The organism is Bacteroides sp. LFL-34, assembly GCF_027257075.1.
Taxonomy (GTDB): Bacteria; Bacteroidota; Bacteroidia; order Bacteroidales; family Bacteroidaceae; genus Bacteroides; species Bacteroides ovatus.
This window is the reverse complement of the sequence record NZ_JAPQKZ010000002.1, coordinates 56493-171835: the sequence shown is the minus strand read 5'-3', so window position 1 is coordinate 171835 and position 115343 is coordinate 56493. Positions and strand designations below refer to the sequence as shown.

General features: G+C 42.2%; 103 protein-coding genes and 1 tRNA gene (2 of these 104 cut by a window edge). 40 read left to right on the top strand and 64 right to left on the bottom strand.

What is annotated here, in order from left to right; genetic code table 11:
* The 16 genes from N5O98_RS01140 to N5O98_RS01065 form a co-directional block, all read right to left on the bottom strand.
* A protein-coding gene (locus tag N5O98_RS01140) for a nitroreductase family protein (RefSeq protein WP_004300403.1) crosses the window boundary here: on the bottom strand, positions 1-50 show its beginning. It extends 520 nt beyond the left edge of the window; 50 of the gene's 570 nt are visible here — the first part of the coding sequence; its start codon is at positions 48-50; its stop codon lies beyond the left edge, outside the window.
* 68 nt (positions 51-118) lie between these two features.
* Positions 119-1204 (bottom strand): HpaII family restriction endonuclease, encoded by a 1086-nt coding sequence (locus N5O98_RS01135; RefSeq protein WP_004311625.1) that lies wholly within the window; start codon positions 1202-1204, stop codon positions 119-121.
* A 79-nt stretch (positions 1205-1283) separates the two neighbouring features.
* Positions 1284-2033: a C39 family peptidase gene (locus N5O98_RS01130; RefSeq protein WP_004300401.1), complete on the bottom strand. Its 750-nt coding sequence runs from the start codon at positions 2031-2033 to the stop codon at positions 1284-1286.
* A gap of 96 nt (positions 2034-2129) precedes the next feature.
* A complete protein-coding gene (locus tag N5O98_RS01125; RefSeq protein WP_004300400.1) occupies positions 2130-2747 on the bottom strand; it encodes an IMPACT family protein in 618 nt (205 codons plus the stop codon).
* A gap of 255 nt (positions 2748-3002) precedes the next feature.
* Positions 3003-4250, bottom strand: a complete 1248-nt coding sequence (locus tag N5O98_RS01120) for a DUF1015 domain-containing protein (protein WP_004311623.1) — start codon at positions 4248-4250, stop codon at positions 3003-3005.
* A 162-nt stretch (positions 4251-4412) separates the two neighbouring features.
* On the bottom strand, positions 4413-5333 hold the full coding sequence (locus N5O98_RS01115; protein ID WP_004300396.1) for an NAD(P)-dependent oxidoreductase: 921 nt from the start codon (positions 5331-5333) through the stop codon (positions 4413-4415).
* Between the two features lie 99 nt (positions 5334-5432).
* A complete protein-coding gene (gene serC, locus N5O98_RS01110; RefSeq protein WP_004300395.1) occupies positions 5433-6500 on the bottom strand; it encodes a 3-phosphoserine/phosphohydroxythreonine transaminase in 1068 nt (355 codons plus the stop codon).
* A 205-nt stretch (positions 6501-6705) separates the two neighbouring features.
* Positions 6706-8040, bottom strand: coding sequence for a DEAD/DEAH box helicase (locus tag N5O98_RS01105; RefSeq protein ID WP_004311622.1), 1335 nt, complete (start codon positions 8038-8040; stop codon positions 6706-6708).
* A gap of 46 nt (positions 8041-8086) precedes the next feature.
* Positions 8087-8266 carry a hypothetical protein gene (locus tag N5O98_RS01100; RefSeq protein WP_195664241.1) on the bottom strand — a complete coding sequence of 60 codons (180 nt, stop codon included), beginning with the start codon at positions 8264-8266 and terminating at the stop codon, positions 8087-8089.
* 249 nt (positions 8267-8515) lie between these two features.
* On the bottom strand, positions 8516-9790 hold the full coding sequence (gene nqrF, locus N5O98_RS01095) for an NADH:ubiquinone reductase (Na(+)-transporting) subunit F (protein WP_004306318.1): 1275 nt from the start codon (positions 9788-9790) through the stop codon (positions 8516-8518).
* 18 nt (positions 9791-9808) lie between these two features.
* A complete protein-coding gene (nqrE, locus tag N5O98_RS01090) occupies positions 9809-10435 on the bottom strand; it encodes an NADH:ubiquinone reductase (Na(+)-transporting) subunit E (RefSeq protein ID WP_004306319.1) in 627 nt (208 codons plus the stop codon).
* A 110-nt stretch (positions 10436-10545) separates the two neighbouring features.
* Positions 10546-11187 carry an NADH:ubiquinone reductase (Na(+)-transporting) subunit D gene (locus N5O98_RS01085; RefSeq protein WP_004300389.1) on the bottom strand — a complete coding sequence of 214 codons (642 nt, stop codon included), beginning with the start codon at positions 11185-11187 and terminating at the stop codon, positions 10546-10548.
* Positions 11188-11208: 21 nt separating this feature from the next.
* Positions 11209-11883 (bottom strand): Na(+)-translocating NADH-quinone reductase subunit C, encoded by a 675-nt coding sequence (locus tag N5O98_RS01080; RefSeq protein ID WP_004315905.1) that lies wholly within the window; start codon positions 11881-11883, stop codon positions 11209-11211.
* A 13-nt stretch (positions 11884-11896) separates the two neighbouring features.
* Complete coding sequence (locus N5O98_RS01075) at positions 11897-13069, bottom strand: NADH:ubiquinone reductase (Na(+)-transporting) subunit B (RefSeq protein ID WP_008775869.1); 1173 nt, start codon at positions 13067-13069, stop codon at positions 11897-11899.
* A gap of 133 nt (positions 13070-13202) precedes the next feature.
* Positions 13203-14552, bottom strand: a complete 1350-nt coding sequence (locus N5O98_RS01070) for a Na(+)-translocating NADH-quinone reductase subunit A (protein ID WP_008775870.1) — start codon at positions 14550-14552, stop codon at positions 13203-13205.
* A gap of 172 nt (positions 14553-14724) precedes the next feature.
* Complete coding sequence (locus N5O98_RS01065; RefSeq protein ID WP_118160972.1) at positions 14725-16119, bottom strand: C1 family peptidase; 1395 nt, start codon at positions 16117-16119, stop codon at positions 14725-14727.
* A gap of 218 nt (positions 16120-16337) precedes the next feature.
* On the opposite strand from N5O98_RS01065, the gene N5O98_RS01060 reads away from it, so the two are divergent.
* The 8 genes from N5O98_RS01060 (at position 16338) to N5O98_RS01030 (ending at position 26191) form a co-directional block, all read left to right on the top strand.
* Complete coding sequence (locus tag N5O98_RS01060) at positions 16338-17609, top strand: BamA/TamA family outer membrane protein (protein WP_182423440.1); 1272 nt, start codon at positions 16338-16340, stop codon at positions 17607-17609.
* A 137-nt stretch (positions 17610-17746) separates the two neighbouring features.
* Positions 17747-18493, top strand: a complete 747-nt coding sequence (locus N5O98_RS01055) for a TolC family protein (protein ID WP_004311616.1) — start codon at positions 17747-17749, stop codon at positions 18491-18493.
* A gap of 13 nt (positions 18494-18506) precedes the next feature.
* On the top strand, positions 18507-20738 hold the full coding sequence (locus N5O98_RS01050; RefSeq protein WP_004311615.1) for a GumC family protein: 2232 nt from the start codon (positions 18507-18509) through the stop codon (positions 20736-20738).
* The gene (locus N5O98_RS01045; RefSeq protein ID WP_032856183.1) at positions 20725-22005 is read left to right on the top strand and encodes an O-antigen ligase family protein; all 1281 of its coding nucleotides are present in this window, start codon (positions 20725-20727) and stop codon (positions 22003-22005) included. The genes N5O98_RS01050 and N5O98_RS01045 overlap by 14 nt, the downstream gene beginning before the upstream one ends.
* Entirely contained in the window at positions 22002-23027 is a 1026-nt protein-coding gene (locus N5O98_RS27550; RefSeq protein WP_022199359.1) for an acyltransferase family protein, read from the top strand. The genes N5O98_RS01045 and N5O98_RS27550 overlap by 4 nt, the downstream gene beginning before the upstream one ends.
* A gap of 5 nt (positions 23028-23032) precedes the next feature.
* Entirely contained in the window at positions 23033-23935 is a 903-nt protein-coding gene (locus N5O98_RS01040; protein WP_004311612.1) for a glycosyltransferase family 2 protein, read from the top strand.
* Entirely contained in the window at positions 23932-25092 is a 1161-nt protein-coding gene (locus tag N5O98_RS01035) for a glycosyltransferase (RefSeq protein ID WP_004311611.1), read from the top strand. The genes N5O98_RS01040 and N5O98_RS01035 overlap by 4 nt, the downstream gene beginning before the upstream one ends.
* Complete coding sequence (locus N5O98_RS01030) at positions 25082-26191, top strand: glycosyltransferase (protein ID WP_004311610.1); 1110 nt, start codon at positions 25082-25084, stop codon at positions 26189-26191. Before N5O98_RS01035 ends, N5O98_RS01030 begins: the two co-directional genes overlap by 11 nt.
* On the opposite strand, the gene N5O98_RS01025 is transcribed toward N5O98_RS01030, so the two are convergent.
* Genes N5O98_RS01025 through N5O98_RS01015 form a run of 3 tightly spaced genes read right to left on the bottom strand, consistent with a single transcriptional unit; the run spans position 26192 to position 27544 of the window.
* Positions 26192-26635, bottom strand: a complete 444-nt coding sequence (locus N5O98_RS01025) for an N-acetylmuramoyl-L-alanine amidase (RefSeq protein ID WP_004311609.1) — start codon at positions 26633-26635, stop codon at positions 26192-26194.
* 4 nt (positions 26636-26639) lie between these two features.
* On the bottom strand, positions 26640-26945 hold the full coding sequence (locus N5O98_RS01020) for a hypothetical protein (RefSeq protein WP_004300375.1): 306 nt from the start codon (positions 26943-26945) through the stop codon (positions 26640-26642).
* A 56-nt stretch (positions 26946-27001) separates the two neighbouring features.
* Positions 27002-27544, bottom strand: coding sequence for an HU family DNA-binding protein (locus N5O98_RS01015; RefSeq protein ID WP_004306334.1), 543 nt, complete (start codon positions 27542-27544; stop codon positions 27002-27004).
* A gap of 48 nt (positions 27545-27592) precedes the next feature.
* Here N5O98_RS01015 and N5O98_RS01010 point away from each other — a divergent pair, with 48 nt between their 5' ends.
* Positions 27593-27733 carry a hypothetical protein gene (locus N5O98_RS01010; protein ID WP_182423441.1) on the top strand — a complete coding sequence of 47 codons (141 nt, stop codon included), beginning with the start codon at positions 27593-27595 and terminating at the stop codon, positions 27731-27733.
* Here the strand turns inward: N5O98_RS01010 and N5O98_RS01005 are convergent.
* Positions 27730-29289, bottom strand: coding sequence for an ATP-binding protein (locus N5O98_RS01005; RefSeq protein ID WP_004311608.1), 1560 nt, complete (start codon positions 29287-29289; stop codon positions 27730-27732). The genes N5O98_RS01010 and N5O98_RS01005 overlap by 4 nt on opposite strands.
* 180 nt (positions 29290-29469) lie before the next feature.
* Here N5O98_RS01005 and N5O98_RS01000 point away from each other — a divergent pair, with 180 nt between their 5' ends.
* Positions 29470-29727: a DUF4248 domain-containing protein gene (locus N5O98_RS01000; RefSeq protein ID WP_004311607.1), complete on the top strand. Its 258-nt coding sequence runs from the start codon at positions 29470-29472 to the stop codon at positions 29725-29727.
* A gap of 81 nt (positions 29728-29808) precedes the next feature.
* Here N5O98_RS01000 and N5O98_RS00995 read toward each other — a convergent pair whose 3' ends face one another.
* The 3 genes from N5O98_RS00995 to N5O98_RS00985 are packed head-to-tail and all read right to left on the bottom strand — an operon-like array spanning position 29809 to position 32745.
* Positions 29809-31617, bottom strand: coding sequence for a bifunctional DNA primase/helicase (locus tag N5O98_RS00995; protein WP_022199358.1), 1809 nt, complete (start codon positions 31615-31617; stop codon positions 29809-29811).
* 16 nt (positions 31618-31633) lie between these two features.
* Complete coding sequence (locus N5O98_RS00990) at positions 31634-31789, bottom strand: hypothetical protein (RefSeq protein ID WP_004311605.1); 156 nt, start codon at positions 31787-31789, stop codon at positions 31634-31636.
* On the bottom strand, positions 31777-32745 hold the full coding sequence (locus N5O98_RS00985) for a DUF7833 domain-containing protein (protein ID WP_022199357.1): 969 nt from the start codon (positions 32743-32745) through the stop codon (positions 31777-31779). Before N5O98_RS00985 ends, N5O98_RS00990 begins: the two co-directional genes overlap by 13 nt.
* Before the next feature lie 148 nt (positions 32746-32893).
* Between N5O98_RS00985 and N5O98_RS00980 the strand changes: the two genes are divergently transcribed.
* From N5O98_RS00980 to N5O98_RS00930, 10 genes are all read left to right on the top strand, one after another.
* On the top strand, positions 32894-33232 hold the full coding sequence (locus N5O98_RS00980) for a hypothetical protein (RefSeq protein ID WP_022199356.1): 339 nt from the start codon (positions 32894-32896) through the stop codon (positions 33230-33232).
* Between the two features lie 74 nt (positions 33233-33306).
* Positions 33307-34419: a hypothetical protein gene (locus tag N5O98_RS00975; protein WP_004311602.1), complete on the top strand. Its 1113-nt coding sequence runs from the start codon at positions 33307-33309 to the stop codon at positions 34417-34419.
* Positions 34412-35887 (top strand): lipopolysaccharide biosynthesis protein, encoded by a 1476-nt coding sequence (locus tag N5O98_RS00970; protein ID WP_004311601.1) that lies wholly within the window; start codon positions 34412-34414, stop codon positions 35885-35887. The genes N5O98_RS00975 and N5O98_RS00970 overlap by 8 nt, the downstream gene beginning before the upstream one ends.
* A gap of 20 nt (positions 35888-35907) precedes the next feature.
* On the top strand, positions 35908-37026 hold the full coding sequence (locus tag N5O98_RS00965) for a glycosyltransferase (RefSeq protein ID WP_004311600.1): 1119 nt from the start codon (positions 35908-35910) through the stop codon (positions 37024-37026).
* 38 nt (positions 37027-37064) lie between these two features.
* Positions 37065-38225: a glycosyltransferase family 4 protein gene (locus tag N5O98_RS00960; RefSeq protein WP_004311599.1), complete on the top strand. Its 1161-nt coding sequence runs from the start codon at positions 37065-37067 to the stop codon at positions 38223-38225.
* An 87-nt stretch (positions 38226-38312) separates the two neighbouring features.
* The gene (locus N5O98_RS00955) at positions 38313-39167 is read left to right on the top strand and encodes a glycosyltransferase family 2 protein (RefSeq protein ID WP_004311598.1); all 855 of its coding nucleotides are present in this window, start codon (positions 38313-38315) and stop codon (positions 39165-39167) included.
* Between the two features lie 6 nt (positions 39168-39173).
* The gene (locus tag N5O98_RS27460) at positions 39174-41666 is read left to right on the top strand and encodes an acyltransferase family protein (protein ID WP_004311597.1); all 2493 of its coding nucleotides are present in this window, start codon (positions 39174-39176) and stop codon (positions 41664-41666) included.
* A gap of 49 nt (positions 41667-41715) precedes the next feature.
* Positions 41716-42930: a glycosyltransferase family 2 protein gene (locus N5O98_RS00940; protein ID WP_004311596.1), complete on the top strand. Its 1215-nt coding sequence runs from the start codon at positions 41716-41718 to the stop codon at positions 42928-42930.
* 70 nt (positions 42931-43000) lie between these two features.
* A complete protein-coding gene (locus tag N5O98_RS00935; RefSeq protein WP_022199354.1) occupies positions 43001-45658 on the top strand; it encodes a hybrid sensor histidine kinase/response regulator in 2658 nt (885 codons plus the stop codon).
* 45 nt (positions 45659-45703) lie between these two features.
* Complete coding sequence (locus tag N5O98_RS00930; RefSeq protein ID WP_004311594.1) at positions 45704-46801, top strand: endonuclease/exonuclease/phosphatase family protein; 1098 nt, start codon at positions 45704-45706, stop codon at positions 46799-46801.
* A 47-nt stretch (positions 46802-46848) separates the two neighbouring features.
* Here the strand turns inward: N5O98_RS00930 and N5O98_RS00925 are convergent, their stop codons facing one another.
* Entirely contained in the window at positions 46849-50094 is a 3246-nt protein-coding gene (locus tag N5O98_RS00925) for a TonB-dependent receptor (protein ID WP_004311593.1), read from the bottom strand.
* A gap of 216 nt (positions 50095-50310) precedes the next feature.
* Complete coding sequence (ettA, locus tag N5O98_RS00920; protein ID WP_004311592.1) at positions 50311-52002, bottom strand: energy-dependent translational throttle protein EttA; 1692 nt, start codon at positions 52000-52002, stop codon at positions 50311-50313.
* A 121-nt stretch (positions 52003-52123) separates the two neighbouring features.
* Here ettA and N5O98_RS00915 point away from each other — a divergent pair.
* Positions 52124-52196: transfer RNA gene (locus N5O98_RS00915), tRNA-Lys, on the top strand.
* Positions 52197-52269: 73 nt separating this feature from the next.
* Here N5O98_RS00915 and N5O98_RS00910 read toward each other — a convergent pair.
* A complete protein-coding gene (locus N5O98_RS00910) occupies positions 52270-54141 on the bottom strand; it encodes a PAS domain-containing sensor histidine kinase (RefSeq protein WP_022199338.1) in 1872 nt (623 codons plus the stop codon).
* Positions 54142-54334: 193 nt separating this feature from the next.
* Positions 54335-55720, bottom strand: coding sequence for a GDSL-type esterase/lipase family protein (locus N5O98_RS00905; protein WP_004326932.1), 1386 nt, complete (start codon positions 55718-55720; stop codon positions 54335-54337).
* A 91-nt stretch (positions 55721-55811) separates the two neighbouring features.
* Between N5O98_RS00905 and N5O98_RS00900 the strand changes: the two genes are divergently transcribed.
* The 3 genes from N5O98_RS00900 (at position 55812) to mtgA (ending at position 58764) form a co-directional block, all read left to right on the top strand.
* Positions 55812-57164, top strand: coding sequence for an MATE family efflux transporter (locus tag N5O98_RS00900; protein WP_008643882.1), 1353 nt, complete (start codon positions 55812-55814; stop codon positions 57162-57164).
* Positions 57165-57326: 162 nt separating this feature from the next.
* Entirely contained in the window at positions 57327-58043 is a 717-nt protein-coding gene (locus tag N5O98_RS00895) for an OmpA family protein (RefSeq protein WP_004311588.1), read from the top strand.
* Positions 58021-58764 (top strand): monofunctional biosynthetic peptidoglycan transglycosylase, encoded by a 744-nt coding sequence (mtgA, locus tag N5O98_RS00890; RefSeq protein WP_004311587.1) that lies wholly within the window; start codon positions 58021-58023, stop codon positions 58762-58764. The genes N5O98_RS00895 and mtgA overlap by 23 nt, the downstream gene beginning before the upstream one ends.
* A gap of 270 nt (positions 58765-59034) precedes the next feature.
* Here the strand turns inward: mtgA and N5O98_RS00885 are convergent, their stop codons facing one another.
* A complete protein-coding gene (locus N5O98_RS00885; RefSeq protein ID WP_004300346.1) occupies positions 59035-59538 on the bottom strand; it encodes an RNA polymerase sigma factor in 504 nt (167 codons plus the stop codon).
* A gap of 239 nt (positions 59539-59777) precedes the next feature.
* Here N5O98_RS00885 and N5O98_RS00880 point away from each other — a divergent pair, with 239 nt between their 5' ends.
* From N5O98_RS00880 to N5O98_RS00870, 3 genes are all read left to right on the top strand, one after another.
* Positions 59778-60338, top strand: a complete 561-nt coding sequence (locus N5O98_RS00880) for a LemA family protein (RefSeq protein WP_004313396.1) — start codon at positions 59778-59780, stop codon at positions 60336-60338.
* Between the two features lie 45 nt (positions 60339-60383).
* Entirely contained in the window at positions 60384-61346 is a 963-nt protein-coding gene (locus N5O98_RS00875) for a M48 family metallopeptidase (RefSeq protein WP_008643886.1), read from the top strand.
* Positions 61347-61528: 182 nt separating this feature from the next.
* On the top strand, positions 61529-62026 hold the full coding sequence (locus tag N5O98_RS00870; RefSeq protein WP_022199337.1) for a DUF4251 domain-containing protein: 498 nt from the start codon (positions 61529-61531) through the stop codon (positions 62024-62026).
* 198 nt (positions 62027-62224) lie between these two features.
* Here the strand turns inward: N5O98_RS00870 and N5O98_RS00865 are convergent, their stop codons facing one another.
* Positions 62225-62848 (bottom strand): trimeric intracellular cation channel family protein, encoded by a 624-nt coding sequence (locus tag N5O98_RS00865; RefSeq protein WP_004311582.1) that lies wholly within the window; start codon positions 62846-62848, stop codon positions 62225-62227.
* Positions 62849-62940: 92 nt separating this feature from the next.
* Between N5O98_RS00865 and wecB the strand changes: the two genes are divergently transcribed.
* From wecB to N5O98_RS00845, 4 genes are all read left to right on the top strand, one after another.
* Positions 62941-64026 carry a non-hydrolyzing UDP-N-acetylglucosamine 2-epimerase gene (gene wecB, locus N5O98_RS00860; RefSeq protein ID WP_004311581.1) on the top strand — a complete coding sequence of 362 codons (1086 nt, stop codon included), beginning with the start codon at positions 62941-62943 and terminating at the stop codon, positions 64024-64026.
* Between the two features lie 366 nt (positions 64027-64392).
* Positions 64393-66969, top strand: a complete 2577-nt coding sequence (locus N5O98_RS00855; protein ID WP_004311580.1) for a DUF5686 and carboxypeptidase-like regulatory domain-containing protein — start codon at positions 64393-64395, stop codon at positions 66967-66969.
* A 6-nt stretch (positions 66970-66975) separates the two neighbouring features.
* On the top strand, positions 66976-68247 hold the full coding sequence (locus N5O98_RS00850) for a replication-associated recombination protein A (protein WP_004311579.1): 1272 nt from the start codon (positions 66976-66978) through the stop codon (positions 68245-68247).
* Between the two features lie 97 nt (positions 68248-68344).
* Entirely contained in the window at positions 68345-69301 is a 957-nt protein-coding gene (locus N5O98_RS00845) for a D-2-hydroxyacid dehydrogenase (RefSeq protein ID WP_004306363.1), read from the top strand.
* Positions 69302-69443: 142 nt separating this feature from the next.
* Here N5O98_RS00845 and cydB read toward each other — a convergent pair whose 3' ends face one another.
* Genes cydB through N5O98_RS00830 form a run of 3 tightly spaced genes read right to left on the bottom strand, consistent with a single transcriptional unit; the run spans position 69444 to position 72428 of the window.
* Positions 69444-70586, bottom strand: coding sequence for a cytochrome d ubiquinol oxidase subunit II (gene cydB, locus N5O98_RS00840; protein WP_004300336.1), 1143 nt, complete (start codon positions 70584-70586; stop codon positions 69444-69446).
* A 37-nt stretch (positions 70587-70623) separates the two neighbouring features.
* Positions 70624-72171 (bottom strand): cytochrome ubiquinol oxidase subunit I, encoded by a 1548-nt coding sequence (locus N5O98_RS00835; protein WP_004326926.1) that lies wholly within the window; start codon positions 72169-72171, stop codon positions 70624-70626.
* Between the two features lie 20 nt (positions 72172-72191).
* The gene (locus N5O98_RS00830) at positions 72192-72428 is read right to left on the bottom strand and encodes a DUF4492 domain-containing protein (RefSeq protein WP_004300334.1); all 237 of its coding nucleotides are present in this window, start codon (positions 72426-72428) and stop codon (positions 72192-72194) included.
* A 218-nt stretch (positions 72429-72646) separates the two neighbouring features.
* Between N5O98_RS00830 and N5O98_RS00825 the strand changes: the two genes are divergently transcribed.
* The 9 genes from N5O98_RS00825 to N5O98_RS00785 all read left to right on the top strand — a co-directional run bounded on the left by N5O98_RS00825 (position 72647) and on the right by N5O98_RS00785 (position 81618).
* The gene (locus tag N5O98_RS00825) at positions 72647-74044 is read left to right on the top strand and encodes a TolC family protein (protein WP_004326925.1); all 1398 of its coding nucleotides are present in this window, start codon (positions 72647-72649) and stop codon (positions 74042-74044) included.
* Positions 74045-74063: 19 nt separating this feature from the next.
* A complete protein-coding gene (locus N5O98_RS00820; RefSeq protein WP_004311574.1) occupies positions 74064-75284 on the top strand; it encodes an efflux RND transporter periplasmic adaptor subunit in 1221 nt (406 codons plus the stop codon).
* A 48-nt stretch (positions 75285-75332) separates the two neighbouring features.
* Positions 75333-76076, top strand: a complete 744-nt coding sequence (locus N5O98_RS00815; RefSeq protein WP_004326924.1) for an ABC transporter ATP-binding protein — start codon at positions 75333-75335, stop codon at positions 76074-76076.
* 120 nt (positions 76077-76196) lie between these two features.
* Positions 76197-77417, top strand: coding sequence for an ABC transporter permease (locus N5O98_RS00810; protein ID WP_004300329.1), 1221 nt, complete (start codon positions 76197-76199; stop codon positions 77415-77417).
* A gap of 48 nt (positions 77418-77465) precedes the next feature.
* Positions 77466-78527, top strand: a complete 1062-nt coding sequence (locus N5O98_RS00805) for a sensor histidine kinase (RefSeq protein WP_004306368.1) — start codon at positions 77466-77468, stop codon at positions 78525-78527.
* A 42-nt stretch (positions 78528-78569) separates the two neighbouring features.
* Complete coding sequence (locus tag N5O98_RS00800) at positions 78570-79268, top strand: LytR/AlgR family response regulator transcription factor (RefSeq protein WP_004300327.1); 699 nt, start codon at positions 78570-78572, stop codon at positions 79266-79268.
* A gap of 367 nt (positions 79269-79635) precedes the next feature.
* On the top strand, positions 79636-80859 hold the full coding sequence (locus N5O98_RS00795; RefSeq protein ID WP_004318751.1) for a tyrosine-type recombinase/integrase: 1224 nt from the start codon (positions 79636-79638) through the stop codon (positions 80857-80859).
* Between the two features lie 97 nt (positions 80860-80956).
* On the top strand, positions 80957-81127 hold the full coding sequence (locus tag N5O98_RS00790) for a hypothetical protein (protein ID WP_004313367.1): 171 nt from the start codon (positions 80957-80959) through the stop codon (positions 81125-81127).
* 41 nt (positions 81128-81168) lie between these two features.
* Positions 81169-81618 carry a DUF5053 domain-containing protein gene (locus N5O98_RS00785; RefSeq protein ID WP_004311570.1) on the top strand — a complete coding sequence of 150 codons (450 nt, stop codon included), beginning with the start codon at positions 81169-81171 and terminating at the stop codon, positions 81616-81618.
* Positions 81619-81955: 337 nt separating this feature from the next.
* Here the strand turns inward: N5O98_RS00785 and N5O98_RS00780 are convergent, their stop codons facing one another.
* From N5O98_RS00780 to N5O98_RS00625, 32 genes are all read right to left on the bottom strand, one after another.
* Positions 81956-82513, bottom strand: coding sequence for a hypothetical protein (locus N5O98_RS00780; RefSeq protein ID WP_099145817.1), 558 nt, complete (start codon positions 82511-82513; stop codon positions 81956-81958).
* A gap of 158 nt (positions 82514-82671) precedes the next feature.
* Positions 82672-83181: a histidine kinase gene (locus N5O98_RS00775; protein ID WP_099145818.1), complete on the bottom strand. Its 510-nt coding sequence runs from the start codon at positions 83179-83181 to the stop codon at positions 82672-82674.
* Positions 83178-83759, bottom strand: coding sequence for an N-acetylmuramoyl-L-alanine amidase (locus N5O98_RS00770; RefSeq protein ID WP_118313734.1), 582 nt, complete (start codon positions 83757-83759; stop codon positions 83178-83180). The genes N5O98_RS00775 and N5O98_RS00770 overlap by 4 nt, the downstream gene beginning before the upstream one ends.
* Positions 83743-84270, bottom strand: coding sequence for a hypothetical protein (locus N5O98_RS00765; protein WP_004311566.1), 528 nt, complete (start codon positions 84268-84270; stop codon positions 83743-83745). Before N5O98_RS00765 ends, N5O98_RS00770 begins: the two co-directional genes overlap by 17 nt.
* The gene (locus N5O98_RS00760; protein ID WP_004300312.1) at positions 84267-84554 is read right to left on the bottom strand and encodes a hypothetical protein; all 288 of its coding nucleotides are present in this window, start codon (positions 84552-84554) and stop codon (positions 84267-84269) included. The genes N5O98_RS00765 and N5O98_RS00760 overlap by 4 nt, the downstream gene beginning before the upstream one ends.
* A gap of 203 nt (positions 84555-84757) precedes the next feature.
* Positions 84758-85036 carry a hypothetical protein gene (locus N5O98_RS00755; protein ID WP_004300310.1) on the bottom strand — a complete coding sequence of 93 codons (279 nt, stop codon included), beginning with the start codon at positions 85034-85036 and terminating at the stop codon, positions 84758-84760.
* The gene (locus tag N5O98_RS00750) at positions 84999-86420 is read right to left on the bottom strand and encodes an RNA-directed DNA polymerase (protein WP_195664242.1); all 1422 of its coding nucleotides are present in this window, start codon (positions 86418-86420) and stop codon (positions 84999-85001) included. Before N5O98_RS00750 ends, N5O98_RS00755 begins: the two co-directional genes overlap by 38 nt.
* A gap of 14 nt (positions 86421-86434) precedes the next feature.
* Positions 86435-86842, bottom strand: coding sequence for a four helix bundle protein (locus tag N5O98_RS00745; RefSeq protein WP_004300306.1), 408 nt, complete (start codon positions 86840-86842; stop codon positions 86435-86437).
* Positions 86843-86988: 146 nt separating this feature from the next.
* A complete protein-coding gene (locus tag N5O98_RS00740) occupies positions 86989-87798 on the bottom strand; it encodes a DUF1566 domain-containing protein (protein WP_269495401.1) in 810 nt (269 codons plus the stop codon).
* A 25-nt stretch (positions 87799-87823) separates the two neighbouring features.
* Positions 87824-88612, bottom strand: coding sequence for a vir region protein (locus N5O98_RS00735; RefSeq protein ID WP_009039435.1), 789 nt, complete (start codon positions 88610-88612; stop codon positions 87824-87826).
* A gap of 2 nt (positions 88613-88614) precedes the next feature.
* On the bottom strand, positions 88615-94788 hold the full coding sequence (locus N5O98_RS00730; RefSeq protein ID WP_061448290.1) for a hypothetical protein: 6174 nt from the start codon (positions 94786-94788) through the stop codon (positions 88615-88617).
* Positions 94789-94799: 11 nt separating this feature from the next.
* The gene (locus N5O98_RS00725) at positions 94800-96113 is read right to left on the bottom strand and encodes a hypothetical protein (RefSeq protein WP_009039432.1); all 1314 of its coding nucleotides are present in this window, start codon (positions 96111-96113) and stop codon (positions 94800-94802) included.
* Between the two features lie 4 nt (positions 96114-96117).
* Complete coding sequence (locus tag N5O98_RS00720; RefSeq protein WP_009039431.1) at positions 96118-98109, bottom strand: hypothetical protein; 1992 nt, start codon at positions 98107-98109, stop codon at positions 96118-96120.
* A 268-nt stretch (positions 98110-98377) separates the two neighbouring features.
* Positions 98378-98830, bottom strand: coding sequence for a type II toxin-antitoxin system HicB family antitoxin (locus N5O98_RS00715; protein ID WP_009039430.1), 453 nt, complete (start codon positions 98828-98830; stop codon positions 98378-98380).
* 40 nt (positions 98831-98870) lie between these two features.
* The gene (locus tag N5O98_RS00710) at positions 98871-99056 is read right to left on the bottom strand and encodes a type II toxin-antitoxin system HicA family toxin (protein ID WP_005652458.1); all 186 of its coding nucleotides are present in this window, start codon (positions 99054-99056) and stop codon (positions 98871-98873) included.
* Between the two features lie 126 nt (positions 99057-99182).
* On the bottom strand, positions 99183-99656 hold the full coding sequence (locus N5O98_RS00705) for an RNA polymerase sigma factor (RefSeq protein WP_032851143.1): 474 nt from the start codon (positions 99654-99656) through the stop codon (positions 99183-99185).
* Between the two features lie 384 nt (positions 99657-100040).
* Positions 100041-100622 carry a hypothetical protein gene (locus N5O98_RS00700; RefSeq protein ID WP_009039427.1) on the bottom strand — a complete coding sequence of 194 codons (582 nt, stop codon included), beginning with the start codon at positions 100620-100622 and terminating at the stop codon, positions 100041-100043.
* A gap of 2 nt (positions 100623-100624) precedes the next feature.
* The gene (locus tag N5O98_RS00695) at positions 100625-104536 is read right to left on the bottom strand and encodes a phage tail tape measure protein (RefSeq protein ID WP_118313732.1); all 3912 of its coding nucleotides are present in this window, start codon (positions 104534-104536) and stop codon (positions 100625-100627) included.
* A gap of 2 nt (positions 104537-104538) precedes the next feature.
* Positions 104539-104700 carry a hypothetical protein gene (locus N5O98_RS00690; protein WP_004311558.1) on the bottom strand — a complete coding sequence of 54 codons (162 nt, stop codon included), beginning with the start codon at positions 104698-104700 and terminating at the stop codon, positions 104539-104541.
* Positions 104701-104730: 30 nt separating this feature from the next.
* Positions 104731-105252 (bottom strand): hypothetical protein, encoded by a 522-nt coding sequence (locus N5O98_RS00685; RefSeq protein WP_117512300.1) that lies wholly within the window; start codon positions 105250-105252, stop codon positions 104731-104733.
* Between the two features lie 49 nt (positions 105253-105301).
* The gene (locus N5O98_RS00680) at positions 105302-105457 is read right to left on the bottom strand and encodes a hypothetical protein (protein ID WP_004300280.1); all 156 of its coding nucleotides are present in this window, start codon (positions 105455-105457) and stop codon (positions 105302-105304) included.
* Positions 105454-106293: a hypothetical protein gene (locus N5O98_RS00675; RefSeq protein WP_004300278.1), complete on the bottom strand. Its 840-nt coding sequence runs from the start codon at positions 106291-106293 to the stop codon at positions 105454-105456. Before N5O98_RS00675 ends, N5O98_RS00680 begins: the two co-directional genes overlap by 4 nt.
* Entirely contained in the window at positions 106290-106862 is a 573-nt protein-coding gene (locus N5O98_RS00670; RefSeq protein WP_004300276.1) for a hypothetical protein, read from the bottom strand. Before N5O98_RS00670 ends, N5O98_RS00675 begins: the two co-directional genes overlap by 4 nt.
* Positions 106859-107401 (bottom strand): hypothetical protein, encoded by a 543-nt coding sequence (locus N5O98_RS00665; protein ID WP_004300274.1) that lies wholly within the window; start codon positions 107399-107401, stop codon positions 106859-106861. Before N5O98_RS00665 ends, N5O98_RS00670 begins: the two co-directional genes overlap by 4 nt.
* Before the next feature lie 8 nt (positions 107402-107409).
* On the bottom strand, positions 107410-107832 hold the full coding sequence (locus N5O98_RS00660; RefSeq protein WP_004300271.1) for a hypothetical protein: 423 nt from the start codon (positions 107830-107832) through the stop codon (positions 107410-107412).
* A 4-nt stretch (positions 107833-107836) separates the two neighbouring features.
* Positions 107837-109411: a phage major capsid protein gene (locus tag N5O98_RS00655; RefSeq protein ID WP_004311554.1), complete on the bottom strand. Its 1575-nt coding sequence runs from the start codon at positions 109409-109411 to the stop codon at positions 107837-107839.
* A gap of 17 nt (positions 109412-109428) precedes the next feature.
* Positions 109429-110490: a phage prohead protease HK97 family gene (locus N5O98_RS00650; protein WP_004311553.1), complete on the bottom strand. Its 1062-nt coding sequence runs from the start codon at positions 110488-110490 to the stop codon at positions 109429-109431.
* Complete coding sequence (locus N5O98_RS00645) at positions 110444-111889, bottom strand: phage portal protein (protein ID WP_008017300.1); 1446 nt, start codon at positions 111887-111889, stop codon at positions 110444-110446. The genes N5O98_RS00650 and N5O98_RS00645 overlap by 47 nt, the downstream gene beginning before the upstream one ends.
* Positions 111890-112015: 126 nt before the next feature.
* Positions 112016-114031, bottom strand: a complete 2016-nt coding sequence (locus tag N5O98_RS00640; protein ID WP_004300264.1) for a PBSX family phage terminase large subunit — start codon at positions 114029-114031, stop codon at positions 112016-112018.
* A 61-nt stretch (positions 114032-114092) separates the two neighbouring features.
* A complete protein-coding gene (locus N5O98_RS00635; RefSeq protein ID WP_118313731.1) occupies positions 114093-114638 on the bottom strand; it encodes a terminase small subunit in 546 nt (181 codons plus the stop codon).
* Position 114639: 1 nt separating this feature from the next.
* Positions 114640-115203: a phosphoribosyltransferase gene (locus tag N5O98_RS00630; protein WP_118313730.1), complete on the bottom strand. Its 564-nt coding sequence runs from the start codon at positions 115201-115203 to the stop codon at positions 114640-114642.
* A protein-coding gene (locus N5O98_RS00625) for an NAD-dependent epimerase/dehydratase family protein (protein WP_004300259.1) crosses the window boundary here: on the bottom strand, positions 115172-115343 show its 3' portion. It continues 620 nt past the right edge of the window; the window shows 172 of its 792 coding nt (coding positions 621-792); its start codon lies off the right edge, out of view; its stop codon occupies positions 115172-115174. The genes N5O98_RS00630 and N5O98_RS00625 overlap by 32 nt, the downstream gene beginning before the upstream one ends.

The following is a 115343-nucleotide window of genomic DNA, read 5'->3' as shown; positions in this document are numbered from 1 at the left end:
CGTACGCTACGGCGTGCTTTAATGTTCTCTAAAACTTCATTTGTTTTCATGGATAACAAGTATTTTATATAAGTATGCCATCATTATTAGTTTAACTGCATCAATACATTATACTTTTCTACCGTTTGACCAGCCCAATCTTTGCATTCAGTTTGAAATAATAGACTCCATTCTCTCTCTCCAGGAACCCGTATTTGTCTTTCTCTAAAGATCCTTTTTCTAAACGGGTATTTAAAAACAAAAAATCCTCCATTATTTGCTTTTCCGATTTATGATAACAGAGCACTTCTCCATTTCCATCCACCAATAGAATACCTTCCACTGCCGAATCCAATCCATTGTAAATCTTTGCAGGACGCATTCCCAATACTAATGCCATCAAGAACTGCTTCATCTTGAATTCATAGAACTTATGCTTATTGATTAGTTCATCTTTAATCTTCAACGGATTCATTTGTTTAATAACTTCCGTCAACTCACTAATACGGGAGATACCATCCAAATGCATGATACGAACCATTTCTGTCAGTACACGTGGAAAATGCAGATCAATCATCAAAAGATTACTGCGGAATACGCGGTCGGCTACATCAGCGTATTTAAGTACGCCCCCCAAACGTTCGATCATCATCATCCGTTCGGCAACTTCATTCGGAGATTCAGGCAAAGCATTGATTTTATTCACTGTTGGAGTGGCAAATTTGACTCCACTCTGTTCCAGTTTAAGATTCGCTGCACGTCCTCCGTCCAACAACGGATTCATTACGCCCAACCGTGAACGGACATTGAAACCTCTTAACGGAGCTTTCGGATGCCAAAATGTAATGGAAAAATCTGTGCGATCTTCTGTTTTTGCTTCCAAATCGAAAATGGCAGCTTCGTCTAAAAACTCTTCTACTCCTTCTGGAGAAGCAACATCATTTTCCGGCGAAGATTTCACAGCCTGTAATATCAGATCAGCTACAATACCAAAATCTTCACGAGGCATGGACTTACTCCCATTCTCTCCTTCTATACGAATCGTATCTTCTTCAATATAATATTGACGTGTTCCATCATGTTCTTCCCGTTGAATCATTGCAACAGGCCAAAATGTATCTCCCGCCTTTGCTTCTGCTGTGCCTAACACTACTTTTCCATCTGCTAAGAGACGAAAGAAAGAATAGAGTTCGCACCATTCTTTTTTGGTTGCTTCAAATGCCATATATTTTTGTTCTTCTTTATTTTATTACAAATGTTCTATCTTAATTCTACTACTGAATTTTCCTAACTATGAGTTGCTTCTACTGATTGATAACCTGCGGTAAGGTTACAGACGACACAACCGGAGGAACTATATGAGTCACCTCCTCCAATGGAGGGAGCTTGCCTACCTGTGCAAACAGGGAGTTTCGTATCCATTCTCTGGGAGTGACTATGATAAATCGTCCCGTCCAACAACCATCAAAATAGGAAGGGTTACCCGGCTGTTTCTTAATGGGATAACAGATGTTTTCTCCTTTAGTCCGCATCTCCGGCGAACGTCCGGGATCATTCACCCACACATGTTTATCATCAATGCCACGAAGCACCATCCAGTGCCCTCTCGGACCAGGACGCAAACCACGAACTGCACCTGTATATCTCACATTTACAAGCACAGGAATGCCACGATCAATATAATCTTTCAATATCCGATAATCTTTCTGCTGGAAATGTTCGGCACTTATCATGTTTTCATAATAACGTGTCAACGAATCAATCTCAAAAGAATAATATCCTCCCTGCCCTATTGAAGTACGGCGACGGAAAGGAGCACGTTTTTTCAGAAAGTAGTTCCGCTGATATTCAATCAGTTTCTTTTCTGCATCCTGGGCTGTACGTTGTGTATCAGCCGTCATTCCCTTAAAATAATCAAAGACCATTAACGAAGAAGCCAGAGAGCAATGCGAGTAAGGGCATCCCGCGATTTTCTGCGAATACCACGGAACAGGAATATTATTAGGAGCCAGTTTTTGAGTTTCCTGTATTTGTGCTTGCGCCTGAACGCTCATCCATACAAAGGAACTTAAAAACAGACTAAAAATTATGTGACATTTATTTATCATGCAATCCACTCTCTATCTCTATTACTACTTCTAATACTTTACCTACAAAATATTCTCATCATCAAGAATCCGCGCTGTCTCCACCTTCTCCAAACGTGCACGCAACTTAGGCATCATCGAACGACGAATCCGCAATGTCATGCTACAATCCATGTCATACGACTGATTAAGAATCTCCGGTTCCTCTTCTTTCACAATGCGCATGACATCATTCATAAAAGGATATTCAAACATTACCGTCACATCCTCATCTACCGTCTTTTCTATAATAGTAGCGGCAGCAATCGCTTCGGCAGCAGCGGCCTTGTAAGCAACAATCAATCCACTTGTCCCCAACTTGATTCCTCCAAAATAACGAACTACTATAATCAGTATATCCGTCAGTTCATTCGAGTTTATCTGTCCGAGAATAGGTTTACCCGCTGTTCCGGAAGGTTCTCCGTTGTCATTGGCACGGAAATCCTTTCGCGCAGCTCCCAACATATAAGCATAGCATACATGCCGTGCATCATAATACTTTTTCTGATACGTTTCAAGATGCATCTTTATCTCATCGAGAGTACGCACAGGAAGGGCTATAGCAATGAACTTGCTTCGTTTTTCCGTATAAATACCTTCGGAAGGCTCAATGATGGTTTTATAAGTATCTTCAGCAGTCATGTTGCAAAGATACGGCTTTAATGAGAAAAGTCAATCTATCATTTGGAAATATTAATGTTCCACTTATCGATGATAGGCAGTTGGGGGAATTAAAAATAGTGACGCTATCCAATAAAAATAGTGACGGTATACCACAACGATACCGTCACTATCCCGGGCATATCCCGTCACTATTTTTTCTACATCAATCAAGCGTCACATCTACTGATATAGTCCCTATCAACAATGATTTTCGCATCATCTTACAGATATTTTTTAATCTAACTTATGAATCACCAGTCCCGAACGAAGTTTCGGTTCAAACCAAGTAGTCTTCGGCGGCATAATATTGCCTGTATCTGCAATATCCATCAACTGTTTCATAGATACGGGATAGAGAGCCAAAGCCACTTTCATTTCACCGCTATCCACACGCTTCTTGAGCTCTCCCAATCCACGGATACCACCGACAAAATCAATACGTTTATCAGAACGCAGATCCTTTATACCTAAAACTTCATCCAAAATCAAGTTGGAAGAGATTGTAACATCAAGCACACCAATAGGGTCGTTATCATTATACGTACCGGCCTTAGCAGTCAAGCTGTACCATTTACCACCCAAATAGAGTGAAAAATTATGTAAGCCGGATGGTTTATAGATATCCGCACCCTTCTCTTCTACTATAAAGTTTTTATCAAGTGCAGCCAGGAATTGCTCGGGAGTCAAACCATTGAGATCTTTCACTACACGATTATAATCGATGATGGTTAGCTGGTTTGCAGGGAAGCAAACAGCCATGAAGTAATTATATTCTTCATCACCACGATGATTCGGATTTTGCTTTGCTTTCTCTGCTCCCACCAATGCAGCAGCGGCAGAACGGTGATGCCCGTCAGCAATATAAAGAGCAGGCATTTTAGCAAATTCGGCAGTAATGGTAGCAATATCTGCATCCTGGTCGACAATCCAGAAAGTATGTCCAAAGCCATCACCCGGAGCGATAAAGTCATAAACCGGCTTGTTTGCTGTATATTTCTTTATAATAACATCCAGCTTCTCATTATCAGGATAAGCAAAGAAAACAGGCTCAATGTTTGCGTTGTTCACACGTACATGTTTCATACGATCCTCTTCCTTGTCACGACGGGTAAGCTCATGCTTTTTGATAATACCATTCATATAATCGGGAACATAAGCACCGACCACCAATCCGTATTGCGTTTTCCCGTTCATCGTCTGGGCATAGATATAATAGTTTTCCTTATTATCCTGCACCAACCAGCCTTTGTCCTGAAACAGTTGGAAATTCTCGGCAGCTTTAGCATACACCCGTTCGTCGTGTTCATCCATACCAACAGGGAAATCTATTTCCGGTTTAATAATATGATAAAGAGACTTTTCGTTACCTTCCGCTTCTGCGCGGGCTTCTTCAGAGTTCAGTACATCATAAGGACGTGAAGCGACCTGTTCTACGAGGTTTTGCGGAGGACGAATGCCCTTGAAAGGTTTGATTATTGCCATGATATTAGTATTTTATATGTAAAAAATTAAAGCCACAGACTTCTTGAAAATCTGTGGCTCAAATATACTACTTATTTCTAAAAAAGACATTCTGCAACGGATTGTTTTTATTCAGATACTACCATAGTTATCCTGAAAAATCCGGCAGACTTATTCAGAATCTTACTTGTTTACTCTAAATTTCTCGCAACCATCTTTCAAGAAGCCCACAATTTGTTGAGCAGCAGCAATACCGGCATTGATATTTGCTTCGGCAGTTTGAGCACCCATCTTCTTAGGAGTTGAGAAATAACGTCCGGCAAACTTTTCTGCAAACTCTGCGTTAGCAGCAGGCATAATATCTGTGATATATTTGAAGTCTGCACGCTCTTCCATCAGTTTGATTAGTTCTGCTTCGTTAATCACTTCCTTACGGGCAGTGTTTACCAACATAGCACCTTTCGGCATATCTTTCAACAGAGCATAATTGATAGAGTTCTTTGTTTCGGCAGTTGCCGGAATATGAAGAGATACCACCTGGCAAGTCTTGTACAATTCTTCTGCAGAATCAAGTGCTTTCACACCATCTTTTTCGATTACTTCTTTCGGGCAGAATGCATCATAAGCATACACTTCCATTCCGAAACCTTTGGCAACACGAGCTACATTGCGGCCTACGTTTCCATAAGCATGAATACCCAATTTCTTGCCCATCAATTCTGTACCGGAAGTTCCGTTATAGAAGTTACGGACAGCATATACCATCATACCCAAAGCAAGTTCGGCAACAGCATTAGAATTCTGTCCCGGAGTGTTCATCACGCATACATTGTGAGCTGTGGCAGCAGCCAGGTCCACATTATCGTATCCTGCACCGGCGCGAACTACGATTTTCAATTCTTTAGCAGCATCAAGCACCTCTGCATCAACAATATCACTACGGATAATGATGGCATTAGCATCTTTCACTGCATCCAGTAACTGGGCTTTTTCTGTATATTTCTCAAGTAAAGCAAACTCGTATCCGGCTGCTTCTATTTCTTTACGGATACCGTCTACTGCAACTTTAGCAAACGGTTTATCAGTAGCTACAAGTATTTTCATAATCTAATTCTGTTTATAAAGACTCACCACAGATTACCCAGATTCTCACAGAATAAAAAAAATCTGCGTCCGTCTGTATAATCTGTGGTGAAAATATTATTAATGAAGTTTTTCAAATTCCTGCATACAATCAATCAAAGCTTGTACGCTTTCTTTCGGCAGAGCATTGTAGCAAGATGCACGGAAACCACCTACAGAACGGTGTCCCTTGATACCTACCATACCTCTTTCAGTAGCAAACTTCAAGAAGTCAGCTTCGAAGTCTTTGTATTCGGGAGCCATCACGAAACAGATGTTCATACGTGAACGGTCTTCTTTGGCAGCAGTACCCACGAACATTTTGTTACGGTCGATTTCAGCATACAACATATCCGCTTTTTCAATGGCACGACGTTCCATTTCTTTCACACCACCCTGTGCTTTGATCCAGCGAAGCGTCTGCAATGCTGCATAAATAGGTACAACAGGAGGAGTGTTAAACATAGAGCCACTGTCAACATGAGTCTGATAATTCAACATCGTTGGAATGTAACGGGAAACCTTACCCAATGCGTCATTCTTAACGATAACGAATGTAACACCAGCAGGAGCCAGATTCTTTTGTGCACCACCATAAATACAGATATATTTAGAAACGTCGATCGGACGTGAGAAAATATCAGAAGACATATCGGCAACCATCGGAACTGGAGAATCGAGATCTTTCTTCAATTCTGTACCGTAAATTGTGTTGTTAGTCGTAATGTGGAAATAATCTGCGTCTGTCGGGATTGTATAATCTTTTGGGATATAAGTATATGTAGCTTCAGCAGAGGAAGCAACTTCTACAACTTCGCCAAACCCTTTAGCTTCTTTCATTGCTTTCTTAGCCCATACACCAGTGTTCAGGTAAGCAGCTTTTTTTTCCAGGAAGTTATAAGGAACCATGCAGAACTCCATACTAGCACCTCCACCCAGGAACAGTACCGAATAGCCTTCGGGGATATTGAGTAATTCCTTGAATAATGCCTCTGCTTCGTCAACCACAGGTTGGAAGTCTTTGGCGCGGTGGCTGATTTCCATCAAAGAGAGACCAGAACCGTTGAAATCTAAAATAGCCTTCGCTGTATCCTCTATCACCTCACGCGGAAGAATGGAAGGTCCTGCATTGAAATTATGCTTTTTCATTTGAAGTTTGTTTTTGGTTTAACAATTTCGTTACTTTTGTCTTTTGACCTTGCGAATTTACGAATTTATTTCCGCCGCACAAATCTTTCCTTATAAAAATACTGTTTTAAAGCAGATTTTCCTTTCTTTTTATTGGTTTATACAGGATATATACACCATTTTGTTATCCATAGATGTCAAGTAAGGTATCTTACAGAAAAGATCTTTACTTCGCTTCTTCTATAATAGTCTTCATTCCTTTGATTTTCTCCCCCTGAATCAGATTCAAGAGTTGCTTCACCTTAGCCCGGCGAACAGCGACAAAAGCATAATGTCCTTTGACGTCAATCGCTCCGACATCTTCGCGGGTCAGATTTCCTTTTTTATATAAGAATCCGGCAATATCTATCCGGCTAAGTTTCTCCTTTTTTCCTTTACCTATATAAATGGTAGCCCAGACCGATTTCGGAGGCCGGGGAGGGTTTTCAGGCAACGCCACTGTTTCCATTTCTTCCGGGATATAAGAAGGAAGTTTCTCTTCGGCATGAAGAATCAGATAAGACGTTCCGGTCGCATCCCAACGTGCTGTACGTCCGTTGCGGTGCGTAAAGGCTTCTTCATTGACCGGCAAATGATAATGGATGATATGTCCGACTTCCGGAATATCCAGTCCACGGGCTGCCAGATCGGTAGAAATCAATACATGACAACTGCCATTACGGAACTTGTAAAGCGCACGTTCACGGTCCGGCTGTTCCATACCGCCATGAAAACGTTCTGCGAGTAGTTTTTTATCCGCCAATAACTGATGTACACGGTCCACCGCATCCCGATGATTACAAAACACGATGCTCGAACTGCTCCCCAATGTACAAAGCAGGTTATATAAAGTATCAATCTTATCTTTGGAAGGCGAAAGCACCTTCATCAATTTCAAGCGCGACTCTTGTTCTTCAGAATCGTCCGAAAGGAAGTTCAACTTAACTGTGCGGTTCAATCCTGTAAATTCGGGAATCTCTGCCGCATCAGTAGCTGAAAGCAACATACGTTTTTTTAATCCCGGAAGCTGGGTAATAATCTCTGCCATTTCATCGTGGAAACCAAACTCCAACGATTTGTCGAACTCGTCGATAATTAAAGTTTCAATGGTTTCAGGGTTGAAATTGCCTTTCGACAAATGGTCGGTGATACGTCCCGGAGTACCAATGATGATAGCAGGATGATTGCCCAATATACTTTTCTTTTCTTCGGCGATAGGATGCCCACCGTAACAACAGCAGGTTTTCCAGGAAGTCCCCATTGCTTTGAATACAGAATCTATCTGTAAGGCCAGCTCACGCGAAGGAACGAGAATCAAAACCTGCACGCTGTCGTCGTTCGGTTTTAGAGTAAGGAGTAAAAGTAACAGATAGGCCAATGTCTTGCCCGATCCTGTCGGTGACAACAGTATAACGTCTTTTCTTCCGGTAGCTTGTTCAAGTGATGCTTCCTGCATCGGATTCAGTTCCTCAATCTTCAAATTGCGGAGAGCCGACTGTATAATTTCATTTTTCTCTAACATGGAGGCAAAGATACAAAAAGGAAAGAGTACGGAGATAAAAAAACAATCAAACTTTAGCCATGCCGGTCAATATATAATAACCTTTCAGATTATTCTCTTTCATGTAAATGGTTACTTCTGCCCTACAAGCGGTAACCAAGGCATATCTCGTTAAACTTGAACTCATAGCTTTGACAAATGAATACTCTGTATCATTGTGAATAAAAGATATACGATGATATTCCATAACCTATTGTACTTTAATAATTCTATTGTGTAGCCAAATATACGAATATAATAGATAAGTACAGATAAAAAAGGAGAACTATCTTTTAAACAGACATAAAATAGATAGAAAACATAGCGTAAAGACATCATGGAATACCCTAAAAAAGAAACGGGAAATCCAAGAAGCACTACTGCTTTTCAGATTTCCCACCCTGTGTTATATATTCTTTCCGGTCATTTTCCCGACCGGTTTGTTCTCTTCTGCAAATTATCCTCCGAAGTTGTCGAACATCAGGTTCTGTGCCGGAACGCCAAGATCGTCGAGCATCTTCTCAACAGCTTTCGACATCGGACCAGGACCACACATATAGTATTCAATATCTTCAGGAGCTTCGTGATTCTTCAGGTAAGTTTCGTAGATTACGTTGTGAACGAATCCCGGAGTATACTTCACGCCTGCAGCATCAGCAGCAGGGTCCGGACGGTCGAGTGCCAAATGGAAAGTGAAGTTCGGGAAGTCCTTTTCGATTTGCAGGAAATCTTCCAGATAGAACACTTCATTCAGCGCACGGGCACCATAGAAGTAAGACATCTTACGATCAGTTGTATGCAATGTCTTAGTCATGTGCATGATTTGCGCACGTAACGGAGCCATACCGGCACCACCACCAATCCACATCATTTCCTTCTTAGAATCGAAGATTGGGTGGAAGTCTCCGTAAGGACCGCTCATTATTACTTTGTCACCCGGTTTCAGAGTAAAGATATATGAAGAAGCGATACCCGGCATCACATCCATAAATCCAGGACCTTGTTCTTTCGGCTTGAACGGTGGAGTAGCGATACGTACTGTCAACATGATACGGTCACCTTCGGCAGGATAGTTGGCCATAGAGTAAGCACGAATTGTTTCCTCGTCGTTCTTACATTTCAAACCTAACAAACCGAATTTCTCCCATGCTGGCAGATATTCATCACCAATCAGGCTCTTATCGATGTCCTTATCATAATCCATTGAAAATTTAGGAATCTTAATCTGTGCATAAGAACCCGGGATAAAGTCCATGTGTTCGCCTTTAGGCAGAGCAACGATGAACTCTTTGATAAATGTAGCCACGTTCTTGTTGGAGATTACTTCGCACTCCCACTCTTTCACACCGAGTACAGATTCATCAATCTTGATAGCCATATCCCCCTTCACTTTTACCTGACAACCCAGACGCCAGTGGTCTTGCTGCTGTTTACGGCTGAAGTGAGGAACTTCAGAAGGCAGAATTTCACCACCACCTTCAAGCACCTGGCATTTACATTGCCCGCAAGATCCCTTACCACCACATGCGGATGACAGGAATATTCCGTTTACAGACAGCGTATTGAGCAAAGTAGAACCGGAAGCAACTTCCAATTCCTTTTCGCCATTGATTGTCAGTTTCACGTTTCCTGATGGCACCAGGAAATTTTTGGCAACCAGCAAGATAACAACAAGCAACAGAATAACCACAAGGAATACCCCAATGCTCGCTAATATTAAATTCATATCCATTGTCTTATTCCTTTCTTTTTAGATGTTCAAACCAGAGAAACACATAAATGCGATTGCCATCAGACCTACTGTGATAAATGTGATACCCAAGCCCTTCAACGGAGCAGGCACGTCAGAGTAAGCCATTTTCTCGCGGATAGCAGCCAGACCTACGATAGCCAGCAACCAACCGATACCGGAACCCAATGCATAAGAGAGGGCATCCCAAATATCACCAATGTATTTCGGATCACTCGGACCAACGTTAATACGTTGTTGCATAAACAGAGAGGCACCCATGATCGCACAGTTAACGGCAATCAACGGCAGGAAGATACCCAGCGAAGCATACAGTGACGGAGTGAAGCGTTCTACCACCATCTCCACCAATTGCACGATACCGGCAATTACGGCAATGAAAAGAATAAAACTCAAGAAGCTAAGGTCGACACCTTCAATGATAGCATTGGCAGCCAGCACCTTAGTTTGCAACAGGTAGTTGACCGGAAGCGTCACCAGCAACACGAAAGTCACGGCGATACCCAGTCCTACGGCAGTCTTCACATTCTTCGAAACAGCCAGGTATGAACACATACCCAAGAAGAATGCGAATATCATGTTGTCCACAAAGATAGAGCGGACGAATAAACTTAATAAATGTTCCATAATTCTTTTTGATTTATGATTTATGATTTATAATTTATGATTCAGCAGACTTATCATGCGACTATGACTATAAAGCTAGACATAAATCATAATTCAGAAATCAGAAATAATTAATTACTTTGTTCTTGCAATTCTTTATGACGTGCACGTTGATACCAGATAATGCATGCTACGATAATCAATGCCATCGGCGGCATCAACATCAAGCCGTTGTTTACGTATCCGATATTTTGAATCGGTTCATAATTCAGGATATTGAAACCAAGCAATGTTCCCGAGCCAAACAGTTCGCGGAAGAAAGCAACGATAATCAAAATCTTGGCATAGCCTAAACCATTACCTACACCATCCAAGAAAGACTCCCAAGGACCGTTCTGCATGGCAAATGCTTCCAGACGTCCCATCAAGATACAGTTAGTGATAATCAAACCTACATAAACAGAAAGCTGTACGCTTACGTCGTAAGCAAACGCTTTCAGGATTTCACTTACGATAGTTACCAAAGCAGCTACCACAACCAACTGGACGATGATGCGGATGCGGTTAGGAATAGTCTTACGCAACAGTGAAATAACAACGTTGGCAAATGCAGTAATCACCGTTACTGAAAGTCCCATCACGATGGCAGGCTCCAGCTTTGCGGTAACAGCAAGTGCAGAACAGATACCGAGCACCTGTACGGTTACCGGATTATCAATTCCCAGCGGAGCAGAGAATACTTCTTTATTTTTCTTTGAAAACAGTTGTCCCATATTCTATCTTTCTCCTCCTTATTATTTAGTTAAAAAACTCAAGTAACTATTCAGGCAAGACTTCAACATGGCATCTACACCTACTGAAGTGATTGTACCACCGGAGATACCATCCACTTGGTAATCAGGTTTCTCTACCTTGCCATTTTTTACGACTCCCAAAGTGATAGCTCCATTTTCCAAAGTCTTCTTACCTACAAATTCATTTTGGAAATGGTCGGTTGCAATTTCAGCACCCAGACCCGGAGTTTCACTAGCGTGTGAGAAGTAAGTACCGTAAACGGTATCTTTATCTTCGTTCAGTGCAACGTATCCCCAGATAGCGCCCCAAAGACCGGCACCGTAAACAGGAACTACATATTTAGTCTGACCGTCCACTTCGCATACAAACACGTGCAGACGTTGTTGTTCTTTTGCTTCTTTCTCGTAGTTGGTAGCAAATTCGCCCGTATTTTCGGTCAGCGTACCGTCTACGTTCATCAGCATATCCCCTTTCACATATTTCTGATATTCAGCATCCGCATCTTCCACATTCTTAATGTTCAATGCAGCGAGGATTTGTTTCTTAGTGTCCAACTGCACATTCTTGTCTTGTGTAGATTTCAGTGAAGAACTAACGAATGCCAGCAGGAATGCTACGATAATAACCATTACCGAAGCATAAATGATAGTATAACTATTACTATTCGTATTCATTTTCTTTCGGTATTTATTGGTTAGACTTGATAGTGCGTTTCTCGCGACGGCTGATATTGCTTTGTACTACACAGTAGTCAATCAGCGGAGCGAAGATGTTCATCAGCAGGATGGCAAGCATCATACCTTCCGGATAACCCGGATTCAGTACGCGGATAACGATAGCCATCACACCGATCAGGAATCCGAAGATATATTTACCTCTTTCTGTACGTGCGGAAGTCACAGGGTCAGTAGCCATAAATACGGCACCGAAGCAGAAACCACCAAGAACGAGATGTTCGTACCAAGGCATTTGAGCCATTGTGTTGTTTTCCATGCCGATTGAATTGAATACCCATGCCATGAATGCGCCACCGATGAATACGGAAATCATTGTCTTCCAGCTTGCAACACCTGTCCAAAGCAGGATAACGGCACCAATCAGGATAGCGATTACGCTGGTTTCACCAATAGAACCCGGAATCAGACCTGTAATCATATCCATGTTGAACGCAGGAACACTACCTGTTGTAGCAGCTTGTCCCAGCGGAGTGGCAACGGTGAGTCCGTCTACGCTTTGTCCTAAACCGAAGATGCTGTCGCCTGACACCCAAACGGCATCACCAGACATCTTGGTCGGGTATGCGAAGAACAGGAATGCACGAGTAATCAACGCAACGTTGAATACGTTCATACCTGTACCACCGAATACTTCTTTTGCGAAGATAACAGAGAATGCAGTAGCTACGGCAAGAATCCACAGCGGACAGTCTACCGGAACGATCATCGGGATCAGGATACCGGAAACAAGGAATCCTTCCTGGATTTCTTCTTTCTTCCATTGAGCTACGACGAACTCAATGCCAAGACCTACTACGTATGATACGATTATTTTAGGCAGTACTGCCAGGAATCCGTAGATAAACATTTCGATGAAGCTGCCAGTAGCACCTGTATGAGTGAAATGCTGGTAACCTACGTTGTACATACCGAACAGCAAAGCCGGTATTAACGAAATAACCACAATCGACATGATGCGCTTGCTATCGATTGCGTCATGTATGTGCGTTCCCGTTTTCGCAGTCTTGCTAGGCACGAACAGGAATGTTTCGAAGCCGTCAAACACCGACTGGAATGCGTGGAATTTGCCGCCCTCCTCAAAGTTCGGCTTTATCTTATCGAGATAATTTCTTAACGCTTTCATTTATTTAATTGAAAATTGAAAGTTGAGAGTTGAAAATTGGCTGTGCTGGGTTTATGCTGTATCCACAGAGAGCCGTTTCGCAAGATTTCAACTATCGCTTATTTTAATTTTTATTATTTAATCTCTTATTCGATTACGCCATTTCTGAACGGAGCATATCGAGTCCGGCACGAACGATGCGTTGCAGTTCCATCTTTGAAGAGCAGACGAATTCGCAAAGGGCGAAGTCTTCAGGAGCTACTTCGTAGATGCCGAGTGCTTCCATACGGTCGATGTCACCAGCGATAATTGCTTTAATCAGATATTCGGGCAGAATGTCCATTGGGAATACCTTATCGTATTCACCCGACATAATCATGTGACGTTCGCCACCTTTGATACGGGCATCCAACGTATATTCCTTCTTACCCATCAACCAGCTGAAATAAGAACGATTGGCACTGAACTGGTTGAAACGCGGCATGATCCATCCAAGCATTTCGTGAATGTCGTCACCTTCGGGGATAACAGTCAGTTGGCTATGGAATGCGCCCAAGAATCCGTTCGGAGATACTTGCTTTCCTGTCAGCACGTTACCGCTGATGTAGCGTAAGTCTTTGTCTTTTGTTACATTGCCGGCAAACACGTTGGTGAGCAATGCACCTACCTGTAGTTTGCAGTATGCAGGTTTCAACACTTCGGAACCTGTCACAGCTACTGTACGGGTGAAATCTACATGGCCTGTATTGAAGAGGCGACCGATGAAGATTACGGCTTGCGGATCAATAGTCCATACCGTTTCGCCCTTGGATACGGGGTCGAGGTGGTTGATCTGAACGCCTACATTACCTGCAGGGTTCGGTCCGTCGAATGCGGTGATTGTAACGTTCTTAGCCTGTGTCAGTGCAGCAGCGTTCTGTTTCACACTGATGTTCAGGTAGGTTTTTGCCAGTTTGGCAAGAGCATCAAGCCCTGTCTGGAAGTTTGCTTCTTCGCCTTTGAGGGCGAACTCGAAATCCGGAGCCAATGGATTGGTATCGAATGCGGAGATGAAGATTCCTTTCGGGGTTACCGTCGGATCTGCAATGATGTCATAAGGACGCTGTTTGATAAACGCGAAAAGTCCGGCTTCTAACAGAGCGGATTTCACAGCTTCAGCATCCATCGAAGCAACATTCTTTTTCCCAAAATCTTCATAGTCCTGCTCTGCAGCAGCTTCTACTACGATGTTCAATACCTTACGACGAGCACCACGTTCTACACTCGTCACCACGCCGCTCACCGGCGAAACAAATTTCACTTCAGGATGATACTTGTCGATAAACAAGGGTCCACCAGCCATTACATATTCCTGCTCTTTCACAACTACCTTAGGCGTCACTCCAGGAAAGTCATCGGGTACAAGTGCGTAGAATCCCGGTTCTTTTACTGTTGCGTACGTTTCAGCAGCTTTTCCTTTCAGGTTTATGTCAAGGCCTTTACGTAACTTTATTACATTTGCCATGCTATATAAAATAATGGTTTCATAAATTTGCCGCAAAAGTAATAAATAAGATTGGGATTCGGTAGGAAAAAAGAAAGGAATTACGGAAAAATATCCGTAATTCCTTTCGTGTTCGTGCACGTAATCTTTTATCTTTTGTTCCGAAACAAAAGACAGAAGCAAAGAAAAAGAACTATTCAGCAAACATAGGATCCCAAGCAGGAAGTCGGATAGGCTTCTGTTTCAACACCTCGAGAGCTTTTTTCGATGCATATTTCGTTTCTACTACTAGACGGAACATATATTCGTTAAACCAATCATCTGTCATAATGAGATAACCCTGATAACCGGCAGCAGGCCCCCAACTATTTTCAACCATCCATTTCGTCGGTTTTCCATTTTTGTCAAGATCGACGGCCATAAGAGTCATGGCGTGACTGGAGCCACTGGCAAAACTTTGGATACGTTGCTTCTTGTTCATGCCAAAAGAAGTACCCATAAGAGATTCGTAGTCGTAGTTTTTGACATCCAGTAGACCACGGTCAGAGTTTAGAAACTTACCTACATCGCAAGAAAAATACATCATTGTGCTATCCTTGAGAGAAGAAATAGCCATTTCTTTGATATCCTCGATGGGGAGATTGACATACGTCCAGTTTTTGCCGTCGTAACGGTGGCGGTCGTAGTCTATCTCATAACACTTATAATATTCACGGCTCGGATCGTCCATTAACATGACATAATTATCAATCAGTTTTTCGTCACCATACTTTTTCAGGAAAGAAAGTGGAGTGTAAGTTTCGGTAGACACAGGCTCACCCTTAGCGTTATATTCAGTCCAGGTAAATTCAGTAGGAGGAACACCGAGATTCAACACTAACATGCGGTAGATGGTGCTCAACATCTCTGTTTTTGTTTTCTCAAGGGCAGCAGGCTTGACACCTTGCGCAGCGAGATCACGGAGTTGAAGCCCCTGTTCACGAAGTTTCAGGGCAATCAGACCTGCCATACGGGAGGTATTTTCACTACTGTTGGTTTCCGGCATCACATCTTTGGGAACAAGCCCGTATTTACTGACAATATCGGCTACACCGGTGAATGTTCCACCATCACTCAAAGGATTACGGAAGAGCCATTCCACCATTTTATCATCCATCGGCTTACTGCTGGTATCGATAATACCTTGCAGAAAGAGGTTGGCTTTCTCCAGTTGGTCGAAGAAGAAAGGATAAGTTTGCGAGAATTCGAAGGAACCGAGGTTATGCTTGGCGATCGCTTTGGCACGCATCACATTCAAACCTGTAAAAAGCCAGCAACGACCAGAAGATTTTTGGTCGGTGATACCTTTAGAAGACACTTTGATAGAAAAATGCGTATCCATGCCTTTCAGGTTATCCTGGTTGAGAGCCAGTTTACGGATGTCGTTGTTGCCGATGGCGTTGCGGATAGCCTTGTCGGTAGGAGTGTTTGCATAACTCTGCTTGATTTGTTGCATCATGGAGTCGCTGATGCCTCCTTTCACTTCTTGCGCTTGTGTAGAATAAGAAAAAGCACAGAAAACAAAAATTGATAAAATCTGTTTATTCATTGATATAAATAATTAATTAATAGGCTGACGGATCATGATATACTGATAAATTTTGTTTTGGTGTATGGGATTAAATCATGCAATTTTATTTACCAGCATATCGAAAAACATCTTATTCTGCAAAAATACGATTCTTTTTTAGATTTATTATCTAAGAACATCAAAACTAATCGGAATAAAAGAGTTTTCTTTGCAGTCGAATTCCTCACAGAGAAATTATGAAGAAATATATAATAGGAATATTGGTGATGCTTCCATCCATCAATATGATGTCAGCTACGGCTGATAGTACGGCAGTAAAAAGCGATGAACTGCAAATGTCTACAACTTCTATCAGTGATACTACTCCTACAGATATTGAAGACACCCCGTCAGACACCATTCCTGCCCTTTCCAAGCGCGAGTTGCGTCGCCAGCGCGTGGCAAATCGGAATTTGCACTATAACATATTAGGTGGTCCCAGTTATACGCCGGACTTCGGTTTGTTAGTAGGCGGTAGCGCACTGATGACGTTTCGGATGAATCCGAGTGATACCACTCAACGGCGTTCAGTAGTGCCAATGGCCATCGCCTTGATGTTCAAGGGCGGCTTGAATCTGATGACGAAACCACAGCTCTTCTTTAAAGGCGACCGTTTCCGTATCTTCGGAACCTTCTCTTATAAAAATACAATCGAGAATTTTTATGGCATCGGATATTCCACCAATAAAGATTACGAACGTGGAGAAGATACCAGTGAATACCGTTATAGCGGCATTCAAGTAAACCCCTGGTTCTTGTTCCGTTTGGGAGAAAGTAATTTCTTTGCAGGCCCTCAAGTCGATTTGAACTATGACAAGATAACTAAACCGGCTGCCGGGATGGTTAATGAGCCCTCGTACATTGCGGCAGGAGGTACGGAGCACGGATACAAAAATTTCAGTTCGGGACTCGGCTTCCTATTGACGTATGACACACGCGATATTCCCGCCAATGCTTATAACGGAACTTACCTTGACTTCCGGGGAATGATGTACAATAAAACGTTCGGCAGTGATAATAACTTTTACCGTTTGGAAATCGATTACCGCCAATACAAAACAGTAGGACGCCGCAAAGTGATAGCCTGGACAGTGCAAAGCAAAAACGCATTCGGAGATGTACCCCTAACAAAATATGTACTTAGCGGGACCCCCTTCGATCTTCGCGGTTACTACATGGGACAGTTTCGCGACAAGTCCTCGCATGTCATGATGGCCGAATACCGCCAGATGATAAATACGGACAAAAGCACTTGGATAAAAAAGATGTTAAGTCATATAGGATATGTAGCCTGGGGAGGATGCGGTTTCATGGGACCCACTCCGGGCAAGATAGAAGGTGTGCTTCCCAACCTCGGATTGGGATTACGTATCGAAGTGCAACCCCGTATGAATGTACGCCTTGATTTCGGCAGAGACATGGTGAACAAGCAGAATTTGTTCTACTTCAACATGACAGAAGCCTTTTGACGCCATTTACACGACAAATTGTGCACAATTTACACGAAAGATTGTAAAATAGATAATAAAAGACTGCACATAAATGAAATTAATCCTTATATTTGCGCAAGCTATAACACAGCAAGAGCAAATAATAGGATTTTTTTATGAAGCAATTTATATGTTTTTTTTCGGGGTTATTACTTCTATTCGTCTCTACAACCCGTGTAGTTGCACAAGAAGTGTCTGACTATTCTCAACTAAGTGATGAAGATTATAGTAAAATAGTTCTCCCCCCACTATCCGCTTTATTCGAGAACGCCAAGAACAGTCCCGCCTATGAGGTAGCGGACGTGAAGGCGATAATAGAACGCAAATTACTCAAAAAAGAAAAATGGGCATTTCTAGGTTTCTTCAGTTTACGAGGGAGCTATCAATACGGAATGTTCGGCAATGAGTCCACCTATACGGACGTGGCAGTCGCCCCATACCTTACCTACTCCACCCAGGCACAGAACGGTTACACGATAGGCGCGGGTTTAAGCATCCCCTTAGATGATCTGTTCGATCTCAAAGGACGCGTCAGTCGGCAAAGACTCACGCTGCGAAGTGCAGAACTGGAACGGGAAGTGAAGTATGACGAAATCAAAAAGAATATTATTGAGTTGTATGCAATGGCTACTTCACAAATTAAAGTTCTCCAGATGAGAAGTGAGGGTTGGGTACTTGCCAACGTACAATATGAAATATCTGAAAAGAATTTTGCCAATGGCACCATTGATTCGTCAGAACTATCAGTAGACAAGGAACGTCAATCTCAAGCTCGCGAAGCATACGAAAAAAGTAAATTCGAATTGACAAAGAGTCTGATGATACTCGAAGTGATTTCACGTACCCCCCTTATACAAAAATAATAACGCACAAAATATGGATTTTATCATTTCTACCATACGGACCTTACTCCGCCACCTCTGGATGATACTAGTAGGTACCGCACTTTTCACACTATTTGTTATTTATTACACCCGCCACATGGTTGGAGGATACGAAGTAAAAGCCACTTTATATACAGGAGTAGCATCGGGATACAATTTGGAGAGTGACAAGCGCACAGATTGGGCTATGGTACAAAATTCTATGGATAACCTGATAAGCATAATGCAGGCCGAGAGTACCCTCAAGAGAGTATCCATGAGATTATATGCCAGAGTTCTTATCAAAGGAGATCCGAACAAAGAAGTTGACGGAATCACCCCTTCCAGTTACAATTACACTTACAATCACTTAAAGAACAGTCCGCATGGAAAAGAAATACTGGCACTGATCGACAAAACAAGTGAAGATAAGACAGTGTCTAATCTGGAAAAGTATATGCGCCCTCACAAAGACAATTACGTCTACGGGCTATTTTACTACAATCCCCATTTTTACAGTTACAACACTTTGAAAAACATCAAAGTACAACGCCGTCTGACAAGTGACTTGCTGGATATTAGCTATGCTTCCAGCGATCCGGGTATCGCATACAATACCGTAAGCATTTTGATGGATGAGTTCGTTGATGAATATCGCCGTATCCGTTATGGAGAGACAGACAAAGTAATCAAATACTTTGAAGAAGAATTGAGAAGAATCGGTGGTAAACTTCGCAACGAAGAAGAAGACCTTACCAAATACAATGTTCAGAAACGCGTAATCAACTATCTTGACGAAACCAAAGAAATAGCAGCTATTAATAAAGAGTTTGAATTAAGAGAACAAGATGCCCTTTTTGCATTCAATAGCAGCAGTGCCATGCTTGCGGAATTAGAAAAACACATGGACAGCAATGCCAAACAAGTATTAAAGAATTTGGAATTTATTGACAAGTTACGTCAAGTATCCAATGTCACCGGAAAGATTGCTGAAATAGAAGCCATGTCCGACTCCAAGAAACAAGATACCGACAATCTGGAAAGTCAAAAGAAGCAACTGCACGAGCTACAAAAAGATTTGAATCATTTAACGGATTCATACGTAGGACATAAATATACGAAAGAAGGAACTTCGCGAACGAATATCATAGAACAATGGCTGGAACAGACATTGGCCAATGAAAAAGCGAAAGCCGAACTGCTGGTCGTACAAAATGCACGCCGTGAACTCAGTGAACGCTATATGTTTTATGCCCCCGTGGGTACCACCATCAAACAAAAAGAGCGAACCATCAATTTCACGGAACGTAACTACCTGACCGTTCTGCAAAGTTATAATGAAGCATTATTACGAAGGAAAAATCTGGAGATGACTTCCGCCACACTGAAAGTTCTGAATGAGCCAACCTATCCTATTTCTCCGGGAGCAACAAACAGAAAGCAAATCATAATGGCTGCCTGTGCAGGTAGTTTCATACTTATTATTGTTTTTTTGCTGTTAGTAGAAATGTTCGACAAAACATTGCGTGACGCAGCTCGTACTAAACGTGTGACAGATTTCAACGTGATAGGTGCTATTCCCAGTATGTTTTCCTCCCGCTATGGCGGAATGACGAAAACCTACGTCCAGTCATCCGTGAAAGAGTTGACTAACTCATTGCTCCGTTTCCTCACCGAGCGAAAATCTCCCGGAGTATATATAATCAACCTATTTAGCACTTGTGAAGATTCCGGAGAAGTAGAAGTCGGAAATCTGATTTGCGGATATATGCAAAGCCGTATGTTAAATGCAAGGTTTATCACCTATGGGGTGGATTTCAACACAGATTCCACTCAATATTTACTTGCCAAAAACATCACAGACTTTTATACCCTGCAGGGAGAAGATGTGCTGATCGTCGCCTATCCACCTTTAGCGCAAAGCAACATCCCCAGTGCTTTGTTACATGATGCAAACGCAAACATCTTGGTAGCTCCCGCAAACCGTGGGTGGAAAACGATTGACAAGCAACTTTGCGAACAGCTCATGCTGCAATTGGATAAAACAAACGTTCCATTCCGTATATGCCTGACAAATGCTTCCCGGGCAGCAATTGAAGATTTCACCGGGCAACTTCCACCATACACCATACTGCGGAATATCGGTTATCGTCTTAGCCAACTGTCGCTCACAGAAAAAATAAGGTTCAACCTAACAAAGAAAACCAAAGAAGGATCAGCAGAAGAGGAGGATGATGACGAATAGAATAATAACTTTCCACTTGTTATTTGCCGCTCAATTTGTGGTGATTATATCAGGAATGTTTGTAAACACCAAGACTGGTTTAGCCTCTATGGCACTCATATTGATGTTTACAACCATCTGTTTGATACAATTGGCCAATGACAAGCAAACAAACTGGAAACCCGGACAAAACATAATGACCTATATGTGCACAGTCTGGCTAGTCTATTATTTCTTCGAAATCTTGAATCCTAATAATGTAATGGAAGCATGGAACATTGGCCTCACTCCTTATGCGCTGATTCCTTTGATATGTGCTTTTATTGTTCCTATTGTCATCCGTACGAAAAAAGATATTGAGTTATTATTAATAGTATGGTCCATATTTGTTCTCATATTTACCATAAAAGGTTATTGGCAAAAAAACCACGGTTTCAGCGAAAAAGACCTTCACTTTCTGTATGCATTGGGAGGATGGCGTACGCATCTCATCTGGTCCGGCATACGTTATTTCTCATGTTTCTCCGATGCCGCTAATTACGGGGTGCATGCTGCGCTGTCGGCAGTCGTATTTGCCATCTCCTCTTTTTATGCAGGATCGAAATGGAAACGCGTTTATTTTTTCTTCATCGCTATCTGCGCGCTTTATGGGATGGGAATATCCGGAACAAGAACAGCAATGGGAGTCATCATGGGCGGTTTGTTGATGGTAACTATCATCGCTAAAAACTGGAAAGCATTACTGGCAGGTGTTATTGCATCAATAGCCATTTTCTGTTTCTTTTATTATACAAATGCCGGAAATGGGAATCAGTATATCCGTAAAATGCGTTCCTCTTTCCATCCCACTGAAGATGCATCCTATATGGTGCGTGTGGAAAACCGGATATTAATAAAAGAACTGATGTCGAAAAAGCCGTTTGGTTATGGAATCGGACTGTCAAAAGCGGGTAATTTCAATTCAAAAGAACAGATGCCCTACCCTCCCGACTCATGGTTGGTCAGCGTGTGGGTAGAGACAGGAATTGTCGGGCTGCTTCTTTACCTTGCCATTCATGGAATTCTTTTTGTCTGGTGTTCGTGGATATTGATGTTTAAAATACGCGACAAGAGTCTGCGGGGATTAGTAGCAGCCTGGGTGTGTATGAATGCCGGGTTCTTCATTGCCGCTTACGTAAGTGATGTCATGCAATACCCTAACCAACTCCCCATTTATATAGGATTTGCACTCTGTTTTGCAGCTCCGCATATAGAAAAAAGAATGGTACTAGAAAACAAGAAGTTATGAAAAAGAACCAACAGATATTAGTCTTAAATACTTTTGCTATCATCATGGTATGTATAGGACATTCTTTTACAGCCGTAGAGTCCTATTATGGTCATAAATGGATATATAGTTTTCACATCATGCCATTATTCATGTTCATATCAGGCTATTTATTAAATTATGCAACTATGCATAAACAGCAAGAAATATCAGATATAAGTTTATTGGGCAAACAAGGATACATAGTCAAAAGAGCGATCCGGCTCCTTGTTCCCTATTTCATTATTAGTTCCATTACTTATATCCCCAAAGTACTATTAAGTGCACACGCTCTACGCCCTATAGATTTCTCCATCCATTCATACATTCACATGCTATTGTATCCTATGGACAACGTTATCAAATTCTTCTGGTTTCTCCCTACTTTATTTATTGTTAGTATCATCACAATAATACTATACAAAGCAAACAAGAAACTAAAGTTTAAATATACCTTTTTAGTCTGCCTTCCTCTGCTCATTTTATTATACGAATTCAACCCTCTCAAACATATTGAATTTTTAAATCTAGGTGGAGTGGCTAGCTATTTGATATTTTTCATCACCGGATGTATATATGCCCAATATAATTCAATGATTAGCGACAAAGCAAAACTCGCAAATATATACACAGCAAGCGGACTTTTAATAATCTACTCTGCATTAATCTATTTCATAGTCTGGGATACACCATTCATAGGAATAGTATATGCTTTTATCGGAATAGCGTTCAGTTTCTCACTAAGTTCACTATACATAAAATACAATCTGAAGTTTCTTGACCATCTTTCCAACAGTTCATACGCTATTTACTTATTTTCATGGTATCCGTTAGTTATTATCCAATCATTTCTGATGAAAAAATATGCATTGGACTGGAAATTATGGGCTATTATCAGTACTGTTTTTCAAATATATATACCTTTCTATATATATAAAGGTATCATATACATAAAGAACAACAAACGTTATGGAAAAACAATAGCAACTTTATTAGGACAGTAAAAGATATGGAAAGCCCTACAATTTCATTCATCACCATTTGCTACAACGGTTTTAAAGACACCTGTAAGCTAATCGAGTCACTTCTGGACAAGATTCATTCCATAAGTTATGAAATCATAGTGGTAGACAATGCTTCACGCGAAAACGAAGCAGAGAAGATACGTGCGTTATACCCTACGGTAATCACCATTCGCAGCGATGTAAACAAAGGTTTTTCGGGCGGAAACAATATCGGACTCCGTGTAGCAAAAGGCAAATATTTTTTCTTGATAAACAATGACACCTATATTGAATCAGACAACATCACTTGCCTGATAGAGCGACTGGAAAGCCGTCCGGAAATCGGAGGCGTATCGCCGAAAATACGCTTTGCCTTTCCACCCCAAAACATACAATTCGCAGGATATACTCCGCTTAGCTCTATTACTCTTCGTAATGAAGGAATTGGATTCGGATGTCCGGACGACGGAAGATTCGACACCCCGCATACTACTCCCTATTTGCATGGAGCAGCTATGATGGTGAAGCGTGAAGTGATAGAGAAAGCCGGAATGATGCCGGAGATATTCTTTCTATATTATGAAGAGCTCGACTGGTGCACTCACATAACACGTGTCGGCTACGAGTTATGGTATGAACCCCGTTGCACGGTTTTTCACAAAGAAAGCCAGAGCACAGGGCAATTGAGTGCGCTCCGCACCTACTACCTGACACGCAACCGTTTGCTCTATGCATGGCGAAACCTTGACGGAAGCAGACGCTTTCTCTCTATAGCCTATCAAATGACTGTGGCAGCCGGAAAAAATGGAATAAGCTTTCTGTTAAAAGGTCATCCTGAACTTCTAACCGCCACACTGAAAGGCATATCAGCATTTATTCGTATTCCCCATAAAAAAGAACAAATATGACAACTATACTGTACATCGCAGAAATTATACTATACACAATATTGGCTATCAATATAGGTTATTTGCTTTTGTTTGCCTTGGCATCCAAATTCTACCGTCGTCGTAACTATCCCAATACTCCCAAACACAATAAATTCGCCGTACTATTCCCAGCTTATAAAGAAGATAAAGTCATTCTGCCGACTATCCAATCTTTTTTACAGCAAGATTATCCGGCAGAATTCTACGACATCATCGTGATTTCAGACCAGATGCAAGAAAGCACCAATGAAGCCTTACGCCAACTTCCGATCCGCCTGCTGACAGCCGACTATACTGACAGCTCCAAGGCAAAAGCCATGAATCTCGCCATGAAAGCTACAGCTGACACTCCTTATGACATGATCGTCATCATGGATGCCGACAACACAACAGACCCAGATTTTTTGTCTGAAATCAATCGTGCCTTTCAAGCAGGCGAAAAAGCTATTCAGGCACATCGCACCGCCAAAAATATGAATACAGATGTCGCCGTTCTTGATGCCGCCAGCGAAGAAATCAACAACTCAATATTTCGTAGCGGGCATATTGCTCTCGGATTTTCTTCCGCCCTTATTGGCTCCGGCATGGCATTGGAAGCACAGTGGTTCCGTCAGCATGTTCCCCAACTAGAGACAGCAGGAGAAGACAAAGAACTGGAATCGCTGCTACTTAAACAGCGCATCCATATCGAATATCTGGAACACGTCCACGTGAAAGATGAAAAAACGCAAAAGAAAGAAGTGATCAAAAACCAGCGCAAACGTTGGATCGCTGCCCAGTTCGATTCGTTGAGCCGGGCACTCCCCTCTTTTCCCGGAGAACTGCTTCGCGGTAATATCAACTACTGTGACAAGGTATTCCAATGGACACTCCTACCACGTATCGTACTGATTTTCTGCACATTTTTCTTCACAATCATATTCACAATTGTCCATCCGCACATGAGTATCAAATGGTGGATATTGTCCTTTTCCCTCTTTCTGGCATTATTTACGGCAATTCCAAAGCGTATGCTCAATAAGCGACTGCTACAAGGCATCCTTCAATTGCCCTCATTGCTGGCAGGCATTGTGAGTAATCTGTTTAAACTGAAAGGAGTCAACAAACAATTTATACATACCGAACATGACCATTAATGTATTGGAAGTAATCAGACAAGGCCAAGTGGGTGGCGGAGAATCTCATCTGCTCGACCTCATAGCAGGGTTTGACGAACGCGTCAATCCCATCGTACTAGCGTTCACAGGCGGACAAATGATTGACGAGCTCACCCGAAGAGGTGTCAGATGTTACGTCATTAACACTGCGCATCCTTTTGACATACGTATCACAAAACAAATCAAGAAGTTGATACTTGATGAAAACATACAACTCATTCACGCCCACGGAAGTCGTGCGGCCTCCAATGTAGCGTTCATTGCCCGGAAGCTACATATTCCGATGGTATACACCGTGCATGGATGGAGCTTTCATCAAGACCAGTCGTTTCTAATCAAAAGTCTCCGGGCATGGAGTGAGAAAATTATCTGTAAATTAAGCCGAAAAGTCATCTGTGTATCCGAAAGCAACTGGATTACCGGCCAAGAAACTTTCGGACTGAAGAATGCACTCGTGATAGAAAATGGTATCAACCTGAAACGATTCAATCCGGATGGAAACCGCAAAGACCTGCGTAAGGAATTCGGATTTACAGAAGATGATTTCGTGATAGGCTTCGTCAGCAGGATCACTCTCCAGAAAGCTCCGTTGGATTTCGTAAAAAGTATTGCTATCGCTCACCAGAAAGATGCCAGAATCAAAGCACTGCTGGTAGGAGAAGGCGATATGGAAGAAGAGACCAAGGAAGCAATCCGGCAAAACGGAATAGAAGAATACATCCGGACCTCACCATTTCGTAATGATGTGCCGGATGTATTGCACGCTATCAATGTTTTCTGTCTACCAAGTTTATGGGAAGGGCTTTCCATTGCGTTGCTCGAAGCGATGGCTATGAAAAAAGCATTGGTAGTGACCCCTACAGACGGTACCAGAGAAGTAATCACACATCAGGAAAGCGGATTGATTGCAGATTTCGGTCAACCGGAGGAGTTGGCGGAATGTTATTTGACATATCTCCATTATCCGGAATGGATAGAAAGTTATGGAAACGCAGCTATGGCTGTCATTCAGGAACGTTTCGACAGCCGACGCGTATCACAGCAAGTCACAGAAGTCTATTATGACATTCTTCAGTGATCAGTTCCATTCTTTTTTCACTTCGAAGCACGGACACGCTTTAATCCACTCTTCGGGTTCAATCTCTCCGTTTCCATTCAGATCGGGGCTCAAATCCCGATGTCCGCACACCCGGCAGCCGGGATAATCGCGTAAGAGCGTAAGAATCAGTACGTGCATTGAATGAACTTGCCATTCGGTACGGGTATCGGCGGGATGACCGTGGCAGTCAAGTCCGCCCTCATAACAAATGCCAATACTGTTCTGGTTGTGTCCTTTTGCGTGCGCACCGATTCGTTCAATCTCACGGGTGGTCTTTATATCTCCATTTTTACGGATATAAAAATGATACCCCGTCCCGTTGAAACCACGCCGACGGTGGCACACTTCCAAATCATCTTCCGTAAAATCCCTGTCCGCCCTTGTGGCGGAACAGTGGATCACAATCAAGTTGATGGTTCGCATAAATTCATCCCTCCGTTTCAGTGACCATCTGTACTCGTTGCACACATTCCTTGCTACTACACTGCAGAGCCGCAGCTTGCGTCAGCTGTCCTCTCAACGAGAAAATCTCCGCGTGCATCTCTTTCACTTTCGAACTAAGGTCGAAATAATCCTTCAACACTTTCTCCAACTGCTGCATCAGAAAAGTATACTGGTCTTTCACTAGTTCACTGAACTCTTTCACTTCTTGCGCCATCATCTGGCGCTTCTTGCGGCTACTGCCCAGGAAAGGCAGAATCGTCATGATGATTTCGATAATTTTATCTAACATTTTAATAGATTGAGATGATAAATTAATAAATTAAGAACAGAGTCAATCAAAGCGGTTTATGCTGCCGGATCCGGAGCTTCTCCTCCACCGCTACCACCACCGGGTTCTCCCCCATCGCCTTTACCATCATCATCGGAGCCGTCACCACCGTTTCCTCCGGCAACGGACTTCTTCTCCGTATACAATTCGAACATCATGTTATTATCCCCGCCACGAGTAGTTGCCGTGCTGTCATTGGCAAGACGCAATGAGTTGTCGACTTTGAAACGGAGATTGATGCGAGTGATATTTTTCACCGTACAATCCTTTTCCTGTTCCACACCCGGACAGGTCAGCGTGGTATAAAAAATACCCAGTCCATCCACTTTCACCTTATTCCCTGCCACAAGCACTTTTTTCATCGCACGGACAAAGGATTTCATCACATGCGACACGTCTTCCACCGAAAGCGACCCGATAGACTCGATTTCCTGTGCCAGTGAATCAATTGAATAGATTTTCGACTCCCCAGCCTTGGGCTTGAGAAGATACATCATCGGTGATTTATCATCACCGAGCCGTTTTCTGCGCTTATAGCGCACAACTGTAACTGTTGCCATATTTAAAAATTGTTTCTACGAAAAGAAGTACATTCTCCCTTTCTGTTGATGAAACAAAGATACGACAACACGTTGACGACTTGCCGGATTGCGCCGGACTACACCGGATTATGCCGGATTAAAACGGATTATACCGAATTATACCGGAATATGTGGAAATATGTAGGAATATGTAAGATCATTCCCTAGTTTTCAATGATCCATTCTCCAATAGTTCGCATACTACTGTCGAAATTAACTCCCACTTTGATAACTTTCCGATGATCTGCCTGATAAGGAATCGCATACTGCTTACTATTGATCTGTGCCAACGCTTCTTCAGGAGTACCGTCTACTTTGAATTCGAATACATAGATAGCCTCCTGCATCTTTATCACAACATCAGCCCTGCCAACAGCGCTCTTCACTTCTGCATCCACATATTGCCCCATCAACCGGAACAGGAGGTAGAAGATGGTCTGATAGTGTTTCTCCTCCTTATTATTCATATCATTGGGGATAGAGGCGAAAAATGATTTGATCCGCTCCATACATTGATCCAGATTGCCGACCCGTAAGTCTTTGATAAACGATACTACATAAAATGTATTCTCGCGAGCAGGCAAATGCACATAAGCCGGCATTAATGATTCGATAAAGCCTTTCCGAACTTCTTTGTTAGGATAAGCCAACGTATAGATCTGAAAATCCCGGTCATACTCTTTGATAGTGAGATAACCGCTTTGGTAAAGTACCGGAAGCGGGTCTGTAATGACATTGGTAGGTGCATCAAACTGCTCGGCAGTAGCCGAAACGCCATCCAGTTGACGAATATCGAAATTGCTTTGCTGCAAGATGTCTATCAGGAAAGTGGGAGTACCGGTAGAGAACCAGAAATTCTCATAACTTTTCTGCGCAAATGCATTAAACAAACTAAACGGATTGTACACATCCTCACATTTCTTACTGAAATGATACCCATCATACTGTTGTTTCAAATGTATACACGCTTCATCATACGTTTCACCGTTCGCTTCGGCCATCCTTCTTATATCTTCTTCCAACTGTGTACGCAATTCATTTTCCGTTATACCGCAAATGGCACTATAAGCATCTTGCATACTTATGTTCTGAAGATTGTTCAATTCACTAAAGATGCTCATCTGACTAAATTTACTGATACCGGTCAGAAAAAGAAAACGAAGATATTCTCCCTGCGCTTTCAACGGACTGAAAAAGTCGCGCATGATGCCACGTATTTCAGCTTGCAACTCCTCATTGTTGTTGCTATCCAACATAGGAGAATCATATTCGTCTACAAGTAACACAACCTGACGCCCGCTCTGCTCGTAAGCACGTTTGATAATACCTTTCAGACGGAGACTGAAAGTGTCTTCGCTCGTGTCACATCCGTAAATTCGTTCCCATTCCACCAAGCGATTGTTGATAGCGGAGCGCAGCATCCCCGCATTCATATACTTACTGATACTGAAATCAATATGCAACACGGGATAAACCGTCCAGTCTTTCTCCAACTGTTCCATCATCAGCCCCTTGAACAGGTCTTTTTTACCAGAGAAATAGGCTTCAAGAGTGGAAACTAACAGACTCTTTCCAAAGCGTCGGGGACGGCTAAGAAAATAAGTCGTATGTGTATTTACCAAACGATAAATCAACTCTGTCTTATCAATATACACACAATTATCATTGCGTAGTCTCTCGAAACTCTGTATCCCTATCGGATAACGCCTGAATATTCCTTCCATCCTTTTTCTATGCTTTTAACGTGAAACGTAAACAAAGATACGATAAATTTCAAGAATCGGTATTCTATTAGTATCAATTCTTTTATGAATACGCCCGAACATCCGCTCTCAAAATTTGCCTATTCCACTAAAAATGAGTAACTTTACTTCAAATATAACAATCTAAAGGCACAACTATAAATGAAAACAAAAAACAAGATTCTCCCCGAACAAGAAGAAGAAAAAACATTCCAATACCGCACCTATGGGAAAGGCGAGCTCGCCCTGTTGTACCTCCCCAATATCCTGCAACAAAGCGCAGTAGACCGATTCAACGAATGGATTGAAGCTGCACCCGGACTAAAAGAACGACTCCTGGCCACCGGCATGAATCCACGTAGCAGATACTACACTCCCGCACAAGTAAGACTCATCGTCGAAGTACTCCAAGAACCCTAATTGAAGTATTAAGTATTAGGTATCAAGTATGGTAAACGCATCGCAACAATGGATAACATCATAATACTTAATACTTGCTACTTAATACCTAATACTTTTAAACAGCTCTTTTTCAGGTAGCCAGCAGGAGTTGTCGAACATTGTATTTCGGACACGCTGGTCAGCGGAGAGAGAAGGGTCGTGAGATTCTTCACAAGGCAGGTATCGTCCGCTTACGGGATCGTAGACAAAGGATGCCATTCCACCGACACCAAGATGCTTGAATTTCACCTTGTCCACGTATACGCGTGTGACACCAACCTCCTTGTCACGTTCCACAATGATACCGTAATCCGCTTTGTTATAGAAATCGGCAGAGCCGTTGATGTCGTACATTTCCACACGAGGGGTAATGCCCGTGACAGGATTACGGTTCATTTTACGAGGATGGACTACAACCACGAGCAGACAATTATGTTGCACGGCAAATTCTGTAAATTTATTCAACAGGTTGGAAATATATTGCGTTTCCGTCTGTCCAGGTTGCGGGTTGTGGTCGAAACGGTTGAGCGGGTCGAAGACAATAATGCGGCAGCCGCGGCGGACAACGAGTTCATGAGCCTTGGCCAGTACACGATCCGGAGAAACATTACCTTTCAGAGAGATATGAGAGACGTTTTCAGTCAGAAAATCTTCCGAGTTCGCAAGGAGTCCCTCCGTCATGCCACAGCCGTTTTGAAAACGGTGTCCGGTGAGTTTCTCAATCAGTTTGCGGAGATGATAGACGATAGGAGTATTTTCCGGGCTAAAGAACCCGATTTTCCATTGATGCCGCAGGCAGAGACGCAACACCAATTCGTCCACCCACTCGGATTTTCCTGCACCGGGAACTCCGGTGACGTAGACACTTCGCCCACGTTCATACGTGCAGATCTTATCCATCTCCTCCCATCCCGTTTCCGCTCCGGGACCGAAGCCGTTGTCGAAAAGAGCCCGCAGATCGTCATGCAAGTCGGCAGCGGTGAAGATACCTTCGAGCGGAACTTCTGCTGCCTGTTCGATGGCGATACGGAGACTGGCGATACCATATTTGCAGAGATGCTCGTTGGCATCTTTACACTCTGGACCGTAAGTCACCACCCGGCAGCGTTCAGCTCCCAGCCGGTTGATGAGTTCATTGCGCAACCGGATTCCGGCAGAATCGGCATCAACGGCAATGATGATTTCTTCCAGATCCTCGAAGTGCGTCTCCATAAAACGGTCGATCCAGGAGAGGTTCGAATTGGCTCCGGCCGGCACGGAGATGGCGCTTTTGAATCCGGCGGCGATGGAAGAAGCAGCATCCAGTTCCCCCTCGTGGATGATGCAGGAGGTTTGCCCCAGGATGGAGTCGATGTTGTAGGGAATCAGTTCGGCACCCTGCACCATTTTGAAAAGTTTCGGGAGAGCGCGAAATTTGGTGTTTATCAGTTGTTCCCCTTCAAAATAGTTGAAGCAGATGCAACGTTCCTTTTTGCCGGATTGCGGCATAAATTCTTCCTGCTCGGTGATGCGTAGGGCGGCTATGACGGACTGCGGGATGCAACGCGTCTCCACCAGCCAACGCTCCGTGTCTTCGGAAAGTGTGGTTTTCGAGGCATCAAACACAGGACGCTGAAAATGCTGCGGAATGGCTGCCGCACGACGCTTGCGGGCTGCCACACGTTCGGCATTCTTGCGCTCTTCCACATCATCGGGAACATAAAAATCAGCGCCACAATGATAACAGTGACAGTGGCCCGTGTCGACGTTGACACGTAGCGAACGGTCGCGCTTATTCTTGCGGGTAGGAAGACATTTTTTACAAATCGTCTTGAGGACTCCACTCGATTTACCGTGGATGTCGACATCATAGTTGGCAAAATTTCTCATATTTTTTTCCTTTTTTCTAATAAAAAAATAGTTTAAAATAATCATTCACACACAGAGGACTTACCTGCCGGACGAGTGTCTGCCACCTGCCGGACGAACTTCCGTTACCTACCAGACGAACATCGGCAACCTGCCGGACGAAGCCAGTCATCTGCCGGATTAATGCGCCCATCTTTTCTTCACATCATCCCACACAGCTGATGCATCGGGACGTGGCGGCGCATCAACCGGAATAAGATGTCCCAGATACGTTCGCCGCCCGTCGACGACGCTTTCAAAGCGGTTTACATCCTTGTCGACCGTATTCTCAAGCTCTTTCAGCAAGGTTTCCCTCAACGTGCGACAAGTAACGGAACCGGCCGCGATATAATTTGAAAAATACCGTTTCACGTCCTCCGGGAAAAGCAGTCCCGCTCCTTTGTCATAAAGGCGGATATGTTTTTTGAAGATTTCCAAAATAAGTTTTTGATGGTCTACAAAAAGCTTTCCCAAACCGGAATGTTGCCCGGCCAATTCCATATATGACTGGAAAGTAGAAAGTTGGTCCACCAACTTTTCCCAAGGCAACACGGGTTGTAACGGGCCATGATTGCCTTCATCCGCCAAACGGCTCACAAGAGACGGTGTTTCTATATTACTCCTATTATTGTTTACAACAGAAACACTTCCTTTACTCTCCTCCTCTTTACTTTCCTCTTCTCTCCTCTTCTGGTTTTCAGTGGGTTTTCTCCCTTTACTGACGGGCGTTTCAGCACTTTTTGCCACCTTTTTCGGACGCCCTCCTTTTTTACCGTTTTCGATGTCCATTTTCCGCTTCTCTTCCAAGCTTTTCATCACCCTATCCAAGTAGGAAGAACGAAACATCTGTCGTTCCTCATCCAGTTCGAAGAGATCGAATTCGCGAAGTACCCGCTCCACCGCAACTTCATCCACATCATACCGCCGGGCCATGGCCTTCAGTAAAACCGGTTTGCACGACGCCTCATAAGTATCTTTAGTGCGCAGATGCAACAGCAACATCACGTAAATTCCGAGTGCTTCCGCGGCATTCATTTCCGTCATCATACAGGCAATATTGTCGTCATTCAACAAATTTACCTCCAAATTGAAATACTGATCTTTCTTCATTTTCATTTATCATTTATTATTCCACATTTAATACTTCCGGGGCGCAAAGGTGCAAAATGTATTTTATTCCAGCTATCGCAAAAATGAGAGGGGGATTATATATTTTTTATCCGACCTTTGCCAAAAATTATTAATAATCCCAAACAATATGGACACAAAACGCAACCAAACGTTGGAAGAAATAGAAGAAAATAAAATAGTGAACGAGCATTACCAGAACAGAGTAATGCTGATAAAAGAGCTCCTGAAAACGTCACAGCTAGCCACAGTAGAGCTCTGCGTGCATATCAACATCAGTGAAGCCTCCTACTACCGTTACATAAATTTCACCAGCTATATGAAAGCAGCCATTTTCATACATGCTTGTCTCTTCCTCAAGCAATATATTGAAAGTCACCACATTCCTTATACCCAAGAAGAAAAACGGCTTATAAAAACATTAGACCTGTTTCAGATTTCCTCAAATAGCAACTTAAACTGCAATTAAAACACAGAAAAGAAGAAACTTATCATAAGTTTTATTACATTTGCAATGTAATAAAAGTCTTTAAAACCTAAAAAATGAATGATAGCGAAACAGACAGCCAATCAATAAAAGCACTGATCGTTTTCAGAGAAAACGGAGAAACCGACAATCTATTTGTTCCTATCTTATGCGATGCTATCAGAATGGCTGGAATTGATGTGAGATGCTCCCAAAAAGAATTCTGGGAATCGGACACCACTTATGACATCATCCATTTCCAATGGCCGGAGGAGGTAGTGGGCTGGATATGCGAAGACCACGACGTCATCCGCCGCCTGAAAGAACGCATCGCTTTCTTCCGCTCACGGGGAGCCCATTTCGTATACACACGACATAATATCCGCCCCCACTACGCCAATGAAGTCATCAGCCGAGCCTACGACATCATCGAGTCGGAAAGCGATATCGTGGTACACATGGGACATTACAGCCTGACGGAATTCATTGAAAAACATCCCGGCAGCCGGAATGTTGTCATCCCGCACCACATCTACCAATACACCTACAAAGAAGATATCAGCATAGAGCGCGCACGTCAATATCTGAACCTGCCACAAGAAGCATTCATCGTCACCGCCTTCGGAAAATTCCGCAACCGCGAAGAAATCCGCATGGTAGCCAGTGCTTTCTGCAAATGGAATGAAAAGAACAAGCTACTGTTGGCTCCCCGCCTCTACCCCTTCTCCAGACGCAACGAATACGGATGGAATCTTTTCAAGCGCTGGGCTTCGCGCTTGGGTTACTATCTCGCCATGCCATTGCTCAACCGCCTTCTGAAGTTTCATGCCGGAGCCAATGACGAATTGATAGACAACTGCGACCTGCCCTATTACATCGCTGCTTCAGACGTAATATTCATACAAAGGAAAGATATTCTGAACTCCGGAAATGTCCCCCTAGGTTTCCTCTTCCACAAAGTAGTAGTAGGCCCGACAACAGGAAACATCGGAGAAATACTATCCGCAACCGGAAATCCGACGTTCCATCCGGACGACAGATCCGACATTCTGGAGGCACTTGAAAGAGCACGTCAACTGTCCGCATGGGGACAAGGAGAAAAAAACTATGCATACGCATTGGAAAATATGAACATCCGGAAAATAGGAAAGGAATATGCACAAACCTATAAAGATGTAATCAATGGCTAACAACATCAAACGTCAACTATTTTCGGGCGTATTCTACACGGCACTAGCCAAATACAGCGGCATCATCATCTCCCTCGTAGTAGCCGGAATATTGGCACGCCTGCTTTCCCCGGACGACTTCGGAATCGTAGCTATCGCCACCGTAATCATCGCATTTTTCAACCTGTTCACCGATATGGGAATCTCCCCGGCCATCATACAGCACAAAGCGCTGACAAAAGAAGAACTGTCGGATATTTTTTCATTCACCGTATGGACAGGAATTGCTATCAGCCTGCTTTTCTTCGCCGCCTCATGGCTGATTGCCGACTACTACGACAGCCAGATCTTGCGCATCCTGTGCCAACTTCTGTCCGTCAACCTCTTCTTTGCCTCCGCCACCATCGTGCCCGGAGCCATGTTCTATCGCAACAAAGAATTCAAATACATCGCTGTCCGCAGTTTCACTATCCAGATAGCCGGAGGTGCGGGAGCGGTTACGGCAGCCCTCTGCGGAGCAGGACTCTACGCACTGATTATCACCCCGATCATCTCCAGCATACTGATATTTGTCATTTCCTACCAGCGCTATCCGCAACGATTGCGCTTCACATGGGGATTGACAGCACTCCGCAAGATCTTTTCATATTCGGCCTATCAATTCCTGTTCAACGTCATCAACTATTTCAGTCGTAATCTGGACAAACTGCTGATAGGAAAACACATGAGCATGTCCGACTTGGGATATTATGAAAAATCTTACCGGCTCATGATGCTTCCCTTGCAAAACATCACACAAGTCATCACTCCGGTGATGCACCCCATCTTCAGCGATTTCCAAGATGACAAAGCAAAACTGGCGTCCTCCTATGAACGCATTGTCCGCATACTCTCTTTCATAGGGTTACCCATGAGCGTATTGCTTTTCTTTACAGCACAAGAAGTGACACTGATTATATTCGGCAACCAATGGCTGCCCTCCGTACCCGTATTCCGCATACTCTCCCTCTCGGTAGGCGTGCAAATTATACTCTCCTCTTCCGGCTCCATTTTTCAGGCTGCCGGAGACACCCGGAGCCTGTTCATCTGCGGCGTATTCTCATCCACCCTCAACGTGGCGGGAATGCTGATTGGTATCTTCTATTTCGGCACGCTCACCGCAGTGGCAACCTGTATCGTATTGACATTTACCGTCAACTTCGTGCAATGCTACTGGCAGATGTATCACGTAACGTTCCGGAGAAAGGTATGGACGTTCGTCCGTCAACTCCTTTCCCCGCTGGCAGTCAGCGGGTTAATGACAGCGTGCCTCCTGCCTGTGCAGTATACAACGGAAGGAATGAACATTTTCGTGACAATTATTACCAAAAGTATCATTAGTTTTATTATCTTTGGAGGATATATACAGGCTACACATGAATATGACATCATAGGAAAAGTGAAAAAAATAGCTGGCAAGTATATAAAAAAACAAAATAAGCAATTATAGATTTGAGACAACAACAAAGAATGAAAGCCTTATTTCTTATGTTCCACGGCTTTGATAAAGCGAATGGAATAAGTAAAAAAATACATTATCAGGTAAAAGCCCTCAAAGAGTGCGGATTGGACGTGCGTACCTGTTACTATCAAACCACTCCCAACGGTGAGCGCCGATGGATAATAGACGACGAAGTCATTGCCGATTTCGGAACCGGATTCACTGCAAAGATATGGAAACGTGTCTACTACTCCCCCATCACTGAATATGTACGCCGCGAGAAAATAGAATTTATATATATGCGTTCCTTTCACAACGCAAGCCCGTTCACCCTGCAACTAGTCAGAAAATTGAAACGGATGGGAGCGAAAGTGGTAATGGAAATACCTACCTATCCTTACGATCAGGAATATGTGGCATGGTCGATGAAATTCAATCTCGCCATCGACCGCTGTTTCCGCCACCGGCTAGCCAAAGAGCTGGACGGTATCGTCACCTTCTCCAACGCCGAACATATTTTTGGAGGAAAAACGATACGGATCTCCAACGGAATAGACTTCGAAGCAATCCCTATCAAACGAACGATGAACGACACCTCACGCGAACTTCATCTGATTGGAGTGGCCGAAGTGCACTACTGGCACGGATTCGACCGGTTGATACACGGACTAGCCGAATACTACCGTACAAATCCGGAATACAAAGTTTATTTCCACATCGTAGGTCCCCTGTCCGGCATACGCGAACAGGAAGAAATACTGCCTGCCATCCGCGACAACCATCTGGAACCGTACGTCATCCTGCACGGCCCCCTACACAGTGACAAACTGGACGAACAATTTGAAAAAGCAGATTTTGCCATAGGCAGCCTGGGACGTCACCGGAGCGGAATCACCTACATCAAAACACTAAAAAACCGTGAATATGCCGCACGAGGGCTTTCGTTCACCTACTCGGAAACGGACGAAGATTTCGACCGGATGCCTTATGTATGGAAAGTGCCACCGGATGAATCGCCCATCGACATTTGCGGACTGATAAACTTCCAACGCTCTCAACAAATGTCTCCACCGGAGATACGCGAAACGGTCAGAGCACTGTCATGGACAGCACAAATGAGAAAAGTCATTCATGAAACCGAAATCTGATTTCACATAGATATATCTGAAAAAACAAACAATATCTGATGGATAAAAAGATAAAAATAGCCTACTGTATCCCCTCTCTCTATTACCCCAGCGGTATGGAGCGGGTTCTCACACTAAAGGCGAACTATTTTACGGAGCACTTCGGCTACGAGATACATATCATCCTTACCGACGGAAAAGACAAGGAGCCATATTATAAACTGCACCCATCAATCACCATACACCAACTCGACATCAACTACGACGCATTATACGGACGCCCGTTATTCGCACGGATTCTTGAATACAGCACCAAGCAACGGCTATTCAAGAAAAGGCTGAACGAATGTCTATGTAAAATCCGTCCGGACATCACAATCTCCCTTCTCCGCCGCGACATCAACTTCATCAACCAAATGAAAGACGGCAGTGTCAAGTTGGGAGAGATACATTTTAACAAATCCAACTATCGGGATTTCAACAACAACCGTCTACCGGGATTCCTCAAAAAATTAGGTAAGAAATACTGGCGGCACCAACTCATCCGCCAATTGAAACAACTGCGGAATTTCATTGTGCTTAGCCACGAAGATGCCGCTGAATGGACGGAACTCGATAATGTAAAAGTAATCTATAATCCGCTTCCTTTCTTCCCCGAACGTCAGTCCGACGGATTACGGAAACAAGTAATCGCAGTAGGCAGATATGTGCCGCAGAAAGGATTTGACCGACTTATCCCCGCATGGAGCATCGTCAGCAAGAAACATCCGGACTGGGTATTACGAATCTACGGCGATGGCATGAGAGAGCAACTCCAGCGGCAGATTGACGAACTCGGAATCACCTCCAACTGTATCCTGGAACATAACGTGCAGAATATTGTTGAGAAATATTGTGAAAGTTCCATCTTTGTTCTGTCCTCACGTTTCGAAGGATTCGGCATGGTGATCATCGAAGCAATGGCGTGTGGAGTACCACCCGTATCGTTCACGTGTCCCTGCGGCCCGAAAGACATCATCACCGATGGCAAAGACGGTCTGCTTGTGGAAAATGGAGATATAGAAGGACTGGCAGACAAAATCTGCTACCTGATAGAACATGAAGACGTCCGCCGGAAGATGGGAATACAAGCCCGCACCGACGTAGAGCGTTTTAAAATTGAACATATTGCCCGAGAATGGAAAAAATTATTTGAAACAAATTTAAGTATTAAGTATTAAGTATCAAGTATTAAGCGTGGCTGCTAGTACATTTATCCCACATGGCTAATACTTGATACTTAATACTTAATTTAATCCTTTATAAAGATGATTTGGTATAGTAAGTATTTACAAGTTTATGAAAAACCGTTTGCAGAAGCACCCGCATCTGCCATTGAAGAAGTGCGGCAGAATATTGCAAAGCTGCAAAGTGATGAACCGCTTGTCACCGTTTCAATTATCGGCTACAACGAAGAGAAACATCTGCTTGCCTGCCTGTGGTCTTTGAGCGAGATGGAATGCAAATATCCTGTAGAAATTATCGGGGTAGACAACGAATCGAAAGACAGCACGGCGGAGATATTCCGGCAATGCGGTGTACCTTATTATACAGAAACCCAACATAGTTGCGGATTCGCCCGCCTTTGCGGACTGAACCATGCCCGAGGTAAATATCATATCAATATTGACTCCGACACTATGTACCCTCCGAAATACGTAGAAATGATGGTAAACACCCTCGAACGCCCGGGCATTGTGGCCGTCTGCTCTTTATGGAGCTACATTCCGGATGAGAAACACTCGCGATGGGGACTGAAAATCTACGAAGCTGCCCGCGATTTGCACTTGTGGATGCAATCATTCAAACGTCCCGAACTTAGTGTGCGTGGATTGGTTCTTGCCTATCGCACAGAGTATGCACGGAAAACCGGCATACGCACCGATATCATCCGAGGTGAAGACGGTTATCTTGCTCTGCAACTCAAGCAATTCGGCAAAATAGCCTTTATCCGCAACCGCAAAGCACGCGCCGTAACAGGATATGGAACGGTGGGAGCTGACGGAAGCCTGTTCAACAGCTTTAAAGTGCGCGTTGCCAAAGGTCTGAAAGGACTGGGGGGAATATTTACTAAAAAGAAAGAATATAAAGACGAAGACAGCAATCTGATAAAGAACAAATAAACAAGTATGGGAAAACGAATAGAATATATTGACTTCATCAAAGGTATCTGCATTTTTATTGTAGTCTGGGGACATTCTATCCAAAATATGGGAGACGGCAACGACTTCTGGACCAATCCGGTACATGAATTTATCTGTTCTTTCCACATGCCCATATTCATGTTGGTCAGCGGTTTCTTTTTCAGTAAATCCATCGGAAAGCCACTCATACCGAATGTAACCCGAAGATTCAAACAGTTAATAATTCCTTGTTTCGGCTGGTCATTAGTGTTGGTCGCAATCAACATCGGATATATGCTCTATGAAGGAATGATCCCGTCTCCAACCGGAACGTTGAAATCTCTTTTTATAGAGACATTCACCCGTTTCTGGTTCTTACGCTCCGTTTTCATCTGTTTCACACTTGCCATCGTCAGCATGAAAATATTCAAAAAAGATACAGCCGCTTTCGTCATCTCGCTTCTGTGTTTCCTCGCATTGCCGGACAACGGACGTCTGCACCTCGACAAGTTTATGTATCCATTCTTTTGGATGGGGTATTTTATGCACAAATATATCGATGTAATCATGAAACACCGGGGAAAACTACTGGTCGCTTCACTCCTCGTTTTCGCTGTACTCCTCCCTTTCTATCAGAAAGAAGATTATATCTACATCACCGGAATGAGTATGTACGATTATCTGGGAGGAAAGTTCGTTTGTTATCCGCCATGGGAAAAATTGCCGATCATCTGTTATCGCTATTTGATCGGTTTCGCAGGAAGCCTGTTTATCTTCTTGCTACTGCAACGTATCTATCGTCCGCATTTCCGTGCAATCGAAAAAGTGGGCACATATACACTTGGCATCTATACCATACATATCTTGATTGAAGGCAACGTATTGAGTCGGTTCAACCTGTTGGACACCGGGTTCTTCATGTTCAACTTTATTATAACGCCAGCTATCTCCATTCTATTGATTCTTCTCTGCGTGGGAATAATCAGACTGTTGGAAATGACACGCTTCAGCAGCTTATTGTTTTTAGGAAAAACAAAAACAGTCATCATGCTATTAGCAATCTGCCTTATTAACGTATCCTGTATCAAAAAAATCAATTTATATCAAGGAGACAAAGACGATGAAAAAGAAGATAATTCAGGAAACAACAATTCTCCCCAAAGGAAAGACATCATCGTAGACACAGACTTCTTCTACCCTTTCGGGGATGAAAGCCAAAACTATACTGCGGAAATTACAATCAACACCCGCAACACTTTGCCCGAAGAAAATACCATAAAAACGGTTATTCCCGCACTAAAATACAATAAGTCGTGGCTCCTAATGCTTACCCAAGACGACTGCAAACAAGCCGCCTTCTCATGGACGTGGGCTGCCATCAATGGCAAACCTTTGACTAGCGGTTATTATTATCAACTCGGCCACCTGCAATATGATGACCTTCCACCCGATATTTATTATCTTGGTGAAACATTGGGAAGTACGGACGGAGCCGGAAACGAAGTCAGGTTCTCATTTACCACCACCCTCTCACCGGAATGGGAATGGATGGACGCCAAAACACAAATCTACAAAGGACAGACGCAAGAATATTATCGCTTCTTCATGAAATCAGGGCTGACATGGGGAGATGTCAAAGAGATGCTGAACTATGGAACAGGCATCTCCATACATGATGTGAATATAGATAATGAAGAAATCACTGTCGATAACCTACTTAAACATTACGACATTGCCTTGAATATCATCAAAGAGAAATTGTCTGGCAGAGGATGTAAAATGCTGGCTAAACCAAGCGGAATTGCTGAATATATCACCGCTGGACAAGTCCATTCTTCTATACAGACCATGACTTCCAACGACGGTGAAACACTATGTCCGGCAAAAACGGAAAACGATTTAAAAAAGGTGGTACTAAACAGAGGGTTCTATTCCATTGAGGATCTGAAAAAAGAAATCGACAAACAGCTACAATTATCACCGGAAGAACGAATGGCTATCAATGTCGGTGTTCATGGCACAGATGCTTCTTGGGCGGATCTGTTGCTCTGGATTAACAATAACTATGGAAAAAAGGGAGCGGACAACGTGTGGATACCCAACCAGGAAGAATATTATGAATACAATTTCTATCGTACACACGGCACAGCAGCAGTGACAAAGATAGATGAACATAAACTGAAACTGACCGTTCATCTGCCCAGTGAGGAAGACTTTTATTATCCTTCTCTCACAGTCAACCTATCTGGTATAAAGAAAGAAGATATTACCTCCCTTGAGGCCGGAAGCAGTGTTACAGGACTGTCTTATAGTAACTATGAAAATGGGATTATGCTCAATATCGATTGCAGGAAGTATCTGACAGAACATGCCGAAAACTTCGTGAAACGGTATGAAGCAAATACAGCAGATGCTTCTGTTAAAGCGGATGCCCTCTATTTTGTAAATATGCTAAAAGACTCGGATAAAAAGGAGGAATTAAAAAAGCGAATCAAGTGAACGGTTTATAAAAATCAGACACAGAAAAAGTAATAAATATATATTAACCATGAACGAAACCATTACCCTCTGCCTTGAAATTATTTTCTGGCTTGCCCTATTCATTGTGTTCTACACCTATCTGGGCTACGGAATTGTGCTTTACGTTCTCGTCAAGTTGAAAGAACTTTTCGTGAAACCTGTGAAGCGTTCGTTGCCGGCATCGGACGCTGGTTTGCCGGAAGTGACTCTCTTCATTACAGCATTCAACGAAGAAGATGTTGTAGACGAAAAGATGGAGAACAGTCTTGAACTGGACTACCCTGCGGACAAACTGCATATCGTATGGGTGACAGACGGAAGCGACGACAGTACAAACGAACGACTGCAAACCCGTTGGCAGGGAAAAGCGACCGTACACTTCCAACCCCTACGACAGGGTAAGACAGCCGCAATGACACGTGGAATGACGCTGGTGGACACTCCGCTCGTCGTCTTTACGGATGCCAACACCATGGTAAACCGGGAGGCAATACGGGAAATCGTACTTGCTTTCCAAGACCCGAAAGTGGGCTGCGTGGCCGGCGAAAAACGGATCGCCGTACAGACCAAAGACGGAGCCGCTGCCGGTGGGGAAGGTATTTACTGGAAATACGAATCAACACTGAAAGCACTTGACGCCCGCCTCTACTCTGCTGTAGGAGCAGCAGGCGAACTATTTGCCGTGCGTCGTGAACTATTCGAAGCAATGGAACCGGATACGTTGCTCGATGATTTTATTCTTTCGCTCCGGATCACCATGAAAGGTTATACCATTGCTTATTGCACCAATGCTTACGCCATCGAAAGCGGTTCGGCAGATATGCGCGAAGAAGAAAAGCGGAAAGTGCGCATCGCTGCCGGAGGATTGCAGTCCATCTGGCGACTTCGTCCGTTACTGAATCCTTTCCGCTACGGGATACTTAGCTTTCAATATACATCTCACCGGGTATTGCGATGGTCTATTACTCCGTTCCTGTTGTTTGCTCTCTTCCCGCTGAATATTGCAATTCTGCTGTTGGGCGGTTCCGCGATATTCTACGGAGTGCTGCTTGCCATGCAGGTTCTTTTTTACGGATTGGGATATTGGGGATATTATCTATCCACCAAACAGATAAAAAACAAGTTGCTTTTTATCCCCTACTATTTCTTATTTATGAATGTCAATGTGCTGAAAGGCATCCGTTATCTGAAAAAGAAAAAAGGAAGCGGAGCCTGGGAAAAGGCGAAACGCGCTGAAAAGTAAAACAAATGCTATTATCTTTTGTTATCCTTACTATAAGACATTAGTCTCTATCATCTAATAAAAAACAGACATGAACAGAATATTACATGATGCGAATAACGCACAAAGAATATTGAAACTGACGGCAGATACAATGCTATTGGTTGACAGGCACGGAGTCTGCGTAGACATTGAGCCTCATTGTGATCTATGGTTTCTGCAAGAGGATATACTTTTAGGAAAAAATATATTTGAGCTTTTACCAGAATATACGAGAGAGAGGGTGATGCCCATCTTCCAGATTGTACTCGAAGAACAAAGAAGCATCAGCAAGAACTTCAAGTTGGTGCTGAAAGGCGAAACTTTTTACTTCAAATGCCTCATGTTCCCTTATGACGGTATGGTGCTTTGCCAATATCGCGACATCACGCAAAGAAGCAACGTAAAAAGACAGTTGGAACAGGCAAATCTCACCCTGCGGGCTATCCAAAAGGTAGCCCAGATAGGACAATGGACGTACAATACGAAACAGAATATTTTTCATTATCTTGGATATACCGGTGTTTTGTGCGAGGAAAATGTGCAAAACCTTGCCATTGAGAAATATGTGGAACTGATTGTAGAAGAAGACCGTCAGAGTTTTATGGAATGGTGTCGGGTGAACGAAAAAGAACTCAACATGGAAAGCATCAGCTACCGTGTCCGCCTGAACGGAGAAATCTTCTATATGCGTATCCAGACTTATCTGCGTGAACAACGCTCCGACGGTAGTTTCAATATCGAAGGCTATATCCAGAACATCACGGACATACAGCATCGTAGAAATGACATCAATACACTGACTCATGCCATCAACAACGCCAAAGAAAGTATCTTTGCCGCCAAGCCCGATGGCACGATTATCTTTGCCAACCGTCGTTTCCTGTACAATCATGGTATTTCAGAAAACGAAGACATCAGTCAATTAAAGATTTACAATGTCGCCGCAGATATGCCTACACAAGAGGCTTGGAACGAACGTTGCAAAGATGTCATACACGGTGGCAGCAGTAACTTTGTGGCCCATCACCCATCTAAAATCAATAAAGGAATATTGGCTTATGAAGGTACGATGTACAACGTGACCAATGATTCCGGAGAAGAAAGTTACTGGTCGTTCGCCCATGATATTTCCGAGAGGATTCGGTACGAAGCCCAAATCAAACGGCTCAACCAAATCATGGATACAACCATCAACAATCTCCCTGCCGGGATTGTAGTAAAGGAAATCAACAACGACTTCCGATACATTTACCGGAATCGGGAGGCCTACAACCGCGATCTTTATAAGAACGACCCTGTCGGCAAGAATGACTTCGATTTCTACCCGCCTATCGTAGCCGAAAAGAAGAGACAAGAAGATATCCAGGTGGCTACCACCGGAAAAGGTCTGCACTGGACTGCTGAAGGAAAGGACAGAAACGGAAACATGATTATCCTCGACAAACGGAAAATCCGAGTGGACGGTGACGAATTATCTTCGCCTATCATCGTCAGCATCGAATGGGACATCACGGAACTGGAAATAATAAAACGGGAACTTCAATCGTCGAAAGAGAAAGCGGAAATGTCTGATAGCCTGAAGTCGGCCTTCCTCGCCAATATGAGTCATGAAATACGTACGCCGCTGAATGCTATCGTAGGTTTCTCGCATCTCATTGCCGAAAGCGACGATGCGGAAGAACGGAAGACGTATTATAACATCGTAAACGCGAACAACGAACGTCTCCTGCAACTTATTAACGAGATTCTCGACCTCTCGAAGATTGAATCGGGAACCATCGAGTTTTCCTTCGGACCGGCTAGTCTCCATAATCTCTGCCGGGAAGTGCACGATGCTCATATATTCCGTACTCCGCAGGGAGTAAGCCTTGTCTATGAATCCTCGGACGAAAGTCTGATGATTGAAACGGACAAGAATCGAGTATTCCAGGTGATTTCAAATCTGATTGGAAATGCTGTCAAGTTTACGAAGGAAGGAAGTATCAGTTATGGTTACAAACTGGTGGACAATCAGATTGTATTCCACGTAACGGATACCGGAACAGGAATTGAACCGGAGAAAGTGGGGCGTGTGTTCGAGCGTTTTGCAAAGCTGAACAATCATGCGCAGGGCACAGGATTGGGGTTATCTATCTGTAAGTCTATTGTTGAACGGCTCGGTGGAAAGATTTCCGTCAACTCCGAATTTGGCAAGGGGACGACGTTTACATTTACTTTACCATACACGATTGCAAATCCTGCAAATGTGGATTCTTCAAAGAAAGAGAATGGTGAAGGGAACATTGCTGGAATAGCATCTGCCGGAAAAACTGCTGATTCGAATGTTGACAGTTCTGTAAATACACGGCATGCCTGTATTTTGGTTGCCGAAGATACGGACAGTAACTTCGACTTATTGGAGGCTATTCTAGGTAAAGACCATCAGCTTATACGTGCGCATGACGGAATGGAAGCTGTCACGATGTTCGATGAAGTGAAACCGGATCTTATCTTGATGGATATCAAGATGCCGAATCTGGACGGACTGGAAGCTACAAAAATCATCCGTGAGCTGTCTGCCACTGTCCCTATTATTGCTCAAAGTGCCTTTGCATACGAACAGGACCGAAAAGCAGCTGAAGAAGCGGGGTGCAATGATTTTATAGCTAAACCAATAGCGGATGATAAGTTGAAAGCAATGATTCATAAATGGTTGCTTCCTTCGTAGAGAGCTTAATCCCTCATGATACAACCAGCAAATAATTTAGATTAAATGAAAGCCTTTTACAGACTGTTTTATTACATATCCATCGTGCTGACCAGTATTTTGGCAGGAGTTACCATTGCGGGTGCTTTCGTAGGCAATGCCGCACCGGATAGTTTCAAATTTATGCCTTTCATCGGTTTGATACTGCCGATACTTTTATTGGCTAATCTTGCTTCTGCTATCTACTGGACGATTCGTTGGCGGTGCTGGGTTTTCATCCCTCTGATTGCTATATTCAGCAATTGGGGGTATATAAGCTGTGTATTACAATCGCCTTTTTTCAGTCCGGCTTCGTCACCGATGGTTAAAATGAATGTATATACTCCGGGAGTGTTGACGGTTGCTACTTACAACGTCGATGCCTTTAACCACGAGCATACCGGCTACTCATGCAAGGAGATTGCTTCTTACATGAGAAATCTGCAAGCAGATATTCTCTGTTTTCAAGAATTTGGCATTAACGATGAGTTTGGCATCGATAGTATATACGCAGCTCTTTCTAATTGGCCGTATCATTATATTCCTTCTTCGCCCGAAGGAAAGAATCTGTTGCAACTGGCTGTTTTCAGCCGTTATCCTATCAAGGAGGAGCATCTTATCATCTATCCTGATTCGAAAAATTGCAGTCTTGCATGTGATATTGAAATCAATGGTCGCACCATCCGCCTGTTCAACAATCATCTCCAAACAACGGAAGTAAGCCAGAACAAGCGCAAACTGGAAAAGGGACTTCGTACGGATGATTCCCAAAGAGTGGAACATGCTGCCCTGGGACTTATCGACGGCTTACATGAGAATTTCCGGAAACGGGCCGTACAAGCTGATCTTCTCAAGCAACTGATAGCCGCCTCCCCCTATCCTACTCTAGTCTGCGGTGACTTTAACTCTCTGCCGTCTTCGTATGTTTATCATACTATAAAAGGTGATAAGTTGCAGGATGGTTTTCAGAGGAGCGGGCATGGGTATATGTATACTTTCAAGTACTTCAAGCATCTGTTGAGAATCGACTATATTCTCCATTCACCGGAACTGAATAGCACGGATTACTTCTCGCCGGATCTTAATTATAGCGATCATAATCCGGTGGTGATGAGGATGAAATAAAAAAGATGCTCCGTTTATTGAACGAAGCATCTTTTTATATAAATATTCTAGAATGTAAACTTAACGCCTAACTGCATCTGCCATGCACTACCTGTAGAAGCAGTATAATCCCATTTAGAATTTTTCTGGAACACCTCGCGAGAAGATGCATTCATCTGATAAGTAAGAGGTTCTCCTACCTTACTTGCTGTTTTTAACAACCTTACATTATCATAACTCTGCAAACCGCAAGAGCGATAAGCCCCCCACTTCGAATTTAATAAGTTACCAATATTCAACATATCAAGACTTACTTGAATACCGTACTTACGGCTACCAATCTTAGCATAAAAATCCTGTGCTATCTTCATGTCAAAACGGTGAATCCACGGTTCTAAAGAAGAAGCACGTTCTACATACTGCCCCTTGTGATCATTCAAATAAGAGTCATTATTTACATAGTTCCAAAAATCTTCTTGTTGGTCTACCGCCGAATAAGTCACATTATTTTGTTTATCTTTAATATCCACAAATGTCATTTCTTCTTTAGAAGCAGGCACATACATCAAATCGGAATAGTTTCCGTCACCGTTCATATCATTAGAATAGGTATAAGAAAAACGTCCTTGTTGGTAACCTGTATAGAACAAAGAAACAGTCGTTTTCATATTCGCATAAGCAACTTCATAAGAAGCATTAGCTATCAAACGATGCGGGGTAGAAAATAAAGAATAAGAGACACCCGGATCATTCAATGAATTAACTGCAACATTATTCTGCCATACTGAAGCCGCCGATGAACCTGGATTTGCCGTCATATCTTTAGCCATTGTATAAGTGTACCCAAATGAACCTGTAAAGCCAAAATCAAATTTCTTCGTTAATACTGCATTAAAAGAATATTGATAACCTTTTTCATCCCCATTAGTCAACTGTATAACGGTTTTCGTCTTAGGATTGTCATAGTAATTATTCTTAGTCCAATATACACGTCCCGGTTGTTCATTATAGGTTCCAGAAGGGGCCTTTTCGTTCATATTCTTCTGAACAACATTATATATATCACGTGTATACATAGCACCAACAGAAAGCATAAATCCATAAGGTAACTGAAACTCTGCATTTACATTACTACGCCAAACTTGAGGCATTTTAAAATTCGGATCCACATAAGCTATAGCACCGGGGACCTCATTTCCCGGAGTTGATGGAAACATATCCGGATTTTGGGTAAGAGTTTCTTTATAATTTGGATTAAAAGCAAAGTTTGCCGGTAATTCCGAAGTCTCAAATTCGACCATATTTTGCATCTGACCTGCATTTGTCGGTTGGTTAGTGAACCATACAAATGGTAATAACCCTGTAAACAAGCCTGTACCTCCAGTCAAAACAATAGAACGGTCACCTTTTATATCCCAATTAAATCCTAAACGAGGAGATATTAACAATTTACTTTTCGGCCATTCGGATACGTCAACATTCGTTCCATTAAATGACTGTTCTTTGATAGCCGCATTCCCTAACAAATCATCAAAATATAACGGTAAATCAAAGCGTAATCCATATGTCAATTTTAAATTAGGTGTAATAGAATATTCATCTTGTGCATAAGCTCCCAACATACCAAATGTCAGTTCAGCTCCCGGAGCGTCTTTTCCATTATATCCATAAGTAATGCCATACAGCATCGGTTTTTCTCCCGTCATAAAATCGTCCATTGAAGCATAACGATAATATCCATAAGGAGCACGTAAATATGAATTCATGAAATACTGTCTTTCAAATGTTGCACCGGCAGTTATCAAATGGTTTCCTTTATTAATAGTTACATTGTCAGTAACACTAAATACATTATTCTCGACATCATTAAAAGGAGTAAACAATTCTGTACCCAATGTCATATACTGCTTACCGTCCTTGTAAATATCAACCATTGGAAACGCATCTCCCTTAGTTGTACGAGAATCTCGGATATGGGTATAAGTCACTAATAATTTGTTTTGTACTGAAGAAGAAAAATTGCTATTCAACTCACCGGAAAGAGACGTTACAATATTTCTAAAACCATAGTTGGAATTTCCAAATGCAAATGCATCAACCCCATAACGGTTTGAATTAGCTTTAGTGATTACTGAAGAAGTTGAACTAATACTAGCATCATTTTCTGATTTCACTGTGTTAAAACGTAATGACAGTTTATGACTTTTATTAATATTCCAATCCAAACGAGCCATAAGCTTCCAATTTTTACTCTCGAAATCATCAAATTTATCATAACTTCCCGGATCATATCCATATTTATCCTTTACAAAATCACTTATTGTCTTCAAATCCTTTATCCAAGTTCTAGAAATATGATTTTGATTATCCCCACTTCCACCTTCTTCTTGACTAGGAGTCCACAAAATACCAGGGCTAGTACTATTTTCTAATTCTCCATTTACAAAAAAGAATAGTTTATTTTTTATTATCGGAGCTCCTAATGTAAAGCCATACAAACTGGATTTATAACTTTCCACATTAGGAACGTCAACATCGTTAATAGATTTTCCTATAAAATTCTTTGGTTTCTGATATGTATAAACTGTTCCCTTTAATTCGTTTGTACCACTCTTGGTTACAGCATTAATAGAAGCTCCCGTAAAATTGGAATACGTAACACTATAAGGAGAAACATTAACGCTAATTTCATCAATTGCATCAAGTGAAATAGGCTGCGCATCTCCACCCGGCAAATTATTAGTACTCAAACCAAAATTATTGTTCAAAGCTGCACCATCCACAGTTATTGTATTATAACGTCCATCACGTCCGGCAAAAGAATTACTGCCACCCGCATAAGGAGAAAGTTTAGTAAAGTCAGTAATACTACGATTAATAGTAGGCAATGTCGTTAACTGACGCTCACTCACATTCGTTACAGTCCCCATCTTCTCTACTGTTTTCTGTGCTGTTACTATAACTTCATCCAATAATTCAGAACTTTCCTTTAAAACTACATTTAAAGTGTATACTTCTCCTAACGATAAATTTACACCTTTATAAATAGCAGTCTGATAACCAACATAAGAAACTTCAACTTTGTAAGGACCACCGGTACGCATACCTTGCAAATTAAATTGACCACTGATATTAGTCACTGTACCATAACGTGTACCTGACGGCTCGTGGATTGCAACCACAGTCGCTCCAATGATAGGTTCATCTTGTGCTGTAACCTTACCACTCATACTAGAAGTGGTAACCTGCGCACTAACGGTAGCAATGACCATGAGCATCGCCGCTACTAAAAAAGATCGCATTCTCTTTAACATAAATGTAGTTGATTAGTTAATATAAATTGTTTGCTTTTAAAAACTGTGCACAAATATAATTAATAATATTTAGAACTACATTACGATTATACTACAATTTTTTAAGAGAGATAAACGTTTTCCCCTGTTATAAAATGATAAAGGCTCCACAATATTTGCAGAGCCTTTTATTTTGAAACAGAAAGCATTAGAAATGCTTCAATCTATTACTTTATACTAGTCAGTCATTAACTTTCTATAACGAACACGTTTTGGTTCTTCATTTCCCAAACGTTTCATTTTATTTTCTTCATATTCTGAATAAGAACCTTCGAAGTAGAATACATTGGAGTCTCCTTCAAAAGCAAGGATATGTGTACAGATACGGTCGAGGAACCAACGGTCGTGCGAGATAACTACTGCACAGCCGGCGAAATCTTCCAAACCTTCTTCCAAAGCACGTAGTGTGTTTACGTCGATATCATTGGTAGGCTCATCGAGCAACAGTACATTACCTTCTTCTTTCAAAGCCATCGCCAAGTGTAAACGGTTTCTTTCACCACCGGACAGTACGCCGCAGAGTTTTTCCTGATCACCTCCCGAGAAATTGAAACGGGAAAGGTATGCACGCGCATTCACATCACGTCCACCCATACGGATCAACTCATTACCACCGGAAATTACCTGATATACACTCTTATTCGGATCAATATCTCTGTGCTGCTGGTCTACATACGCCACCTTTACAGTCTCTCCTACTTCAAATTCTCCTTTATCCACTGTTTCCAATCCCATAATCAGGCGGAACAATGTCGTCTTTCCCGCACCATTAGGGCCAATCACACCGACAATACCATTAGGAGGAAGCATAAAGTTCAAATCGTCAAACAACAGTTTATCACCGTATGCTTTAGCCACATGTTTGGCTTCAATGACCTTATTACCCAGACGGGGACCATTCGGAATAAAGATTTCAAGTTTCTCTTCTTTCTCCTTCACGTCCTCATTCAGCAATTTGTCATAAGAGTTAAGACGTGCCTTACCTTTCGCCTGACGGGCTTTCGGAGCCATGCGTACCCATTCCAACTCACGTTCCAGTGTTTTACGACGTTTGCTGGCGGTCTTTTCTTCCATTTCCATACGTTTGGTCTTCTGTTCCAACCAGGAAGAGTAGTTACCTTTCCAGGGGATACCTTCACCACGATCCAGTTCAAGAATCCATCCGGCAACGTGATCAAGGAAGTAACGGTCGTGCGTCACAGCAATAACCGTACCTTCATATTGTTGTAAATGTTGTTCCAACCAGTCGATAGACTCTGCATCCAAGTGGTTGGTAGGTTCGTCCAGCAAAAGCACATCCGGTTTCTGCAGCAACAAACGGCAAAGAGCTACCCGGCGACGTTCACCTCCGGAGAGATTTTCTACCGGCTGATCTTCAGGCGGACAACGGAGAGCATCCATCGCACGCTCCAACTTGCTATCCAGATTCCATGCATCAGTTGCATCAATGATATCTTGCAATTCACCCTGGCGAGCAAAAAGAGCATCCATCTTATCCTGATCCTCATAATACTCCGGCAAACCGAATTTCTGATTGATTTCTTCGTATTCTGTCAGTGCGTCAACAATGGGTTGCACACCTTCCATCACTACTTCTTTTACTGTCTTTGTGTTGTCTAAATAAGGTTCCTGTGCCAAATACCCCACGGAATATCCCGGAGAAAACACGACTTCTCCCTGAAAGGATTTCTCCAAACCGGCGATGATCTTCAATAACGTTGATTTACCAGAGCCGTTCAAACCGATAATACCGATTTTCGCTCCATAGAAAAACGACAGGTAAATGTCTTTCAGCACATTCTTATTAGGAGTGAAAGCTTTGCTCACTCCTACCATTGAGAAGATAATTTTTTTATCGTCAGCAGCCATAATGTATGATTATATATTGTTGATAATGGCACAAAGATAAGAAAAATGTTTGAATTCTTTTGGAGTTATAAAAAAATGTTCTACCTTTGCACCCGCATTCGAAAGAAAGCACTGAAGGACTGATTCGCTAGCTCAGCAGGTAGAGCACAACACTTTTAATGTTGGGGTCCTGGGTTCGAGCCCCAGGCGGATCACAAAACACAAAATTAATCCCTTGATAATCAGTCGTTATCAAGGGATTTTTCTTTTAATGTTCTTCACATATACTTATTCTACAAGCATAGAGCGACACGGTAATTCGATTATAAAAGTAGTACCTATCCCCAGTTGGGAATCGACTAATATCCGCCCGTTCATCTTCTCGACGATCAGTTTGCAGATAGGTAAGCCCAGACCGGCCCCTTGAGCAAAGGAATCCAACTTCTCAAACCTTTCGAATATCTTTTCAAGCATATTCTGTGGGATGCCCCGACCGGTATCTTTAACACCGATTCTGACAGATTGGTGATCTACCTCATAGAAGACTTCCACGTGTCCGGTGGCAGTGTTCTTTAAGGCATTCGAAAGGAAATTACTCAAGATCTGTTTGATACGCAATTTATCCAGTTCTACCAAAGAATCATGTGCCGGATAGTTGGTCAGAAGTTCAACGCCGGATGGTACTTGATGAGCATACTCCGCTACACTCTCGTCAAGAAGCTCGGTAAGATTAACCCAGTCCGGACGCAATTCCAGATAACCGGATTCTATTTTAGAAAGATCAATTACATCATTAATCAGATTTAATAATAGTTTGTTGTTATGTCCAATCAGAGAATTATATAGTTCCTTTTCCGCTGCATTTTCCGTACTAGTCAACAGGCTTGAAAAGCCGACAATAGCATTTAAAGGAGTACGGATTTCGTGACTCATATTAGCCAGGAAAGCAGACTTTAACCGATCGGACGCTTCAGCTTTATCACGTGCCTTGACAAGCATTTCTTCTGTCCTTTTCAGTTCTGTAATATCATAATTGATGCTGATAATCTCGATAATCCGGTCTTGCGGGGCATATTTCTTTACTAACAGATTGACATGCGTCCATGTGTATGTGCCATCCTCCCTAAGGACACGCATCTCTTTGCTAAGTTGGGTGGTAAGTCCCTTTCGTGCGTCGTCCAAAAAACGAATCAACAAGGCACGGTCATCAGGATGGAAATGCCGGTATGTGCCAAAGATGTCGGACAACGGAGTTTCATCTGCTTCACCCACATTTCTGTACCAGCTTTTTTGAGCATAGCCGTGTCCACTCAAAATATTGAAGTGGGCATAACCGACCTTGGCATAATCACCGACCAGTTCAAAGAACTCCTCAAACTCCTGAATCTTATTATAGGCTACCGTTGTTTCTGTCTTATCCGCATTAATCAATAGATAGTTTATCGGTTGGTGTTCGCTATCATATAATGTAGTCACTTTAGTCACCAAATCAATTGTACCCTGTTTCTGGGTATTCTGATAATACGAACCAACCTTCGAGAAGTCATAACGGAAAGTAAAGTCGGCATCTTCATTTTTCTTCAGCCGTTCTTTCATTTCTTTCGGAAAAATAGGACTATCAAAAATATTGATACCCAATACATCTTCTTTCTTCTCTATATGAAACATTTCTAATTCCTTATCGTTCAGATCCACCAATACCCCATCCATATCGTATAATTCGATACCAATAGGCAAATACTTGAAAATGTTAGATAAGAGACGCTCACTGTATTGCAAAGCTTGGTAAGCAGATGCCATATCAGGACCATCTTGCACTTCGGATATACCATAGATGATTTCGTTTCCGTCTTCATCCGTTTCTTGAAAGCATACCTTGCTACGTACCCAAACAGCTCCTTTCACCGTATCAAGCAAATACACCACCTCCGGCCGTTGATACACACCATAAGAATGAACAGTTGTAGAAAGTTGTTCCTCTTTCTGAATACGTTTATTGAAATCTTCAAAACTAATAATTCCGGTCTGATCCAGACCTAATAACTCTACTATAAAGTCAGAACATTCATAATTCGCAGTTGATAAATTGGCTTTCCACCATCCCATATTAGCGTTAGCCATCAACTGCGAGAAAAAGGTAAAATCTTGTAGTCTATTCATAACGCTATTTATCATTTTATTATTTTTCGGGCGCAAAAATACAGATTGGTAACAAATCTAACTTTCAGAAAGACACTTTTTTTAGCATATTATAAGAAGATTATTTGTGATTAAACTAAAAAATTTCCGGTTAAAATTTTCTCTAAAAGAGATTATTTCAACCGGAAATTTTACAATCGTCAAGTTCCTTATTTTACTTTTTCAAGGACTGATAAACAGCTTTTGCCATCACTTTAGCCCCTTCTTCATTCGGATGGATCTTATCCGGAAACAATTGGGGCATTCCGTCCATTGCTGCGTGAAGATCGATGACAGACAAGTTATTTTTCTTGGCAACCTTCTTTATCATCGGAATGATTTGTTTAGAGATGATATCATCGTTGATATTATCACCGGTCTGATAGGCTTTAGAAGGATAACAAAGATAAATCTTCGGTTGAGCTGGCAACGCTTTGAAAGCATCGACCATCGTTTGCAGATCTTTCGTGAAGTCGGCCTTATATTTCCAGTTGAATGATTTACTGTCATTCGTACCCAACTTGATAACAACGATATTAGGATTGAAAGCCAGCGCATCCTGATAAGCCTTTTCATTCATATAAGGATGATCGCCCTTGTTCAGCAGAGTGCGGGCACTGACTCCGAAATTCTTTACCCAATAAGCCTCTCCCAACATACGGCTCAACACGGCCGGATAACTGTCACGATCACGATTCTTGATACGTGCTCCATACGTAATACTATTTCCAATGCAAGCTACACGGATAGCATCTTTATGAGGTACTTTGAAACTACGGAGCCAAGACGTCAGTTCGTCCAGCATTTCATTCTTATAGAGGAAACCCTCGCGAATTCCCCATCCATGTCCGCCGGAAGGATAAATATGAAGCACTGAAGGAACATTGTTCTTGTTCAGCGCCAAATAATAATTAACTCCGTTAGCAGGCGGAACGACTTTATCATCATCACTATATACGATAAAAGCACGTGGTGTATCTTTCGTCACTTGCTTTTCATTAGAATATTCAAGTTCCAATTCAGCAGAAGCATCTTTTCCCAAAAGGTTGTCGTGAGAGCCCCTATGGGTATAAGATTTATCCATCGTAATCACAGGATAGAAAAGAATCTGAAAATTCGGACGAAGTTCGGGCTTAGCATGAGTGGCAATGGTAGAAGCCAGATGTCCACCGGCAGAAGAGCCCATGATACCAATGTCATTCGGGTTCAAATTCCAGACATCAGCACTGTCACGCACCAATTTCATTGCTGCTTCAGCATCCGAAATGGGTAATGTACGATCACCGTTCGGCATCCGGTATTTTAGCACAATCAATGCAATACCTTGTTTATTAAAGTAGGGAGCCCAATCACAGCCTTCGTGTTCGAATGCCAAATGTGAATATCCACCTCCCGGACACGCAACCACAGCACGCCCCGTTGCCAGTTCCGGCGCAGGAAGGAATACGCGAAGTGAAGGTTGTTCAATATCAAAAGGTTTCGGAGCATTTTGCGCTACCACTCGTGAACCAGCAAAAAAGAGAAGCAGCAAGATAAAAATAGTAGAAAATTTCTGTTTCATAGTATCTATGTACTTTGATTAATGAATAATTAGATGCGCGAAGATAGTAATTTTGCGTATCTTTGCACCCCATTTTGATTAGAAAAATTATATGCAAGGAATAAAGAATCTGACACAAGGCCCTATCAACCGTCAACTGTTTAATCTGGCAATGCCGATCATGGCAACGTCGTTTATCCAAATGGCATATAGCCTCACTGATATGGCGTGGGTAGGAAGACTGGGAAGTGAAGCCGTAGCCGCCATCGGTTCTGTCGGAATCCTGACCTGGATGTCCGGTTCTATCTCCTTATTAAATAAGGTAGGATCTGAAGTGAGTGTCGGACAGTCCATCGGTGCGCAAAGCCAAGAAGATGCCCGCAGTTTCGCATCTCATAACATCACGATTGCTTTGATTATTTCCATCTGTTGGGGCACACTCCTTTTTATATTTGCAGAACCTATCATACGCATCTATGAACTCGAGGATCATATTACGGCCAATGCCATCCAATATCTGCGGATTGTTTCTACCGGATTACCTTTTGTCTTCCTCTCCGCCGCCTTCACCGGAATTTATAATGCGGCAGGGCGCAGTAAAGTCCCGTTCTTTATCAGCGGCACAGGATTGATACTGAACATCATCCTAGACCCGCTCTTTATATTCGGTTTCGGGCTGGGAACCAACGGTGCGGCATACGCTACCTGGATTGCAGAAGCAAGTGTTTTCCTGATTTTCGTTTATCAGTTGCGTTGCCGGGATGCCCTGCTTGGCGGCTTCCCTTTCTTCACGCGGCTAAAGAAAAAATATACACGGAGAATCTTTAAACTGGGATTACCCGTAGCTACTTTGAATACGTTATTTGCTTTCGTCAATATGTTCCTTTGCCGCACCGCCTCGGAACAGGGAGGACACATCGGACTAATGACTTTCACCACCGGAGGGCAAATTGAAGCAATCACCTGGAATACCTCACAGGGATTCTCCACCGCACTAAGTGCCTTCATCGCCCAAAACTACGCCGCCGGACGAGTGGAACGGGTACTTAGAGCCTGGTATACGACTCTATGGATGACGGGAATCTTCGGAACATTCTGTACATTGCTATTCGTGTTCTTCGGGAATGAAGTTTTTGCCATATTCGTCCCCGAACAGGCGGCCTACGAAGCCGGAGGTGTATTCCTCCGTATCGACGGATATTCGCAGCTTTTTATGATGCTCGAAATCACCATGCAGGGAGTATTCTACGGCATCGGACGCACCATCCCTCCTGCTATTATCAGCATCAGTTGCAACTATATGCGTATTCCGCTTGCCATCCTGTTTGTACGGATGGGTATGGGAGTGGAAGGAATCTGGTGGGCAGTCTGCATCACCACGGTTGCCAAAGGGTTAATTCTTTTGAGTTGGTTCATTATTATTAAAAAGAAGTGTTTGAGTATTCCTTCAACGATAAAAGGATAATTATCATTTCCCTTTATTAACAAACAAAGGGGCTCATCCGAGTTATTTTAACTTAAAAAGTACACGCTTGCCAAATAATATGTATCTTTGCATTGTTATTAATAATGCGAAGTGATTCGTATAAAAACATTTTTTATAAACCAATTAAAAAACATCAACATTATGAACAAGATGAAATTTATGGTTCTCTTCATGAGTATTGCCATGATATTTGGTAGCTGTGGAAGTATGAACAACACTGGTAAAGGTGCTGCTATCGGTGGTGGTTCGGGCGCTGCACTAGGTGCGATCCTGGGAGGTGTTATCGGTAAAGGTAAAGGTGCTGCTATCGGTGCTGCTATTGGTACGGCAGTAGGTGCAGGTACAGGTGCTCTTATCGGTAAGAAGATGGACAAAGCAGCAGCAGAAGCAAAACAAATTGAAGGCGCACAAGTAGAACAGATAACAGACAACAACGGATTGCAAGCCGTGAAAGTAACATTCGACTCGGGTATTCTTTTCACTACCGGTAATGCAAATCTAAGTGCTGCTGCTAAATCTGCTTTAAGCAAGTTTGCCAACAATGTGCTCAACCAGAACCGGGATATGGACGTGTCTATCTACGGATATACCGACAACCAGGGCTGGAAGAACAGTACTGCTGCACAAAGCCAGCAAAAGAACCTGAACTTATCACAAGAACGTGCGCAAAGTGTGTCCAGTTACTTGTTGAGTTGCGGTGTTTCCACCAATCAGATCAAGAGTGTACAAGGAATGGGTGAAAGCGATCCCGTTGCAAGCAATGACACTGCTGCCGGTCGCGAACAAAACCGTCGTGTAGAAGTATACATGTACGCAAGTGAGCAAATGATTAAAGATGCACAAGCAGCTACTCATTAAAAAATTACTGCGCTATACGCGCAACCTGCTGATTTTCTTCTTTGCATCAACGCTACTGGCAGTGATTATTTATCGTTTCATGCCGGTTTATGTAACTCCGTTGATGGTTATCCGAAGCGTTCAGCAAGTTTTTTCAGGAGATAAACCCACGTGGAAGCACACGTGGGTTTCTTTTGATAAGATATCTCCCAACCTGCCGATGGCGGTCATAGCCTCCGAAGATAACCGTTTTGCCGAACACAACGGGTTCGACCTCGTAGAAATCAAGAAAGCGATGAAAGAAAACGAAACACGCAAACGGAAACGGGGAGCAAGCACCATCAGTCAGCAGACAGCCAAGAATGTGTTCTTATGGCCGCAATCGTCGTGGGTACGCAAAGGGCTCGAAGTCTACTTTACGTTTCTCATCGAACTCTTCTGGTCGAAAGAGCGAATCATGGAAGTCTATCTCAACTCTATAGAAATGGGAAATGGCATCTACGGCGCACAAGCAACCGCAAAAAATAAGTTCGGAACAACAGCCGACAAACTGACCCGGGGACAATGTGCACTCATCGCCGCCACCCTCCCCAACCCGATACGATTTAACTCGGCGAAACCTTCGTCATACATACTAAAACGACAAAGTCAGATATTACGGCTAATGAATCTGGTTCCTAAATTCCCACCGGAAGAGAAGGCCGTTGAAAAGAAAAAAAGCAAAAAAAAGAAAAGCAAATAACAAGAAAGAATTTATAACCTAGTTTAATTTACGATTAGACGAATAGGTGATTTACGATTAGACAATTTACGATGTACGATTGAAATAACTTTTGGAATTATAAGTACTTATCTTTGCATAAGTATCTCCTCATTCACAATTCAAATTTCAATCGTACATCGTAAATCGTTTAATCGTAAATAAAATTAGGTTATAAAAAAGGAAGGAGCAATGAGAATCTATCTCTTTGCTCCTTCTGCTAATAAGCTTGTTTGTATGCGCTATCCTCATTTATACAAAATCTTTCAATTCCTGTTGTAAACGTTGACGTGTGAAGAATATGCGGCTCTTCACTGTGCCTAATGGTAATCCTAATTTCTCTGCGATTTCGCGGTATTTAAAACCAGATACGTGCATAGAGAAAGGAATCTTATACTCCCGGGGGAGTGCGTTGACGATGCGGTGCATTTCTTTCAGGTCGTAAGCACCTTCCGTACTTTCAAATCCTGAATCTTGTGGCAGATTTAAGTGATAATAATTATCGGTTGTGTCAACAAAAGTTTGATCGCGTACTATTTTACGGTAGTTATTTATAAAGATGTTACGCATGATAGTGTACATCCATCCTTTGAAATTTGTATCCGGAACATATTTCTCCTCATTGTCTAATGCTTTTAAAGATGTTTCCTGCAATAAGTCATTTGCTTCTTCACGGTTGGCCGTCAATTTATAAGCAAAACGAAGCAACTCTTCCTGTACTCCAATTAAATCTTTTCTGAAACTTAAACTTTTCATACTTTAATGGTTTTATGGTTAATATTCGTTTTTCTCGATGTTTGCAAGTTTAAAGGTATTTTGCTTATCAAGCAGGGTAGAATCCGTTATTTTTTAGGGGGACATTCTATCAAATGACAGATTTCAGGTGCTTTCTGATAGTTTTTAGGTGGTATTTGCGAAATTTATCCCCTACTGCTTGGTTAAAAGAACCAAATAGATTACTTTTGATTTTATATTATTAAATAAAACAAAAAGCTATGACCATACTTATTATTGTAGGGATTATTGTATTGCTGGGCATCATTTTTGCTTCCATGTACAACTCATTAGTGAAATTGAGAAACAATCGTGAAAACGCGTTTGCCGACATCGATGTACAGTTGAAACAACGCCATGATCTCATTCCCCAACTGGTAGACACCGTGAAAGGATATGCCGCACACGAAAAGGAAACGCTCGATCGGGTGATTCAGGCACGTAACGGTGCAGTCGGCGCAAAAACGATTGATGATAAGATAGCTGCCGAAAACCAGTTAAGCTCTGCTCTTGCAGGATTGAAAATCACTCTCGAGGCTTATCCCGATTTGAAAGCTAATCAAAATTTCCTGCAATTACAGGAAGAAATTGCTGATGTAGAGAATAAACTGGCTGCTGTCCGCCGTTACTTCAACTCGGCAACTAAAGAATATAATAACGCCGTACAGACATTCCCATCGAATATAGTAGCAGGAATGACCGGATTCCAAAGAGAAATCATGTTCGACCTGGGGAAGAATGAACGTGCGAATCTGGATCAGGCACCTAAAATAAGTTTCTAAACTTTTTATTCACACCGTCCACTCAATTACAAAAGTTGAACACGCATGCAATACGTCGGAATCCAAACACAGCAGAGCCGGAATAATCTGCGCTCTGCGTTTCTACTGTTCCTGTTTCCCTGTCTCGTGGCAGCACTCCTCTATTTATCCTGCTACCTGTTGGTTCTTTTTGGATACGGAAAGAGTATGGAAATAGAAATAATGCCAATGGTCAATCATTTCTTCCTCTCTTCATTGCCATACACCATGGGAATCGTAATCATCTGGTTTCTGATTGCCTACTGGGCCAACACAAGCATTATCAATTCTGCCACCGGTTCCAAACCGCTGGATCGTATAGAGAATAAACGCGTTTACAACCTGGTAGAAAACCTATGTATGTCGCAAGGCATGAAGATGCCGAAAATCAATATCATCTATGACAGTTCTCTGAATGCATTTGCAAGCGGCATCAATGAACGTACATACACTGTTACCCTCTCGGAAGGTATCATCAAAAAACTGAATGATGAAGAACTGGAAGCAGTGATTGCGCATGAGCTAAGTCATATCCGCAACCGTGACGTGCGCTTGCTGATAATATCCATCGTCTTTGTCGGTATCTTCTCCATGCTGACAGAAATCACATTATATACCATCACGCACATACGTGTACGCAGCAACAGCAAAGGTAGTGGCGGTATTTTTCTTTTCATTCTACTCGCTTTAGTGATAGCTGCCATCGGTTATCTTTTCTCAAGCCTGATGCGTTTTGCCATTTCACGCAAACGCGAATACATGGCAGACGCGGGATCGGCAGAAATGACGAAGAATCCGTTGGCACTGGCCAGTGCTCTCCGCAAAATATCGGCAGATCCTGCCATCGAGGCAGTAGAAAGGAAAGACGTGGCGCAATTATTTATACAGAATCCTAAAAAGAAATCGAAAAGTATATTCAGCGGAATCAACGGATTGTTTGCCACTCATCCTCCCATTGAAAAACGAATTGAAATACTGGAACAGTTCTAAAAGCCTGTTCTAATTTTCTTCCCAAGCGTTTTTATTCAAAAGTTGATTATGCCCTTAATTGGTCTAAACTTATAAATAACAGGGATTTCTGTTTAATTTTCATTAAAGGAAACAGAACTATCCCTGTCTTTTTCTTATATTTGGTTGTTATACATATATACATCAACCTAAATACAACTGATATGAGAACGAAGAAACAAATCTTTATGCTGTTACTAGCCTTGTTAGTGGGCATCCCTACCCTTTCGGCTCAAAGTAAAAAGGAAAAGAAAGAACAGAAGAAAGAAGCCGTAAAGAAGCTGATTGAATCTGAAAACTACAAGATAGATGTCAACACCGCCATGCCGATGCGCGGACGCTCCATCCCTTTGACATCTTCCTACTCACTGGAAATCAGAAACGATTCGGTCATTTCTTATCTGCCTTATTATGGACGGGCTTACAGCATCCCCTATGGCGGAGGCGACGGGCTAAATTTTAAAGCTGTGCTCAAAGAATACAGTATGAAAATGGATAAGAAAGGAAATGCCGTCATCGAGTTTATCGCACGCAATCCTGAAGACAGGTATGAATACAGAATCAAAGTATTCCCCAATGGTTCGGCAAGCATTGATGTCAATATGCAAAACCGTCAGTCCATTAGTTTTCAGGGGGAGCTGTATATAAAGGAAGAGAAGTAAGAAACAAAAAACAAGTAAGAGAAACGGGCTAAATAATTTTGTATTATTAGGCGTGGATTGCACGGATTACACGGTTGTTAGAATGATGATTACCATACAGCAACCGTGTAATCCGTGCCTAATTTTATAATATAAACTATTAATTCTTAGCTATCCGATAGAAACAATATGAACACATTCACTCGGGCAATATCTTTTTTATTCTTCCGGCTCTTCCCCACCTTTTAATATAGGCAGGCAAATGTGATATTTTACAGCTAAGATGCGAGTCAGAAATACGGCTGATCCGCCAATCAACTGACAAGCGTAGGACTCCATACCTGCGAGATCGCAAATCCAATATGCAATACCGCCTACGACGCAAGCCATTGCGTAAATCTCCTTTCGGAAGATAAGAGGTATTTCATTGATAAATACGTCACGAATCACCCCACCGGCTGCTCCCGTAATGCTACCCATGATAATCGCCACCCAAAAAGGATACCCCAGAGCAATGCTCTTGCCTACACCTACCACGGTAAACAGTGCCAGACCGATGGTATCGAAAATGAAGAAAGTATTATTGAGCCGGATGAGCCAGCGTCCGAAACAGATGACCCATAACAAAGCCAGTCCTGTACAAATCAGATAGATAGGGTCAGTCATCCATCCCGGTGTCACGTCGAGCAGTACATCACGGATGGTACCGCCGCCGATAGCCGTAGCAAGTCCTACCACATAAGCGCCGAACCAGTCGAAACGTTTCGCCGAAGCTAGCCGGATACCACTAATAGCAAAGGCAAATGTGCCTATAAAATCAAGAATTTGAACGAATGTGGGCATATATTTGTTATTTTGTATGCAAAGTAACGAATAAATTCCGTAAGAAAATGTACTTTTGCTTCACGAATTAAACCGAATTAGGTAGAAACAATATGAAAATAACAATTGTTGCGGGGGCACGCCCCAATTTTATGAAGATAGCTCCCATTACACGCGCTATTGAAGCCGCACGGGCGCTGGGTAAAAGTATCTCTTACCGACTGGTTTATACAGGAAGGAAAGACGATACGAGTCTGGATGCTTCTCTCTTTTCGGATCTCGACATGAAAGCTCCTGATGTATATCTGGGAGTGGAAAGCAGTAATCCAACGAGTTTGACAGCCGGAATCATGGTAGCCTTTGAACAAGAACTGACGGAAAATCCGGCACACGTAGTCCTTGTGGTAGACGACTTGACCGCAACCATGAGTTGTGCCATCGTTGCCAAGAAACAAGGTATCAAGGTAGCGCATCTCGTAGCCGGAACCCGTTCTTTCGATATGAAAATGCCGAAAGAAGTCAACCGCATGATTACAGACGGACTATCCGACTATCTGTTCACAGCCGGTATGGTTGCCAACCGCAACCTGAACCAGACGGGAACGGAAAGCGAAAACGTATACTATGTAGGTAACATTCTGATTGATGCCATCCGCTATAACCGGAACCGCTTGCTCAAACCGATATGGTTCTCCGTCTTGGGACTGCAAGAAGGAAATTATCTCCTATTTACTCTCAACCGTCGTGTATTACTCGGCAATAAGGAGAATCTACGTCAGTTGATGAAAACAATCATCGACAAGTCCGCCGGTATGCCTATCGTTGCACCGCTACATACCTACGTACGTAATGCCATTAAAGAGTTGGACATCGAAGCTCCGAATCTCCATATCATGCCGCCGCAAAACTACCTGTTCTTCGGTTATCTGATAAACAAGGCGAAAGGAATCATAACAGATTCAGGAAACGTAGCCGAAGAAGCGACCTTCCTAGGTATTCCTTGTATCACACTCAACACGTATGCCGAACATCCGGAAACGTGGCGCATGGGAACCAACGAACTTGTCGGAGAAGATCCTGCCCTGCTTGCCAAAACCATGGATACACTGATGCACGGTGAATGGAAACGTGGCGAACTTCCCGAACGTTGGGACGGACGTACCGCAGAGCGTATTGTACAGATACTTACGAGCAAATAACATTTACCCGGCATGTTCCATTCCATTTCCCGGCATGGGACTGTTAGTTTCACGCCTTGAAACTAATAGTTTCACACCGAGAAACAAAGTGTTTCACACCGAGAAACCAACAGTTTCATGCCGGGAAACAAAAAGTTTCAAATGTCGAAACAAAAAGTGCCCTACAACGGGAGCAAAGGTTTCAAATACCGAAACTGGGAGAACGAAATGCGGAAATGCCCTTATCAAAAGGATTAACAGCGGGATGTTCCTTGAATTATCGGACGATATATGCTTGTAAACAACCAAAAACGATGGGTAAAAAAAGTTATATATTCTGTTATCCTTAGAGTTATTTGTTAACTTTGCAGCCCTACTACGAACGTTATGATACAACGATATAACAAAATACTTATACTGTTCTTACTCGTATTGGTAGCTTCCAATGCTTTTGCGCAGCAAATTAAAGGGGTAGTCACTGATTCGATTACCCACGAGCCATTGATGTATATCTCTGTTTACTATCAGGAGAAGAGAGATATGGGAACCATCACCAATATTGACGGAGAATACAGTCTTGACACCCGCAGAAACGGAGGAACACTGGTGTTCTCCGCTGTAGGTTATATCAGTAAAACGGTTCGGGTTGGTTCCAACAATCAGACAGTGAACGTTAAGTTAGCTCCGGATAATGTGCTCCTGAACGAGGTTGTCGTGAAACCTCAAAAGGAGAAATATTCCCGCAAAAACAATCCGGCAGTGGAATTCATGAAGAAGGTAATCGAACACAAAAAGGCACAAGTCCTCGAAGTGAACGAGTACTATCAGTACGACAAGTACGAGAAGATGAAAATGTCTATCAACGACCTCACACCGGAAAAGCTTGAAAAAGGTATCTACAAAAAATATTCATTCTTAAGAGACCAAGTGGAAGTGTCGGAAACAACCAATAAGTTGATTCTCCCAATTTCCGTACAGGAAACGTCCTCGCAAACCATCTACCGCAAAAATCCCGAAAACAAGAAAACGATTATCAAAGGAAAGAACTCCAATGGTATAGAAGAATTTTTCTCTACGGGAGATATGCTCGGTACCGTATTGAAAGACGTATTTGCCGACATCAATATCTACGATGATGATATCCGGTTGCTTCAGCAGCGTTTCGTCAGTCCGATCGGTAACAATGCCATCTCATTTTATAAATATTATCTGATGGATACATTGATGGTAAACAAACGCGAATGTGTCCACCTTACTTTTGTTCCGCAAAACTCGCAGGACTTCGGATTCACCGGCCATCTGTATGTATTGAATGATTCTACATACGCCGTTCAGAAATGTACAATGAACCTGCCTAAAAAGACCGGAGTCAACTTTGTCAACCGCATGGACATCACGCAACAGTATGAGCAACTGCCCAACGGCAACTGGGTGTTGGCGGATGATGACATGACCGTAGACCTTTCCTGGAATTCCAACAAAACAGCAGGTGGATTGCAGGTGGAACGAACCACGAAATATAGTAACTATAAATTCGATCCTATTGAACAACGACTGTTCCGGTTGAAAGGCAGCGTGATAAAAGAAGCGGATATGCTCTCGAAAAGCGATGAGTACTGGGCGAGTGTCCGTCAAGTACCATTGACAAAGAAAGAAAGTTCGATGGATGTATTCGTCAACCGTCTCGAACAGATTCCGGGATTCAAATACATCATCTTCGGAGCGAAAGCACTGATTGAGAACTTTGTAGAAACAGGAAGCAAAGAGCATCCGAGCAAAGTGGACATCGGCCCTATCAACACCATGATTTCGAGCAATTACATTGATGGTACCCGTTTCCGGTTGAGCGGTATGACTACGGCTCATTTCGACAAGCACTGGTTCTTGAGCGGATACGGAGCGTACGGTCTGAAAGACGAACGCTGGAAATATAGCGGAACGGTGACTTATTCGTTCAACAAACGCGATTATGTGGTTTGGGAGTTCCCGAAACATTATCTTTCGGCAACGTACAGTTATGACGTAATGTCTCCGATGGACAAATTCCTGTTTACGGATAAAGATAATATCTTCCTGTCGGTCAAAACAACGACAGTAGACCAAATGTCGTATATGCGCGACGCCACCATTAATTATGAACTCGAAACGCTGACCGGATTCGGAGTGAAAGCCATGTTGCGACACCGTAACGACGAACCGACCGGCAAACTGGAATATCTGCGTAATGATGCCGCACAAACCCGTGTGCACGATGTCACAACTTCCGAAGCAAGTCTGACGCTGCGCTATGCGCCGGGCGAATCATTTGTCAATTCCAAGCAACGCCGCGTGCCTGTGTCGCTGGACGCTCCTATCTTTACGCTCACTCATGCCATGGGTTTCAAAGGCGTATTGGGTGGAGATTACAACTTTAACCGTACGGAAGCAAGTGTGTGGAAACGTTTCTGGCTCCCGGCTTCCTGGGGAAAGATTGATTGCAGCGTGAAAGCAGGTGCAGAATGGAACACAGTTCCTTTCCCGTTGTTAATCCTGCCGGAAGCCAACTTGTCCTACATCACCCAGCGCGAAACGTTCAACTTGATTAATAACATGGAATTCCTGAACGACCGTTACGCTTCCATGTCATTATCCTACGACATGAATGGAAAACTCTTCAACCGTATTCCTCTTATCAAGAACCTGAAATGGAGGGAAATGTTCCGTGTACGTGCTTTGTGGGGAACATTGACGGACAAGAACAATCCGTTCAAGAGCAACAATCCCGATTTGTTCCGTTTCCCGACACGTGACGGTAAGTTCACCAGTTTCGTGATGGACCCGAAAGTGCCGTATGTCGAAGCAAGTGTAGGTATCTACAACATTTTCAAGTTGCTGCACGTTGAGTATGTACATCGTTTCACTTATCGTGATAATCCGGGTATCAACAAAAACGGTATCCGCTTCATGGTATTAATGGTATTCTAAAAAATTATGCAACCACTAGCAGAACGGTTACGGCCAAAGACTTTGGATGATTATATCGGTCAGAAACATTTAGTTGGACCGGGGGCTATCTTGCGGAAAATGATTGACGCAGGACGCATCTCTTCGTTTATTCTCTGGGGACCTCCCGGAGTGGGTAAAACAACCCTTGCGCAAATCATTGCCAACAAACTGGAAACACCTTTCTATACGTTAAGTGCCGTGACTTCCGGTGTGAAGGATGTGCGCGAAGTGATAGAACGTGCCAAGAGCAACCGCTTCTTTTCACAGTCCAGCCCGATTCTGTTTATCGATGAAATCCATCGGTTCAGCAAGTCGCAGCAGGATTCTCTGTTGGGAGCGGTAGAGAACGGAACAGTCACACTGATTGGCGCAACAACGGAGAATCCGTCGTTCGAAGTCATCCGCCCTCTCCTATCCCGTTGCCAGCTTTATGTACTCAAATCTTTGGAAAAAGAAGATTTGCTGGAACTTCTGCAACGTGCCATCACTACGGATGCCATACTGAAGGAACGAAAAATTGAATTGAAAGAAACAACAGCTATGCTGCGCTTCTCCGGTGGAGATGCCCGCAAACTGCTTAATATATTGGAACTTGTTGTGCAATCGGAGACGGAGGAAACAGTTGTCATCACCGATGAAATGGTGACCGAACGCTTGCAACAGAATCCACTGGCTTATGATAAGGATGGAGAGATGCATTATGACATTATCTCGGCTTTCATCAAGTCTATCCGCGGTAGCGATCCTGACGGAGCGATCTACTGGCTTGCCCGTATGGTGGAAGGAGGCGAAGATCCGGCTTTCATTGCCCGCCGACTGGTGATCTCGGCTGCCGAGGATATTGGTCTGGCAAACCCGAATGCATTGCTTCTCGCTAATGCGTGCTTTGATACATTGATGAAAATCGGTTGGCCCGAAGGACGGATTCCTTTGGCTGAAACAACGATTTATCTGGCTACCAGTCCAAAAAGTAATTCGGCATACAGTGCGATTAACGATGCACTGGAGCTAGTCCGTTCAACCGGTAATCTGCCTGTGCCCTTGCATCTGCGCAATGCTCCGACCAAACTGATGAAACAGTTGGGATACGGACAGGAATATAAATATGCGCACAGCTATGAAGGTAACTTTGTCAAACAGCAATTTCTTCCGGACGAGCTGAAAGACAAACGAATATGGCAACCGCAAAACAATCCGGCAGAACAGAAACATGCCGAGCGAATGATACAGTTGTGGGGAGACAAATTTAAGAAATAAGTGTTCGTAAAATAAGTCACTCCCTTCTGTAAGAGAAGCTAAAAGCACAATAAAGCAGTAGGAAACATTATAACATATTAATAATATTGAAATTGAAATGAAGATTGTAGTTTTAGACGGCTATGCCGCCAATCCCGGAGATTTATCCTGGGAAGGTATGAAGGTGCTTGGAGAATGTACAATTTATGATCGTACAGCTCCGGAAGAGGTATTAGAACGTGCAGCCGGTGCAGAAGCAATTCTGACTAACAAGGTAATCATCAATGCAGACCACATGGCTGCACTGCCCGAACTGAAATATATCGGTGTGTTGGCTACCGGATACAATGTGGTAGACACAGCTGCTGCAAAAGAACGGGGAATCGTCGTTACTAATATTCCTTCATACAGCACCGCTTCCGTTGCTCAAATGGTATTTGCGCATATCCTGAACATCACTCAACAAGTGCAACACCACTCTGAAGAAGTGCATAAAGGTCGTTGGGCTAATAACAAGGATTTCTGTTTTTGGGATACTCCATTGATGGAACTACGGGAAAAGAAAATCGGTCTGGTAGGACTGGGAAATACCGGATATACCACAGCGCGCGTTGCTATCGGTTTCGGTATGCAAGTGTATGCATTGACTTCTAAATCTCACTTCCAGTTGCCACCGGAAATCAAGAAGATGGATTTAGATCAGTTGTTCAGCGAATGTGATATTATCAGTTTGCACTGCCCGCTTACTCCGGAGACACGCGAAATGGTAAATGCACGCCGTTTGGGTATGATGAAGCCGACAGCTATTTTAATCAACACCGGTCGCGGCCCGCTTATCAACGAACAAGACCTTGCAGACGCTTTGAACAATGGCAAGATTTATGCAGCCGGAGTAGACGTGCTTTCTACTGAACCGCCTTGTGCCGACAATCCATTACTAACTGCGAAGAACTGCTACATCACTCCGCACATTGCCTGGGCAACCATCGAGGCTCGTGAACGTCTGATGAATATTGCAATCAGTAACCTTCAGGCTTACATTGCCGGAAAACCGGAGAATATAGTCAATAAATAAAAAGCGATATATCCGAAAGGATAGAAAAGGCTTATATATAAAAACTCCCCTCATTTAACTTCTCTACCATGACATAAAGAATTAAATAAGGGGAGTTTATTTGTTCCTACAAGAATCTCAATTCGAAATTCTATGTGGACAATTAATATGAGTGTCCTCCTTCATCCATTTCTTTCTCGGTAATTTTGTGACGATCGATACTACGCCAAGCATAGAAAATATATGCAATTACGAATGGAACAAGAATAGAGACATAGGCCATTGTCTTTAGTGTAAATTCGCTGGAACAGCTATTGGCTAAAGTTAATGAGCTTTGCAGGTCTGTATATGACGGATAATAAGCGGTATTGTTGTACCCTGCTACCAGCAATAAAGATAAAACAGTCAGTACCGTACCGATTCCCGTAAACCAGATTCCTTTATCAAACGTCTTTTTAAGCAATGTCTTTCCAATGCCGAAAAGAACCAGTACCACACCAATCAGGAATAAAGCCAACACTACCGGCATTTCGATAAAGTTAGTGAGATACTTATATGGCTGCATATAAATTTCCTGTGTATCCGGATTAACGGCAAAGCCATCAGATACCAATGTACGAATGACAAATGCCAAAAAGAATACAAGGAACAAAACTGTATTATTTCGTACTGCACGACGACATTTATCGGTCAGCTCTTTATCATCAATATTATTAATGAAATAGAGAGATCCCAACACACGGGCAAGGAAGAAGACAGCCAATCCAAGAATAACATTCCAAATGTTGGTCAGTGCATCCAATCCGTGCCAGCCATTTCCCCAATGACTGATTACCGGCATAATGGTATCTGTCATATTGGCCTTATTAATATAGAAATCAGAACCGGTAAAGAAAGTAGCCACTGCCCCACCAAGTAACACAGGACCTACCACTCCATTAATCACCAAAAAAGTCCGGTATGTCTTTTTACCTAACAGATTTCCGGCTTTACTCTGAAACTCATAACTGACAGCCTGCAATACAAAACTGAAAAGTATAATCATCCAAAGCCAATATGCACCGCCGAAACTGGTACTGTAAAACAAGGGGAAAGAAGCGAAGAAAGCTCCTCCAAATGTAACCAATGTAGTAAACGTAAACTCCCACTTACGTCCGGTAGAATTCACCATCATCTTACGATGTTCCTCGGTTTTACCCAAGCAGAACAACAAAGAATTACCTCCTTGTACAAACAATAAGAACACGAGTATGGCCCCTAACAAGGAAACGACAAGCCACCAATATTGTTGCAAAAATATATACATATAGCTAAAATATTAAGTAATGAGTAATAGGTAATTATCAATTCTCCGGTCCTTTTTTAATAGCCTTTACCATAATTCCGACACCTGCAATCAGCATCACTGTAAACAGGAGCAGGAAGATAAAGAAAGTCGTTTGTACAGAGCTTACATCCAGTTTGGAGATGGCAGCCATTGTCGGCAGCATATCACGGATAGCCCACGGTTGACGCCCACATTCGGCAACCACCCATCCGGCTTGTCCGGCGATGTATCCCAAAGGAATTGTCAGCAGAGCAATCCAGTGCATCCAACGCATCTGGCTTAAATCTTTCTTATAGATAAAGAAGAGAACGACAATAAAGAACAGGATGAAGTATCCGCCCAAGATTACCATTACACGGAATGCATAAAAGTTCAGAGGAACATTCGGAACCAGTTGGTTCACATCTTTGATATATCCGTAACCGAAATATGGAATATTTTCCTGTAATACTTTATATGCAATTTGAGCATCTTCCTCATGTCCTGCACTCTTTGCTGCACGATAGGCAGCCAATGCACCGATAGCCGTTTTTCCACGTTCTATCTTCTCGGCAGCAGAAAGAGCTGTCGATCCGTCTTTCTGTTGATAACCACCCTCGATGATATTTGTAATACCAGGAACGTAGCCGTCTACATTACGTTCTGCAAGGAAAGAAAGCATGCTGGGAATTTCAAAACGGAAGAGGAAAGGATCTTTCCCATCGTTGTAAGTCTTCTTTTCCGGGTTCAACACTCCTATTCCAACCAGACCTACATTAGTGCCGCCTTCATACAGACCTTCCACAGCAGCCAGTTTCATCGGTTGCGTCTGGGCAATCTGATAACCGGAACCATCACCTGTCCAAACAGAAAGCAACGATGCTACTAATCCGAAAATCGCCCCAATTTTGATGCTGGCAAGCGCAAACTCACGATTACGTTTCTTCAGCAGATACCAACAACTGATGCCGACTACAAAAACAGCGCCCAGCACCCAGCCGGACAATACCGTATGGAAGAATTTATTGACCGCTACAGGTGACGTAGCCACTGCCCAGAAATCTACCATCTCGTTACGAACTGTATCAGGATTGAATTCCATACCTACCGGATGCTGCATCCATGCGTTGGCAACGAGAATCCACCAGGCAGAAATCGTAGCCCCCAAGCCTGTAAGCCAGGTAGAAGCCAAGTGGAAACGTTTACTTACTTTGCCCCATCCAAAGAACATGACGGCGATAAATGTGGCTTCCATAAAGAATGCCAAAATACCTTCAATAGCCAACGGAGCACCGAAGATATCTCCTACAAACCATGAATAATTGCTCCAGTTCGTACCGAACTCAAACTCCAGAATCAAACCGGTTGCCACACCAATGGCAAAGTTTATACCGAAGAGTTTCATCCAAAACTGGGCAGTCTTTTTCCAAAATTCATTGCCTGTTTTATAATACAGCGTCTCCATGATTCCCATCACCACTGCCAGTCCGAGTGTGAGAGGAACAAAAATCCAGTGGTACATGGCTGTCATCGCAAATTGGGCTCTCGACCAATCGATCAGCGAGGTGTCAATACTTTCAATCATAATCCTATGTAGTTTAAGAGTTAAAAATCAGTAGATTTACCGGGGATGGCACGTTCTATCAGTTCGTTTCCCACGTATGTTCCCTTGTCGTCATCCGTAGGATGGTCACGGAGGAAATCAGGGAAAAAGAACATTTTAAGGATGAAGAACATAACGAATAATTTCAGCAGAATGATAACCCACAGGGTACGCCCCAAGGTCATACTACGGAAGCCCTCCAAATAGAAGTTCCAGATCGTAAGCAGTGTATTCTTCATATGTTGACGTTATAATTTGTAATGAGTACAAATATACATTTTTTATAATTAAAACAAACAACTAGTCAAAAAAGTTGTGTGATTTGTTGTGTTTTTCTTCAAAAACCTGCCTATCGACAGAAAAAAAACATTTAACGGCGAAATTACGTCATCCGTCTATCGTTTTTGCGGCATATATAATATGTACGTACCTTCGCTAACAGTAAATCAATAGAAGTATGAATATGATAAATGTAAGAAGATTGACAGTGATGACATTTCTTGGAGCAGGTATGCTGTCCGGCATATCTGCCCAAGTTTCTCCGCTGCAAGTCGATACGCTGAAAGAAACGAAAATTCCGGCTCAATGGGATTTGCAGTCATGCATCGACTACGCAAAAGAGCAGAACATCACGATTCGCAAGAACCGGATCACTGCGGCCAGCACGCAGATTGATGTAAAGACAGCTAAGGCTGCCTTGTTTCCCAGTCTTTCGTTCTCTACCAGCCAGCAGGTGGTGAATCGTCCGTATCAGGAGACGAGTAGTCGGGTAAGCGGCAGCGAAATTATCAGTAGCAATAGTAAAACGAGCTACAATGGTAATTATGGACTGAATGCGTCGTGGACTCTATATAATGGTAATAAAAGACTGAAAACCATCCAGCAGGAAAAGTTGAACAATCAGGTAGCCGAACTGGACGTAGCGACTTCCGAAAATAACATTCAGGAATCTATCGCCCAAGTGTATATCCAGATTCTTTATGCAGCCGAGTCTGTCAAAGTAAACGAAAGTACCCTGCAAGTCTCTATTGCGCAGCGTGACCGCGGACAGGAACTTCTGAACGCCGGAAGTATTGCTAAAAGCGACTTCGCCCAACTGGAAGCACAGGTGAGCACAGACCGATACCAACTTGTCACAGCGCAAGCCACTCTTGAAGATTACAAATTACAACTGAAACAATTGCTCGAACTGGATGGGGAGAATGAAATGAACATCTACCTCCCTGCCCTGTCCGACGAAAATGTACTGGCTCCGTTGCCTACCAAAAAAGATGTGTACATTCGTGCATTGAGTCTTCGCCCAGAGATTGAAGCTAGCAAACTTAATGTAGAGGCTTCCGAACTGGGTATCGGTATTGCCAAATCAAGTTATTTGCCCACAATCAGCCTTAGCGCAGGAATCGGAACCAACCACACCAGCGGCAGTGACTTCACTTTCGGAGAGCAAGTAAAAAACGGATGGAACAATTCGATCGGATTGTCTGTCAGTGTGCCGATCTTCAATAACCGTCAAACTAAAAGTGCCGTACAGAAAGCAAAATTGCAATACGAGACGAGCATGTTATCCTTGCTTGACGAACAAAAAACTCTGTACAAGACCATCGAAGGACTCTGGCTGGATGCTAACAGTGCACAGCAACGTTATGCAGCAGCAAACGAGAAGTTGAAGAGTACACAAATCAGCTATGAGTTAATTAGCGAACAGTTTAATCTGGGAATGAAGAATACCATAGAACTTCTTACTGAAAAGAACAACTTGCTACAAGCACAGCAGGAACAGCTTCAAGCCAAATATATGGCTATACTGAATATGCAGTTGCTGAAGTTCTATCAGGGAGATCAATTAGCAATCTAAATAAAAGCATAATAAACGAATGAAAACGAAAAAGATTATCTTAATCGCTGTGGCAGTCGTTGTGGTAGCAGGTGCAGGAATCTGGTTCTTTGCAGGTTCACCGGCCAAGCACAAAGTCACCTACGCCACTGCCAACGTGAGCAAAGGCGATATTTCAAATTCGGTAACTGCTACCGGAACCATCGAACCGGTGACGGAAGTAGAAGTCGGTACGCAGGTTTCCGGTATCATCGACAAGATTTACGTAGATTACAACTCGGTAGTAACCAAAGGACAGTTGATTGCCGAAATGGACCGTGCCACATTGCAAAGCGAACTGGCATCACAACAGGCAACGTACGATGGTGCAAAAGCCGAATATGAATATCAGAAGAAGAATTATGAACGTAGCAAAGGCTTACACGAAAAGTCACTGATTAGTGATACGGATTTCGAACAGGCCCTCTACAACTATCAGAAAGCGAAAAGTAGCTATGATAGCAGTAAGGCATCGCTCGCAAAAGCAGAACGTAACCTGGCTTATGCTACTATCACCTCACCGATTGACGGAGTAGTCATCAGCCGTGATGTGGAAGCAGGACAAACCGTTGCTTCCGGATTCGAAACTCCGACACTGTTCACCATTGCTGCCGACCTGACACAGATGCAGGTAGTAGCCGATGTGGATGAAGCTGATATAGGCGGTGTAATAGAAGGCCAGCGTGCCAGCTTCACGGTAGATGCTTATCCGAATGATGTATTCGAAGGTGTAGTTACACAAATTCGTCTGGGAGATGCAAGCAGTACGAGCAGTACAAGCACCACCACTACAGTAGTTACTTATGAAGTTGTAATCTCTGCTCCCAACCCTGATTTGAAACTGAAACCTCGTTTGACAGCTAATGTCACGATCTATATTCTTGATAAAAAGGATGTGTTGTCTGTCCCGAACAAAGCACTGCGATTCACACCTGAAAAACCGTTAATCGGTAATAATGACATCATAAAAGATTGCGAAGGCGAACATAAACTCTGGACTCGTGAAGGAACCACATTCACCGCTCATCCGGTAGAAGTAGGAATCAGCAACGGTATATCTACAGAAATTATCAGTGGCATTTCCGAAGGAACAAAAGTAGTGACCGAAGCTACCATAGGAGCAATGCCCGGTGAAAATGTGGCTGCTGAAGGAAATCAGGAAAGTGGCGGAGAAAGAAGTCCGTTCATGCCTGGCCCTCCGGGAAGCAAGAAGAAAAAATAATTATTCAATGTGCCAATCCGTTATTGGCACATTAACACATTATTTACGATGAAAAAAGTAATTGAAATACAAAATATCAAACGTAACTTTCAGGTAGGCGACGAAACCGTCCACGCATTGCGGGGCGTTTCGTTCAATATCAATGAAGGAGAGTTTGTTACCATCATGGGGACTTCCGGTTCGGGAAAATCCACGCTGCTTAATATATTAGGCTGCCTGGACACCCCGACCAGTGGAGAATATCTGCTCGACGATATTCCCGTACGTACAATGAGCAAGCCTCAACGTGCAGTACTAAGAAACCGGAAGATTGGCTTCGTGTTCCAAAGCTACAACTTGTTACCTAAAACGACGGCTGTAGAAAATGTGGAACTACCGCTTATGTACAACTCTGCCGTGAGCGCTTCCGAACGCCGTCGCCGCGCCATCGAATCCCTACAGGCTGTAGGATTGGGAGACCGTCTGGAACATAAATCCAACCAGATGTCCGGTGGACAGATGCAACGCGTTGCCATCGCACGCGCATTGGTCAACAATCCGGCAGTGATTCTTGCCGACGAAGCGACTGGAAACCTCGATAGCCGTACCTCTTTCGAGATACTTGTACTGTTTCAAAAGCTTCATACAGAGGGACGTACGATTATCTTTGTAACACATAATCCCGAACTTTCGCAATATAGCAGCCGGAATATCCGTCTGCGTGACGGTCAGGTTATAGAAGATACAACCAATCCGAAAATTCTGTCTGCTGCCGAAGCGCTGGCCGCATTGCCGAAAAACGACGAGGATTAATAATTATTCAATGTGCCGATATACTAATGTGCCGATTGGCTGTACAATAAACAAGTTGGGAGAGTATACCTTCAGGAAATTGCCCCATTAGTATATGGACAAATTAGCAAATTATTCATTATGAATGGAACTAATTTATTTAAGATAGCTCTCCGGGCATTGGCGAACAATAAGCTGCGTGCTTTTCTAACCATGCTTGGTATCATTATCGGTGTTGCTTCTGTCATCACGATGCTGGCTATCGGACAAGGTTCGAAGAAAAGCATCCAGCAGCAGATTTCCGAGATGGGATCGAACATGATTATGATTCATCCGGGAGCCGATATGCGTGGAGGTGTCCGGCAAGACCCGTCTGCTATGCAGACTTTGAAGCTTGCCGACTACGAAGCCTTGCGTGATGAGACAAGTTTCCTGTCCGCCATCAGTCCCAATGTTTCATCATCGGGGCAACTCATTGCCGGAAACAACAACTACCCAGCTTCCGTGAACGGTGTCGGAACAGAATACCTCGACATCCGCCAGCTGACTGTTGAAAACGGAGAGATGTTCACTGAAGCCGACATACAGAGTTCGGCCAAAGTATGTGTGATTGGAAAGACTATAGTAGACAATCTTTTTCCGGACGGAAGTGATCCGGTAGGTAAGATTATTCGTTTTAGTAAAATACCGCTTCGTGTGGTAGGTGTGCTCAAAGCCAAAGGCTACAACTCTATGGGACAAGACCAAGATGCAGTAGTACTTGCGCCATACACCACAGTGATGAAACGTCTGCTTGCCGTTACGTATTTGCAGGGAGTGTTTGCCTCTGCCCTTACCGAAGATATGACGGATTATGCTACTGACGAAATCAGTACGATCCTCCGTCGCAACCATAAGCTGAAAGCTTCGGATGACGATGATTTTACTATCCGTACCCAACAGGAATTGAGTACAATGCTCAACTCAACCACCGATTTGATGACAACCCTGCTGGCTTGTATCGCAGGTATTTCATTGGTAGTAGGTGGTATCGGAATTATGAATATCATGTATGTATCCGTTACGGAACGTACCCGTGAAATCGGTCTGCGTATGTCTGTCGGTGCACGTGGAGTCGATATTCTAAGCCAATTCCTTATCGAGGCCATCATGATTAGTATCACGGGAGGTATCATCGGAGTGATTATCGGTTGCGGGGCCAGCTGGATTGTCAAGAGCGTAGCGCATTGGCCTATCTATATCCAGCCGTGGAGTGTATTCCTTTCCTTCGCAGTATGTACCGTTACGGGCGTCTTCTTCGGATGGTATCCGGCTAAGAAAGCAGCAGATTTAGACCCGATAGAAGCCATCAGATACGAATAATTGATTGACAACCGTCGGTTGTCAATTAAAAAAATTATCTTTGTCTTTATGAAACAAACCTTTACATCCGCACGTCGTCCCCTGGAGATACTGATACACATTATCAGCTGGGGGATTATGTTCGGTTTCCCGTTCTTCTTCGTTGAACGTGGAAACGGGAACATTAACTGGATGGCCTATATACGCCATCTTGCTGTACCACTCTCTTTTATGATTGCGTTCTACGTGAATTATTTCATTCTTGTTCCTCGTTATCTGTTTCAGAGTCAGGCCAAAAGATATATCGTCTACAACATTATCTTTTTATGTGTCATCGGCATTTTGTTACATCTCTGGCAAAGCCTGACATTCGATCCGTCATTTGCACCCAAAGCCAAAAGACCGGGTATGCCTCCGGGATGGCTATTCTTCCTTAGAGATATGTTGAGCCTCGTATTTACTATCGGCCTAAGTGCCGCTATCCGTATGAGCGCGCGATGGACGCAAAATGAAGCTGCCCGCAAAGAGGCGGAACGAAACCGTGCGGAAGCGGAACTGAAAAATCTGCGAAACCAACTGAACCCTCACTTTCTGCTGAATACCCTGAATAATATCTATGCACTGATTGCATTTGATTCGGACAAAGCGCAACAAGCAGTTCAGGAGTTGAGCAAACTGCTTCGTTATGTGTTATATGATAACCAACAAACGTACGTTCCTCTCTGTAAAGAGGTTGATTTTATCCGAAATTACATTGAACTGATGCGCATCCGCCTGTCGGCCAATGTACAGATGATTACTAAATTTGATATTCAGCCTGACAGTCAGACGCTTATTGCTCCGCTTATCTTTATCTCATTGATAGAGAATGCTTTCAAGCATGGCATCTCCCCTACTGAATCGAGTTTCATCAGTATTCATCTTTCGGAGAATGATAAGGAAGTGATTTGCGAAATTCGCAACAGTAATCATCCAAAGACAGTGGAGGATAAAAGTGGCTCGGGTGTGGGACTGGAGCAAGTCAGCCGCCGGTTGGAGATTCTTTATCCCGGGGCTTATACCTGGTCGAAAGGTATCTCAAAAGATGAAAAAGTATATGAATCGAAATTAAGTATCAAGATCAGAGAGTAGATTTCAAAACATTGAATATAAAAACTTTAGATATAAAATAGTATGATGTTACGTTGTGCAATTGTTGACGATGAGCCGTTAGCTCTTAGCTTGTTAGAGAGTTACGTGAATAAAACCCCGTTCCTGCAACTCGTAGGAAAGTATTCCAGTGCGGTTCAGGCAATGAAAGAATTGCCTGGCGAAGAGGTCGATCTCCTGTTTCTGGACATCCAGATGCCGGAGCTTAATGGTTTGGAGTTTTCGAAGATGGTAGATCCGCACACCCGCATTGTGTTTACTACCGCTTTCGGACAGTATGCCATCGACGGTTATCGTGTCAATGCACTCGACTACCTGCTGAAACCAATCTCCTATGTCGATTTCCTGCAAGCTGCCAACAAGGCCCTTCAATGGTTCGAACTTGTACAGAAACCGGAAGAGATAGACAGTATTTTTGTGAAAAGTGACTACAAACTGGTGCAAGTGGACTTGAAGAAAATCATGTATATCGAAGGACTGAAAGATTATATTAAAATATATACGGAAGATGCTTCCAAACCTATTCTATCACTGATGAGTATGAAAGCAATGGAGGAACTTTTACCTTCCAGCCGTTTCATACGCGTGCACCGCTCATTCATCGTACAAAAAGATAAGATACGTGTGATCGATCGCGGGCGTATTGTTTTTGACAAGACATATATTCCTATCAGCGATAGTTACAAGCAAGTTTTTCAGACTTTTCTTGACGAAAGGAGCTAATTATTCATGAATTTATCGGTAAAAAAGTGAATTTTGTCGATTATAGTTTGTCAAAACCCGTTTTATATCTACCTTTGCAACGAACAGAAAGGGATTGTGAAATTCCAAGAATAGAATAGTTTAGTTAAGTCTAGTTTAGTTTTTGTGTTGATCGGAAGCCTGCGAGCGAGCATGAGCTTCCGATTTTTATTTTATTGATATACAGTATATTAAAAGCACAATCGAACTATTTTTCCTATCAATTAGTAGTCTATAATAGAGAGCAAAAACGTCACTTTTGACGCTATAAAATGGTCGGATTATGGTCGGAAAATTCCCCGATTAGAATCTGATTATAAGTAAATTACAATAGGATGTTAAAAAAATAATGGTCGAAAACGCCATTTTTACCCTAAAAACACAAATTATGGCTACATTAACATTGGTAATAGTTCCCGCAAAAAGGTTATCAGACGGGACACACAAAATAAGAATTCGAGTCGCACACAACTCTGAAACGAGATTCATCACCACGGATATAGTGGTAAGGGAAAACGAGTTTAAGAACGGTAAAATAGTACACCGTCCAGACAAGGATTTTCTCAATACAAAATTACAACAGCTATACAACCTTTATTTCAAGCGATACATGGAACTGGACTACCCTGATTCGCTCACGTGCACGCAATTAGTCAAAATGATAACTAACCCGTTAAACGGAGAAAAGCATCGTAAGTTCGAGGATATCGTGGATGAATATCTGTCCCAAATAGATGAAGAAGAACGTACCAAGACATACAAGCTCTATCGGCTGGCCACAAACAAGTTTATGCAATTCATCGGGAACGGTTCTCTCATGGAACATATTACCCCTATCAGAATGAACCAGTACATATCATGGCTCAAAAAGACAAAGCTGTCAAGCACCACAATCAACATCTACATAACCCTGCTAAAGGTTATCATTAACTATGCTATAAAGATGAGATACGTCACCTACGATATCGACCCTTTCATCACAGCCAGAATTCCATCAGCCCAAAAGAGGGAAACGCAAATCACCGTCGAAGAACTCAAGACAATCAGGGACGCCAATTTAGAGCATTACAATCTCAACGTCACACGGGACATTTTCATGCTTACTTATTATCTTGCCGGCATGAACCTAGTAGACATACTAGCATACGATTTCCGGACGGATGAAATAAACTACATCCGAAAAAAGACCAAAAACACCAAAGAGGGGGACTCCCTGATTTCCTTTTCCATTCCCGAAGAAGCAAAGCCCATTATAAAAAAGTATATGAAAAAGAATACAGGGAAAATCATATTCGGGAAATACAAGAACTATACCTCCTGCTATAACCTGCTGGCCAGGAAAATCAGTCAATTAGGCAAGGTGGCAGGAATCAGGCATAAATTCACCCTATATTCAGCCCGCAAATCTTTCGTCCAACATGGATATGACCTGGGAATTCCTCTTAGTACACTGGAATACTGTATCGGGCAATCAATGAAAGAAGATAGACCAATCTTCAACTATGTCACAATAATGAGAAAACACGCTGATAAAGCAATCAGGGAAATACTTGACAACTTGAAAAATGAATAATCACATATAAAATAAATCACTAAGAATTTGCATAATAACCAAATGCTTATTATCTTTGTAGTGTCAAATAAGAGTTCTTAATTTTAATGTTTAACTGATGAAAGATGAAGAAAAAAAAGAATTAGAACAAGAGTATGAGAATTTAAAACTTCTCGCTTCATTTCACGAGGCCTATGGGGTTCCTGAAAATGCCAAAGAACGGGAAGCGCTTATAAATGACATACTCGATCGGATGAACGAAATCCAAGAGAAATTAAAAAAGTTGTAATTAACATCCCTCCCTTCGGGGAGGGACAAACATTAAAAGCTATGATAGATTGGAATGATTGCCTGCCAACAAAAGAAATGCAGGCTGACTTTGAAAGATTCAAAGAACTAAAAACCACAGAAGAAAAAGAAGCTTTCAAAAAGGAAATGCAGGATAAATATAATAAGCTACCGGAAGCCCAAAAGGAAGCCTACAAAAAAGCATCTGAAGCTGGGCTAAAAGCAACAGTAAATGCCTGCAATGATTATATAGAAAGAGCGGAAGAAGCCATATTACGTGATAAACTTGGAGAATTGCCCGAAGCAATCTCATTCAGTTATATTGCAAAGAAATATTTTGGTAAAAGTAGAAACTGGCTATATCAGCGTATTAATGGGAATATAGTCAACGGGAAAAAGGCTCGCTTTACTGACAATGAACTCAAAACGTTCCTGAACGCTTTGAACGATGTTAGCGAAATGATTCATCAGACATCATTAAAAATCAGTTAAGCTCTTATTTGACACCATCCCTGCATTGAGCCGATGCAGGGATTTTTATTGTCTAATCGAAAAATAATTGTATCTTTGCAACATCAAGATAATACGGACATAATTCGGATTATTTTGGTTTGACTTTGGTGAGGGGGTGGTTCCCCTCACTTTTTTTATATCCACGATCGAACTTTTCATTTATATATTAGTACTATCTTATGTAAGCCTTCTTGAGAGTGTGTTGATTGTGTGTGTTGTTGATCGGAAGGATTACAAAACAAAGAGGTAGCTTATTTGGCTACCTCTTTCATTTTTTCCCTGAATGGAGTCATGATTGTAATTATTCTCCATATATTTATTGATTACCTATAATCTTTCTAAAATCCAATTCTAATTTTTCAGATATTTCATCAAGCAGAGAGTCTGATTTTGTTATCAAATCTCTCATATTTTGGCATAGTTCATGATTCTTATTGTGTTCATAATCTTCTTTAAACTGAGCATACATATCAATATTTCCTCTAACACTCTTAAAGAAAGAATAAATATCATCTCTTAACTTTGGCTCAAAATATATAATATTACATTGAAAATATTCATAAGCTTCCCAAAAGGCTTGATAACTATCTACTATTTTTTTATTAGAAGGCTCTCCTTCATATATTTTTTCATAAGGACTTATATACCTTCCAACAGCCCATTTCATTTTTTGAAATTTAGAAAATAAGACTCCAGCAGATTCACATTTTTTTTCATGTAACTTTGAAAAACGAGTTTGTTTCTTAAATATTTTTAAATCAAGTCTTATTCTTAATATTAAGAATATAATAAACACCACTCCTGCAATAGTTACTATGGTAAGACTATACTTTCCATTTAACAAATTCATTATAATATCTAAAGCATCTTTCATTATTATATCTTTTAGTTACGTCACAAAGGTAAGTTTTTAAATTTATGATTTAGAGAGATGTCACATCAAATTGCAAAATAGAAAGCCCCGGCCATTCGGTCAGGGCATGATTTCCGCCGTCGCGGATTTGGAATTAAAGGGATTCCGATGTAAAAGTACTACTTATTTCTCAACTTGGATACTCTCCATCCACTTATTATTAGAACTATAATACCTATATAAATTTTATCTTTATGTAAATCCCACCATGACAGTTCAATAACCTTTTCCTTTTGCTTCAGCACTGCATCTACTTTATAATTCAAAGAATCCAGACTATTAGAAAACTGCTGTAAAGTGATAGATAATGTTTCATCAACTTCCGTCCGTTCCTGGTCCTGCTTGGATGCAGTAGTAGTACTTTCTTTAATCGGATGTTGTTTTCCTGTTGAATCCGGAGCAGACAAGTAAACTGTTTTATTCTCAATCTTCAGATCACTCAACTTGTCAGTAGTAACCTTCGTTTGCTTACTTACATCTACTCGCAGTGATTCAATCATGCTTTGAATACGACTCAATTCACCGGAATAGTCTATCTGCTTTTGAGTTTCCATATTCCGGGAAGTCTTGCAGGAAGCAAACCATATTCCCGCCATCATGAACATGGTTATATAGATTAGAGCCTTCATAAGCCTAGATATTTAACAATACCCTCAATATGAATCCGAGCAATATCCTCTTTGCCCTCCCGAGACAAAAGGTACTCAACATCCTCTTTATTGTCCTGAAAGAAGTTTTCGACCAATACTGCCGGACAATTCGTATCGCGACAGATAGCAAGATTCTGCTGCCAGTATGGTTGTCCAGGCATAGGTTTACGGACCGATACTGGAATACTCTCTGCAACCTCTGCCAGACAACTAGCCAACTTCTTGCTATTACTTGATGCGTTGTTAGATACAAACACACTCCATCCCTTTGCGTTCATCCAATTTGCACCGGAACCGGCAGCATTACAATGAATAGAAACTAGGATAGCCTTCTTTCCTGTCTCTTTGTAGATTGCATTAGCCCGTTGGCAACGCTCAAACAAAGGAACATCCGTATCTTCTTTCACGATCCGTTCTGCATCAATACCTTTCTTGCGCAATTCAGATACTACTCTATCAGCAATTTCCCTTGAATACGCCCACTCTCTTAATCTCCCATCTGGCGAACGTTTACCAGGTGTATTTTCACCGTGACCATTATCAATCAATATTTTCATATCTTTCCTCTTTATCTAGTTCGTTTTCGATTCTATCAATAATTCCTTGTACATGTGTAGGCGTAGCCCGCTTAAATTCAAAACGTATTACATGGTAAATTATACGAAACCCTTTGTTTCTAGGATAAGCAATAATCAGATTCTTAAATGCGTTCTGAAGATATACATAAGAAAATACATACGTAATAGTCTTAATAACTAACAATGAGTTCTCACCATCTCCTATCAAGCTCATAAAGGAGAAGACTACTTCAATGATTATAAGATAGAGGAGAAGTTCGACCAAGGCATTTTTAAACTTATCCCACTTAAAGTTTTTACAACGTATAATTGAAACACCATCAGCCCTCATTCCGCACCAAATATTAAATCCAAACATTACAACTAATGCTATAAGAAAACCTTTAGTCGGCGTTAAATAAGCAAGAAGAGAACTGAACATCGAAACGAAAATAATTCGTATCTGGTCTACATTAAATAACTCATATAACCATCTCATAATATTAATCATAAAGTTACTACCAATATTGAAAACACAGTAATCAGCCCAGGAAGCAAAACAGTAGCTAATGCGTCAAGCCAATCAAAGATGAACCCGCACTTTTTCTGAATGTACTCAACCACTATTGCGGCAATGGCGGTTGTCGTTAAAGAAACAATAGCAGATTTACAGAAATCAATGCCTAATAGAAGGAAACAGAAAACAAGCATTACAACAAAGACGAACATCCCGGCTTTGACGTGTGCCGGTCGGTTAGATTGCAAAAGCCAATCATACAATACTTTTATACCCATACTCATAGCGTTTAATTATTAATAAAATATTCTGTATGGAACAAATGTATTGAGTATAATAACGAGTTTTACAAAAATGGAAAATCTTGGAAATCAATTCTATGATAAATATCTATAAAACAAGACATTATAATTTTCACTTTTTCCATAAATAAAAAAGGGATGCTTGATAAGCACCCCTAAACAACCAACAGATTGAACTATTAATCCGTAAACATATACACGGAAAGATCAACCTTTTCTATTTCGTCTGAAATTGTATCTCCATACATTGTTAGACACACACGATAACGGTCAATACTTCTTTGAATCTGTTGCAAGGTAGGTTTCTCGGGATATTCCGAACTGGCAAAAGTTACCAGTTCTTCACCATTCTCACTGGTACCAACCACCCGGAAGTGATGACGTACAATCCAAGTTCCGTCCGGCTGTTGCTCGATAGGCTTAGCAATCCCACGCGGTAAGATATTTTTTTGATCCATGTTTTTTGATATGTTTAATTAGTTGTTTTCTATGGTTATATTTATTCTTCAATACAAACTTTTCAAAATGTCCTTCGATATAAACATATTCCCACCATTCAGGAAGCAACATCGCTGCAATTTTACGGCGGATATTGTACGTTGCAAAGTGTTTCATCAGGCCATAATAAGAGTTCATCGTACTCACAAACTTCTCAACATACGCTTCTGCAAATCCATTTTCAGCTATTCTATTAAATTTCCTGACAGCGTTATATGTGTTACCAACCACCCTGTTAGATACATAAATTCTACCAGGCAAAATGAACGCCCCTACAAACAAGACTCCTTTTTTATAATGCTGAAGATACAGTTTGCGTGGATGCAACCGTAAAAGGAGTTGTTCTTTCAGGAAACCATCAAGAAGATGGACTTTGGACAATATTTCTTCCGGTGATTTCACTACGATACAAAAGTCATCAACAAAGCGTACATAATATATGAATCCCAGTATTTCCATCACGAAATAATCATATACAGACGCCAGAAAGTTGGCTATGAGTTGCGACGGCAGGTTCCCGATAGCCACTCCCCTGTCAGGGTCATTATGAAACAGACTTTTATTACTGGGAAGTTTGTCCCACATGGAGACGGGAGAGCGTCTGATACACTTATTTTGTGGACAATGAAAGATAGTAACGGCTAGAAGGTAAAGCAAACATTCAATATCATCGCCTTTATAATTGTCCCTTACGAATATGTTCAGCATTTCCCATACCAACGATTTCGAGATAGACATGAAGAAACTGAACAGGTCATCTTTGAAAATGTACGCATCGGCAGTATAATTCTCACTGACCTCGACTATCATGTTATTCAGATAGTGCACGGCAGACAGACATCCCTCACCTTTCCGGCAGTTCTTCGAGACGTTCCCTTGTTCCCGAAAACGTTCCTCTAAAATCGGCTCGATACGAAGAGCGATCCAGTGATGGACAACACGATCAATGAAAGCGGCGGCAAAGACTTCCCGATATACAGGGTAAGTCCGTATGAATACTTTTGAAAAGTCCGGTACATATTCACCGTAAATAATAGAATACCATAGCCGCACCAATGCAGACTGATAATCATTATAGAACTCAACACAATCCGTACTCGTTCTTTTCTGCCTGGCACAATCTTCGGATGCTTCGAAAATACTGCTAAGAAGTATGTCATAGATTATATTACCTGTTGCGGTGAGGGGACGAACCCGGTTCGCGTTCTGGCGGTTGTTCGTGTTGACGTTGCCGTTGTTGAAGTTCACGTTCCAACTGCTGGAAGCCGTTGCATCCGCTATCTTAGTCTTTCCCGGCTCATCACCGGGGGGATGCCCAATAAATAATTCTAATTGCTCACTCATAATCCCCTTGGCGATTATGACTCCGGCTTTGCGACTTGTTGCGATCCGTTAGCTTTTTGCCGTTGGAGATCTGCAACCGTTTTTTTGTACCAACCGGTACTTTGCTTACCGATGCTCTCTGCAAGCAGACAGATTTCGGCAGTTTGAGTCAGGCTGGTCAAATGTCGTTCTTCACACACTCTTAGCAGTAATTTCAATGCATCAAACTCACACAAAAACTTCATCAGATAATCTGCACGATGCTCAAGGTTCATATCTGTATTTGCATAACGGATATATTCGCAACAATGAACGGCAAGCATCATCAACTCCGTACCAAATTCATACCGGAACGCCTTGGGGAATTGTTGCCGGGCATCAATGATAAGGTTCAGAAGCTTATACATCGAATTTGATATAGGAAGGTCTTGTGTAAGTGCCATGTTAATTTTTTAATATTTTAATGTATGTATTAGAGGGCGCAAAGTTAATAACTGTAAAGCAATTAACACAATTTTAGCTCAAAAAAGTGAAACTAAAAAGCCCCTACCGGGGCTTTTATTTAGCTAACTTTCTAAGGGATAAAGAATTAAAGGGATAAAGTGTTTATTGCGGTGAGGGGACGAACCCGGCTCGCGTACTGGCGGCTGAACGTGCTGACGATGCCGCCGTTGAAGTCCACGCCCCAACTGCTGGAAGCGTCATATTCGGTACTAGACCAATACCAGTCATTTGTAAATATATTTTGATTGCCAAACATAGAAGTTATGAGCTCATTGATTTCGGTTTTATACTTGGCCATAAGCATAAGTTCACCCAATGCGGGCAGGTTCCACACGGTTGTATCTTCAATTCCGTCAGATTCAAGCGTACAGGCTTTATAGGCTCTGGCAACTTCGGCGGCAGGGGTGCCGACAGTTCCCTGGGTGTCCTTGACGCCTGCAAGGGTTTCTATTATAACATCGGTATTTTCCTTGCCGTCGAAGGTATCATAGAGTCCTTGGTTACCACTGCCGTAGTTTTTCAAGCCGCGTAGGTCAGTTCCGTAGCCACCCCATTTGAACGTTTTATTGCCGCCTGCGTCAACGCAGTCGCTTTTGGCGATAATGAACTGGTGGCATTCGGCGCGAAGTCGGATGCCGATACGGATATACTTGGAGCGATTATTCGCGCTCATGGAGTTCCATTCGGAAGCCGTGAAAAAGACTTGTTCACCGTCTTCAATCCGGAGCGTAGCCAAAGAAAGGTCAAGAAGCGTACCTGCCCATTGCATATACTTGGCGATGTCACTCGCCGGGGTATTTTCATTGACGGTTGTAAAACCGATTGATTGCAAAGCTGCAACTTGGTCTTGTTTATTCAGGCGCATAAGCATTGCGTTAGCGATATTTTTATCCATTTTATTATATAATTTTAGGTTAATACTATTCAGAAGCAACAGCTCTCACATGGAGAAGATTTGAATTTTTGTTTTGATTCGTAATACGCCCGGTATTCAGTTCGAACGCCCAGGCGGAGTTAGTATCCCAAATTGTTGATGACCAGTAGTATTTATCAGTCATCAGCATACTGTCACTACTCCAAAAGGTACGCATCATCTCATTGATTTTATCGCGATAGCGGTACATCAGAAGCATTTGGCCGGATGAAGGAAGGAACCAGTTAGATTCATCCTCGATACCGTCACTTTCCAAAGTGTAGGCACGGTATGCACGGGCGGCTTCGGCAGCTGGCGCACCGATCACACCACTATTATTTTGGTCTTTCAGAGTTGCGATAATGAGGTCAGTATCTTCCTCACCCGTGAAGCAGCCATACATGGCGCCCAGTCCTTTTTGATTCAGGCCATCTATGGCTTTGCCCTGACCGCCCCAGTAGAAGGTGGTAGTCATGTCGGCATTATAGCACTCCTGGGCGGAAATTACGAAGGAGTGTCCATGTGCCCGGATACGAAGACCGCGTTTGATAAACAACTGTTTGTTGGTAACCGTGAGGGAATCCCATTCCTCACGGGTGAAATACCATTTGGAGTTATCCGAGATGCGGTTACAGGCAAGATTCAAATCAAGCAGGCCGGCAGCCCACTTGATACGTTGTCCAAATTCAGATGCGCGGGAATTCTCGGTGATATCCGAGAATCCAACGGCGTTCAGTGCTGCTACTTGTGCCTGTTTATTCAAGCGAAGCAGCGTTGCGCTTTGTTCATTCGTCATAGTTACTTGTTGATTAAATCATTAATATCCATATTGTCTTCAGCGAAGCGTTCGAGATATTCTTCGTAGGTTTCGCCGTTATAATATTCAAGGACTTCATTGATGTTGTCCAGCGTTACGTTATCGTAGTACGGTTCCCCGCCATAAGACTCATTATTGAACCAGTTGATCAGGTCGATGTAGGCATCTATGACGGTAAGGATGACAAGGCCGTCGATACCGGATTCAAGAGATTCGATTTCATCCGTTTCACGGATAACTGTCAGTTCATACGTGCCGTTGACTACCGGTTTATCCTGTCTGTTGCCGTCCTCATCCATTCCGGCAACTCCATATTCGAGAATGGCAAGAAGCTCGGAGCCGTCAGCCTTCAGGGTCATGTTCGAGATACGGAGCATGGAAAGTTTACGGGATGCCGCTTGTGAAGCGAGGACGTCACGGAGCATCTGAATGGCGTCAAGTTGAGGCGACGTTTCAAGACGCAGGCGTTGGACGTTCGGCATGGATTCTATTTGCAGGCCGGACGGGGCGGAAAGACCGGTATAGGTCAGTTCAGGAAGACCGACAAAACGGAGGCTTGTCATTGTTGCTGGAAGAGAGATGTCATTAATCGGAGAAGTCTCTGCAAGAGTGATGTTCTCCAGTTTGCTACCGGACGCATTGATATGGGCGATACGTGGGCATTTGTCGGTAACGAGCGTAGCGATTTGTGTGTTCCGGATATCGAGTGATACGAGGAAGGGCATTTCGCCGCAGTTCAGCGAGGTAAGCGGTGCGTAAGAACCGATGGATTGTTCTGTATGGGTGTCAGAGCCCAAGATAAGGGTTTCCACAAGTTGCATGGCGGAGAAGCTCACCGTACTTGACAGGGAGATTTCAGACAGGTCGAGCAGCTTCATGCGGTCAGCCTGATAGATATACAGCAAGGCGCCTTCCTCATGTGAGAAGTTGGTGAATACATATTCTTCGCCCGCTTCAAGGAAGCAGCTTTCGGAAAGGTTGCCGCTAGCGTCATTGCCGACACCGAAGTAACCGTTTTTAGCAGCGACAATCCGGATGGTGGCGTTTGATTTGGAAGATACGCGCCCGGAAATTACACCGCTGAAGAAATCACCGGTTTGGAAATAGCCGTCACGAATACGCCAACGTCTTTCAATGAAGGACGGAAGGGCAGTAAGTCCAAGACCTTGCAGGGCATAAAAGTAGATAGCGTCAGAAGTGGCGGTATAGGAGATGTATTTCCGTTCACCATCGTAAGAACTAACCAGTTTCTGCCATTTTTTGAGCCGTTTGTCAATGAAGAAATGCGTAGCTCCTTCGGGTGAGAACGGGTGCAGGGTGACGCCGTCAATGGTCGCCTGAACGTTACGCATGGCGGCGGCAACGGTACGCAGGGAGAGTTCCGTACCGGATGAGTCAGTCCACACTACTTGCTGGAGATAGATGTTATTAAACAGAACGGAGCCGTAGCCAGCATAAGGGTTAGTGAATGTTTCATCGCTCGTCCGGTTGGGGTCCACCTCGGCATCAACCGTGCAACCACCGTCGTTGTCCTTGCTATTGAGCGTATCGCAGTCATAGATTTTATTCAGGTACATGCGCATGGCATCCTCGGAGCTGTACACACCGTCTGTTACGGAAGCATACTCTTCCAAGAACCACATCGGCTGCATATTCTTGGCGCGTTGGTCAGTGGCGGCAAGGTAGTCGGTGAAGATGTCATAACTCAAGACACTTTCTGGGCAGGCGTATTTATACAGGTTTTCCTTCCATGTTCTTTGCCAGTTCCCGCCTTTGGAGTAATCGCAGGAATCACAGAAGCGCAACCATCGGTAGAGGTTATAGGGCACTTTCTTACCCAAAGCGTAATCAATGGCGAGCTGGTCATCATCGACAAGCGATTCAAAGTAGTAAGTCCATGCCGGGAAGGTATCAGCAGAGATAGTTCCGTTATCCACGAGTTTTTGAACCCATGAGGACTTGTCCGTTTTCATGGCCATCATATCCTGAACAGAACCGACGCCCTGAAACCAGTCCATACCTTGGTAGTTAAGAAGTTCGAAACCTTCAACCGGATTCAGGACGTCACCGGTGACATTCCATTTGCCGTTTTCATACTTCATGGAACCGGACTGCTTTTTCCATGAGCTGTCCTGATACCTCATTATCCGGTACGAACTACCGCAATACAGGGAAAGCAGGTACACGCTGTCCGTATCGAGTCCGTCAGTCTGTTTGAAGCGTATCTCAATTGCGTCTAAAGTTTCGTCAGGAGTACCGAAGAACTCTATGAAGTCACCATAATTCAGGCAACCTTTGTTATAGCCGGGGGTATCTTTGAAGCCGAGGGCGAACTGTTCCCCTTTGTCTTCTTTCCAGTTGCCTTTGGCATGGAAATAGACGTTTTGCAGGCTGTCATCCTTACACCGATAGGTGGCTACCGGGTGATTGGCGGTAGAGTGGTTCATCTGCAAGTCTTCGATATGCAAGTCACCGCTGTCAAATGTTCCGTCAAATGCACGTTGGACAGGTGTCATATAGTTACCACCTAAGGCACGGTATGTAACGTTCATCATTTCACAGGCGCCGCAGTCGTTCGCATTACCGGAATCGGAGTAATCGACTTTTACGGTAATGACATCGACCGGGATTGTATTATCACCGACCTGTACTTTGTTGATGGCAGCCAAGGCTATTGCACGGCGTCCTTCCTCCGTCGTATCGTCCGGATTAAGTAGTATGATTCGAGTGTCCTTGTTTTTGCCTTTGCTCTTGGCGAGGTAGTAGCGTTTATTCTTTACCGGGCGTTTGGCAGAGGTGGTTCCCTGGTTGCGGGTTTGGACACTCATGGCCTTGAAGTTACGCCACGGGCGTTCGGGGTCAAAGTAATAGAGCGTGATGTATATCTTCGTACTGGTGGAAGTGGTGCCGTCCAGTGCTTCTATATCGGAGCCTTCATAGGGGCATTCGACAATGTAAGGCATACCGCGTGAATAGATTTCGGCAGCCGACGGGCGGCTTTGGGTACTACCCTCGGCTGTCTGGCTTTTAAGGACGTCCTCAAAGGCGTATTCCTTCACCATTACCTCCGTATCGGTCAGACGGACAAGGTAGTTCTTGAACGCCTGTGCCCATTCCATATAAGAGTTCCAGGCCATCATGTAATAAAGGTACAAATCACCCAGCCTGCCGTCCATCGTTATATATTTGGTCTGAATCAGGGAGCCGCCGCCCGGAACATAACCAAGGCAGGCGACTTCCTCACCGTTGAGGAAGAGTTTCATCATAGAATATCGTGTACCGTCACGTTCAACGTAGTTGCTTGCAGGTTCAACAACCACGGCTACGGTTATCTTTTCACCCTGTCGATAGGCGCGTTCTTCACGACGGGAAACGCCATTGTTACAGAAGATGCCGACCACCCGGCCGGTGACATAGAAGCCGGCACCGGACGTTTCGTCATAGCAGCTAAGGAGCAGGGCATCATCATCGGTCACGTTCTTGGAAGCGAAAGCGAACTGGATGGCGGCACCGTTGGATTCGATGGACGAGCCGGCAAACGGGGCATGGTTTAATGACACGCCCACATTCTCGGCTACGCGAAGGCAGTTCTCACCCAAGAATGTGCCAAAACCGTTGGTAGTCCAGTTGGCACCGTCCACTTTCATTTCATAATTACCGCTGACAATGCTATGGTCAGTTTCCTGATTGGTACGGGATGAGAAGTCAAAGTTATAGATGGCGCCTTCTTTTATGGCGGCGTCAATGGCGGAACCGCTAACTGTCACCCGGACAGGTTCGCTAGTCACGTCCTTGCATACGGCAGTATAGTTGACCGTATCGGTGCCGTCAGCCTTGTAGCCCTGCAGTTGCTGTTTGACCTGATAGGTTTTGTTACGACTGGCAGCAATTTGTGTTACCTGCACGTTATTGGCTTTCACGCTGACGGGTGAAGTCATTTCCAACGGGTCATAACAGGCAACATCAAGTTCTACGGTTTCGTACAGTCGGACTACTCCACCGTTTTTATCATCGTATCTCAAGGCGACAAGAGGTGTGGAACTATTCGGGTCAATTACCATGACAGCCGTGTAGATGACATTTCCTTTCACTCCGGATGCGACATCCATTCCTTGGATGCGCAAGGGATAGGTACCGTGTTCTAGGCCGAGGGAAGCAGGGCGGATTACAACGGAGTGCGAGTAGTTGTCATTTACAACGGTGGTAGACAGGGATTGCCATTCACCATTAATCTTGATGTCAACCTGGGCACTGATACCTTTATCAGAGGTGTTGTTTCCGAACTTATAGAGTGGAAGGCTGAAACTTTCAGTTGTCGGAGTAAGCAGAGTTTCAGGGGTATAGTTGAGCACCTGCACACAGGTACAGGTAATATCAACAGCTGTTACATTGACATTCTTGGAACCGGTATTGCCGCTTTCGTCAGTGGCTATCAGCTTGAATTTCCGAGTACCGGCAGCCGTAAAGTATGCGGTGAAGTCCAGTTCAAAGGAGAAGTCCTTCATGTCACCGGAAGATGCTTTGTTGACGGTTTCAGTCCAGACGGTAAGCCCGCTTTCACGGTCTACGAGTTCCAGTTTCTCAATCAGGTTGTCAGAGGATTCGACACCGTTCGAGGTCACGGAACGAATGGCGGCAAAGGTTCGTAGCGTGGAGCCGTAAGAGCCATAGACAGGTGTCGACTGGAAAGCAATGGCAACAATGGTACCGCCAGTTTGACCGCCGCCACCCGTGCCGATAGCGAACTGCACTTCATCACCAAGGGTTTCACCAGCAGCGTTCTTCATCTGAAGTTTTACGATGCCTTCTGTTTCCACGTTTACGTCGAGGTTGGCCGGAACATAGGCATAGGCGCCACCAGTTGAAAAGGCATCCTTTCCCCCTTCTGCCGGTTCATCGGAAGTTTCAACAACGGAACCGCCACCACCATTCCCGAAGGGTTTCCAAAGAGAAGGGGTCGCAAAATCGGACACAGCACCCTGGAACTGCCGGGTTTCCATTTCATACTCGCCTGTTTTGTAAGTAATGATGAGACCCGTTCGCTCATATTTGACGCCAGATTCCTGTTGATAGGAGACAATGGCGGCAATAGCGGTTTCAAGGGTATAGTGGCCATCTTTCAGAGGGCGGATCTCATCAACAATGACGATGGGGTGTGTTACATCGTCGGCGGGCGTGCCGCTCTTCATATCCTCAAGGGCTTGCTTATCCTCGGCGGACAAAAGGCCGGCTTGTTCAAGGGTAGCAGAAGGCAGACGGAAGCTGTCGTCCGTTTCTTTACCGGTTGTTTTGGACACTTTCTTAAAATACACATTGAGATAGGAAGCGTCAGACAGGACGGAGAAAGAACCCGGTTTGATTATATCGGAAGGGATATTTTTCATTGTATCTTCCAAAGACTTTCCACGGTTGCCGGGGAAAGCTTCTTCTTCACCTTCCCCAAGAGACAACGGTTCAGGCAGACATTCAGAAGGAACTTTACTTTCTTCGTTCAAAGGAGCGATACCGTTCGCTTTTCCTATCCTTTCCTCAAAGTCATTTATTACAGAGGTCCATTTGCCCCATGTAACACTCTCATTGGAAACAATACCTATTCGTGAGATTGTACAAACTGTACCTAAATATACACCTTCGGCATTGTCTGACATGGTAGCCAGTTGTATACACGAAGTGAATGATTGACAAACCTTATCAAGCTCCAACCGTTCAATTTGTATATTTACAGGAATCTTAGACAAATCAACAGACAAAATACACCGATAATTCCCAATAGAAGAATCCCCGGAATACATCGTTTTTAATTTATCTTTAAAGCTACCAATAGTAGTAAAAGAGCCAATACTTTTAAATGGGTCAGTCAAAGGATTGGATTTATCAGACACTCCTGTTATACGTTTCAATAACTCGGCGTCTCCATCCGATAAATCTTTTGCAATCTTATTGACATTCTCCACTAATGCATCAAAATCCCCATTCACCATTTTAGCAATGGTACTTGAAAGTAAATCAATAGATATTTTCCGACCGCCACTAACTTCAACGTACATATCTTTGGATAGCTCTGTTGTATCAGTCAGTTGCTCTATTGTAAGACTGTTTGTCTTCAACGCTTGTAACACAAGGCTAATAATCTGTTGTTTTTCTGTTTCTGTCATAATTCTCTTTTTTAATCATTTTCATATACCCATACAAGCTCAATGGTCATACCAAGATTATCTATGTCGCAATCATAGACATTATCAAGATAAAGTTGGAACTCCTTCAGAGCACCAATATCTCCACCGTTAATACCTTTCAAGACACATACACCATCCCTACTGATTACACTCCCTTCAATGAGGTTAGTATACGAATCTCCTTTATATAGTACAGCACGCAAATTTATCGAACCGTTGTCCAAATCGTTCTTTAGTCTATCCAGTCCATTAACTGTAAGTTTACCGTAACCTCTTCTACCAATATACTTGTTATCTATGTCAGTCGTCTTGATTGCAATCAAATCCCAATATGAATTTTCATCAACACCTGGGTGATGAATACTGTTGACAGTAACCATAGTATCACTATTAATAGAAACTCCAGTATTAGGAATAGCCTTAGTCATATTGATATATGCTCCGACCTCTGCAACCTCACTTTCTGAACCATACTTGATACTACGTATTCCTTCATCATCTGCTATCCTATAAGCCCCGCTTTGTACACACCTCATAGCAAGCTGGTTATTCCATTCCAAAACTGGATTCATCGTTCTTACCTTCTGTAACATTTGATTGAACACAAAACTCTTCAATCCCTCTATTTGCTGGTTAAGTTCTGGAACATTACTTTCCTTTCTGGTATATCGAACACCATCAAAGTAGACGTAATTACAGCATAAGACACGATTCAATAATTCAGCAAACCACACAGGGCATCCCATCCCATTTCCAAGCGTGAATAATACTGTTGTATATTCGTGGCTGAATAGCTCAACAATATCCTCATCAGAGGTCACGAACTGCTCATTATCCACACCGAACGTCCATCCGTTATCTTTGAAACCACCAGGAACGCGAAAATCAAAAAAGTATTGCATCCCATCTATCCACCAGACAGCATCAAGACGCTGCTTATTATCTTTCATTGAATACTGAATAAGGCTGGTTTCTGATAACTCACATTCATCGTCCGTAACTTTAAAAATCTCACTCGTATTCCCATTAACTGTTACAGTATAGTATCCACATGGAAGCAATGAAATGTTATAGAAATAAAGAATCTTATCATCATTCATCTTCCATGAGCTTAATGATACAGGTGTAGATATATTACTTAAAAGATTATTAATGTAAACTATAGGCTCCTGCTCTTTGGCTGTCAAAATCAATTCAACAAAAATCCTGTCTGTACGTGCGAATAATTGCACATATTTACTCTTCGCTCCAAATTTATCGGTAGACGGAGAAAAAAACAGTGGGGTAAACGGGCTTATAATCATATTTCTAGGCTTTTGTTATTGAACGGACAAATAAATCATACTTCACTCCCTCGTTTCTCTCAACTGTACTACTCACCTCTTTGATGTAGCCCTCGTAAACTAGATCATCTTTTAAGATTTTAATCGTTTCATCATCTGTTGGTGGAATATCTTCATTATAAGTTGTGAATGAAACATCTCCACAAGTTATAATACCACTTTCAACGTTAAAATCATCTTTCATTCCTATACCATTGACAACAACATCACTATTACCGTCAGAAGAAGAATAAGATAGTTTTTTAGTGAACATACCAATATAGCCGGCATTTGCTTGCAATATGCCTCCTTGCCAATACATGGTATTAAACATCGTTTCAGGATCAAGTACACCACTTATTTCCCAACCGCTCCTTATAAGCCTATACTCTTTATATGTTTGTACTCCGCCATTATCATGTAATGTAGTACTGGCACAAACAAAAAACACATCATTGTCACTTTCACTATCCGTTGTATCTTGGCCTCTCTTTTGCGATAAGAATTCAATTCCATAAACATCAGCACGGTAAGGGCTAATCAACTCTAATACATTATCAGTTATATCAATGCCAGTAGTATATTCAGTAGTAAATCGGAATTCGTCACGACCATTCATACTTTCATAGTCCTGTTTATCATATCCTACCCTAACCAAAGAATATATTCTTGATGAATCAACCTTATACTCAAAACTAGAAAAGCTGCTATTTAAATCCTTTACATTGTTATCACTAAACAATTTGTCCCGGTGTTTAAAAAAAACAGTGACACCATTGATCACAGGCACAAAGCCAAAAACTGTTTCCATCCAGTTTTTAAACTTTGTATAAGAAGTATATAGCTTAGCTTGGGGGATTCCACGGATACTTTCAGCAGCTAATATCACGCAATTATCTAACCTTTCATCAACACCTGAAGCTATTTCACCATAGATACCTTCATTTCCACCATTCATGCTTTTAAGCAATCGGTTTAACACATCAATAGGTCTTATTGCATCCACATAGATAGGGTTAGCTCGAGAAGTAAAGCGTGTCTCAAATTTGAAATTACGAAAATAAATATTGCCAGTAGAAGCATTAACTCTGTTAAATGTTACCTTCAAATCAAAAAATAAAGCCTGCCCTTTAGTCAGATGAATCTTGATGGATTCATTCAGATTACTTGGAGTAACATCCCCCTTATTATACCCCCATCTTTTCAACTCGACTAAACGACCATCTTCGTAACGCCCACCTAGAACAATTTCAGCTTTAGTTGTATACGCATCACTATAACTGATATAGTATTCAAAACTAAAATTCAATACTATATCAATGTCGGACAAGGCTTTAACAAATACATTTGGATCATCTTTCGATTCTTGTGGTGCATCATAAAACTCAAGAGGTGAATCCCGTGACGGAAGTTCACCACCAGAAATATATAAGGGAAGCGAATATGTTATAGCTTCTACATATATTCCTTTGTCAATTACAATATATTGCAAAGAAGCATCATTTTCTACAGTATTACCACCTAATGTATGCGGTTGACTATAATTCATACTTACAGAATCATAATAAAGCTGATATACATCTTTTATCTCATCTACCGAATATTCGTACTGCGTTCCTTTGTTAGCCTTTATGATATTAGCGACACTATCATCTATCGAATTAATAGAAACAGCATTTCCATCATAGGTCAATGAACCGAAATCCAGTCGGCAACTGAAGAATTCTTCATAAGTATGAGAATTAGTTATAGTATAAACAGTGATACTAGCATTAGAAGCCAGGTATTTGCTCAAATACTCCTCCAATATGAGATCATAGGCTTCTCCCACAAACTGGAATTTTGAAGTAAAGGTTCTAGTTATTCCTTCAAGTCCGGAGCGTTTACGGGAAAACTTTATTTCATCCCAATTCTGAATACAAGATTTGGGAATATCATAGGAAATACTATCAACTGTAAGTACATATTTACAAAGCATTTTAACTCGTTTTGAACGTTCACGAGCAAATATATAGAAAAAGCCAACCGGTTTCCCGATTGGCTAAATTCTTGAAAATTGCATTTTGCAAAAGCAAGACATAACTATTTATTTTTCAACGCAATAGATAAAACATAAAATAATTATGACTTTCTGCATTCTCAATTTACAAATTAATACTTTCATAAAAAAGCTCCGAACCCATATATAAAGGAACGGAGCCTGCCTTTGTCTTAAAACGGTCTCGCTTCACAGCGGTACACTATCTTTAGAAAGTGGCTGCGGAAAGTTCTTTAGATATACGTTCCACCGCTACCCGTATCTTATCATATTGTTTTTGTCCGGCTACTGTCACACCGGAAGTATATTGTCTCATCAATGAAGCATTGATACCTGCCAACTCTGCAACCTTAGTAACATTCAGGAATGAGAAATAGTTGAAGAAAGACTGCATATCATATTTGTAGATAAACTCCAATTCCGGCATTTCCTTGCCTTCTTCTGCCTGCATCTCCTTTATTTCCTCATATGCTTTCATCATATCCTCTTTCGCGGCTTCCGCCGTATCTCCATACCCTGCCAAACCAAAGCCGGGTAAATCTTCCTCGACAAAGCATGAGTAATACCCATCGCTCGCCTTTTCCATGATTACAGTTACTTTCATATCCATTGCTTTAAAAATAGGAGTACGGCAATATACCGTACCCCATTGTCTCAACATTTACAGTCCTTTAGATAATAAAGCGCAAAAGGTAGGGGGATTACTCCCCCAAAAGAACCTTTCTTGCTTTACGTTCCATTCCGGTAGGCACTTCCTGTTTGCCATGCCTTGACAGGGCAAATTTGTTTCCTGTCTTGGGGCTGTACCAAATATCATGATTAGCCCCATGCCTAAGAACGTAACAACCTGCTGCGGTAAGTTCCGCAAAAAACTGATTGTACTTCATAATGTAAAAGACCGTTTATTTAAGACGATACAAATATAGCGTTTTTGCTATAAACCACCAAATAAAAATATAACTATTTTGCTATATTTATGAAAAAAGTTATTTCCATACACTTTTAATCGATCATCAATATCCAATTTCATGAAGCAGAAACTTCCGACCGGAAGAAATACGACTTCTTACAGTTCCAACAGGAATGTTCAGGATTTCACTTATCTCATCATAAGAATACCCACTAGCATAATACATCACACTATCAATACAACGGGATTTTTTAGCACACCGTTGTATTATGGAAACCAAATCATCAAACAGTATTGAATGAGCTGTACAGTTAGAAATGGCACTTCCGTCTACCATATCAAGCCCTGTAAAATGTATAAGGGAATTTCTATTGTATCTTATTATATAAGTATTCCTCATTATAATAAGGCACCACGGTTGAAGCGGTTTAGAACAATCAAATTTATCACGATTCACAAGTAGCTTATAAACTGTATCACCGGCTAAGTCTTCAGCATCTTGCATGGAACAGCAGAATTTTCTTGCCACCTTTAATATCCAAGGATATATTTCTGATAATTCCTTTTCAAAGTCCATTGTCAGCCCTCCTTATTAGGTGTATCTTCGGTTCGCCATTAATGCACCTTTCCACATATTTCCGGTGCATGATACTTTGTTCGTGCATTTCCTTAGCAGAACGCTCGATTGAACTAATAAGAGTGCCTATATCGGGGGGCAATAAGGCAATCATTTTTTTTACCTCGGACACTTCTGCTGTTATCCGATTACACTTCGTCTCTAATGTACGTAATTCTGACAATAAAACATTGTATAAATGCCTATTTATACAATGGATGCTGTTTTTTTTATTCATAAAAAAGTCGTTTGTGATTCTAAAGGAGATGTACAAACGACTGTATGAAATAATTCGCTTTAATTAAAAATTAATCGAATTACAGCATATATGTAATACCAATATTATCATGTGCTTCTTTTTCTGATCGATATTTCAACATCAGCTTGATGAACGATATTCGCATAGACAGCAGCATTAATTACACGGGAATCAATACTCATTTTAAAGAATGTCATTAGAAAAGCAATCTCTGCATCAAAAGAAGAACGAATTTGTTCAGGAGTAGCCTTACTTCCTTTATGTTCCTCACTGCGTCTCTCCTCATTCCGTTTTTGCTCAAAAATTGCAGAATGAAGTAAATAATCAAGCTTCGATATAACTTGCTCATCACTCATATTTCGGGTATCTACATTTAGTTGACCCAATACCTGACGAACATCATCATAAAAGCCAAGAGAAACAAGAGCCTGACAAATACGAAGACTCAATAGTTTGGCACGTTCTTTCAGCATATCCTCTTTGTCCATTACCATAGCCTTCATATTTGAAGGATTAACAATACTTCTGTATTCAATGAGCAATTTAGATGCTATCTCTTTAAGCGTGCTCTCTGACACAAATTCGCGACCCGAAAGCAAACAAGCATAGTTTCCGCATGAAAGCTCAATGAAATCATTCAATGTTATCTGATTTAATCTTTCAATCATGACTATTTCAGTTTAGATAACTTATACAGTTCAAATTCACGGTTAGAAGCATCCTGACGCTGCATTTTAAGACTCTTCATCAAAAGAAAATTTGTTCTATCAACCCTTTTTTCTAATCGGGAATAATCATTGAAAACAATGGTGTCACCGGAAGAAGATGCAAAATATGTCGGTGAAAATGTAGGAAAGTCCCAATCCGGCATATCAAAATTAGAGATATCTACCTTATCAACATCAGGAAAGACTTGTGCACCTTTAGGAATATCAACTAAAGTTGGAGCATCAGGAGTAATCCATGCTTTTCCGGAATACATGATAACTTCATGTTTACCGGCATCACCAACTAAAGCGGTACCGCCGGGATGCCTATCATTACCTTTAGTACCGTCTGCATAGGAAGGAATAGGAGTTGCAAGAATAGTTGCAACCTGAATTGCTCCCATGGCACCAATAACAATAGATAAAGGAATATTCGGTAAAGCTTCAGTTATTGCCAGTGCAGTGGCTATTCCAGCTTGAGCGACACTAGTCGCCTTTTCCCAAATGGCTTGTTTACGTGCCATTTCTTGTTTTTGTTTTTCTAGTTCAGCATTTTTTGCTTCTGTCAAAGATTTTGCAGCACGTTTACGCGCTTCTGCTTCTTCTTCGGAAATAGCACCTGACTCTGCCAGATTCTCAATTCGTTCAATATCCTCATCATACTTTTCCTCATTAGCTTCCCGCTCTTCTTCTATTTTCTGAATCTGACCATCATAAATAGAAGAGACTAAGTTTCCAATAGCTCCCACAGCTTGAGATGCAGTTTGAAGCCATTTTTTCAAGTTCTTCTGACGTTCTTTCTGTGCTTTCTCATCCGCTTTAGTAACTTTATTGATAGCATCTATTTCTGTTTCTGCTTCTTTTTGGGCAAGGTCCGCTTTCAATTTTGCAAGTTTCTCCTCAAGTTTCTCCCTTTTGTCCGTACTCAAGTTGACAGTAGCAAGTTCGGATTCCAAAGCGTCAATGGCAGCTTCCGAGGTTTTACGTACATAATCTAATTTTAACTGATACTCAAGTTCTGCATACTCCTGCTGGGTTATTTCCTTAGAAGCTAACTGTTTTTTAAGAGCAAGCGTATCCATAACATATGCAGCATCCCGGATTTCCTGCTCATGCGCTGCATTCTCTGCTATTAATTGCACCTGATCGGATGCATGTCTTTCGTAAAGTTCTTGTTTCTTTTTTGCATATTTGTCGTCAATGAGAAAAACATCTTCACCTGTTTTCTCTGCTGCATCAATTTCTGCTTCACGTTGCAACTCCAACTGGTGCAATTTCAAATCAAGTTCTTCCTGGGACCCCTTTTTTACAACAGCAAGAGCGTTCTCAACATCCTTCTTCTCACGATCAGAATTATACTTAATAGTAAACTCATCTAGCTTTTCCTGCATTTCCTTAGCTAAATTCTGACGTGTAGCAATTTCCTCTTTGCTATTACCCTTGACGGCAGCAATCTTCTTCGAGTAAGCAACACCAATTTTAGCAAGTTCTTTCTCCAGTCCCTCATCCATAAGAGCTAGTTCTGACTCCTGATAAGTTTCATGAATTTTCAGCTTCTCTTTGAGAGCTTTTTCCTGTTCACGTTTTTCTTTATCAGTAAGGACTGTTATACCTGAACCATTTTTGTCGTTACCCTTTGGACGGAACTTTTCTGCAATCACATCAAGTCCACGATTAAATTCATCGCTAGATGCTATTTTGAATAAGTTTTTAGAAAATTCCAACTGAGCCTTATCCGCTTTTTCTGCTTCCGATGTGTAATAGCCAAACATTTTAGCAGCACCATTCTTTATCCAAGACATATCTTCAAACTCTGATGTTGCATATTGAGCACGAGTTTTCATCCGTTTTAAAGCTTCTCTCTCTTGGGCCGTTACTTCAATACGTTTATTTTTCATTTGAATAACAGCTTTTGTGTATGCTTGTTCCTCTGTATCACCAGCATCAATAAGCCTCTTATATTCTGCCTGAAAATCTTTTTCTACTTCCAATAACTTTTTGTTCGCATCTTTTTTTGCAAGTGTTCTAAAATTATAATCTATCTTTTCTATTTTTTCTTCAGGAGATTTCAAATCATTGGCGATACCTCTTATTTTATCAGCCATCCAATTAAGAAACTCCTTAGCAGGTCCCGTTGACTCGGAGAAAGAAAGCATAAACGCTTCCCATGCTGAAGATAAGTTAGCAAGAGCTCCATGAACATTATCTCCCATCGTGTGAGCCATATCGCCCAATTCACGTTCTACACCAGTAATCTGTTCTCTAAGTGGTAATATTTTATCAACAGCGGTGAGAAAGGCATTAAAAGCGGCAACACTACGCTTATCAGTTAATTCAAGAGTAGTATTCAAGTCTACCCCTTTTTCTTTTAGCGATTTCAATCCTTCAACTAACTCAGGCAATGTTTTAACGGGCTTACCTAACGCCTTTGCCAGCTTTCCATTACTATCAGCTAAATTTAGAAAAACATTACGGGTAGCAGTAGCAGCCATTGAAGCATCAAAGCCGGCATCCGATAATTTACCCAACAAAGCCAAAGTATCTTCAATACTGAAATTAAAGGCTTTTGCAACCGGTCCAACAATTGGTAATGCAGTAGCGAGATATGAAAACGACAATGCGCTTTTGGTTGTTGCGACAGCCATCGCAGACACATATCTTTCAGTTTCTCTTGTATCAGCATTAAACATACGAAGAGAAGCACCTGCCAATGAAGCCGCATCTGCTAATTCTGCCCCGGTAGCTTGTGCAAATTTTAGAACGTGCTCTGTTGCATCTAATATTTCTTTTCGAGTAAAACCTAGTTTAGCAAGTTCTATTTGCAAATCCGTAGCTTCGGATGCAGTGTATTTCGTTGTAGCACCCAAACGTTGAGCATCCGCAGTTAACTCCTTCACTTTATCAGAAGTGGTTCCTAATATTGCAGCAAGCCTACTATTAGCTAATTCAAATTTAACAATATCACCTACTCCTTCACGCAGTTTTGTAAATAAAGCAACAACTCCACTAACAACAGCTTGTGCACCAATATATCCAGCAGCCCACCCTTTCAATCCTGCACCAACTTTGTTTAGCCCAGGAGCCATCTCCGTTTTAAGCATCATTCCAGCATTCCGGGCAATAATTCCCATGTTCTGCATGGACTTATTACCGTTCTGTATTTCAATCCATGCCGCCTTTACTTCTTCCCGATATGCACCAATGGTCATTTTCTGTTGACTATATCGATCGGAATTTCGCTTTATGTAATCAGTGTTGATTCCAATAGTAGAATTAAGACGGGCAAGTGTACGAATATAGTTTTCATCCGTATCTTTCAAAACATCAACAGCCTTTTGCAGCTGCTTATTCATTTCCTTTGCTTGTGAACGGCTATGTACTTCCTGATTAGTCAAGATAATAGCAGTTCTGATAAGTTTTAAACGTTCTTCTTCAGATAGAACAGCTTTCTTACGAGTAGTATTACCGGCATTCTGCGCTTTTGTCAAGTTAGCTTCTGCTTTAGCAGCCTTTTCCAAGGACACAGCATTATCCGAGTTTGCTTTGGTTAGTTTCTTCAGTTCAGCAGCAGATAATTTCTCTACATTTAGCTTTTCCTCTATCTTCTTACTGACAGTTTGAGTTATTTCAGACTGTCTTCTAAGAGCTTCGGTTAATTCAGCAGATGCAGAACCAGCCGTTTTTGCTTGAGTATTATAAAGGTTACTCAACTTTTCAAGATCAGCAACACCTTCTACATTTAGTTTCAAACCTTTTGCTAATTCTTTGGCCGCATTAACATAATCAGCCCTCACACGCTCAATAGTATTATCAAGCTCCACCAATTTCTGCAAATCGTTCTCATCAACGAAATCTTTTAATTTTAAATCTGCCATAATTACAGGTAATGTCTATATTCAACAATCTTTCCTTTTATCTCAACTCCTAGTTTATCAAAAGCATAGGTACCATCTTCTTTCTGATAAACGACATACATGCAACCATCCAAGACAGCTGCTTTCTTTGCAAGATCACTGATACGTTCCAGTTCACTCTGCATCTTTTTTATTTCGCAACTACAAGCCATTTTCTACCGATATCCACATTCTGAAAAGAAACGTTCCATCCAGGGACGGAGATACATAATATTAAAGTACTCTTTAGCTGTATCACCAATGCCTAAAATCTGCTCACCGTATTTCTTCTCAATAGAACTACCGTCCGTAAATCCTTTCGTTGAGAATCGAAGCCCGGAATCAATTCTATCGGCAGTTATGCTATCATAGAAAGTACCAGTAATAAAGAGGTTAGGTACCTCAACCGGACGCGGTGGCAAATAAAGCATCTCACTTCTAAGAGGTGGAGTTATCCTCTCCTTCCATCGTTTATATTGTTCCGCACGGTTCTGCCAGGGACCGGGCTCGTTAAAATAGGTGTCAGTATCATAATCAGGATTCAATAGATGTTCAGTACCGTCCAGACCGGAATATAATTGTTCCTGAATGCAATCAACGAGTACATTCTTATGTTCTTCCATACACCTAATACATTCCTCTTCAAACTCGGATGCAATGGAATGAATAACTCTATGTAATTCATCAAAATCTGCCATACAGTAAAAATATAACGGGCCGGGCTGTAATCACACCCCAGCCCGTCGGTTACTTAGTTATCGCATCGTACACTTCCGAGAGCTTCTTCTTGCGGTCAGCTTCCTTCAGTTCCTGCCACACGACTTTAATGTGTGCATTAATAAACTCTTCCTTCGTCATGCCCTTCACAGCAACCTCGACGAACGTAACATTATCTACCTTCATGACACCTGCTCGATACCTCTGATTCCTTTTTCATACAATACAGAAGGAGCTTTCAACGAAGGAACCGCCCCGGCTTTAGGAACAATGGTAATGATACCATCCGAATATGTAGCGGAAGTTACGTTATTCATAACTTCAGCAGCACCATCAGCAATAAGACTGCCAAATTCTTCTGTACGGTCATAACCACCAACAACTTCAACTATTTTGTAAGTATTTTCGGCCTCCAACTTTTGAAACACAACATCAACCAAGCCTTTAACGAAATTCTTGGGATTGAAGTCTAACTGCACGTAGTCAAAGTGCAATTGGCTGTCTTCCACATCTTCATGTGAAAAACTAACAGTCATCGCAGACTTAGCACTACTGGTCGGGTACTGTGTCACGGTCGGGTAAACAGTAGACATCGGAATACCGGCAAGGATATCAGTGTCATCATTATAACCGATCAACATATTATCCTGATTCCAAAAGTAAACGTCCCATCCTTTATTGGCACATTTCAGAAGCTGGGCATTCAAAACCTCATCAAATTTCTTCAAAGTGAAGGTGTCTGTTTGAGCGCTAAGCCCGTTGTATTCACTTGCACCGTACCCTACAGGATTAACTTGAGGCTCTCCACCATTCTTGGCATACTCCAGGAATGGCAAAATAGGGTAAATACGCCCGGGACGGTCTGCATGGCACAATTCGAGCAACTTCTCACCTGTTATATCAGCAGGGAGTTTGACACCATGTTCTGTCAAGATAGCACCTTTGACCTTTTTCCAGTCAATGCTACAAGCAGAACTACCAGTGTTCATCCGGGAACCCTTACACGTTCTAATCTTTCTCATTTTCTTCTACAATTAAGATTATTAATTTTTATTTCCATCGAGCGTATATTTATGGCATCAATCGGCTCGCTCACAGCCTCACCGGAATCTGTATAGGCTCCGTATCTGCCATATGAATAGTTTTCTGAATAACTATGTTTCACTTTTTCGTCATAGTCGCAGTCGAACCGAGAATCTTCATATAATACTTCCAATAAACGTTTATAGATTGGCCGAAGGATATTTTTAAAAGATGTGGTTCTGCGCATCTCATTGCTCCACTCTTTACAAGAAGAACATGCTATAATTAACGAAACCTTTGCTTTTGAAAAATAATCCGCATCACCTCTATCCTCACTAATTGGAGTGAATAGTGCAACCAATGGAAACTTCCTTTCAGACTGGGCAGAAGACTTACTGTATTCATCTAAAATATCTTTGATATATTGACTGCTACCGAAGATGTAATTCAACCTTGGGGACTTCATAACTTTAGTTCCCCCTTTCCCATTTGGATAGAGAATTTCAAGCCCTTCTGGAAGTTCCTTTACAATCTCCTCAAACAGTTCTGTTATATCTAAATCTATCATAAATTGAAAGCATTAATTGGGGTCAAAAGATTCTTGGTTATTTTCACATCGAAAGGACAATCATTCGACATAGCCCATTCAACAAACTGTTTATTCTTCTCTACCATGCTATTCCATGTGCTTACTTGTCTCTTCAAAGGAGCTATATATTCATTAGCACATTTCAAACGGACAAGCCCGGTTATTGTAGCCTGGGTGTTTGCGTCACGAAGAATATGATAAAAGACATAGTCAGCGAACGGTTCACACAGCTTCTCGCATAATACTGCATATCCGGACTGGGGGGCTTCCTTCTCTTCTGAAATATCAACTTCATCTGAAGAATCTTCCTTTTCCCGTTCAATAAGCTCCAAATAATCTGTGATAGCTTGGGAAAGAGTCACACCAACAACATTCCGGAGAAATTCGGGCTGAAATGCCTTAATATACCCATTTATCACCTCATTCACAGCAAGAGATTGGGGCGAAGGCATTTCAGCGACCGAAACATTCTCAATATGCCTGGGACCTGACATAAAATATGAAACATCAATCAACATAGCGATAGTTATTTAGAAGTCTTGCCTTTCCCGGTTTTCTTTTCATCTTCCACGGAAACGGCTTTATCATCTGTAACAGTTACCTCCTTGGCATCTTCCTCTTGCAAATCTTTTGAATCGGCAACCGGAAGATTCTTTTCATCAGAAGGCACCTGTACTTCAAGTTCTGCAATGCGAGCTTTCATTGTTTCACGCTCTTCTGTCAGTTCAACAATTGTCTTATCTTTCTCTGCAATGGATGCAGTAAGCCTGCCAATCTCTTCATTTTTCTCTGCAAGCATACATTCCAATGTCTTTCGGGCATCTTCTTCTGTAACAAGACCACATTCGGAAATAGGGATGAGTTGAATCATCCCTCTATTAATCCGAATGCGTTGCTCTTTAAGCACATTGGTTACATCCTTATCGTTACCTCTAAGTATGTAATCCATAATCCTACGCTTTAGTTATTGCAGTCTTCAATGCGGCCAAATCCCCATAAGCGAAAGCCCACGGCATATAAATCGGGAAGATAACTTCTTCTTGTGCCATCAGCACAACCTCATTGCAAAGCTTGGTCTCCACATCTTCAGCCCATTCAAGTGTCAAAGTGGTATAATCAACCAAATTTGCGGCTTGGTTAAAGTCACCCAAAAGATACTTACCTGGAAGAATACCACCATACTCGATAATCGGACGACCGGCAATATATTTCACCCCATCAACCATTTTAACGATACCAAGATTACGTCCTGTCGTATCTTTCTCTGATTCCATACCGTTAACAGTCATTGGATTAAGAATAATAGCATTCGGAAAATACTGGGCATATGTCATTGCGGCGAAAGCTGTTTTCACTACATCTTCAGAGTTGGGTTCCTCAATGTTCTTAAAGCCGGCTTCATGAACACTGAATGTCATTTTATCCGTAGCCGTTTCAGCACCGGAGAACGCGACACCAGGAATAAGGATACGACCATCTTCCATTTTCACAAGAGCGTGTGTTTTGTTCAGTTCTGTAAGAACAGCGGCGCCAGCGAACGTGATACTCATTCCATCAAGAATCAAATCCTGTGGTTCTGCAAACTCTACAATCACATCCTTATCACCGTTATATCCGGTAATAGCTTTTACAGCACCGGCGGCACCTGTAACAATGGCTGTACTAATAATCTTCTCTACAGAAGTCACCCCAGTATTATTAATAATACCAAGCAAATTCTCACCATTACCGTCACCAAACAAAATGTTCCAGTCTTCTGCCATCCAAACAGCTTCAGGAAGCATGTTCAAGATGTAGGAACGAATGTACACTCTTGATTTCAACATACGTTTTGAGATACGGATATGAGTACCAAGGCGCTTAGTTCCTGTCTGTATCTCTTTTACCTTGATACTTGATTCCGGTAAACGACCGTTCTCTGTTACAAAACGGGCATTGCGGTTGAAAGCATATACTTGCGCATAGGCGAGTTGAGGATATGCAGGATCAGCTGTCAGCGTCGTTAATACATCACGCATATGCAACTTTTTGTTGGCAACCTGAGTCACAACACGTTTCTGTTGTTGAGTAATCAACAAATCACCGGTGTAATTGTCAGTCATGGAAACGACATCTTTCAAGGAGAAGCCGTCAAATTCTCCTGATTTGCGTGTTTTTCCTTCTGCGAAATCTCTGAATTTTTCAGAATCAAGCATCTCGTTCAATTTCTCGTCAAACTTGTTGATAGTATCCATAGAAAGACCTTTCTGCTTCATTTTCTCGATACTTTCACCAAGAGTTTTAACTTGTTCTACAAGTTGCTCGTTGTCCTTTACCAATTGCTGGAACTTTTCTCCATCATAGGCTTTCAATAGATTATTGATGTCACCAAACTGTTTCGTTACCTCCTCCGGTGAGGCAAATCCTTCAAGTGACTTGTTAACTACTTCACACATCATGCCGACGATGTTTTCCATGAAAGTTTTCTGTTCTGCCGGCAGACCGTCTGTTTTCAGATTAAAATCTGATACTGTAAATTTTTTAGGCATAAAATTTAAATTTTAAGTTATTTATTCTCGAAACAGCTATTCAAACTCTTGAAATCAAGTAAAGTGCCATTATCAGCGGCTTTAATCGTTACTTCATCGTTCCCATTTTCCCCGTCATTCTTTTCTTGAGTGTCAACAGACGGCTCATTTTTTCCGGTGGTATTTTCAGAAGTGTTTTGCAGAATAGCATTCGAACGATATACTTTTCCCCAACAGTGGGGACATCTTACATAATTCATAAGGTCTTGTAGACCCTTTTGAGTAAATTCTTTCTTTTCTGATTTGACAGAATCAATAAGAGAAATTACTTGGGTTCTAATCTCCGGAGTGAGCTTCTCCATTTCTTCCCTTACAATGTCCTGCGTTATCCATCTCTGATAATCAGCAGCATAATCTAATACCTGTTGGGCAAAGGTATGCTCTGTTTCTGCATCATAATCAAATTGATAACCACAATGAGGACATGAGACAACGGCACCACCGTTGAGGCTCTTCAGTAATAAACTTAATTCCATATCGTATCCTTTTAAACGTTCATCACTATATCCATGCTGCAAGAACGCTTTCCGGACGAAATCAACAGCTTCCTTTACCTGGTCAGCAGTAGCAGACTTGATATTCACAAGGAACGTCTGTGGATTACTCCCCCAACTTGTCAATGTTGAATATTCCATCATACGCCATTCAAGCACCTTACAAGGATCGATAGAATCCCTTTTGATGGCTTTTACTCCGATAGAGTGTTCTAGGGTTCTTCCATTCTCTGCAAACAGCTTATAATCAGCTAACGTATCACGGCCAATCTGTTTTTCAAGATTTAACTGACCGACCATAACCAAATTACCTTCTGTTTCCTTACCACTCAACGGAACACCTAACAACTGGTCTGTACGATGATTCAGGAACCAACGCATCCGACCAATATTTTCTTTCAATGTCTTATTGAATGAGCCGGGCATAGATATGTCATTTTGTGAGTCCTTCACACCGATACCGTTCACCGCAACGGTAACGATACCCTTCTCATCAACATCATTTGCCTTTGTCTTGTACTGAAGGCTTTTGATTTTCTCTTCCATCTTTTTCATCTCCACTTTTAGTGTTAAAAACTCGATTTACTTTATCCAGTTCCTCATCTGACATATCAAATTTCAATTTGTCAAACAAGGGATTTTCTATCATACTTTCGCCTATTTGGGCACGCCAGTCATTGAGTGTTATAAGCCCACATGAGAATTGTTCACGACAACGTTTATTTATATTTGTCTTTACGTCTTCGGATTCTTTCAATCCTTCCTGCAAACAATCAACATCAGAGAAATCACAATCCAAATAATATCCCCCTCCTTCAAGACCAAGGAAAGCTGTAAAATCCTTGCAGAATTGTTTGGCCATAGGAATAACAGTTGAACAATATACGCTCTTTTCAGCAGTAGCCTGATTGCTAAATGTGGACTGGTCTTTTCGCGGAACAAGAACGGCAGGGATGCCGTATGCCCCTGCAATATTTATTGCATCAGCCAAAGTCTCTTCAAACGGCTGTAACTCTGCAATAGAAAGATTAGTACGAACAAAGTCAATGTCTGCATCTGAAATACCATAAGGTACCTGGCCCTTCCTTACACCATACTTCTCAAAATTTTGCTTCAAAAGCTGTTCCTTTTCATCGTCAGTCAACGCTATTGAACCGGTAGCATCAGTTTTCTTACTTACAATAAAGCCCAATCCACCCCGCTTTACATAAATCACATTTCTAGCTTCATATACAGCTATTAAATTTGACATTGGCTTATTTTGGGAAGCAAGACGACTTTTGGACTTCAAGAACATAGCCCCTGAATAGAACTCTGCACTTCCGTCTCTATCATGCCATATTTGGTATGGAGGAATTTCCAAACTACCATTCCAACCATACTCCAAACGATAGCTACGAATAATATCTTCTGTTTGGGCAATACCAAACAATGGCATATTCCCGTAAACAGGTTCTACAATAGTCTTATCAGAAGGTAGCACCCAATAATTATCGCAATATCTCCATTTTTCAGCTGTAGAAAAGACATCAGGCATAGCGGCACGAATAAAGCTATTCCCTGTACACAATTTATAAATATGGTGCTGATAAATCAATTCTTTCCAACGCATCAAACAATTAGGACGACTAAGTATGCCATTCATTCGTTTATTCGCCCATACTATACTGTCATCCTTAGTTTTCTTCAATTGAAAATTAGCACCTGCAATTCGCGATGCAATATAATCGATCGGGAAAAAGACTTCAGGTATCGTACTGAATAGCGTTAGATAGTTACTGCCCGCTACAATAGGACTAGTAAGGTCCTCAATGTATGCAACTGACCATTTTTCAGCCTTGCCACTTTGAGTATCTATATCCTTATTTTCAGATGAAGTAACTATTTCAACTTCACCTTTAGTCTTAGATTTCTTTCCAAATAGATTATCAAAAAAAATATTCATTGGGTTCCTTTTTGAGCAAAACTAAGTAAAAAGGAAAACCGTTTTCCAAAACACTAAAATCTTGAAATTACGAAAACATAATACCAACAACATAACATCCTTATTTTCAATCATATATAACGTAATTCAATTCAAACCTAATTTTACAACGAACTGTACTAGCCCACTCAAAACTGCACTGGCCTCTTTTGTTTCACTATCTTTATTATAGTCCATCAGGTTATTCATGAAGGCAACATATTCCGTATCAGATTCTACTTTTGATGCAGAAAAAAGAATACTATTTTTCACATAATCAGATGTTGCAGCAATACGCTTATCTACATCCGGAAACTCTTTCATTACACGAATCTCCTTGTTTGTACTAGAACGGAGTTCCCGGATAAAAGGGAAATAAGCATCTGTACATTCAATTACACATGAATCAGATTCATGGGACAAAATAGAAGAACGTATATCTTCTGTTGAAGTAGTATCCATAAATACGACATCAACAACATGCCATTTATTTCCACATCTAAACGCTTGTATAAGGACAAATTTCCCATTAACATTCGGCATCACATATAGAATCTTCTTAGTGTATTTACATTCGGTATCTGGATTGAAGAAATTAATAGTGCCATTACAAGCATACAAGTTTCTTTTTCGCCGGTTACTAAACTCTATATACTGCTCACTACACAAATCCACAACGACATATCGGAACGTATCAGACAGGTGCCCGTGCTCCTCATAAGTCTGCAAGGTAGTTTTATTCTTGACCTTAGTTTTAAGAATGGCACCGTTAGCATCTTTCTGTACGCTCATGTAGTCCTCAATAGATACCGAACATGATTCGTCAATGTATATCTCTATACCGGGAACAGTACAATCAAAGATAGCATTGATAAACTCACCGGTCATGGCAACACTCGGATTCTTATTGCCTACCTTATCCTCAATCTCGAATCCTTCTTTCTGCAATGTATCTATGAATAAGTCCATCCAAGAACGTTTTTCATCATCAATGCTATTGGCCACCTTTGTTGAGGCATCCCCGTGTAGGTAGACTTTATCACTATACCTGATATCTTTCAGATACTTGGCTACAAGTTTAGAGGACTTCTTTACTGTATTGTTAGGATTTTCGGCGCATGTCTCATGGAACTGCCAAACCTTGATACCGGTAGTGAAATCTACTTGCCAGTACGACACACTGATATATGGCAGTACGTTATTATCTACTGATATATGAATAGGCAGGTCCGGGATATATTTATGTTCACCGGAATGTTTGCCACGGTTGAACGAACCGAAGAACTCGCTACCGGTACGAATAACACCCCACTCTCCCAATGCGTACACATTGTAATAATCCGGATCGTGGACTCTATCATACTCAAAGTCGGCAACACATTGCTCATCATAGAAACCATACGTACCGTCAGGACTACCGACCACCCAAAAATTATTCAAATAGGTAGATTGGATAATAACTGTATTAGGTGCCTGTTCCTCGATTTGCTTAGTACGAAGATTAAGTATTTGCCTGGGTGCATTCTTCTTTACGGATTTGACCTTGGTAAGTTCTTTCGGCAACTCTTTGCCGGCAATGGTAACTGTCATCGGTACATCATGCCATTTGTCTTTATCAATGAACTCTTTCTTTATCCAGTGGCTTTCACTGATCGGATTAAAGGTACAAATAATTTGCTGCCCTTTCTTACCACGCAAACGCTTACGTAGCTGCTTGAAATCCGGATGCTCGAACTCTGACCATTCCTCTAACTGAACACGCTTATAATTGGAGATACCTTTTATCTTTTCCGGATCGTCAAGACCGGAAAAATCTATCTTCGCACCATTAACCAGACACTTAATAGTATTCTGTTGGAACTTGAACAAATGGGATATGCCAAGACCGGCCGCAGCGACTTTATAATCTTCATAAATGGTTTTGAGAATAGAAGCTCCTACTTTACGCATGACAAGAGTGTTCTCACCATCCTGTAATGTCTGTATCAGTATTGTTTGTGCCACACTATACGACTTACCGGAAGATGAACCTCCATAGAGAATGATAAAACGGATAGTCTCATCATTCAAGTACTTCAATAGATAGAATCCGTTAGGATTTAGCTTCTTATAATTTATAACCATATTGTTCTAAAAGTAAGGTTTCTCCGTAGGGTGAATACTGGATTTTGCAGTTCAAATTGTTCTATTCTTCCGAATCCTCATTATCTTCAAATCCGATACGAAGTTCACCGACTTTATTTCCGTCTCCACCTTTGATGTTGACATTCTTATCGGCTTCCCATCCATTCCAGGCACCAAGAATCCGGGCGGCTTCTGTCTTGCCGTTGAACTCATAATTAACCACTCCTCTATTATTCTGAATCTTCTTCAACGCATTACGGGCACGCTTTGGAAGTTGGGACGGACTTCTCATCTTTGTTTTCCCGGTAACAGGGTCTACATAATGTAAATCATCGGGATCAGCGAGTACAATATCCATTAATACCTTCTCGACCGTTTTCCTCTCTACTTCAGTCTCTTTCGCCCTCTGTTGCTTAATCTCACTTATCCTTGCACTAACCTTGCTATTGGCTAACAATCTGCTAGCAGCACTCCAAATCGTTTCAGGTTTCATCTTTGACGCATCATAAGACATCCTATATGCTTCACTAGCATTACCTTCTGTATCAACGTAGTATTTACAGAATTTCTCTTGCTTGAATGTTAATGGTTTCTCTTGCTTTCCCATATCAATTGTTATTTATTCCTACGAGAAAAAGAAGCTGCTCTCTATCCTTTAAAAGCTCATAGGTGGCAAGCAGTGTGCTGCCAGTTGTTAATATGTCATCGTACACTATTATCTTCTTTTCCTTTATCGGACGAAGAAGAAAGAATTCCGGATTCAATCTATCTTTAGTTAGGCACTGAATTGCATTCTCATAGAATGGTATTTTCACCGCCCCAGCTATTTTCGTGCAGATAGAGGTTGCAAAATGAAAGCCCTCGTAGTGTCTCCGTCGCGGTGTGGTGACTATACACCATCCTTCACATCCCCCTACAATGAAGCGGTGGAGAAACTCACACGCTCTCTCTGCAAAGAATGATGCAAGTTCCTCCGACTGTTTAATTTCTGAAAAGCTGGTACCGGTCTTGGAACGGGTGAACTGGGAGATGTAATAGATATCACCCTTTTTATGAAGTGACACCTTTTCTCTCAAATCACATAACCGTTCCTGATGAGACCAGCTCTTACCTTTCACCGCTTCCGGCTTATCCCAGTCGTCAATACGACATATCTTTCCCTTTCCTTTCATCAAAGATCTTCTTTACTCCGTCCTCGACAGATGTGTAAGACAAAGGTACTAAATAGATATCCCGGTTCACCGACTGCTCCAAATTGTCAAAATCTCGTTTTTTATTAATCAACTCTATTTCAATCGGTTTGTAGTATTTT

Coding starts and splice junctions, on each gene's coding strand:
- N5O98_RS01135 (WP_004311625.1), bottom strand. CDS start 1,204: ATGGCATTTGAAGCAACCAAAAAAGAATGGTGCGAACTCTATTCTTTC.
- N5O98_RS01130 (WP_004300401.1), bottom strand. CDS start 2,033: ATGAGCGTTCAGGCGCAAGCACAAATACAGGAAACTCAAAAACTGGCT.
- N5O98_RS01125 (WP_004300400.1), bottom strand. CDS start 2,747: ATGACTGCTGAAGATACTTATAAAACCATCATTGAGCCTTCCGAAGGT.
- N5O98_RS01120 (WP_004311623.1), bottom strand. CDS start 4,250: ATGGCAATAATCAAACCTTTCAAGGGCATTCGTCCTCCGCAAAACCTC.
- N5O98_RS01115 (WP_004300396.1), bottom strand. CDS start 5,333: ATGAAAATACTTGTAGCTACTGATAAACCGTTTGCTAAAGTTGCAGTA.
- serC (WP_004300395.1), bottom strand. CDS start 6,500: ATGAAAAAGCATAATTTCAATGCAGGACCTTCCATTCTTCCGCGTGAG.
- N5O98_RS01105 (WP_004311622.1), bottom strand. CDS start 8,040: ATGTTAGAGAAAAATGAAATTATACAGTCGGCTCTCCGCAATTTGAAG.
- N5O98_RS01100 (WP_195664241.1), bottom strand. CDS start 8,266: ATGGAATATCATCGTATATCTTTTATTCACAATGATACAGAGTATTCA.
- nqrF (WP_004306318.1), bottom strand. CDS start 9,790: ATGGATATGAATTTAATATTAGCGAGCATTGGGGTATTCCTTGTGGTT.
- nqrE (WP_004306319.1), bottom strand. CDS start 10,435: ATGGAACATTTATTAAGTTTATTCGTCCGCTCTATCTTTGTGGACAAC.
- N5O98_RS01085 (WP_004300389.1), bottom strand. CDS start 11,187: ATGGGACAACTGTTTTCAAAGAAAAATAAAGAAGTATTCTCTGCTCCG.
- N5O98_RS01080 (WP_004315905.1), bottom strand. CDS start 11,883: ATGAATACGAATAGTAATAGTTATACTATCATTTATGCTTCGGTAATG.
- N5O98_RS01075 (WP_008775869.1), bottom strand. CDS start 13,069: ATGAAAGCGTTAAGAAATTATCTCGATAAGATAAAGCCGAACTTTGAG.
- N5O98_RS01070 (WP_008775870.1), bottom strand. CDS start 14,552: ATGGCAAATGTAATAAAGTTACGTAAAGGCCTTGACATAAACCTGAAA.
- N5O98_RS01065 (WP_118160972.1), bottom strand. CDS start 16,119: ATGAATAAACAGATTTTATCAATTTTTGTTTTCTGTGCTTTTTCTTAT.
- N5O98_RS01060 (WP_182423440.1), top strand. CDS start 16,338: ATGAAGAAATATATAATAGGAATATTGGTGATGCTTCCATCCATCAAT.
- N5O98_RS01055 (WP_004311616.1), top strand. CDS start 17,747: ATGAAGCAATTTATATGTTTTTTTTCGGGGTTATTACTTCTATTCGTC.
- N5O98_RS01050 (WP_004311615.1), top strand. CDS start 18,507: ATGGATTTTATCATTTCTACCATACGGACCTTACTCCGCCACCTCTGG.
- N5O98_RS01045 (WP_032856183.1), top strand. CDS start 20,725: ATGATGACGAATAGAATAATAACTTTCCACTTGTTATTTGCCGCTCAA.
- N5O98_RS27550 (WP_022199359.1), top strand. CDS start 22,002: ATGAAAAAGAACCAACAGATATTAGTCTTAAATACTTTTGCTATCATC.
- N5O98_RS01040 (WP_004311612.1), top strand. CDS start 23,033: ATGGAAAGCCCTACAATTTCATTCATCACCATTTGCTACAACGGTTTT.
- N5O98_RS01035 (WP_004311611.1), top strand. CDS start 23,932: ATGACAACTATACTGTACATCGCAGAAATTATACTATACACAATATTG.
- N5O98_RS01030 (WP_004311610.1), top strand. CDS start 25,082: ATGACCATTAATGTATTGGAAGTAATCAGACAAGGCCAAGTGGGTGGC.
- N5O98_RS01025 (WP_004311609.1), bottom strand. CDS start 26,635: ATGCGAACCATCAACTTGATTGTGATCCACTGTTCCGCCACAAGGGCG.
- N5O98_RS01020 (WP_004300375.1), bottom strand. CDS start 26,945: ATGTTAGATAAAATTATCGAAATCATCATGACGATTCTGCCTTTCCTG.
- N5O98_RS01015 (WP_004306334.1), bottom strand. CDS start 27,544: ATGGCAACAGTTACAGTTGTGCGCTATAAGCGCAGAAAACGGCTCGGT.
- N5O98_RS01010 (WP_182423441.1), top strand. CDS start 27,593: ATGAAACAAAGATACGACAACACGTTGACGACTTGCCGGATTGCGCCG.
- N5O98_RS01005 (WP_004311608.1), bottom strand. CDS start 29,289: ATGGAAGGAATATTCAGGCGTTATCCGATAGGGATACAGAGTTTCGAG.
- N5O98_RS01000 (WP_004311607.1), top strand. CDS start 29,470: ATGAAAACAAAAAACAAGATTCTCCCCGAACAAGAAGAAGAAAAAACA.
- N5O98_RS00995 (WP_022199358.1), bottom strand. CDS start 31,617: ATGAGAAATTTTGCCAACTATGATGTCGACATCCACGGTAAATCGAGT.
- N5O98_RS00990 (WP_004311605.1), bottom strand. CDS start 31,789: ATGGGCGCATTAATCCGGCAGATGACTGGCTTCGTCCGGCAGGTTGCC.
- N5O98_RS00985 (WP_022199357.1), bottom strand. CDS start 32,745: ATGAAGAAAGATCAGTATTTCAATTTGGAGGTAAATTTGTTGAATGAC.
- N5O98_RS00980 (WP_022199356.1), top strand. CDS start 32,894: ATGGACACAAAACGCAACCAAACGTTGGAAGAAATAGAAGAAAATAAA.
- N5O98_RS00975 (WP_004311602.1), top strand. CDS start 33,307: ATGAATGATAGCGAAACAGACAGCCAATCAATAAAAGCACTGATCGTT.
- N5O98_RS00970 (WP_004311601.1), top strand. CDS start 34,412: ATGGCTAACAACATCAAACGTCAACTATTTTCGGGCGTATTCTACACG.
- N5O98_RS00965 (WP_004311600.1), top strand. CDS start 35,908: ATGAAAGCCTTATTTCTTATGTTCCACGGCTTTGATAAAGCGAATGGA.
- N5O98_RS00960 (WP_004311599.1), top strand. CDS start 37,065: ATGGATAAAAAGATAAAAATAGCCTACTGTATCCCCTCTCTCTATTAC.
- N5O98_RS00955 (WP_004311598.1), top strand. CDS start 38,313: ATGATTTGGTATAGTAAGTATTTACAAGTTTATGAAAAACCGTTTGCA.
- N5O98_RS27460 (WP_004311597.1), top strand. CDS start 39,174: ATGGGAAAACGAATAGAATATATTGACTTCATCAAAGGTATCTGCATT.
- N5O98_RS00940 (WP_004311596.1), top strand. CDS start 41,716: ATGAACGAAACCATTACCCTCTGCCTTGAAATTATTTTCTGGCTTGCC.
- N5O98_RS00935 (WP_022199354.1), top strand. CDS start 43,001: ATGAACAGAATATTACATGATGCGAATAACGCACAAAGAATATTGAAA.
- N5O98_RS00930 (WP_004311594.1), top strand. CDS start 45,704: ATGAAAGCCTTTTACAGACTGTTTTATTACATATCCATCGTGCTGACC.
- N5O98_RS00925 (WP_004311593.1), bottom strand. CDS start 50,094: ATGTTAAAGAGAATGCGATCTTTTTTAGTAGCGGCGATGCTCATGGTC.
- ettA (WP_004311592.1), bottom strand. CDS start 52,002: ATGGCTGCTGACGATAAAAAAATTATCTTCTCAATGGTAGGAGTGAGC.
- N5O98_RS00910 (WP_022199338.1), bottom strand. CDS start 54,141: ATGAATAGACTACAAGATTTTACCTTTTTCTCGCAGTTGATGGCTAAC.
- N5O98_RS00905 (WP_004326932.1), bottom strand. CDS start 55,720: ATGAAACAGAAATTTTCTACTATTTTTATCTTGCTGCTTCTCTTTTTT.
- N5O98_RS00900 (WP_008643882.1), top strand. CDS start 55,812: ATGCAAGGAATAAAGAATCTGACACAAGGCCCTATCAACCGTCAACTG.
- N5O98_RS00895 (WP_004311588.1), top strand. CDS start 57,327: ATGAACAAGATGAAATTTATGGTTCTCTTCATGAGTATTGCCATGATA.
- mtgA (WP_004311587.1), top strand. CDS start 58,021: ATGCACAAGCAGCTACTCATTAAAAAATTACTGCGCTATACGCGCAAC.
- N5O98_RS00885 (WP_004300346.1), bottom strand. CDS start 59,538: ATGAAAAGTTTAAGTTTCAGAAAAGATTTAATTGGAGTACAGGAAGAG.
- N5O98_RS00880 (WP_004313396.1), top strand. CDS start 59,778: ATGACCATACTTATTATTGTAGGGATTATTGTATTGCTGGGCATCATT.
- N5O98_RS00875 (WP_008643886.1), top strand. CDS start 60,384: ATGCAATACGTCGGAATCCAAACACAGCAGAGCCGGAATAATCTGCGC.
- N5O98_RS00870 (WP_022199337.1), top strand. CDS start 61,529: ATGAGAACGAAGAAACAAATCTTTATGCTGTTACTAGCCTTGTTAGTG.
- N5O98_RS00865 (WP_004311582.1), bottom strand. CDS start 62,848: ATGCCCACATTCGTTCAAATTCTTGATTTTATAGGCACATTTGCCTTT.
- wecB (WP_004311581.1), top strand. CDS start 62,941: ATGAAAATAACAATTGTTGCGGGGGCACGCCCCAATTTTATGAAGATA.
- N5O98_RS00855 (WP_004311580.1), top strand. CDS start 64,393: ATGATACAACGATATAACAAAATACTTATACTGTTCTTACTCGTATTG.
- N5O98_RS00850 (WP_004311579.1), top strand. CDS start 66,976: ATGCAACCACTAGCAGAACGGTTACGGCCAAAGACTTTGGATGATTAT.
- N5O98_RS00845 (WP_004306363.1), top strand. CDS start 68,345: ATGAAGATTGTAGTTTTAGACGGCTATGCCGCCAATCCCGGAGATTTA.
- cydB (WP_004300336.1), bottom strand. CDS start 70,586: ATGTATATATTTTTGCAACAATATTGGTGGCTTGTCGTTTCCTTGTTA.
- N5O98_RS00835 (WP_004326926.1), bottom strand. CDS start 72,171: ATGATTGAAAGTATTGACACCTCGCTGATCGATTGGTCGAGAGCCCAA.
- N5O98_RS00830 (WP_004300334.1), bottom strand. CDS start 72,428: ATGAAGAATACACTGCTTACGATCTGGAACTTCTATTTGGAGGGCTTC.
- N5O98_RS00825 (WP_004326925.1), top strand. CDS start 72,647: ATGAATATGATAAATGTAAGAAGATTGACAGTGATGACATTTCTTGGA.
- N5O98_RS00820 (WP_004311574.1), top strand. CDS start 74,064: ATGAAAACGAAAAAGATTATCTTAATCGCTGTGGCAGTCGTTGTGGTA.
- N5O98_RS00815 (WP_004326924.1), top strand. CDS start 75,333: ATGAAAAAAGTAATTGAAATACAAAATATCAAACGTAACTTTCAGGTA.
- N5O98_RS00810 (WP_004300329.1), top strand. CDS start 76,197: ATGAATGGAACTAATTTATTTAAGATAGCTCTCCGGGCATTGGCGAAC.
- N5O98_RS00805 (WP_004306368.1), top strand. CDS start 77,466: ATGAAACAAACCTTTACATCCGCACGTCGTCCCCTGGAGATACTGATA.
- N5O98_RS00800 (WP_004300327.1), top strand. CDS start 78,570: ATGATGTTACGTTGTGCAATTGTTGACGATGAGCCGTTAGCTCTTAGC.
- N5O98_RS00795 (WP_004318751.1), top strand. CDS start 79,636: ATGGTCGAAAACGCCATTTTTACCCTAAAAACACAAATTATGGCTACA.
- N5O98_RS00790 (WP_004313367.1), top strand. CDS start 80,957: ATGAAAGATGAAGAAAAAAAAGAATTAGAACAAGAGTATGAGAATTTA.
- N5O98_RS00785 (WP_004311570.1), top strand. CDS start 81,169: ATGATAGATTGGAATGATTGCCTGCCAACAAAAGAAATGCAGGCTGAC.
- N5O98_RS00780 (WP_099145817.1), bottom strand. CDS start 82,513: ATGAAAGATGCTTTAGATATTATAATGAATTTGTTAAATGGAAAGTAT.
- N5O98_RS00775 (WP_099145818.1), bottom strand. CDS start 83,181: ATGAAGGCTCTAATCTATATAACCATGTTCATGATGGCGGGAATATGG.
- N5O98_RS00770 (WP_118313734.1), bottom strand. CDS start 83,759: ATGAAAATATTGATTGATAATGGTCACGGTGAAAATACACCTGGTAAA.
- N5O98_RS00765 (WP_004311566.1), bottom strand. CDS start 84,270: ATGATTAATATTATGAGATGGTTATATGAGTTATTTAATGTAGACCAG.
- N5O98_RS00760 (WP_004300312.1), bottom strand. CDS start 84,554: ATGGGTATAAAAGTATTGTATGATTGGCTTTTGCAATCTAACCGACCG.
- N5O98_RS00755 (WP_004300310.1), bottom strand. CDS start 85,036: ATGGATCAAAAAAATATCTTACCGCGTGGGATTGCTAAGCCTATCGAG.
- N5O98_RS00750 (WP_195664242.1), bottom strand. CDS start 86,420: ATGAGTGAGCAATTAGAATTATTTATTGGGCATCCCCCCGGTGATGAG.
- N5O98_RS00745 (WP_004300306.1), bottom strand. CDS start 86,842: ATGGCACTTACACAAGACCTTCCTATATCAAATTCGATGTATAAGCTT.
- N5O98_RS00740 (WP_269495401.1), bottom strand. CDS start 87,798: ATGGATAAAAATATCGCTAACGCAATGCTTATGCGCCTGAATAAACAA.
- N5O98_RS00735 (WP_009039435.1), bottom strand. CDS start 88,612: ATGACGAATGAACAAAGCGCAACGCTGCTTCGCTTGAATAAACAGGCA.
- N5O98_RS00730 (WP_061448290.1), bottom strand. CDS start 94,788: ATGACAGAAACAGAAAAACAACAGATTATTAGCCTTGTGTTACAAGCG.
- N5O98_RS00725 (WP_009039432.1), bottom strand. CDS start 96,113: ATGATTATAAGCCCGTTTACCCCACTGTTTTTTTCTCCGTCTACCGAT.
- N5O98_RS00720 (WP_009039431.1), bottom strand. CDS start 98,109: ATGCTTTGTAAATATGTACTTACAGTTGATAGTATTTCCTATGATATT.
- N5O98_RS00715 (WP_009039430.1), bottom strand. CDS start 98,830: ATGTTGAGACAATGGGGTACGGTATATTGCCGTACTCCTATTTTTAAA.
- N5O98_RS00710 (WP_005652458.1), bottom strand. CDS start 99,056: ATGAAGTACAATCAGTTTTTTGCGGAACTTACCGCAGCAGGTTGTTAC.
- N5O98_RS00705 (WP_032851143.1), bottom strand. CDS start 99,656: ATGGACTTTGAAAAGGAATTATCAGAAATATATCCTTGGATATTAAAG.
- N5O98_RS00700 (WP_009039427.1), bottom strand. CDS start 100,622: ATGATTGAAAGATTAAATCAGATAACATTGAATGATTTCATTGAGCTT.
- N5O98_RS00695 (WP_118313732.1), bottom strand. CDS start 104,536: ATGGCAGATTTAAAATTAAAAGATTTCGTTGATGAGAACGATTTGCAG.
- N5O98_RS00690 (WP_004311558.1), bottom strand. CDS start 104,700: ATGCAGAGTGAACTGGAACGTATCAGTGATCTTGCAAAGAAAGCAGCT.
- N5O98_RS00685 (WP_117512300.1), bottom strand. CDS start 105,252: ATGGCAGATTTTGATGAATTACATAGAGTTATTCATTCCATTGCATCC.
- N5O98_RS00680 (WP_004300280.1), bottom strand. CDS start 105,457: ATGAAGGTAGATAATGTTACGTTCGTCGAGGTTGCTGTGAAGGGCATG.
- N5O98_RS00675 (WP_004300278.1), bottom strand. CDS start 106,293: ATGAGAAAGATTAGAACGTGTAAGGGTTCCCGGATGAACACTGGTAGT.
- N5O98_RS00670 (WP_004300276.1), bottom strand. CDS start 106,862: ATGATAGATTTAGATATAACAGAACTGTTTGAGGAGATTGTAAAGGAA.
- N5O98_RS00665 (WP_004300274.1), bottom strand. CDS start 107,401: ATGTTGATTGATGTTTCATATTTTATGTCAGGTCCCAGGCATATTGAG.
- N5O98_RS00660 (WP_004300271.1), bottom strand. CDS start 107,832: ATGGATTACATACTTAGAGGTAACGATAAGGATGTAACCAATGTGCTT.
- N5O98_RS00655 (WP_004311554.1), bottom strand. CDS start 109,411: ATGCCTAAAAAATTTACAGTATCAGATTTTAATCTGAAAACAGACGGT.
- N5O98_RS00650 (WP_004311553.1), bottom strand. CDS start 110,490: ATGGAAGAGAAAATCAAAAGCCTTCAGTACAAGACAAAGGCAAATGAT.
- N5O98_RS00645 (WP_008017300.1), bottom strand. CDS start 111,889: ATGAATATTTTTTTTGATAATCTATTTGGAAAGAAATCTAAGACTAAA.
- N5O98_RS00640 (WP_004300264.1), bottom strand. CDS start 114,031: ATGGTTATAAATTATAAGAAGCTAAATCCTAACGGATTCTATCTATTG.
- N5O98_RS00635 (WP_118313731.1), bottom strand. CDS start 114,638: ATGGGAAAGCAAGAGAAACCATTAACATTCAAGCAAGAGAAATTCTGT.
- N5O98_RS00630 (WP_118313730.1), bottom strand. CDS start 115,203: ATGAAAGGAAAGGGAAAGATATGTCGTATTGACGACTGGGATAAGCCG.